The following is a 95,386-nucleotide window of genomic DNA, read 5'->3' as shown; positions in this document are numbered from 1 at the left end:
ACTCCCGCAAACCCGCAAGATCACCACGCTCAACGCCCACGGTCCTCGCAACTCCCACAGATCATGGGTGTTGCGAGGACCGTTAGAACCCAAGGACAGTAATCCCGAGCGAGGGCCTGACCAACGAGGAAGAGACCACTTCCCGATGGATAACCCGCAGAATATCGCGCCCTCGCGCGTCTCTTCAGGCACCCGGTCCAGCGCCCGGTCCGGTGGTGTCCTCCACGTCAACGTGCGCCACACCAGTCACTTCACGGTCGTGGGCAACCACCTCGCCCAGCACCAGGAACTCTCACTGGTCGCGATCGGGCTCGCCGTACACATCCAGTCGCTGCCCGACGGGGCCAAGATCGGCATCAAGTTCCTGGTCGAGCGCTTCCCGGAGAGCGAGTACCGCATCGCCGAGGCCTTGCGCGAACTCGAAGCCAAGGGCTACCTCAAGCGCACCCGCGAGCGTCTGGCCAGCGGCCGCGTGATCACGAGCTCGACGTCGTACAACCAGCCGTGCGAAGTGGCGGCGGACCCGCCGCCCGTTCCTGTGCCTGTTCCTGTTCCGGCGGCGGCCCCGGCGGCGGCCTCGGTTGAGGCTGCGGCTCCGGTCCTGGTTGCCGCACCGGCTCCCGCGCTCGCTCCCGTACCCGCCCCCCGGCGGCAGGAACCCACCCCGGATCCGGACCTGCACCGACGCGCGTCGGCCATCCTGCTCGGACTGCGGCGCGAGGCTCCCGTACTCGTCCTCTCCGAGAACGACATCCGCAGCCTCGCGCCCGCCGTAGCGGCCTGGCTGGAACGCGACGCCGCCCCCGCCTCGATCACCCTGGCCCTGACGACGGACCTGCCCGTGCCCTTGAAGTACCCGGCCAAGCTGCTGGCGCACCGGCTGAGCGCACTGCTCCCGGCCGCCGTCCCGCCCGCACCGTTCACCCCGCCCCCGGTGCCGCTCCAGAACTGCGACGACTGCGACCGCGCGTTCAGAGCCCCCGAGCCCGGCCGGTGCGGCGAGTGCATCGCGGAGTTGCCCGTCAGCGCGTAGCCAGGCCCCTCAGCTGCTTTCGTCCCCGTACAGGAGCGCGAGCAACTGCCTTACATTCGCTGCCACTTGCACCCACCCGATGTCGTTCATGTACAGCACACGCGGGTCGGTGCTCGACTCCCGGTAGTCGAGCATGACCGGCATGTCCGGGCCGAGGTCCGCGATCGAGAGCGACCGTTCCGGGACGATCCCCTCGTTCCTCTCGTCGGCCGGGTCCCCCAGCCAGACGGGGTCCGTCTCGGTGTGCCAGTCACGGTTCTCCCGTACGAGCACGCTCTCGCTGTAGAAGCACGGCTGCACGGGCTCGTCATCGAAGATCCGGCGCAGGACCTCCGCAGCGGGCGGCACCCACTTTCCCGCCCTGATGAGTCCGGCCAGCTCGGGAGGGACGGGGAGGCCGCCGACGACGAACGCCTCACCGTCGGCCCGTACCCCGTCGCCACTTCCGTTCGTGCTCACTTCTTCTCTTCCACTTTCAGTCCGGTGATGTCCGCCAGCTCCTCGATGATCTCCTTCTTGTACTTCTCCGGCACAGTGGTGCGGCCCCCGAAGTGCGCCAGGTTGAGGCCGGAGATGAAGGTCACCTCCAGGTTGCCGTCCGGCAGCTTGATGGCCGCGAAGCCCACGGTGTCATCGGCGCTGCCGAAGTCCTCCCGGTTGATCTTGGCGTGTCCGCCGCGACGGTTGACCAGGGCCCCTTCGGCGTCACCGCTCAGCCTTCCCCTCATCTTGCCGCCCGGCTGCCAGACGCCGGTGAACCCTTCGCCCGGATTCAGATCGTCGATCGAGGCGCGGTTCTGCTCCTTGCTCTGGTCGTCGCCGAACTTCTTATTGGGTGGCGGAGTGTCGTCGCAATCGTCGTCAGCCGCGTTCCGGATACCGCCGCCTGCCTCGGCGGACACGCGCAGGACGCCACCCCGCTCGGCCTCGCGGCCGGGAACCGCGACCACCGGGCACTTGTCGTCGTCGTCCGGGTCGTCGGAGTCGTCCGAGTCGTCGGAGGAGCAGTCGTCCGAGGGCTCGGGCTCCGGGTCGTCCGGGATCGGCGGGGGCGGCGGGTCCGTGAGCCCGATCGCGACGGAGACCCTTCTCTCCACCTCCTGATAGCTGTCGACACCGGGGAGAGTGAACCCGGACACCGTCGCCATCACGTCCAGCGGAGAACGGCCCCTCGATCCGGCTGCGAGGCTGCCGCTGGTGAAGGCCCGGTGCGGAGCGGCGGCCGAGGCGAGCGTGTAGCGCCCGTTGCCAGGGGCGACGGTGGTCAGGCCGCTGCGGTAGGCGGCGTTGTCGTCCCGGCAGTCGTCATCGTCGTCGTCATCGTCGTCGCTGTCGTCGTCACAGAGCGAGATGAGACGGGGTCCTGCCCCACCGATGCTCCTTCCCCCACCGATACTCGCTGCGCCACCGGCGCTCGCTGGGCCACCGGTGTCCTTCGAACCACCGGACGACGATCCGCCGTCGTCGCAGTCGTCTTCATCGCCACCGGAGTCGCCGCCGGTGGAGTCGCCGCCAGTGGAGTTGGTCCCGCCGGACTTCCCACCGCTGTCGCTGCCACCGGACGAACCGCTGCTGCCGGACGAACCGCCACTGCTGCTGCCGCCGGACGAACCGCCGCCGATCAGACCGCCAGTGATGAGCCCACCGCTGATCAGGCCGCCACTGATCAGACCGCCGATGGAGTTCCCTCCGGAGACACCCCCACCGGAGTCACCACCGCTGCCGCTGTCTCCGCCACCGGAGTCGCTGCCACCGGAGTGGCTTCCCCCGCTGCTGGAATCACTACCGCCGAAATCACCACCACCGCTGTCCCCACCGCTGGAGTCGCTTCCCCCGGAGTCGCTGCCACCGCTGCCGGAATCATCACCACCGGAGTCGCTTCCCCCGCTGCTGGAGTCACTACCGCCGGAATCACTACCGCCGCTTTCCCCACCACTGGAGTCGCTTCCACCACTGCTGGAGTCGCCGCCACCGGAGTCACCACCAGTGGAGTCACTACCGCCGGAGTCGTTGCCACCGGAGTCGTTGCCACCGGTCTTCCCACCACTGCTGCCGCCGGACACACCACCGCCGCTGTCCCCATCACCGGAGCTGCTGCTGCCGCCGTCGCTTCCTCCACCGCTGTCACCAACGGAGCTGCTGCCACCGGTCTGACTTCCGTTGTCCCCGCCGGAATGGCCGCCGCTGGCACCACCGCTGGAGCTGGAGTCGTCTCCCCCGGAGCTGTCCCCACCGGAATTGCTGCCGCTGCTGCCGTCGGAGTTGTCGCCACCGGACTCCCCACCACTGCTACCGCCGGAGACGCCGCCGCTGACCCCACCACCGGAGTCGTCTCCACCGTCACTGCCGGTTCCACTTCCGCCGGCGCTGGCGCCACCCGAGGCACCACCGCCGTCGTCACCCGAGCTCCCGCCCGCCGAGCCACCGCTACTGCTGCCACCGCTGGCGCCACCACTGCCACCGCCGGAGGCGGTACCGCCCTGCCCGCCGTCATCCCCGGCAACCGTGTCGCCGGAGCAGTCCTCCCCGACGAGGCTGCACACCGCTTCCTGGATGCGGCCCGTGATCTGGGCCCCCGTGCCGCTGAGCAGGAGCGTGCCGATGATGACGGCGACCAGGGTGATCAGGCCGAGGTACTCGACCGACGTCTGGCCACGGTTCCGGCGCCACGTGATCAGGTGCGGGATCGACGGGAACGCCTCCCGGCGGAACCGTTCGCGCGTCCATCGCGGCCGCACCGCCCGCTGCTGCTGCGGCAGTTCGAACCAGGACCGGCTGGCACCCACACCGGACAGGGCCAGCAGCGCACCCGGCAGCAGCAGCTGGCTGAGCCCGCGCGTCGAGCCCTCGTACAGGTTGACGATGCCGCCGGCCAGCAACCAGACCTGGAGAGCGATCAGCCCGATCCGGACCGCTTTGCCGCCGGTCCACACGAGCCGCGCCAGAACGACGGCGGCGATACCCGGCAGGACCGCGTACAGCGCCATCAGGGAGAGCATCGGGGTGATGTGACTGCCCAGTTCCAGCAGCGAGTTGAGCACATCGACGCCGCCCAGCAGCGTGAGGCCGAACATCAGATACAGGAGCACCCGCGTCACGGCGAGCGACCGGGGAAGCTCCCCGCGAAGCACCAGGCCTTGTGAGTCCGACAACGGGCAAACCCTTCACCGACTGCTGAAGACGTCCGGCCTCCCGATCCAGCCGTGACGCGTATGCGTCACGTTAGGTACGCGGAGGCCCAGCCCGAAGGGTCCACGGGCCCATGGTCAGGCCCAAAACACGCGTCGAGGGCCTTGCCACGGCACACGCTGTGCCGTGACAAGGCCCTCGGCGCCCGGAGTGAAGGCGTCGTCAGCTGCCTTGCAGAGCCGTCCTGAGCGCTTCGATCGCGAGGTGGCGGGCGACGTTGGCCGCCCGGGTGTCGCGCAGGCTGTCGAGCAGCAGGAAGTCGTGCACCATTCCGGCGACCCGGACGGCGGTGACGTCGACTCCGGCCTCGCGGAGCTTGGCCGCGTACTTCTCGCCCTCGTCACGCAGGACGTCCGCCTCGTCGGTGATGACCAGCGTGGTGGGCAGGCCCTTGAGGTCGTCCAGGGAGGCCCGGAGGGGGGACGCGTGCGGTTCGCGCCGCTTGGCCTCATCGGTGGTGTAAGCGTCCCAGAACCACTTCATGCCGTCGCGGGTGAGGTAGTAGCCGTCGGCGAACTGGTGGTAGGACGGGGTGTCGAAGTCGGCGTCGGCCACCGGGTAGAGCAGCACCTGGGCCTTGAGGTCGAGGCCGCCGCGCTCCTTGTTCATCAGCGCGAAGACGGTCGCCATGCAGCCGCCGACCGACTCGCCGGTCACCGCCACGCGGGAGGTGTCCAGGCCGTGCTCCGCACCGTGTTCCAGCACCCACTTGCCGACGGCGTAGTTCTGCTCGACCTGCGTGGGGTACTGCGCCTCTGGGGCCCGGTCGTAGACGGGGAAGACACCTGCGGCGCCCGCTCCGACGGCCAGTTCCCTGAACAGCCGGTCATGCGTCTTCTCGTCCCCGAAGACCCAGCCGGCGCCGTGGATGTAGAACACCACGGGCAGGGGGCCGGAGGCGCCCTTGGGCTTGATGATCCGGGTGCGCACGGTGCCCCACTCACCGGCGTCGACGTCGACCCACTCCTCGTCGACGTCCGGGCGCGGCACGCTGGTGTCGCTCTGCAGACCGGCGAGGATCTCACGGCCCTTCTCCGGCGGGACTTCGTAGATCCGCGGATGCGGGTCCGTGGCTTCCGCGAGCTCGCGGGCAGCGGGCTCCAGGTAGGGAGTGATCGGCGGGGGAAGATCAGTCATCATCGCTCCGGCGTTCCGTGGCCCCGGATGGGCCGAGGGACAGGGGAATGGCGCGGCGTCCGCTCAGGCGCGACAGGACGGCCGGGCCACTTCTCAGAATCCGGCGTCCGGTTCCTCCCGCAACCGGGCCCGCCCCGGCGGCCCTGCCGGATGCCGCACGCTGTCGCATGATGCCGCCACCGCCCACGCCGACTGGCCCGGCGACATTCACCCGCCCACAAGACGCCATTCGAGTGAATCCGGACGGTCAGCGACTTGCCGGAGTCACTGCGGCTCCCGGCGGCCGGGCCCGTGCAGAATCTGGCAGGTGGGCTTCGCGGACCCAGGAGCCCGGGAACCCGTGGTGCGGGAAGGCCGGGCGGTCGGTGTGATCCATTTCGTTCTGCTCATCGTCTGCGCGGTGGCGATCTACCTCTCGTGCGAGTGGTTCGTCAACGCGGTGGAGTGGCTGGGGCAGCGCCTCGACGTCGGGAAGATGGCGGTCGGGACGATCCTGGCCGCGTTCGGCACCGCACTGCCGGAGTCGGTCGTCACGCTGGTCGCGGTCACCACGGGCGCCGACGAGGAGGCCAAGAACATCGGCGTGGGCGCGGCGATGGGCGGCCCGCTCGCGCTGTCCACCATCGCCTACGGCGTGACCGGCGCGATGCTGTTCCTCAAGCGGCGCAGGGAACGCGGCCCCGCCCCGGCAGGCCGGGACGGGGTACGGGCCCCGCTCGGGAACGAGAAGGACATGAGGCGGCTGGCCAAGGACCAGACCTGGTTCCTGCCGATCTTCGTGGTCAAGGTCGCCCTCGGCCTGGTGGCGTTCGCCTTCAAACCGGTCCTCGGCGTGCTGTTCTTCGCCGCGTACGCCGTCTACTTCTGGCGCGAGATCCGCAGCGGCGACGACGGCGAGGAGGACGAGGAGCTGGAGCCGCTGAAGCTCCGCCCCCGGTCCGCCGTCCCGGAGACCTGGGCCGTCGTGGTCCAGACCCTCGCCACCCTCGCCGTCATCTTCTTCGCGTCCCAGCTGTTCGTGAGGCAGCTCGACGCGATCGGCCCGATGCTCGGGCTCTCCTCCGCCGTCACCGCGCTGCTCCTGTCGCCGGTCGCGACGGAGCTGCCCGAGGTCATGAACGCGATCATCTGGGTCCGGCAGGGCAAGACCCAGCTGGCGCTTGCGAACATCTCCGGCGCCATGATGATCCAGGCGACCGTCCCCAGCGGCCTCGGCCTGCTGTTCACCAGCTGGGAGTTCGACGGCGCCCTGCTCTGGTCCGGACTGATCACCATGGCCGCGATCGTCTACCTGCTGCTGACGATGCGCGCCCACCGGCTCACCCCCGGGCGGCTGGCCGTGACGGCGCTCTTCTACGCCGTCTTCGGGCTGGGGCTCATCCCGATCCTGGCCTGACCCGCTCCGACAGCCGCCGTCAGACGGTCTTCACGCGGTCTTGAGCTGGGTGAAGCGGAGACGGTTGCCGAACGGGTCGCGCAGGCCGCAGTCGATTCCGTAGTCGCGCTCTGTGGGCTCCTCCGTGAACTCGACGCCCTTGGCCAGCAGCGCCTCGTACGTCTTGCGGCAGTCGTCCGTGGTGAGGATGAGCCAGCCACCCATGGCGCCCTTGGTCACCAGCTCGCGTACCTGCTCCGCGGTTTCCTCGGACATCGCTGGAGCGCCCGGCCGCTCCAGCAGGATCTGGCGCTCAGGGTGGCCGGGGACGCTGACGGCGAGCCAGCGCATGAAGCCCATGTCGACATCGGCGGCGACCTCCAGACCGAGCTTGCCGACGTAGAAGTCGAGGGCCTGGTCCTGGTCGAGGACGTAGATCTGTGAGTGCGTGATCGCGTTGAACATGTGCTCAACGCTACGGGCGCCGGGCCCGGAAAACTTATCCGGAACTGCTCAGTCGCGGGGCCTCGTCCAGGCCATCGTGAAGCACGTGGGTACGCCCGTCGGCACGGATTCCTTGCGGTACGCCCTCGGTGAGCGGCCGACGATCCCACTGAACGTACGGCTGAAAGTGCCGGTACTGCCGAAGCCGACCTCGAAGCAGATGTCCGTCACGCTGCGCCGGGTCTCCCGCAGCAGGAACATCGCGCGCTCCACCCGGCGACGCTGGAGGTAGCGGTGCGGCGTCTCACCGAACGTGTCCCGGAAGGTGCGCGAGAAGTGCGCCGGGGAGACGTGCGCGATACGGGCCAGGGCGGGTACGTCCAGCGGCTGCGCGTAGGACCGGTCCATCGCGTCCCGGGCCCGGAGCATCCGGCGGTTCGACTCCTCTGCGGCGCGGCTCACCCCGCCATCACACCACGCCCGGCCCCGCTCAGCCGCGGGCGCGGTCCGGGGACCGCAGCCACCCGGCGCCGCGGGCCGTCTCCGTGGCGGTGCGGAGCAGTTGCGCGACGACCGGGCGTGCGGTCCGGCCCCTCGTCAGCAGGTGCAGCTCGATCGCCGCTCCTGGGGCCAACGGCCGCCAGACCAGGCCGGCCGGCAGACCCGCCGCGACCGACCGGCCGACCACCGAGACCGCCTCGCCCCGGACCACCGGGGTGTGGCCGGCGTCGAACGACAACGGGCGCAGCATCAGCGTCGGGCTGACGCCCGCACGGGAGAGGAGCGCGGTGATCGCGTCGTAGTGGCCCGGGTTGGCCTCGCGCGGGTGGATGAGAAGCGTCTCGGCCGCCAGTTCGGCGGTGTCGACGGCGGGGGCGGACGCGAGCCGGTGGTCCGCCGCCATCAGGACGCCCTGCGGCTCCAGCCGCAGGAGGGTGCGGACGAGTTCCGGGGTGGGCGGCGGGCAGCGCACCAGGCCCGCGTCCAGCGTGCCGTCGGCGACCCCGGCCAGGATCTCGGCGGTGGACAGCAGGCGCGTGGTGGCCGTGAGACCCGGCAGTCGTTCGGCCAGCGCGGAGAGGAGTGCGGGAGCCGTCTCGTAACTCGTACTCATGCTGTACCCGAGGGCCAGCGTGCCGTGCTCGCCCCCGGCGAACCCGCGCACGTCGCGCCAGAGCCGGTCGGCGTCCTCGCAGAGCGCGGCGCCCCGTTCGGACAACACCCTTCCCGCTTCTGTGGGTTCGACGGAATGGGTGTTCCGGTCGAGGAGCCGGACACCCAGCTCCTTCTCCAGTTCGCGTATCTGCCTGCTCAACGCCGGCTGGGCGATGTGCAGCCGCTCGGCGGCACGGGTGAAGTTACGTTCCTCGGCCACGGCCAGGAAGTAGCGAAGGCGCCGGAGATCTGACATGCGGACCAGCATACGAGCGGCTCTGAGCTGCGGTGATGCCGAACTGTTCTGAGCTGATCGGAGACAGGTCTTTCCCTCCGGGCACGGCCTCTTCATAGCCTTCAGGGGTCGGAGCAACACCGTTGAGAAACCACAGGAAAGGCCATAAGAAACCATGAGCGACACCGTGAAGACCCAGCCCACTCCCAAGGCCCTCGTCCTCGACTACATGGACGCGCTCGCCGGAGGCGACCTGGACCGGCTGCGCGCCTTCTTCGACCCCGAGGCCACCTGGACGCTCGCCGGTGACCTGCCCCTGTCGGGCACCTGGACCGGGCCGGACGAGATCTTCGGCTCGTTCGTGGCCCGGATGGTGGAGCGACTGGTGCCGGAATCCATGGAGTTCGAGTTCGTCGGGGTGATCGCGGAGGGCGAGCGCGTCCTGGCGGAGTGGAAGACCCGGGCACAGAGCCGAGCGGGTGGGCGCTACGACCAGCACTGCCTGGCCGTGTTCACCGTGCGGGACGGCCGGATCGCCACCGTCCGCGAGCACTTCGACACGCTCCACGCCCACACCGTCGTCTTCGCCTGACCCCGCTCCACTCCTACTCCTTCATCTACCCGTTCATTTACCCCTTCATTTCCCGTCATTCCACGATGAGTTGGAGACATCCGATGCGAGCCATGCTTCCCGACGCCGGTGGATCGGTCCTGACCGGCGAGGCTCCCGAACCCGAACCCGCCGCCGACGAGGTGCTGATAGCGGTCGAGGCGTACTCCGTGAACCGGGGCGAGACGTTCCAGCTCGACGGCCGGCTCGACCGGCGCCGGCCCGGCTGGCGCCCCGGCAAGGACGTGGCCGGCACGGTCGTACGTCCCGCCGCCGACGGCACCGGCCCGGCGGCCGGAACCCGGGTGGTCGCCCATCCGCCCGCGTCCGGCTGGGCCGAGCGCGTCGCCGTCCCGGTGCACAGCGTCTCCGAACTCCCCGACAGCATCGACGCGGTGACGGCCGCCGCGCTGCCGCTGGCAGGAATCACCGCGCTCCGGCTGCTCCGGGCGGCCGGTCCGGTCGCGGGCCGGCGGCTGCTGATCACCGGGGCGAGCGGGGGCGTCGGCCACTACGTCACCGAGCTGGCGGCATCCTCCGGCGCGGCCGTGACAGCGGTCAGCTCGACGCCGGAGCGCGGCGCCCGGCTGCTGGAGCTGGGCGCGGCCGATGTCGTGACGTCACCGGCGGACGCCGGGGGCCCGTACGACGTCGTGCTGGAATCGGTGGGCGGCGCCTCGCTCCCCGCCGCCCTGGCCCGGCTCGCCCCGGGCGGTCTGCTGGTCTGGTTCGGCCAGGCGAGCCGCACCCCGGTCACGCTGGACTTCTTCGACTTCTTCAAGGGCCCGGCCCAGGCCCGTATCGCCCACTTCGACTACACCCTCGCCGATACGACGTACGCCGCCGAACTCGCCACCCTGGTACGCCTGGTCGCCGGCGGCCGCCTCCACCCGGAGATCGGCACGGTCCGCGACTGGTCCCGCACCGCAGAGGTCATCGAGGACATCCGGGGGCGGCGGGTGCGGGGGAACGCGGTGCTGACGGTCGGGTGAGAACAGACGCGGATATCCCTGAACGGACCCCTGGACCTACTCCCGAGCGGGCTCTCGCGCGTACAGGAACTCCGCCGCCGTCGCGGCGATGACCCCCGTCACGACCGCGAGCGCCGGAACGTCCAGCTTCCAGTGCTGCCAGTACAGGGGCACGTCCAGCCGCCGCCCAGGGGCCAGGTCCACGAGGGCGCCCGACCGGAGCAGCGGGTCCGCCTGCGTCTCCGGGACCAGGCCCCAGCCGAGACCGGCGGCCACCGCCTCGCAGAACCCCTCCGAGGTGGGCACGTGGTGACGCATCCGGCCGGCGCCGGGGGCGCTGGGCGACAGGGACCGGACGAAGCGGTCCTGCAGTTCGTCCCGGCGGTCGAAGACGATCACCGGAGCCTCGGACAGCGAGCGCTCAAGAGGCGCCGTTCCCAGGTGGCGTTCCACGAACCGGGGGCTCGCCACCGGCAGATACCGGGCCAGCCCGAGCGGGCGCACGACGCAGCCGGCGACGGGCTCCGCCGACGACGTCACCGCCGCCATCACCTGACCCTCGCGCAACAGCGTCGCGGTGTGCGTCTCGTCCTCGCGGTGCAGCTCGAAGCAGACCGGCACGTCCTGCGGCACCCGGGTCAGCGCGGTGAGGAACCAGGTGGCCAGGGAGTCCGCGTTCACCGCTATGGGCAGCCGCGCCGGGCCGGAAGCGTCCGCGATGCCCAGCTCCAGGTGCGCTTCCCGCTCCAGGGCGGCCAGTTGGCGCGCGTACCGCACCACCACCCGGCCGGACTCCGTCAGCCTGACCGGCTTCGTGCGCATCAGCAGCACGCGGCCGGTGCGCTGCTCCAGCGCCTTGACCCGCTGGCTGACCGCGGACGGCGTCACATGCAGAACCGCGGCGGCGGCATCGAAGGTGCCCTCGGCAACGACGGCGAGCAGCGTGCGCATGTGGTCGGACGGAAGCTCGATCATCACAATCGCTAATCTTACTTAAGAAACTTTAGCTGTACTGATGATCCCGCGCTCCCTAGCGTCGACGGCGTGAACAGCGACATCCTCCCGGTGGCCATCGCCGGATTCAGCACGGGCCTCTCCCTCATCGTCGCCATCGGCGCACAGAACGCCTTCGTCCTGCGCCAGGGCGTGCGCAGGCAGGCCGTGCTCGCGGTGGTGGGCATCTGCGCCGCGTCCGACGCCGCCCTCATCGCCCTGGGAGTGGCCGGGCTGGGAACGGTGGTGGCCGCCTGGCCCGCCGCGCTGACCGCCGTCGGCCTGGCCGGTGGCGGCTACCTGCTCTGTTACGGCGCCCTGGCCGCCCGCCGCGCCCTGCGACCCGCCGCCGGGCAGGCGCTGGCGACGGAGGGCGCCTCGACGGGCTCCATCCGTACGGCGGTGCTCACCTGCCTGGCTCTGACCTGGCTCAACCCGCACGTGTACCTCGACACCGTGCTGCTGCTCGGCTCGGTCGCCGCCGAACGCGGCCCGCTGCGCTGGGCCTTCGGCCTCGGAGCGATCCTGGCCAGCCTGGTCTGGTTCGCCGGCCTCGCCTACGGTGCCCGGCTGCTCAGCGGCGTCCTGAACCGCCCCACCGCCTGGCGGGTCCTGGACGCGCTCGTCGCGGCCACGATGCTCACGATGGGCGCCATGCTGCTGGCCCGCTCGGCCTGACGCACCCGGCACACGGATTTCCGTGGCACGGCTGCCTCAGGCCGCCGGCCGCCCCCTTCCCGTACCGTCCTCCGGCTGGTGGCGATCGTGCGGGGTGAAGACGGAGGCCGATGTGTCGCCGTCCAGGTCGATGGTCAGCGCAGCGTCGAGGGCCTTGGCCAGGCGGGTGAGCAGAGGCAGGGTCGGTACGGAATCCCCGCTCTCGATGTGAGAGATCTGAGACTGGGTCATCTCCGCGTTCCTCGCCAGCTCCGCCTGCGAGATGCCAAGGACAGCGCGTCGGTCGTAGACGGCCTGTCCCAGCGCGAACGCGTAGCCGGCTTCCACGTAGGCGAGGGACTCTTCTGCCGTCTCCCCCAGGAGCTTCCTGGTCCGGCGAGTCTTCCACTGCGCGTGGTTCACGAGCTCTCCTCCGTCCTGTCGTAGTCGTGCCGAGCAGGACCGTGGTCCGACTCGCACACCTTCTGAGCGAGCTGCGCCCGCTCGATCTCGGCGGCCTCACGCTGCTTGGTCTTCGGGAACACGGCGAGCAGCACGATGCGTCGTGCGGGCGCGAGCCAGTACGTGATGCGTACGGCGTTGCCGTCCATGCTGAAGCGCAGCTCCCGCACCTTGCCACCGAGGTGGCGGGCGTACGGCTCTGAGAGCGTGGTCGGCCGGGCCGCCAGCATGTCAGCGGCACGTTCGACTTTGTCGCCGCAACGCGACTCCGGGCCCCACGTGACCGACCCCACCCCCCGCCCCGTTCGAACTCCTGTCGAACTCCCGCGACAATGAACCCGTGATCACTTCGCCGACACGGAGCACGAACCGACGCGCCGAGCATGCCTCGACGCCGTACGTCGACCTCTCCCGAGCGGAGTGGAGCGCGCTGCGCGACAAGACTCCGCTGCCGCTGACCGCCGAGGAGGTGGAACGGCTGCGCGGGCTCGGGGACGTCATCGACCTGGACGAGGTACGGGACGTCTACCTGCCGCTCTCCCGGCTCCTCAACCTCTACGTGCAGGCCACGTCCGGGCTGCGCGGCGCGCTGAACACCTTCCTCGGGGACGCGGGCAACGGGCAGGGGGCGCAGCGCGGCACCCCGTTCGTCATAGGCGTCGCGGGCAGCGTCGCGGTGGGCAAGTCCACCAGCGCCCGTCTCCTCCAGGCGCTGCTGGCCCGCTGGCCGGAGCACCCCCGGGTGGAGCGGGTGACCACCGACGGGTTCCTGCTGCCGATGAAGGAGCTCCACGCGCGCGGGCTGATGTCGCGCAAGGGGTTCCCGGAGTCCTACGACCGGCGCGCCCTGACCCGCTTCGTCGCGGACATCAAGGCGGGCAAGGACGAGGTGACCGCCCCCGTCTACTCGCACCTGATCTACGACATCGTGCCCGGTGAGCGGCTCACCGTCCGGCGCCCCGACATCCTCATCGTGGAGGGGCTGAACGTGCTCCAGCCCGCCCTCCCCGGCAAGGACGGCCGCACCAGGGTCGGGCTGGCGGACTACTTCGACTTCAGCGTGTACGTGGACGCCCGGCCCGAGGACGTCGAGACCTGGTACCTCAACCGCTTCCGCAAGCTGCGCGAGACGGCGTTCCAGGACCCGTCCTCGTACTTCCGCAAGTACACGCAGGTCTCCGAGGCGGAGGCGCTGGAGTACGCGGCGACGATGTGGCGGACCATCAACAAGCCGAATCTGGTGGAGAACGTCGCGCCGACCCGGGGCCGTGCCACCCTGGTGCTCCGCAAGGGACCCGACCACAAGGTCCAGCGGCTGTCCCTGCGCAAGCTCTGAGCCGCAGGACCCATCCCCGGAGGAGAACCGTTGCTGCATCTGCGTCTGATCGTGCCCACCGGCCGCACGGACGAGGTGACGGACCTGCTGGAGCGGACCGTCGGCACCGCCCATCTTGTCGTCCTGCCGGGCGTGGCCCGCGACCCGGTGGGCGACGTCGTGCTGTGCGACGTGGCGCGGGAGGCGGGCGACGAGCTGATCGGGGCACTGCGGACGCTCGGCGTCGACGAGTACGGCTCGATCTCCGTCGAGGACATGGACCTGACGCTCTCCGCCCGCGCCGACCGGGCCGAGGCGGACGCACCGGGCGAGGGCGCGGACGCGGTGCTGTGGGAGGAGCTGACGGAGGCGACCCACGAGGAGTCGACGTTCAGCGTCACCTACGTGGCGTTCCTCGCGGTCGCGACGATGCTCGCCGCCTGCGGTGTGATGCTCGACAACGCGATCCTGATCGTGGGCGCCATGGCGGTGGGACCGGAGTTCGGTCCGCTGGCCGGGATCTCCACGGCCCTGGTGCAGCGGGCTCCCCGGCTGGTCTGGCGCTCGCTGCTGGCGCTGATCGGCGGCTTCGCCGTCGCGATGGTGCTGACGGCCGGTTTCGCCTGGCTGATGGACGTCCTCGGGCTGTTCGACATGGGGATGATCGAGGCGGACCGGCCCAACACGGCGTTCGTCTGGCAGCCCGACTGGATGTCGTTCGTGGTCGCGTTCCTCGCGGGCATCGCCGGGACGCTCTCCCTCACCTCGGCCAAGTCCGGCGCGCTGATCGGGGTCGCGATCTCGGTGACGACCGTGCCGGCCGCGGCCAACGCGGCGGTGGCGTTCAGCTACAGCGACTACGGCCAGATGACCGGCTCCGTGCGGCAGCTGCTGGCGAACCTCGGCGGGATCGTGCTGGCGGGGACGCTGACCCTGCTGGCGCAGAAGGCCCTGTGGCGGGCGGCCCGCAACCGGGGTGCGAACGTCCGGCCCCCGGCGCGGAAGCCCACAGCGACGGGCGGGAGCTGAGGCGGGGGCCGGGTACGCGGAGTCCCGCGCACCCGGCCCCCGCACCCGCCGCTTATCCCAGCGCGGACTTCACCACGTCGGCCAGCCGGCCGGCCACCGCGCGCGCCTGCTCGATGTCGGCAGCCTCGACCATGACCCGTACCAGCGGCTCCGTGCCCGACTTGCGCAGCAGCACGCGTCCGGTGGCGCCCAGCTCGCGTTCGGCCTCGGCCACGGCCACGGCCAGCTCCGGGGAGGTGGACACCCGGGACTTGTCGACGTCCGGCACGTTGATGAGGACCTGCGGCAGGCGCTCCATCACACCCGCCAGCTCGGCGAGCGTACGGCCGGTGGCGGCGACCCTGGCCGCCAGCATCAGGCCGGTCAGCGTGCCGTCGCCGGTCGTGGCGTGGTCCAGGACGATGACGTGGCCGGACTGCTCGCCGCCCAGCGCGTAGCCCTGGTCCTTCATCGACTCCAGCACATAGCGGTCGCCCACCGCGGTCTGGACGAGCTCGATGCCCTCCCGCTCCATGGCGATCTTGAAGCCGAGGTTCGACATCACGGTGCCGACCACGGTGCCCTTGCGGAGCTGCCCGGCGTCGCGCATGGCGAGGGCGAGGACCGCCAGGATCTGGTCGCCGTCGATCTCCTCGCCCGCCGCGTCCACGGCCAGGCAGCGGTCGGCGTCGCCGTCGTGCGCGATGCCGAGGTCCGCGCCGTGCTCGACGACGGCGGCGCGCAGCAGCTCCAGGTGCGTGGAGCCGCAGCCGTCGTTGATGTTCAGTCCGTCCGGCTCCGCGCCGATCGTGACGATCTCGGCCCCGGCGCGGGCAAACGCCTCCGGCGAGACACGGGCCGCGGCACCGTGCGCCTCGTCGAGTACGACCTTCAGACCGTCGAGCCGGTTGGGCAGTACGCCGATCAGGTGAGCGACGTACCGGTCGAAGCCCTCCGCATAGTCGCTGATGCGGCCCACTCCGGCGCCGGTGGGACGGGCCCACGGCTCGCCCGTGCGGTGCTGCTCGTAGACCGTCTCGATGCGGTCCTCCAGCTCGTCCGCGAGCTTGTGGCCGCCTCGGGCGAAGAACTTGATGCCGTTGTCCGGCATGGCGTTGTGGCTGGCGGAGAGCATCACGCCGATGTCGGCGCCCAGCGCACCGGTGAGGTACGCCACGGCGGGGGTCGGCAGCACACCTACGCGCAGGACGTCGACGCCCGCGCTGGCGAGGCCCGCCACCACGGCGGCCTCCAGGAACTCTCCGGATGCACGGGGATCTCTGCCGACGACGGCCGTCGGCCGGTGGCCCTCGAAGGTGCCCACCTCGCCCAGTACGTGCGCCGCAGCGACCGACAGGCCGAGCGCGAGCTCAGCCGTCAGGTCCGCATTGGCGACACCGCGCACGCCGTCCGTGCCGAAGAGTCGTCCCACTGGTGTCCTCCGAAGGTGCTCCGAAACGCAAAACAAACAGACCAGGCAGTCATGGGCGTATGAACGTCTTATGCCGTTATATGCCCGAGGCTGTCAATAAACGAACGCCCCGGCAGCACGAGGTGTGCCGCCGGGGCGAACGTGTAACGCGGATGAGCAGGCGGTTTAGCGCTTGCTGTACTGCGGGGCCTTACGGGCCTTCTTGAGACCGGCCTTCTTGCGCTCGACCGCACGGTCGTCGCGGGAGAGGAAGCCGGCCTTCTTCAGCGTGGCGCGGTTGTTGTCCTCGTCCGCCTCGTTCAGCGAACGGGCCACACCGAGGCGCAGGGCACCGGCCTGACCGGAGACACCGCCACCCGAGATGCGGGCGACGACGTCGTAGCGACCGTCGAGCTCAAGCACCTTGAAGGGCTCGTTGACTTCCTGCTGGTGCACCTTGTTGGGGAAGTAGTCCTCAAGGGTGCGACCGTTGATCTTCCACTTGCCGGTGCCCGGGATGATCCGGACGCGGGCGATGGCGTTCTTGCGACGGCCAAGGCCGGCCGCCGGCTGCGGGTCGCCGAAGCGGCCCACGAGCGACTCCGAGGTGTACTCGCCCTCGACGGGCACCTCGGACTCGAAGGTGGTCACCTCGGCGAAGGTCTCTTCGCCCTCGGTGACCTCGGTGCCCTCGACGGGCGTCTCTGCAGTGGTCTCGGCCACGATTCTCCTCAGATCTTTCTGTACGTCTTAGGGGGAGGCCGGAACTACTGCGCGACCTGGGTGATCTCGAACGGGACCGGCTGCTGGGCAGCGTGCGGGTGCTGGTCACCCGCGTAGACCTTGAGCTTCGAGATCATCTGGCGACCCAGAGTGTTCTTGGGGATCATGCCCTTGATGGCCTTCTCGACAGCCTTCTCGGGGTTCTTCGCGAGAAGCTCGTCGTAGCGCACGGAGCGCAGACCGCCCGGGAACCCGGAGTGGCGGTACGCCATCTTCTGGGTCTTCTTGTTGCCGGAGAGGTGAACCTTCTCGGCGTTGATGATGATGACGAAGTCGCCCATGTCCATGTGGGGGGCGTAGATCGCCTTGTGCTTGCCTCGGAGGAGGTTCGCAGCCGTGGTGGCCAGACGGCCCAGGACGATGTCCTCGGCGTCAATGATGTGCCACTGGCGAGTGACATCGCCGGGCTTGGGGCTGTACGTACGCACTTCGTAGCCTTCGCTTCTTCAGTGGATGGGGTCCAGACACACGGCACCTCTGAAGCGATCATGCAGCTGGGGCTGACAATGCCGGGGACGCTGCCCGTATGCGAGCCACTGGTAACTGCTCCAGAGAACCTACGTAAGGGCCCTTCGCGTGAGAACGACGAAGCCAATACGTATAACAACGCCTGAGAGTACCCGCCACGCCCCGGACGGGTCAAAACGGTGCCGGTCTCCTCGGTGCGGGGTGCTGTGGTTCGGGGTTCCGTCCTCAATCGCCGGACAGGCTTGAGTGCGGGTCCCCCGCTGGGCGCCTGCCCCGGTGGGTGGGGGTCCGGGGTCCCTCCGGGGCGTCTCCTCAAACGACGAACGTGCGGCGGGTACGCATTGCGTACCCGGGTCTGTGTTCGTCGTTCTGCGGGGACTCCCCTGCACGCCCCCGAACCCGGCCCGTCGCGCGTCTGCGGCAGCAGTTTCGCCGGTGTGCAGACGCGACTGGGCCTGGGGTGGGGACGTGCAGGGGAGTCCCCGCAGAAAATGGCGTACGACCCGAGTCCCTCACGTACCCGGGTGAACACGCCATTTTTGAGGAGACGCCCCGGAGGGGCACCACCCCACCACCCACCGGACAAGGCGCACCCTCACGAACAAGCCGCACCCGCACAAACAAGCCCGTCCGGCGATTGAGGACGGAACCCCGCACCTAACGGACCCGGGACACCCTTCGCTCGTCCCAGACCGGCTCCGCCGTCTCCCGTACGACCCCGTCGGAGCCGAAGACCAGATACCGGTCGAAGGACTTCGCGAACCAGCGGTCGTGCGTGACGGCCATCACCGTGCCGTCGTACACCTCAAGGCCGTCCTGGAGGGCCTCGGCCGACTCCAGGTCCAGGTTGTCCGTCGGCTCGTCCAGGAGCAGCGCCGTCGTACCGGCCAGTTCGAGCAGCAGGATCTGGAACCGGGCCTGCTGCCCGCCGGACAGCTTCTCGAAGGGCTGGTCCCCCTGCCGCTCCAGCTCGTACCGCCGCAGCACCGACATCGCGCCGCCCCGGTCCTTGGCCTGCTCCGTCCACAGGATCTCGACGAGCGTCTTGCCGAGCAGCTCAGGGTGGGCGTGGGTCTGCGCGAAGTGCCCGGCCACCACCCTCGCCCCGAGCTTCCACTCCCCCGTGTGCGCCACCGGCTCACCGGCCAGGAGCCGCAGGAAGTGCGACTTGCCCGAGCCGTTGGAGCCGAGGACGGCGACCCGCTCCCCGTAGAAGATCTCCAGGTCGAACGGCTTCATCAGTCCGGTCAGCTCCAGGTTCTTGCAGGTCACCGCCCGCATCCCGGTCCGGCCGCCGCGCAGCCGCATCCGGATGTCCTGCTCGCGGGGCGGCTCCGGCGGCGGGCCCGCGTCCTCGAACTTCTTGAACCGGGTCTGCATCGCGTGGTAGCGGTTCGCCATGTCGGGGCTGTTCGCCGCCTGCTGCCGCATCCGCAGGACGAGCGCCTTGAGCCGGGCGTGCTCCTCCTCCCAGCGTCGCAGCAGCTCCTCGAAGCGCGCGAACCGTTCCTTACGGGCCTGGTGGTACGTGGCGAAGCCGCCACCGTGCACCCATACGTCGCTGCCGGCCGCGCTGGGCTCCACGCTGACGATCTTCTCCGCGGCCCGGGACAGCAGCTCCCGGTCGTGGGAGACGAAGAGGACCGTCTTACGGGTCTCCTTCAGCTTCTCCTCCAGCCAGCGCTTTCCGGGGACGTCGAGGTAGTTGTCCGGCTCGTCGAGGAGCAGCACCTCGTCGGGCCCGCGCAGCAGCGCCTCCAGGACCAGCCGCTTCTGCTCACCGCCGGAGAGCGTGCGCACCTCGCGCCACTGCGCCTTCTCGTACGGGACGCCGAGCGCCGCCGTCGTGCACATGTCCCAGATGGTCTCGGCCTCGTACCCGCGCGCCTCCGCCCAGTCGCTGAGCGCCTGCGCGTACGCCATCTGCGCGGCCTCGTCGTCCACGGTGAGGATCTTCTCCTCGGCCCGGTCGACGGCCTGCGCGGCCTCCCGGATACGGGGCTGGGCGACGGAGACCAGCAGGTCGCGCACGGTGCGCTCGTCGCGTACCGAGCCCACGAACTGCTGCATCACGCCGAGCCCGCCGCTCACCGAGACCGAGCCGCCGTGCGGCTGGAGCTCACCGGCGAGCAGCCGCAGCAGCGTGGTCTTCCCGGCGCCGTTCGCCCCGACGAGGGCGACCACCGCGCCGTCCGCCACACGGAACGAAGCATCGCCGAGCAGCACCCGTCCGTCCGGTAGGTAGTACTCCAGATGGCCTGCTTCAAGATGTCCCATACACAGCATTGTCACGGCCCGCGAAGCTCTGGCCCAACCGGTTTGTGTTCCGTCTAGGATTCGCGGCATGAGCTTTGGGCAAGGGGGGCCCTCCTGGGGGCCAGGGGAGAGCGGTACTCCGGACTGGTCGGCCATGGCCGACCAGTCCGCGGCGCGGACCAGGCGCAAGAGGTGGCTGATGATCGGCGGGGGCGCGCTGGCCACCGCCGCCGTCGCGGCGATCGTGGCGACGGCGGTCATCAAGACCAACAAGGACGACACCGGCGCTTCCGGGGGGAAGAACGCGAGCCAGCTGCCGTCGGCGACGGACCTGCCGAGCCAGACGGCCGAGCCGGAGCCGTCCTTCTCCGCGGTGCAGCCGCCGCCACCGCCGGACCCGAAGGACTACATATCCGACGTGAAGAAGGACCGGGCGCCCATCAGCGCCGATGCCTTCTTCCCCGGCAAGCAGCTCAAGATGGGCGACCGCGTCTACGCCAAGGGCGCCACGAACCGGACGACGAAGTGCGCCGCCACCACCAAGGGCGCACTCGGCTCGATCCTCGTCAACAACGGCTGCGACCAGGTCATCCGGGCCACGTACAGCCGCAGTGGCGTGGCGGTGACGATCGGCCTGGCGGTCTTCGAGACCGAGGCCCAGGCCAAGAAGGCCGCCGAGCAGTCCTCCGGCTCCATCGCACCCCTGAGCGGCTCGGGCGTACCGGCCTTCTGCAACCCCGGCTCGGTCTGCCGCCGCACGGCCAACTCCTACGGCCGGTACACCTACTTCGCGGTCAGCGGCTTCACCAACGGCAAGAGCGTCACCAAGGCCGACAAGAACGCGTTCACCGTCGGGAACGACCTGACGGACTTCACATTCCGCCAGATCCGCCACCGCGGCGAGGTCCAGGCCTCTGCCGCGGCCACCGCCCCCACCACCTGACCCCGCCGCCCCGCAACGCCGCACGGGGCCGGCCGCTCAGCAGCAGCCGGCCCCCGGCAGGGTCCGCACGTTGCGGGCCTCGACAGCCCGCGCGGCCAGCAACTCATCGGCCGGGTAGGCCACTTCCTCCAGCGTCAGCCCGTGCGGCCGCACCACGTGGACCCCGGGGTCGCGTACGCGGGCAGCGAGCACCTCGGCGGGCCAGGCGGCCGGGCGCCGCCCGTCCCCCACGAACAGGGCCGCCCCGATCAGCGCCCGCACCATGTTGTGGCAGAACGCGTCGGCCTGCACCGTCGCCGTCATCACGCCCGACGCCTCGTCCCGCACCCAACTCAGCTTCTGGAGGGTGCGGATGGTCGTCGCGCCCTCGCGCTTCTTGCAGTACGCGGCGAAGTCGTGCTCGCCGGTCATCAGCGCCGCCGCCTCGTTCATCGCGTCGATGCCCAACGGCCGGTCGTGCCACAGGACATGACCCCGGATCAGCGGGTCGACCCCGCCGGGGCGGTCCGCGACCCGGTACGCGTACCTGCGCCACAGCGCCGAGAAGCGCGCGTTGAAGCCCGCCGGGGCCTCCTCGATCCGCATGATCCGCACATCGGGCGCCATCCGCCCGGCCATCCGCCGCAGCAGCTTGTCCGCGTGCTCGGCCCATACCCCGGCCGGCAGGTCCACGTGCGCGACCTGGCCGCGGGCGTGGACCCCGGCGTCGGTGCGCCCGGCCACGGTCAGGTCGTACGTCCGCGAGGAGCGGGTCACGGTGCGCAGGGCATCCTCGATCTCCCCCTGCACGGTGCGCCGGCTCGTCTGCTTCGCCCAGCCGGAGAAGTCCTTGCCGTCGTAGGCCAGGTCCAGCCGCACCCGTACGAAACCGGGCTCCACCACGTCACTCACACCAGCGGTCCTTTCAAGATCCGTACACAGCGGAACGGGCCCGCACCGCCCCGAAGGGTGATGCGAGCCCGTCCAGAGGTCTCAGAACGCTCAGGCGTCCTTGGACTCCTCGTCGGCGGCGGCCGGCTTGGCGTCCTCGACGGACTCGACCGGGGTCTCGTCCTTCTTGGCCGCGTCTTCCTTGACCGCACGCTTCGTGGCGGCCTCGGCCTCACCGGTGGCAGCCTGCGCCACGGTCAGGGCCTCGACCAGCTCGATGACGGCCATCGGGGCGTTGTCGCCACGACGGTTGCCGATCTTGGTGATACGGGTGTAACCACCGGGGCGGTTCTCGTACCGCGGGGCGATCTCGGTGAAGAGCGTGTGGACGACGCCCTTGTCCGTGATCGACTGCAGCACCAGGCGACGGTTGTGGATGTCGCCCTTCTTCGCCTTGGTGATGAAACGCTCGGCGACCGGACGCAGGCGGCGGGCCTTGGCCTCGGTCGTGGTGATGCGGCCGTGCTCGAACAGCGACTTCGCGAGGTTGTTGAGAAGAAGCTTCTCGTGCGCAGCGCTGCCGCCCAGACGGGCGCCCTTGGCGGGCTGAGGCATGGTATTTCTCCTTGTGTGCTGCACCGGCCGTATCAGGTACCGGTGTCAGTTCCCGCGCGGCGGTCGCCACACGGAAGTCTTACGAGCCTTACGGCTGCCGCCGGACATCAGCCCGAAAATCCAGCCCGTCCGGCGCTTGAGGACATCCCCACCGCCCGAGCCAAATCCAAGCCCGTCCGGCGATTGAGGACACCCCCTCGCGCCCGAGCCAAAATCAAGCCCGTCCGGCGATTGAGGACAAAGCCCTCGCCCGGTCCGGGGCACGCGTCAAGGACACGCACCCCAGCCGGAGGCGACTCAGTACTGCTCGGTCTCCACGAAACCCGCATCCGCGTCGTCGTCCGCGCCGAACGCGTCCGCCGCGGCGGTCGGGTCGAAGCCGGGAGGCGAGTCCTTCAGCGCCAGGCCCATACCGGCCAGCTTCGCCTTGACCTCGTCGATCGACTTCGCACCGAAGTTGCGGATGTCGAGCAGGTCCGCCTCGGAGCGGGCCACGAGCTCGCCCACCGAGTGGATGCCCTCGCGCTTGAGGCAGTTGTACGAGCGGACCGTGAGCTCCAGCTCCTCGATCGGCAGCGCCAGATCGGCAGCGAGCGCGGCGTCCGTCGGGGACGGGCCCATGTCGATGCCCTCGGCGTCGATGTTGAGCTCGCGCGCCAGGCCGAACAGCTCGACCAGGGTCTTACCGGCCGACGCCATGGCGTCACGGGGACGCATGGCCTGCTTGGTCTCGACGTCGACGATCAGCTTGTCGAAGTCGGTGCGCTGCTCGACACGGGTCGCCTCGACCTTGTACGTGACCTTGAGCACCGGGGAGTAGATGGAGTCGACCGGAATCCGGCCGATCTCCTGGCCCACCTGCTTGTTCTGGACGGCGGAGACGTAGCCGCGACCGCGCTCGACGGTCAGCTCCATCTCCAGCTTGCCCTTGCCGTTCAGGGTGGCCATGACGAGGTCCGGGTTGTGGACCTCGACACCGGCCGGCGGGGCGATGTCGGCAGCGGTGACCAGGCCGGGGCCCTGCTTGCGCAGGTACATCACGACCGGCTCGTCGTGCTCCGAGGAGACGACCAGCTGCTTGATGTTGAGGATGAGGTCGGTGACGTCCTCCTTGACACCCGGCACGGTGGTGAACTCGTGCAGAACGCCGTCGATCCGGATGCTGGTGACAGCGGCGCCCGGGATCGAGGAGAGGAGCGTACGACGAAGAGAGTTACCGAGCGTGTAGCCGAAACCCGGCTCCAGCGGCTCGATGACGAACCGCGAACGGAACTCGTCAACGACCTCTTCGGTCAGCGACGGACGCTGAGCGATAAGCATGTGTGAATCCTTCAGTCGTGGGCGACCACTATTTGACGCCCGACAGATGAAACAAGGATACGGGCGGCACACCCCCGTAGGGGGCATACCGCCCGTACCCACGCTACTTCACCACGGCCGTCACCGGCCGTGGCGAATCAGACGCGGCGACGCTTCGGCGGACGGCAGCCGTTGTGCGGCGTCGGGGTGACGTCCTGGATCGAACCGACCTCAAGGCCGGTGGCCTGGAGGGAGCGGATCGCGGTCTCGCGGCCGGAGCCCGGACCCTTCACGAAGACGTCGACCTTGCGCATGCCGTGCTCCTGCGCGCGGCGGGCGGCCGACTCGGCGGCCATCTGCGCGGCGAAGGGGGTGGACTTGCGCGAGCCCTTGAAGCCGACGTGGCCGGCGGAGGCCCAGGAGATCACGTTGCCCGAGGGGTCCGTGATCGAGACGATGGTGTTGTTGAACGTGCTCTTGATGTGCGCGTGGCCGTGAGCGACGTTCTTCTTTTCCTTGCGACGCACCTTCTTGGCTGCGCCCTGACGACCCTTGGGGGGCATGTCTTTACTCCAGATGGAGAGGGGAGGTGATCGGTCCTACAGCGAAGACCGCTGGATGCTGCGGATGCCCGGGGACCCGGACGTTCGCAGTGCGTCCGCTGAGGACTACTTCTTGCCCGGCTTCTTCTTACCGGCGATGGCGCGACGCGGGCCCTTGCGGGTACGCGCGTTCGTGCTGGTGCGCTGACCGTGCACCGGCAGACCACGGCGGTGACGAATGCCCTGGTAGCAGCCGATCTCGATCTTGCGGCGGATGTCGCCCTGGATCTCGCGGCGGAGGTCACCCTCGGTGCGGAGGTTGGCGTCCACGTACTCGCGGATCTTGACCAGGTCCTCTTCGGCCAGGTCACGAACGCGGGTGTTCGGGTTCACGCCGGTGGTGGCGAGGATCTCGCGGGACCGGGTGCGCCCGATACCGAAGACGTAGGTGAGGGCAACCTCCACGCGCTTTTCGCGCGGGATGTCAACACCTGAAACGCGTGCCATTCAATGGCTCCAGTTGTTATTTCGGGGGTCTTCCGCAGTGCCGCTCCCGACCGCCGACCCGCTCACTCGGAGCAGGTGGTACGCCCGGGTCTCCGGCCCCCGCCGGAGGTGTCGTCAGCCGTGGCTTGGACGGGCACTGCGTATGTACGTTTACGTGCGTCGCGCGAAGTCTGCGAGATGCAGGGGGTCGTGCGTCAGCCCTGGCGCTGCTTGTGGCGCAGGTTGTCGCAGATGACCATGACCCGACCGTGACGGCGGATCACCTTGCACTTGTCGCAGATCTTCTTGACGCTCGGCTTGACCTTCATGGGATGTCAGGTTCTCCGGGTCAGTGCCAGCACCCCGCCGCAGCGGAATGTGGGCAAGATCTACTTGTAGCGGTAGACGATCCGGCCACGCGTCAGGTCGTACGGGGAAAGCTCCACGACGACCCGGTCATCGGGAAGGATTCGGATGTAGTGCATCCGCATCTTCCCGCTGATGTGCGCGAGGACCTTGTGACCGTTCTGGAGCTCCACCCTGAACATGGCGTTCGGGAGAGACTCGATCACGGTGCCCTCAATTTCGATGGCACCTTGCTTCTTGGCCACGCTTCGCCTTTCGAATCGGCTACCTTGATCGGCTCCGTACCTTCGTGTGCACACATACGGGCACACTGATGCACGAGAGCCGACGAGTCAGTCTACGTCAGCGGACTCCAAAAGACGAATCCGTCAAGTTTGCCCAGCACCGGAGATCCTTAGACCTCCTGGTGGGCCTGAATCACCCCAGCGGGTCCGGTGCCGCCTCAATGCCGTACTGCGCGAGCTTCTCGCGGCCGCAGTCCGGAGCGGTGAGCACCAGCGGGCCCTGCTCCGTCAGGGCGATGGAGTGCTCCCAGTGGGAGGACCAGCTGCCGTCGGGGGTGATGACGGTCCACTCGTCGTCCAGCACCTCGGTGTGGGCCGTGCCGAGGGAGACCATCGGTTCGATGGCCAGGCAGACACCCGGGACCAGCTTGATGCCCTTGCCGCGCTTGCGGGAGACGTAGTTCAGCAGGTGCGGGTCCATGTGCATCTCGGTGCCGATGCCGTGGCCGCCGTAGTCCTCGACGATCCCGTACTTGCCGGTCGACGGGCGGGGCTGGCGGCGGATGTAGGACTCGATCGCCTTCGAGACGTCGACCAGGCGGTTGTTCACCTTCATCGCGGCGATGCCGGCCCACATCGACTCCTCGGTCACCCGGGACAGCTCGATGAGCTCCGGAGCGTGACCGGTGCCGACGAAGGCCGTGTACGCGGCGTCGCCGTGCCAGCCGTCGATGATCGCGCCGGCGTCGATGGAGATGATGTCGCCGTCCTTGAGGACGGTCTTCTCGTCCGGGATGCCGTGGACGACGACCTCGTTGACCGAGGTGCAGATCGTCGCGGGGAATCCGCCGTAACCGAGGAAGTTCGACTTCGCCCCGTGCTCGTCGATCACCTTGCGGGCGACCTGGTCCAGGTCCAGCGTGGTGGCACCGGGAACGGCGGCCTCTCGGGTGGCCGCGTGAATGGCAGCGACCACCAGCCCCGCCTCACGCATCTTCGCGATCTGCTCGGGGGTCTTGATCTGCACCATTGCGCGGCGCCTTTCTGGATACGGGGACGGGGCGGCCTGCTCAACGATACGGCCGCACGCAGTCGGCCGCGGCGCCCATGGACGCCGCGGCCGAATGACAGGTACTACGGGTTCGCTGTCAGCCCTCGTCGGACTTCTTCAGCGCCTCCATCGCCCGGTCGGTCACATCGGTGACCTTGCCGAGCGCGGAGATGGTGACCACCAGGTCCTGGGCCCTGTAGTAGTCGATGATCGGCTCGGTCTGCGTGTGGTAGACCTCCAGCCGGGTGCGGACCGTCTCTTCGCTGTCGTCGTCGCGCTGGTACAGCTCGCCGCCGCAGGTGTCGCAGACACCCTCGGTCTTCGGCGGGTTGTACGTCACGTGGAACACGTGCGCGCTGTCGTTGCGGCAGATGCGACGGCCCGCGATCCGCTTCACGACCTCGTCCTCGGGGACTTCGAGATCGAGAACCGCGTCCAGCTTTACGCCCTCGTCCTTGAGCATCACATCCAGGGCCTCGGCCTGGCCCACGTTGCGCGGGAAGCCGTCGAGCAGGAAGCCGTTGACCGCGTCCGACTGGGACATCCGGTCCTTGGCCATCCCGATCGTGACCTCGTCCGGCACCAGCTGTCCCGCGTCCATGTAGGCGCGGGCCTGCTTGCCAAGGTCAGTGCCCTGGCTGATGTTGGCGCGGAAGAGGTCGCCCGTGGAGATGTGCGGAATCGACAGGTTCTTGGCAAGGTACGCAGCCTGCGTTCCCTTGCCGGCACCCGGCGGGCCGACGAGGACGATTCGCATCAGCGGAGGAACCCTTCGTAATTGCGCTGCTGGAGCTGACTCTCAATCTGCTTCACGGTTTCCAGACCCACACCCACGATGATGAGGATGCTCGTCCCGCCGAACGGGAAGTTCTGGTTAGCGCCACCGAAGCCTGCCAACGCCATCGTTGGCACCAGAGCGATCAGACCCAGGTACAGCGAGCCCGGCCAAGTGATCCTGTTGAGCACGTAGCTCAGGTACTCGGCAGTAGGTCGACCAGCCCGGATACCCGGGATGAAGCCACCATACTTCTTCATGTTGTCCGCGACTTCCTCGGGGTTGAACGAAATCGCCACATAGAAGAAGGCGAAGAAGACGATCAACAGGAAGTACGCGGTGATGTAGTACGGGTGGTCGCCCTTGACGAAGTGGTCCTTGATCCAGGTCGCCCAAGCCGCTTGGGAGTTGGAGAACTGGACGATCAGGGCCGGGATGTAGAGCAGCGAAGAAGCGAAGATGACGGGGATCACACCCGCCTGGTTCACCTTCAGCGGGATGTAGGTGGACGTACCACCGTACGACCTGCGGCCGATCATGCGCTTCGCGTACTGCACCGGAATGCGGCGCTGGGCCTGCTCGACGAAGACCACGAGGGCCACCATCACGAAGCCGATCAGGATGACGGTGCCGAACTCGATCCAGCCGTCCGCGAGCTTGCCGCTCGTCTTGATGGCCCACAGGGCGCCGGGGAAGCTGGCGGCGATCGAGATGAACATCAGGATCGACATGCCGTTGCCGATGCCGCGGTCGGTGATCAGCTCACCGAGCCACATGACGGCAGCGGTGCCGGCGGTCATCGTGATGACCATCGTGATGGTCGTGAACAGCGACTGGTTCGGGACGATCTGGTCGGCGACCGGGCAGCCGCTGAACAGCGCGCCGCTGCGTGCGGTGGCCACCAGGCCGGTGCCCTGGAGGATGGCGAGCGCGACCGTCAGATAACGCGTGTACTGCGTGATCTTGGCCTGGCCGGACTGCCCCTCCTTCTTGAGCGCCTCTAGTCGGGGAATCACCACGGTCAGCAGCTGAAGAATGATGCTGGCCGTGATGTACGGCATGATGCCGAGCGCGAAGATCGTGATCTGCAGCAGTGCACCACCGCTGAACATGTTCACCAGGCCGAAGAGGCTGTTATTGCCCTTGCTTGCCTGATCAACACAGGTCTGGACGTTCTCGTAACTCACCCCCGGGACCGGGATGTGCGCCCCGAGCCGGTAGAGCACGATGATGCCGAGCGTGAAGAACAGCTTCTTGCGCAGGTCGGGCGTCTTGAACGCCCGGGCGAACGCGGTGAGCACGGTGCCTCCTGCGACCCCCGCGCGATGCGTAGAGGTGACGGTCTTGAGGATTGACGAATACGTAACAGCCAAAGGTCCCCGGGCGACATGCGTCCAGGGCTTACCACAGCAACGGACGCCACCTTACCGGCGTACATGCCCCCCTAGGAACGACCAACCGGGGATGCCCCATATGAGAGGCATCCCCGGTCGGATGTTCAGGCCACCTATGTGTCCGAGTTGTCTCAGACCAGCTCGGTGACGGTGCCGCCGGCAGCGGCGATCTTCTCCTTGGCGGAGCCGGAGACGGCGTCAACCGAAACCTGCAGCGCCACGGAGATCTCGCCCTGTCCGAGGACCTTGACGAGGTGGTTGTTGCGCACCGCACCCTTGGCGACCAGACCGGCCACCGTGACCTCTCCACCCTCGGGGTAGAGCGTCGCGAGCTTGTCCAGGTTCACGACCTGGTACTCGGTACGGAACGGGTTCTTGAAGCCCTTGAGCTTCGGGAGACGCATGTGGAGGGGCATCTGCCCACCCTCGAAGCGCTCCGGAACCTGGTAGCGGGCCTTGGTGCCCTTGGTGCCACGTCCGGCGGTCTTACCCTTGGACGCCTCGCCTCGACCCACACGGGTCTTGGCGGTCTTGGCGCCCGGGGCAGGCCGGAGGTCGTGGGCCTTCAGCGGCTGGTTCTCCGCCATGTCAGTCGACCTCCTCAACCGTCACGAGGTGGCGGACGGTGTTAGCCATTCCGCGGAACTCGGGGCGGTCCTCCTTGACAACCACGTCGTGCAGGCGCTTGAGCCCGAGCGAACGAAGGGTGTCGCGGTGGTTCTGCTTGCTGCCGATGTACGACTTGGTCTGCGTGATCTTGAGGCGAGCCATCACACACCCGCCGCTCGGGCACGGAGCAGAGCGGCCGGGGCCACGTCCTCAAGGGGCAGACCGCGGCGGGCCGCGATCTCCTCGGGACGCTGCAGGCCCTGGAGGGCCGCCACCGTCGCGTGCACGATGTTGATCGGGTTCGAAGAACCGAGCGACTTCGACAGGATGTCGTGAACGCCGGCGCATTCGAGCACGGCGCGCACGGGGCCACCCGCGATCACACCGGTACCGGGGGAAGCAGGCTTGAGCAGGACAACGCCCGCGGCCTTCTCGCCCTGGATCGGGTGCGGGATGGTGCCCTGGATACGCGGAACCTTGAAGAAGCTCTTCTTGGCCTCTTCAACGCCCTTGGCGATGGCCGCGGGAACTTCCTTGGCCTTGCCGTATCCGACACCGACGCTGCCGTCACCGTCGCCCACCACGACCAGCGCGGTGAAGCTGAAGCGACGACCACCCTTCACGACCTTGGCGACACGGTTGATCGCGACGACACGCTCGACGTACGCGGTCTTCTCGGCGGCGCTGGCGCCGTCACGGCCCTTCCGGTCCCGCCGCTCGCCGCCACCGGCACCGCTTCCGCGGCGCTGGGGTCCAGCCATTGGAATTACCTCTCTCTGTTACGTCCGCTGTGCGTAGGAACCGGGGCTTAGAACTTCAGCCCGGCTTCACGGGCGGCGTCAGCCAGAGCGGCAATCCGCCCGGCGTACTGGTTACCACCGCGGTCAAACACGACGGCCTCGACGCCTGCGGCCTTGGCGCGCTCGGCGACCAGGGCCCCGACCTGCTTGGCGAGGGCACTCTTGTCACCCTCGACGCCGCGGATGGAAGCGTCGAGCGTCGACGCCGACGCGAGCGTGTGGCCCGCGATGTCGTCGATGACCTGAGCGACCATGTGGCGGTTCGAACGCGTCACAACCAAGCGCGGACGCTCGGGCGAACCGGAGATGTGCTTCCGGACGCGGATGTGGCGGCGCTTGAGGGCGGCACGCTTGTAGGCGTCGCCCTTGGCGATCTTTACACCGTATGCCATGGCTTACTTACCCGCCTTTCCGACCTTGCGGCGGATAACCTCGCCGGCGTACTTGACGCCCTTGGCCTTGTACGGGTCAGGCTTCCGCAGCTTGCGGATCTTCGCCGAGACCTCGCCGACCTTCTGCTTGTCGATGCCCTCGACAGTGAACTTCGTGGGCGACTCGACCTTGAAGGTGATGCCTTCGGGGGCCTCGATGAGGATCGGGTGGCTGTAGCCCAGGGCGAACTCCAGGTTGGAGCCCTTCGCCTGGACGCGGTAACCGACACCGCTGATTTCGAGCGCCTTGATGTATCCCGTGGTCACGCCGGTGATCATGTTCGCCACCAGCGTGCGGGACAGGCCGTGAAGGGCCTTGTTCTGACGCTCGTCGTTCGGGCGGACGACGTTCAGAACGCCGTCCTCACCCTTGGTGACCTCGATCGGCGCGGCGACGGTGTGCGAGAGGGAACCCTTGGGGCCCTTCACTGCGACCGTGCGGCCATCGATGGTGACGTCCACACCGGCGGGAACCTGGATGGGGAGCTTGCCGATTCGCGACATGAGCTTTTCCTCCGTTCCCGACTACCAGACGTAGGCGAGGACTTCCCCACCTACGCCCTTCTTGCTGGCCTGCTGGCCGGTCAGGAGACCGTGGGACGTGGAGATGATCGCCACGCCCAGGCCGCCGAGAACCTTCGGCAGATTGGTGGACTTTGCGTATACACGCAGACCCGGCTTCGAAATACGCTTGATGCCGGCGATCGAACGCTCGCGATTCGGACCGAACTTCAGGTCGAGAACGAGGCTCTTGCCGACCTCGGCGTCCTCGACCTTCCAGCCGGTGATGAAGCCCTCCTGCTGGAGGATCTCCGCGATGTGCGACTTGATCTTGCTGTGCGGCATCTTGACGTCGTCGTGATACGCCGAGTTCGCGTTACGCAGACGCGTGAGCATGTCTGCGATGGGATCAGTCATGGTCATGAGTTGGCCTTCGGCCTCTCTCGCCGGGGTTTCCTGTATGCGCCATCCCTCTCCCCACTCAGTGGCGGGACGGGTGCGGTGCGGGGACCTACGGCGTAGTAAGTCGGTCTAGGGCGGCAGGCGCCCAACCACACAAGCCTACGGCATGTGGGGCCGGGCTCCTGCCGACCAGATACTTACCGAGAGCTTCCGGATAATCCCAACGCCCAGAGGGCGAAGGAGGATTACCAGGAGCTCTTGGTCACGCCCGGCAGCTCGCCACGGTGAGCCATCTCACGAAGGCACACGCGGCACAGGCCGAACTTGCGGTAGACGGAGTGGGGCCGGCCGCAGCGCTGGCAGCGGGTGTACCCGCGGACGCCGAACTTCGGCTTGCGGGCGGCCTTAGCGATCAGGGACTTCTTCGCCACGGTCAGTTCTCCTTGAACGGGAAGCCGAGGTGACGAAGGAGGGCACGACCCTCGTCGTCATTGGTCGCCGTGGTGACCACGGTGATGTCCATGCCCCGGACCCGGTCGATCTTGTCCTGGTCGATCTCGTGGAACATGACCTGCTCCGTGAGACCGAAGGTGTAGTTGCCACGGCCGTCGAACTGCTTCGGCGACAGGCCACGGAAGTCACGGATACGCGGAAGCGCGAGCGACAGCGTACGGTCCAGGAACTCCCACATGCGGTCACCGCGGAGGGTGACGTGGCAGCCGATCGGCTGCCCCTCGCGCAGCTTGAACTGCGCGATCGACTTGCGGGCCTTGGTGACGGCGGGCTTCTGGCCGGTGATCGTGGTGAGGTCGCGCACGGCGCCATCGATCAGCTTGGAGTCGCGGGCGGCGTCGCCCACACCCATGTTGACCACGATCTTGACCAGACCGGGGATCTGCATGACGTTCTCGTAGGAGAACTCCTCACGCAGCTTGCCGGCGATTTCCTCGCGGTAGCGCGTCTTGAGACGCGGCGCTGTGGTGGTAGTCATCAGATGTCCTCACCGGTGCGCTTGGCAACGCGGATCTTGTTGCCCTCGTCGTCAAAGCGGTAGCCGACGCGAGTAACGACCTTGTTGCCGTCCTTCTCAACAACCAGCTGCACGTTGCTGACGTGGACGGGGGCCTCGGTCGTCACAATGCCACCGGTCTGCGAACCGCGAGCGGTCTGACCGGCCTTCGTGTGCTTCTTGACCCGGTTGACACCCTCGACGAGGACGCGGTCCTGAGCAGGGTAGGCAACGATGACCTTGCCCTGCTTGCCCTTGTCCTTACCGGTGATGACCTGAACCAGGTCGCCCTTCTTGATCTTCATGCTTACAGCACCTCCGGCGCGAGCGAGATGATCTTCATGAACTTCTTCTCGCGCAGCTCACGGCCCACCGGGCCGAAGATACGGGTGCCGCGGGGGTCGCCGTCGTTCTTCAGAATGACGGCGGCGTTCTCGTCGAAGCGGATGTACGAGCCATCCTGACGACGACGCTCCTTGACGGTGCGAACGATGACGGCCTTGACGACGTCACCCTTCTTCACGTTGCCACCGGGGATCGCGTCCTTGACGGTGGCGACGATGACGTCACCGATGCCCGCGTAGCGGCGACCCGAGCCACCGAGAACACGGATGGTGAGAATTTCCTTCGCACCCGTGTTGTCGGCGACGCGCAGTCGCGACTCCTGCTGGATCACGTCTATCTCCTGATCGTCTGCCGGTTCCCGGCGGGGGCCGCTCCGTTACCGGAGCGAACCCCCACCGAGCCTGGCGGAACCTGCCTGAGAGGAATGCCTCTCAGGAATTACTTGGCCTTCTCAAGGATCTCGACGACGCGCCAACGCTTCGTGGCGGACAGCGGCCGGGTCTCCATGAGGATGACACGGTCGCCGACACCGGCGGCGTTCTGCTCGTCGTGAGCCTTGAGCTTGTTCGTACGGCGGATGACCTTGCCGTACAGCGCGTGCTTGACGCGGTCCTCGACAGCGACGACGACGGTCTTGTCCATCTTGTCGCTGACGACGAGACCCTCACGGGTCTTACGGAAACCGCGGTCAGTGTTCGTCTCAGTCACAGTCTTCTCGCTCATCAGACGCTCTCCACCGTCTCGATGCCGAGCTCGCGCTCACGCATCAGGGTGTAGATCCGGGCGATGTCCTTACGGACGGACTTGAGCCGGCCGTGGTTTTCGAGCTGTCCGGTCGCCGCCTGGAAGCGGAGGTTGAACAGCTCTTCCTTGGCCTCGCGGAGCTTGTTGAGGAGCTCCTCGTTGCCCAGCTCGCGCAGCTCGGACGTCTTGGTACCGGCCGACATCACGACTCACCTGCCTCGCGCCGAACAATCCGGCACTTCATCGGAAGCTTGTGAGCAGCGCGGGTGAGCGCCTCACGAGCAATCTTCTCGTTCGGGTAGGACAGCTCGAACATCACCCGGCCCGGCTTGACGTTCGCGATCCACCACTCGGGAGAACCCTTACCGGAACCCATGCGGGTCTCGGCAGGCTTCTTCGTCAGGGGACGGTCCGGGTAGATGTTGATCCAGACCTTGCCGCCACGCTTGATGTGACGGGTCATCGCGATACGAGCGGACTCGATCTGACGGTTCGTCACGTACGCCGGGGTCAGCGCCTGGATGCCGTACTCGCCGAACGCAACCTGCGTGCCACCCTTGGACATACCGCTGCGCTTCGGGTGGTGCTGCTTGCGGTGCTTGACCCTACGGGGGATCAGCATTTCGGTCAGGCCTCCGTTCCGGTGCTCTCAGCCGCCGGAGCAGCGGCGGACGCCTCGGCCTTGGGGGCCTCGGCGGCCGGAGCCGACTGCTGCGGCTTGCGGCCGCGACCGCCACGCTCGCCACCGCGGCCACCGCGGCCGGCCGGACGGTCAGCGCCGCCACGGGCCGGGCGGTTGCCAGCGCGGGCAGCAGCGTTCTCGGCGCGGACCTCGGCGATGTTCTTGACGTCGCCCTTGTAGATCCAGACCTTCACACCGATGCGGCCGAAGGTCGTCTTGGCCTCGAAGAAGCCGTAGTCGACGTTCGCACGGAGCGTGTGCAGGGGCACGCGGCCCTCGCGGTAGAACTCCGAGCGGGACATCTCGGCGCCGCCGAGACGACCGCCGCACTGGATCTTGATGCCCTTGGCGCCGGCCTTCATCGTGCTCTGCATGCTCTTGCGCATGGCACGACGGAAGGAGACGCGGGAGGAGAGCTGCTCGGCGACGGCCTGGGCCACCAGCTGAGCGTCCACCTCGGGGTTCTTGACCTCAAGGATGTTCAGCTGGACCTGCTTGCCGGTCAGCTTCTCCAGCTCGCCGCGGATGCGGTCGGCCTCGGCGCCGCGGCGGCCGATGACGATGCCCGGACGTGCGGTGTGGATGTCAACGCGGACGCGGTCGCGGGTGCGCTCGATCTCGACCTTCGAGATGCCGGCCCGCTCCATGCCCTTCGTCATCATGCGACGAATGGCGACGTCTTCCTTGACGTAGTCCTTGTACAGCTTGTCGGCGTACCAACGGGACTTGAAGTCCGTGGTAATGCCGAGCCGGAACCCATGCGGGTTAACCTTCTGGCCCATTACCGGGTTCCTTCCTTGCTGCTGACGACCACGGTGATGTGGCTGGTCCGCTTACGGATCCGGTAGGCACGGCCCTGAGCACGCGGACGGAACCGCTTCAGGGTCGGGCCCTCGTCCACAAACGCCTCGCTGATGACCAGCGAAGAAGCGTCGGGGTGGTCGTAGTTGTGTGCAGCGTTGGCGATGGCGCTGTCAAGCACCTTGCCAACCGGCACGCTCGCGGCCTGCGGGGCGAAACGCAGGACCGCCTGAGCCTCCGTGGCATCCATGCCACGGATGAGGTCCACCACTCGGCGGGCCTTCATGGGCGTGACGCGGATGTACCGCGCCTGGGCCCTGGCTTCCATGGTTGTCCCTTCGGTGTGAGTCATAGTCGTTTCCACCCCGCGCTAGCGGCGCTTCGACTTCCGGTCGTCCTTGACGTGGCCGCGGAAGGTGCGAGTCGGCGAGAACTCGCCGAGCTTGTGGCCGACCATCGACTCGGTGACGAACACCGGGACGTGGATCTTGCCGTTGTGCACCGCGATGGTGTGACCCAGCATGGCCGGGATGATCATCGAGCGACGGGACCAGGTCTTGATGACGTTCTTGGTGCCGGCTTCGTTCTGTACGTCCACCTTCTTGACGAGGTGGCCGTCGACGAAGGGCCCCTTCTTGAGACTGCGCGGCATCTAAACCCGCTCCTAGCGCTTCTTGTTCGTCTTGCGGCGGCGGACGATGTACTTGCTCGATGCCTTCTTCGGCGAGCGAGTACGACCCTCCTTCTGACCCCACGGCGAGACCGGGTGACGTCCACCGGAGGTCTTGCCTTCACCACCACCGTGCGGGTGGTCGACCGGGTTCATCGCAACACCGCGGACGGACGGGCGAACGCCCTTCCAGCGCATGCGACCGGCCTTGCCCCAGTTGATGTTCGACTGCTCGGCGTTGCCGACCTCACCGATCGTGGCGCGGCAGCGGGCGTCGACCAGACGGATCTCACCCGACGGCATACGAAGGTGGGCCATGGTGCCCTCCTTCGCCAGCAGCTGCACGGAGGCACCCGCGGAACGGGCGAACTTCGCGCCGCCGCCGGGCCGCAGCTCGATGGCGTGGATGGTCGTACCGACCGGGATGTTGCGCAGCGCCAGGTTGTTACCGGGCTTGATGTCGGCGGCCGGGCCGTTCTCGACACGGTCGCCCTGACCCAGGCCGCGCGGCGCGATGATGTAGCGCTTCTCGCCGTCGGCGTAGTGCAGGAGCGCGATGCGCGCGGTGCGGTTCGGGTCGTACTCGATGTGCGCGACCTTGGCCGGCACGCCGTCCTTGTCGTGACGACGGAAGTCGATCACGCGGTAGGCGCGCTTGTGGCCACCACCCTGGTGGCGAACGGTCACACGACCGGTGTTGTTACGGCCGCCCTTGCTGTGCAGGGGGCGGACCAGCGACTTCTCCGGCGTGGACCGCGTGATCTCGACAAAGTCGGCGACGCTGGAGCCACGACGGCCCGGGGTCGTCGGCTTGTACTTGCGGATACCCATTTCTCAGTCCTCGTCCGATTCCGGACGACTCGACCTCCGTTAGGAGGTCGGGCCGCCGAAGATGTCGATTCGGTCGCCCTCAGCGAGGGTCACGATGGCGCGCTTGGTGTCAGCGCGCTTGCCGAAACCGGTCTTGGTGCGCTTGCGCTTACCCTGCCGGTTGATCGTGTTGACCCCGGTGACCTTGACCGAGAAGACCGCTTCGACGGCCTGCTTGATCTGGGTCTTGTTGGAGCCGGGCGCGACGATGAACGTGTACTTGTTCTCGTCGAGCAGCGCGTAGCTCTTCTCCGAAACAACCGGCTTGACGAGAACGTCACGCGGGTCGGAGTAGGTCTTGCTGGTAACGGTCGCCTCGCTCATCAGGCGTCGCTCCCTTCGGTCTCAGCGGTCTGGGGGCCAGACACGAAGGACTCGAAAGCGGCCTGAGTGAAGACCACGTCGTCAGAGACGATCACGTCGTACGTGTTCAGCTGGCCCGGGTCCAGGATGTGCACCTGGGGCAGGTTGCGTGCGGAGAGCCACGCGGCCTCGTCGTTGCGGTCGACGACCAGGAGCACGTTCTTGCGCTCCGAGATCTTGCCGAACAGCGACTTCGCTGCCTTCGTGGAGACCGCGGCACCCTCGACCACGCCGGTGACGACGTGGATGCGGGAGTGGCGCGCCCGGTCGGAGAGGGCACCGCGCAGGGCGGCGGCCTTCATCTTCTTCGGGGTGCGCTGCGAGTAGTCACGCGGCTGCGGGCCGTGGACGACGCCACCGCCGACGAACTGCGGTGCGCGGGTCGAACCCTGGCGCGCGCGGCCGGTGCCCTTCTGGCGGTAAGGCTTGCGCCCACCACCGCGGACCTCGCCACGACGCTTGGTCTTGTGCGTGCCCTGACGGGCAGCTGCCAGCTGGGCGACAACGACCTGGTGGATCAGCGGAACGCTGGTCTTCGCGTCGAAGATCTCCGCGGGGAGCTCGACGGTACCGGCCTTGTCGCCTGCCGGCGAAAGGATGTCAATGGTGCTCATTACCTCAAGCCCCCTTGGCCGCGGTACGGACCAGGACGAGGCCGCCGTTCGGACCGGGGACCGCGCCCTTGATGAGCAGCAGACCCTTCTCCGCGTCAACCGCGTGGATGGTCAGGTTCTGGGTGGTGACGCGCTCGTTACCCATCCGACCGGCCATGCGCATGCCCTTGAAGACACGCCCAGGGGTGGCACAGCCACCGATCGAACCGGGGGAACGGTGCTTGCGCTGGACGCCGTGGCCGGCGCCGAGGCCCTTGAAGTTGTGACGCTTCATGACACCGGCGAAGCCCTTGCCCTTGCTCTTGCCCGTGACGTCAACCTTGACGCCGGACTCGAACACCTCGGCAGTGACCTCCTGGCCCAGCGTGTACTCGCTGGCGTCAGGGGTGCGGAGCTCCACCAGGTGGCGGCGCGGGGTGACGTCGGCCTTGGCGAAGTGACCCTTGAGGGGCTTGTTCACCTTGCGCGGGTCAATCTCGCCGAAGGCGATCTGGACCGACTCGTAGCCGTCGCTGTCGTTCGTACGGACCTGCGTCACGACGCACGGACCGGCCTTGACGACGGTCACCGGGACAACCCGGTTGTTCTCGTCCCAGACCTGGGTCATGCCGAGCTTCTCGCCCAGGACGCCCTTGATGTTCTTGCTCATCTCGGCCCGTCCCCTCAGAGCTTGATCTCGATGTCGACGCCCGCCGGCAGGTCGAGGCGCATCAGCGAGTCAACCGTCTTCGGCGTGGGGTCGAGAATGTCGATGAGGCGCTTGTGCGTGCGCATCTCGAAGTGCTCGCGCGAGTCCTTGTACTTGTGCGGCGACTTGATGACGCAGTACACGTTCTTCTCAGTGGGCAGCGGCACCGGGCCTGCGACCGACGCACCAGTGCGGGTCACCGTCTCGACGATCTTCTTCGCCGAGGAGTCGATGACCTCGTGGTCGTAGGCCTTGAGCCGGATGCGGATCTTCTGTCCCGCCATGGCTACTAGTAGTCCTGTCTCTCGTAACGCTCTGGAACCCGGGGTTCTGATTACTCCGCCTCCGACCCACGCGGTCGGGCGTGTCGCATCCCCTCTACGAAGATCTCCCGAAGAAGATCCCAACCAAGGGGGTGCGGGCCTGAGACCGCGGATGCCGGGGGAGGAACCCCACCGGGTGCCTGGCCGGTGCCACACATACGCTTCCCGAAAGATTCCCGTACGTCCGGCCCATGGGGCCGACGAGTACTGTGGGACTCGCTTCCGGTCCTCCCGGCGGGAGGCGCGCAGCATTGACACTCAACCGAGCAACCTGGTCAGTGTGCCACACGGGGTGTGAGCCTGGCCAATCGGCCGGGGATCTTACCCCTCGGGGATGAATGGTCAAACGCGGGCACGCTCCGGGGTCCCTGGACCGGGCCCCTTCAGGTGCGGGTCACCGTCCCACAGCGGCCGTCGTTGTCCTCACGCAGGGACCGGTGCCGGTCGTACGGGTCCCTGGCAGGACCGTCGGCAGGGGCGCCGGTGGGAGCACGGTCGTCGAATATCGGGTGGTAGTACCCGTCATGGACACCGCACTCGCTGTTACCGGCCTCGCTGTCGTACGTCCTGAGGCTGAGCTTGCCACGGGTCGCCTTCCACTTGCCCGGGTCCAGCAGGGCCGTGGTCAGGTCCCGGCGGATGATCGTCCGGGTCACCGCACCGTCCCTGCCCGCCCGCACCACCGGGTAGACGAACGTGTAGTCCGCGTGCACCCGCAGCTCGCCCCGCTCCCCCGCGGCGAAGGTCATGCGTCCGCGCACCTTGACCACGTCACCGGCCGGGGCCACGTCGGCCGGATCGAAGCGGGTCACCAGGCTCAGCGGGTCGTGCTTCTCGTCCGGGTCGCCCAGGGCGCGCCGCAGTCCGGTCAGCGTGTCCGGCTGCTTCGGGTCGAGCAGGGCCATCGCTGCGGTGGGCCGCCCGCCCCGCAGGACGACCGGGTCCAGATTGGCGCCGACCAGGAACTCCTTCGTCCCGCGCAGGGCGAGCGCCACGTCCGCCTTGCTCATCCCGCCCACCGCCTTCGCCTCCGGCGGCACGATGCCTTCGGCCCCGGAGGCCCACCGCTCGGCGGGCGAGCCGCGGAACGGGTGCGTGCGGGTGGGCAGTCCGGCCCGGTCGACGGGGGCGGCGGACGGCCGCACCGTCTCGGCGGGCAGCGGCGAGGCTTCGGGCCCGGCGGCGGCGTGGTGGCCCGGGAGCCGGTCCAGCAGCAACGACGGCCGTATGACGACCAGGGTCACCCCCGTCACCAGCGCCAGCACGAACACCGTGCGAACCGTGCGGAGCCGGCTGCGCCGTCCGTTCATCTCCTGCCAGGCCGGCCCGGTGCGCCAGCCGGGCGGCGGCGAAGGCGACGGCGTCCGCTTCCGCCACCATCGCCGCCGGCCGCCGGCAGCCGCCGCTTCCTGCTCACGCAGCCGGCGCGTCACCATCCGGGCCCGCGCGGACGGCTCCTTCGGCTCAACCCGGGCACCGCCCTCCTCCAACCCCCGCAGGAACGCGTCCCACTGCTCGTCGGGTATCGAGGACGTCCCGTCTCCGGGTCTCTCGTCAGGGTGCTCGGAGGGCGGGACGGTGCTCACGGGCTCGCTTTCCTGGTGGGACGGGACCGCACAAGATCCTTCGGGGGCATTGTTCACGTCGCGCGCACACAGCACACACAACCGCGTCGAAGCCGTGATCCAACCGGTGCCTGGCCGAGTCCACGGGCCACCACGAAATTCGGTCGAGCGCGGTGAGCGGACGCCCCTAAAGTGACCGGCCGGGCCAGGCACGTCACCGGGGGCGGGAATCCATGCGTACGCACTATCCGAGGACACCGCATCTGCCCTGGTCACCCGGGGCCTCCTCGGACGACGTACGGCTCACCGGCCGCACGGACCTCGCCGGACTCACCGGCTCGGAGGTCGTCGTCACGGAGAAGATGGACGGCGAGAACACCACGCTCTACGCCGACGGGCTGCACGCCCGCTCGCTCGATTCTGCGCACCACCCCTCCCGGGCCCGGGTCAAGGCGCTCCAGGGACGCGTCGGCCCGCGCATCCCGGCGGGATGGCGGATCTGCGGCGAGAACGTGTTCGCCCGGCACTCCATCCCGTACGACGACCTCGCGGCCCACTTCTACGGCTTCTCCGTCTGGGACGGGGACACCTGCCTGGGCTGGGACCGGACCGTGGCGTTCCTGCACGGCCTCGGCATCCCGACCCCGCCGGTGCTGTGGCGCGGGGTGTTCGACGCCCGCGCGGAACGGACGCTGCGCGCGCTGCGCCTGGACACCGGACGCCAGGAGGGTTACGTCGTCCGCCCCGCCGGGAGCTTTACGGGCGCCGAGTTCGGGCGGCGGGTGGCCAAGTGGGTACGGCCGGGCCATGTCGTCACGGACACGCACTGGATGCACGCGGCGGTGGTGGAGAACGCGCTGGGCCCGTCCGCCGCGCTCTGGGACGTGCGCTCGGGCGCCCCGGTGGCCCCCGCAGCGCTCGCTACGGCGGTGAGTGCCGCACCCGGTGACGAATCCGCCGCCCTCGCCGCCGCCGACGCTCTGGACGCGCTGAGCCTCACCGGGGACGACCGGCTGTCCGGGGTGCTGGCCGCGCTGCTGCACCGCAACCGGCGCGCGGCCCTGGCCCCCGCGCTGGCCGGCCCGCTCGGCATGCCGCTCGCCCGCCGCGTCGCGGACCTGGTGGGGCTGGCCCCCTCGCTGCACCGCCCGTACCCGGACGAGGAGCGGCGCGGCGGACTGGCGCGGATGTCGCTCGCCGCCCGGCTGCCGGTGCTGCACGCGGTGGCCGGCGCCCTGGCCGCGACCCCGGAGGCCCGCGAGCAGGTGGAGTGGTCGCGGCTGCACGCCGAGGAGGTGGGAGAGCCGGACGGGCTCCGGGAGGCGTTCGCGGAGCTGGAGCCCCATGCTGCGGAACGCTGCCTGGCGCAGGCCCGGGAGGCGTACGCGCTGGGCCGGATCAGCACAGCGGAGGAGGCGGTGGCGGCGACCTGGCGGTGGCGGGACGGGGACTTCCCCCGCCTGATCCACCTGGTGGGCCCGTCCGGCAGCGGCAAGAGCACCTTCGGCCGCGCCCTGCCGGGCACCGACACCTATATCTCCCTCGACGAACTGCGCCTCGCCCGCGGCTCACGCGCCGACCAGAGCGCCAACGCGGACGTCCTGCGCGAGGGGATGCGACGGCTGGACGCGGCCCTGGTCCCCGGCGCCACCGTGGTCTGGGACGCCACCTCGCTCAACCCGCACCAGCGCAACCCGGTGCACGCGACCGCCCACCGCCGGGACGCGCTGCTCACCCACGCCGTGGCCTGGACCGGCGAGGACGAGCTGACCGCGCGCAACGCCCGTCGCGCCCATCCGGTGCCCCCGGAGGTACTGGCCTCCCAGCTGCGCCGGTTCGTACCCCCGTACCCGGGCCAGGCGCACCGCACCTGGTACATCGGCAGCAGCACGACCGTGGAGGACCGGGCCTGATGCGTACGAGCGAGGACATCTACCACCGGGTCCGCTGGGACCCCCGGTTCGACCCGGCTCGCTTCGTCCTGGGCGTCGCCCAGCGCGGCCGGGGCCCCAAGCGGGTGCCGCTGGAGCGGTTCACCCCGGGCGGGGACATCCCCTGGCACCGGGTGCTGTTCTTCGAGGCGGACGGCGAGGTGGTGTGGGACCGGTCCACGGGCACCGACCGGATCGACGCGACGGACGTGGGCCGGATCCGCACTCCGCGCAGGCTCCCGTCCCCCCACTTCACGTCCCGCACCCCGCACGCGTACTCCCCTTCCACGGACGCCTGGGAACCGGCACCGTCACCGTCCACGGACGCCTGGGGGCCGGCACCGTCACCGTCCACGGACGCCTGGGAGCCGGCACCGTCACCGGCCGCGCAGAAGAGCCCAGCCGGTTCTCTCACCGTGCTGACCTGGAACACCCTCTGGGACCGGTACGACGCCGACCGGATCGACACGGCCCGCCGCCGCCCGCTGCTGCTCGACGCGCTGCACGCGGCGGACGCCGACGTCATCGCGCTCCAGGAGGCGGAGCCCGCGCTGCTGGAACTGCTGCTGGGGAGCGGCTGGGTGCGCGACGGGTACACGCTCGCCACGGAACCGGCGGGCCGGGACGTGGCGGACTGCGGTCTGCTGCTGCTCAGCCGCCTCCACGTGCGCGAGGCGGGGCTGCACGTCCTGGGCCCGCACAAGGCCGTGGCGGCAGCCGTGGTGCAGACGGCCGAAGGCTGCCCGGTCACCGTGGCCGTGACCCACCTCAGCAGCGACCACTCCCCCGCAGGGGCCGCCCGCCGTGACACCGAACTGGCCGATTTGGCAACGGGGTTGGCGGGCATCGAGGGCGAGCTGCTCCTCGTGGGCGACTTCAACGACGGCGGCGACCGCCCGCAGACCAGGCTGGCGATGACGGACGCCTGGCACGAGATCCACGGCCCCGCCGACCACACCCCCACCTTCGACCCGGCCGTGAACCCCCTGGCGGCTGTCTCCTCCCTCTCCGGCCGCGTCTCCCGGCTGGACAGGGTGCTGCTGCGCACGGACCGGCTGCGCGCCCGCTCTGCAACCCTGACCGGCGAGGTATCCGGCCCGGACGGGCTCTACATCTCCGACCACTACGGGGTACGGGTGGAGCTGGGCCCGCCCGTACCAGCAGCAACGGAAGGACTCGCGGAACGGGCCGCCGCCGCCGATGCAGGGAAAGAACGGACCGCCGCCGGTACGGGCAGGGAGCGGATCGCCGCCGCTCTCCCCGGCGCCCGGGTCCATGTCGTCGGCTCCCGGCGCATGGGCTGCGCGCTGCCGGACGCGGACCTGGACCTGGTGGCGGCGCTGCCAGGCGCGCCCGGTACGGCGGAGCTGCGGCAACGGCTAGCCGCCGCGCTCCCCGAGGTCCGGGACATGCGCGAAGTGACGGGCGCCCGGGTGCCCGGCCTGCGCTTCCGCCTGGACGGGCTGAGCGTGGACCTGGTCATCGTGGCGACGGGGTCCCTCCCCCCGGCCGACGCGGTCGGCCACCGCACGGAACTGGGCGAGGCGGCGGCGATCGCGCTGAGCGCGGTGAGCGACGCGGAGGCGGTGCTCGCGGCGACGGAACCCCACGGGGCGTCCTTCGCGGCTCTCGCCCGGGACGTCAAGGCCTGGGCGAGGGCCAGGGGCCTGGACTCCGCGCCCTGCGGCGGGCTTCCGGGCCTGGCCTGGACCGTCCTCGCGGCCCGTACCGCACACGAGTCGGGCGACCTGCCGCCCCTCGGACTGCTCCGGCACTTCTTCGCGACCTGGGCGGCGTGGGACTGGGACGAGGCGGTGGGCGGGACCGCAACGGCCGGTGACCCGATGAGCGGGGCTGCGACAACCGCTCCCCCGCTGGGCTCGGCTGCGGCGGCGGATGACCCGATGGGCCGGGCTGCGACAACCGCTCCCCCGGTAGGCAGGACTGCGGCGACCGCTCACCCGGTCACGGTGCTGACGCCGACGGCCCCGGTACGTTCCTGCACCACGCAGGTCTCGGCGGCCGGCCGCGACCTCCTCACCGCCGAGCTGTACCGCGCCTGGGAGATCCTGGACTCGGCGCCGGACGCCACGGACCCGCGTCCCCGGCTCTGCGCCCCGCCCGTACTGCGGGACAGCCACGCCTCCTGGGCCCTCGCCTCCGCACGCCCAGGCCCGGACGAGGGCCGACTGCGCGGCCGCCTTCTCGCCCTGCGCGCCGCCCTCGCCGAGGCGGGCGCCCCCGACACCTGTATATGGCCGCGCCCGCTCACGGCCGACGGCCGCGCGGGGTACGCGATCGGCCTGGGCGCGACCCCGCCGGACGGGCCCCGGCTCGCGGAGATCGGGGCGGAGCTGCTGCGCGGCATCCGGGACGCGTCGCTGGCGCCGGTGGGGCTGCCCGCGCTGCGGTCGAGCGGGGACGCGGCGTTCGCGGACGGGCCCGCCTGAAAGCGGCGCGCTCCCGCCCGGGGCACTGAACCCGACCTCGCACCGTGACCGAACCCACCGGGTCGCGGGCGCCCACGACCCCCTCGGCCACGACCCGGTGCGCCACGACGCGGCCAACCACGACGCCTAAAGGCTTTTAAAGAACTCGGGAAAACAACCCACCCAAACCCCACTCGGACCCGGCCTGACCTGCGTCACTCACACGGGTGACATATGGCAACTGGGCTGGATTTGGCACGGGTTGGCTGGCATATGCTCGCCGCGACAACCACAGAACGAGACGGCCCCCGGCGAGACGCGAATCTCAACCAGGGGCCTGGCCACGAGGAAGAAGAGCGCTTCCCGATGGATACCCAGCAGATTACCGCGCCCCCGTGCACCCAGTCCGGCTCTCCCGGCTCCCCCGGCACCCGGCCCGACGTCACGCCGACATCCGGCGTCATCCACGTCAACACCCGCCACGTCTCCGGCTTCACCGTCATCGGCAACCACCTCGCCCAGCACCACGAGCTCTCCCTCGTCGCGATCGGGCTCGCCGCGCACATCCAGTCGCTGCCCGCCGGGGCGAAGGTCGGCATCAAGGTGCTCACCGACCGCTTCCCGGAGAGCGAGGCCCGCATCACAGCCGCCCTGCACGAGCTGGAAGCCGAGGGCTACCTGCACCGCAGCCGCGTACGACTCCCCAACGGCCGCATGGTCACGCGCACCGTCTCGTACAACCAGCCCGGCGCCAAGCCCGCCACGACGGCCGCCCCAAAACCCCGACCCCGGCCCCGTAAACCGCCGACGAAACCCACCGCCCCGCCACCACGCCAGGCCGCCCCACTCGCTCCGGCCCCCGAGCCCGTCCACGTACCGGCGCCCACTGCCCCCAGGACTCCACCCCAGCCGCTCCCCCAGCCACACGCACCCACCGGGGAACTGCACCGGACCGCCTCCGCGTTCCTGGCCGACCTGCGCCGTCACGCACCCCAACTCACCCTCACCGAGGGCGACATCACGACCCTCACCCCCGGCATCGTGACCTGGCTCGAACGAGACAGCCACCCCGACACGATCCGCCACGCCCTCACCACCGACCTCCCTGTCCCGGTCAAGCACCCCGCAAAGCTCCTGCGCCACCGCATCACGACCCTGCTGCCGCCCCCACTCCCCGACGCAGCCGCCCTCACCCCGCCCCGCCGCAAGGTCCTCGTCATCCCGCTCCAGAACTGCGACACCTGCGAACGCGCCTTCCGCGCCACAGAGCCAGGGCCCTGCCGCGACTGCCGAACCGAACACCCAACTGCCACGCACAGCGCCACCGCGTAACGCCCATCCCCCTCAACCCCGAACGGCTCTCCGCCGCATTGCGCGAAGCACCGGAAACCATCGCCGAACCCATCGTCGAACTCACCGCACAGGGCCTGGGCAACCGCCCGGCCGCACAACAGTGGAGGAACCTGGTGGCCGTGGATACCTCTTTCTACAAGTCCTTCATGTCAGAAGAAATCCGGGACGAAGGCCGAGCCCAAGGCCGGGCCCAGGGCCAGGCAGAAGGCCTCCTGCTGATCCTCCAGGCACGCGGCATCGCCCTCACCGACGAGACCCGCGAAAAGATCAGCACCTGCACCGACCCCCAGCTCCTGCACCGCTGGCTCACCCGCGCCGCCACCGCGACCACGACCGAGGACGTCTTCACCGAGGACCACTGACCCCGGCCCTGAGCGTTGCCCCGTAATTGGACAGCACCGGAGCGCCGGTGCCCTATAGGATTCCCGGCGGGACGGGGTGCGTAGCGCAGTGGTTGTCGCGCCTTCACATCATGTGGGAGGACACCGGTTCGAATCCGGTCCGCCCCGTCCCACCTGCGCTTCCCGGCCCCGCCTCTGGCACAATCCCGCCATGCATGTACGTACCACTCAAGCCTGGGCGCTGCGCCCCGCCACCCCCGAGGACCTTGAGGCGATAGTCGAGATCCGAGCCGTCGTGATGCGCCCGGATCTCGTCCGCCTGGGGCGCTACGACGAGCACCGGGTCCGTCAGCGGATGCGTGACTCCTATCTGCCGGAGTGCACCTCGATCATCGTCGTGGACGGACGCTTCGGCGGATGTGTCACCCTCCGGCCGGCCGAGGGCGGTCTGTGCCTGGAGAGCTTCTTCCTCGCCGAGGAACTCCAGGGCGCGGGCATCGGCTCGGCGGTGCTGCGCGAGCTGCTGGCCCGCACCGACGCCGAAGGGGTCACGGTCCGCCTCGACGTGCTCCAGGGCAGCGCGGCCCGGCGGCTGTACGAGCGGCACGGGTTCGTCCTGGAGCGCGAGGACCCGGTCGACGCGTTCATGGTGCGCCGGCCGCCGCCCGTACCCACCGCTTGAGACAAGAAGAAGGGCCCCCTCCCACCGCTTGCGCGATGGGAGGGGGCCCTTCTCGGTGCTCTGTGCGGAGCTACCAGGTCAGACGCTCAAGGACTTACTTGAGGATCTTGGTGACCTGGCCGGCGCCCACGGTCCGGCCACCCTCACGGATGGCGAACTTCAGGCCCTCTTCCATGGCGACCGGCTGGATCAGCGCGACGTTCATGAGGGTGTTGTCACCCGGCATGACCATCTCGGTGCCCTCGGGGAGGGTCACAACGCCCGTCACGTCCGTGGTACGGAAGTAGAACTGCGGGCGGTAGTTGTTGAAGAAGGGGGTGTGACGGCCACCCTCGTCCTTCGACAGGATGTAGGACTGGGCCTCGAACTCGGTGTGCGGCGTGACCGAACCGGGCTTGATGATGACCTGGCCGCGCTCGACGTCCTCGCGCTTGATGCCACGGAGGAGCAGACCGACGTTCTCACCGGCCTGGCCCTCGTCGAGCAGCTTGCGGAACATCTCGATGCCGGTGACCGTGGTGGTGGTCTTCTCGGTCTTGATACCGACGATGTCGACGGTCTCGTTGACCTTGAGGACACCACGCTCGATACGACCGGTGACGACGGTGCCACGACCGGTGATCGTGAAGACGTCCTCGATCGGCATCAGGAACGGCTTCTCGACGTCACGCTCGGGCTGCGGGATGGACTCGTCGACGGCCTTCATCAGGTCGAGGACGGTCTGGCCCCACTCCTTGTCACCCTCAAGAGCCTTGAGCGCCGAGACCTTGACGACCGGAAGGTCGTCGCCCGGGAACTCGTACTCGGAGAGGAGCTCACGGACCTCGAGCTCAACGAGCTCCAGGATCTCCTCGTCGTCCACCATGTCGGCCTTGTTCAGGGCGACGACGATGTACGGAACGCCGACCTGGCGGGCCAGGAGCACGTGCTCCTTGGTCTGCGGCATCGGGCCGTCGGTCGCGGCGACGACGAGGATGGCGCCGTCCATCTGCGCCGCACCCGTGATCATGTTCTTGATGTAGTCAGCGTGACCCGGGCAGTCGACGTGCGCGTAGTGACGCGACTCCGTCTGGTACTCGACGTGCGCGATCGAGATGGTGATACCGCGCTGGCGCTCCTCAGGAGCCTTGTCGATCTGGTCGAAGGCCGAGGCCTCGTTCAGGTCCGGGTACGCGTCGTGCAGCACCTTGGTAATGGCGGCCGTGAGGGTCGTCTTACCGTGGTCAATGTGACCGATGGTGCCGATGTTGACGTGCGGCTTAGTCCGCTCGAACTTTGCCTTCGCCACTGGGTCCTCCTGCGGAGTGGTTCTGTACGCCTTGCTTCATCGGCGCCAGGTGATCTTTGCTGGGATGCCGGGACCCGGGGGCATTCGGCACAGTGCTTGCGCGCTGTGCCGAATGCCCCACCGGGCTCCGGTGACAAGCCTAAAGCGTGAGCTCGGGAGAGTTACTCGCCCTTGGCCTTCGCGATGATCTCCTCGGCGACGTTCCGCGGAACCTCGGCGTAGGAGTCGAACTGCATCGAGTAGCTTGCGCGACCCGAGGTCTTGCTGCGGAGGTCTCCGACGTAGCCGAACATCTCCGAGAGGGGCACGAGGCCCTTCACGACGCGAGCGCCGCTGCGCTCCTCCATGGCCTGGATCTGGCCACGGCGGGAGTTGAGGTCACCGATCACGTCACCCATGTAGTCCTCGGGGGTCGTGACCTCCACGGACATCATCGGCTCCATGAGCACGGGGGACGCCCTGCGGGCACCCTCCTTGAACGCCTGCGAACCGGCGATCTTGAAGGCCAGCTCCGAGGAGTCGACCTCGTGGTAACCACCGTCGAGAAGGGTGACGCGGACGCCCACCATCTCGTAGCCGGCCAGGATGCCGAACTGCATGGCTTCCTGAGCACCCGCGTCCACCGAGGGGATGTACTCCCGGGGGATGCGGCCACCGGTGACCTTGTTGACGAACTCGTACGACGCGTCGCCGCCCTCGATGGGCTCGATGGCAATCTGCACCTTCGCGAACTGGCCGGTACCACCAGTCTGCTTCTTGTGCGTGAAGTCGATACGGTCGACGGCCTTGCGGATCGTCTCGCGGTACGCGACCTGCGGCTTGCCGACGTTCGCCTCGACGCGGAACTCGCGCTTCATGCGGTCGACGAGCACTTCGAGGTGAAGCTCGCCCATACCACCGATGATGGTCTGGCCGGTCTCCTCGTCGGAGTGCACCTGGAAGGAGGGGTCCTCCTCGGAGAGGCGCTGGATGGCGACACCCAGCTTCTCCTGGTCGCCCTTGGACTTCGGCTCGATGGCGACCTCGATGACCGGCGCCGGGAAGTCCATGGACTCCAGGATCACCGGGTTCTTGTCGTCACAGAGCGTCTCACCGGTCGTGGTCTGCTTGAGGCCCATGACAGCGATGATGTCGCCCGCGCCCACCGACGCGATCTCCTCACGCTTGTTCGCGTGCATGCGGTAGATCTTGCCGATGCGCTCCTTCTTGCCCTTGACCGAGTTCAGCACCGCGGTGCCGGCCTCAAGGCGACCGGAGTAGATCCGGACGAAGGTGAGCTTTCCGAGGTGCGGGTCGCTCGCGATCTTGAACGCCAGGCCGGAGAACGGCTCGTCGTCCGAAGGCTTGCGCTCGATGACCTTCTCGGGGTCCTTGACGTCGTGGCCCTCGATGGCCTCGACGTCCAGGGGGGAAGGCAGGTAACGGACGACCGCGTCGAGCAGGGGCTGGACGCCCTTGTTCTTGAACGCGGTGCCACAGAACACCGGGGTGACCGTGACGGAGTCGGCGGAACCCTTCGACGCGAGGGTGATCCGGCGGATCGCCTCGTGCAGCTGGTCCTGGGTGGGCTCGACGCCCTCCAGGTACAGCTCCATCATCTCGTCGTCGTTCTCGGAGACGGCCTCAAGGAGCTTGCCGCGCCATTCCTCGGCAGCTTCCTTGTGGGTGTCCGGGATCTCGATCGTGTCGTACATCTCGCCCTTGGCGGCCTCTTCGGGCCACACGAAGGCCTTCATCGACACGAGGTCGACGACGCCCTTGAAGTCGGCCTCTGCGCCGATGGGGAGCTGCATGACGAGCGGGACGGCACCAAGGCGGTCGACGATCATGTCGACACAGCGGTGGAACTCGGCACCCGTGCGGTCGAGCTTGTTGACGAAGCAGATACGCGGCACGCCGTAGCGGTCCGCCTGACGCCAGACGGTCTCGGACTGCGGCTCGACGCCGGCCACACCGTCGAACACGGTGACAGCGCCGTCGAGGACGCGGAGCGAACGCTCCACCTCGACGGTGAAGTCGACGTGACCCGGGGTGTCGATGATGTTGATCGTGTGGTCAACATCATTGAGCGGCCAGTGGCAGGTCGTCGCGGCAGACGTGATAGTGATGCCGCGCTCCTGCTCCTGCTCCATCCAGTCCATCGTGGCAGCGCCGTCGTGGACTTCACCGATCTTGTACGAGACGCCGGTGTAGAAGAGGATCCGCTCGGTGGTGGTCGTCTTGCCCGCGTCGATGTGGGCCATGATCCCGATGTTGCGGACCTTGGCCAGGTCAAGCGAAGTGGTGGCCATAAGGCTCAATCTTCTCTCGGTCTCGATGGGGTAAGCGACTACCAGCGGTAGTGCGCGAAGGCCTTGTTCGACTCGGCCATCTTGTGGGTGTCCTCGCGCTTCTTGACGGCAGCGCCAAGACCGTTGGAGGCGTCGAGCAGCTCGTTCATGAGCCGCTCGGTCATCGTCTTCTCGCGACGGGCGCGGGAGTAACCGACGATCCAGCGCAGCGAGAGGGTCGCGGCACGACCGGGCTTGACCTCGATCGGCACCTGGTAGGTGGCGCCACCGACACGGCGGGACTTGACCTCAAGCGAGGGCTTGACGTTCTCAAGCGCGCGCTTCAGCGTGATGACCGGGTCAGCGCCGGTCTTCTCGCGGAGGCCTTCCATGGCGCCGTACACGATCCGCTCGGCGGTGGAACGCTTGCCGTCGAGGAGGATCTTGTTGATCAGCGAGGTGACAAGAGGAGAGCTGTAGACCGGGTCAATGATGACCGGGCGCTTCGGGGCGGGGCCCTTACGAGGCATTCTTACTTCTCCTTCTTGGCGCCGTAGCGGCTGCGGGCCTGCTTGCGGTTCTTGACACCCTGGGTGTCGAGCGAGCCGCGGATGATCTTGTAACGAACACCCGGCAGGTCCTTCACACGGCCACCACGCACGAGCACGATGGAGTGCTCCTGCAGGTTGTGTCCCTCACCCGGGATGTAGGCCGTGACCTCGATGCCGGAGGTCAGACGCACACGTGCGACCTTCCGGAGCGCGGAGTTCGGCTTCTTCGGGGTGGTCGTGAACACACGCGTGCAGACGCCGCGGCGCTGGGGAGAACCCTCAAGCGCGGGCGTCTTGTTCTTCTCGACCTTGTCCTGCCGGCCCTTCCGGACCAGCTGCTGAATCGTAGGCACTACTTCTCCGGTTTCTGTGTGCCGTCGGTGAAACTAACCTGAAACAACTCCGACCCACGCGGTCGGGTGTGTCGAATACTGCGGGTCACTGCCGTGAAGGCGGCTCATACACAGATCACGGTGGCCAAAGACGGACTCGCCGTGCGGTTGAGGACACGCACACGAGCCCAGGCACACCCCAGGCACAAGGTCTGATCGTACCTACCTCATCGACTCCGGTCAAAACAAGTGTTGTCCACCCGGACGCGCCATCCGGGCGAGCCCCTCCTCAGGAGCGCCCCCGGGCCCCTGCGCGGCCGGCCGGGCGGGCTCCCGCAGCACGCCGGAGGGCGGCCACCCCGCGTACGGGGTGACCGCCCTCCGGTCGTATCAGGCGACTCGCCTACTGGTTGTACGGACCGTAGTCGTAGTCCTCCAGCGGGACGGCCTGGCCGGAGCCGGTGCCGAACGGCGAGTAGTCGATGTCGTCGTAGCCGACGGCCGAGTACATCGCGGCCTTGGCCTCCTCGGTCGGCTCGACCCGGATGTTGCGGTAGCGGGACAGACCCGTACCGGCCGGGATGAGCTTACCGATGATGACGTTCTCCTTGAGGCCGATCAGGGAGTCGGACTTGGCGTTGATCGCCGCGTCCGTCAGGACCCTGGTCGTCTCCTGGAAGGAAGCCGCGGACAGCCACGACTCCGTCGCCAGCGAGGCCTTGGTGATACCCATCAGCTGCGGACGGCCGGAGGCGGGGTGACCGCCCTCGGTGACCACACGACGGTTCTCGGTCTCGAACTTCGAGCGCTCGACGAGCTCGCCCGGCAGGAGTTCCGCGTCGCCGGACTCGATGATCGTCACGCGGCGGAGCATCTGCCGGATGATGATCTCGATGTGCTTGTCGTGGATCGACACGCCCTGCGAGTTGTAGACCTTCTGGACTTCGCCGACCAGGTGGACCTGGACCGCGCGCTGACCGAGGATGCGGAGCACGTCGTGCGGGTTGGTGGCACCCACGGTGAGCTTCTGGCCCACCTCGACGTGGTCGCCCTCGCCCACCAGCAGACGGGCGCGCTTGGAGATCGGGAACGGGATCTCCTCGCTGCCGTCGTCCGGCGTGACGACGAGCTTCTTCGTCTTCTCGGTCTCCTCGATCCGGACCCGGCCCGCGGACTCCGAGATCGGGGCGACACCCTTAGGCGTACGGGCTTCGAAGAGCTCGACGACTCGGGGCAGACCCTGGGTGATGTCGTCACCGGCCACACCACCGGTGTGGAAGGTACGCATCGTCAGCTGGGTGCCGGGCTCACCGATGGACTGGGCGGCGATGATGCCGACCGCCTCACCGATGTCGACCAGCTTGCCGGTGGCGAGCGAGCGTCCGTAGCAGAAGGCACAGGTGCCGACCGCGGACTCACAGGTCAGGACCGAGCGGGTCTTGACCTCCTCGACGCCGGCGCCCACCAGGGCGTCGATCAGGACGTCACCGAGGTCGACGTTGGCAGGCGCGATGACCTTGCCGTCGATGACGACGTCCTCCGCGAGCATGCGGGCGTAGACCGAGGTCTCGACGTCCTCCGTCTTGCGGAGCACGCCGTCGGCGCCCTTGACCGCGATCTTCAGCTTGAGGCCGCGGTCGGTGCCGCAGTCCTCCTCGCGGATGATCACGTCCTGCGAGACGTCCACCAGACGACGGGTCAGGTAACCCGAGTCGGCGGTACGCAGGGCGGTGTCCGCCAGACCCTTACGGGCACCGTGCGTGGAGATGAAGTACTCCAGAACGGTGAGGCCCTCACGGAAGGACGCCTTGATGGGACGGGGAATCGTCTCGTTCTTGGCGTTGGACACCAGACCACGCATACCGGCGATCTGACGCATCTGCATCATGTTTCCTCGGGCACCCGAGTCAACCATCATGAAGATGGGGTTCGTCTTGGGGAAGTTCGCGTTCATCGCCTCGGCAACCTCGTTGGTCGCCTTGGTCCAGATCGCGATGAGCTCCTGCGTGCGCTCGTCCTTGGTGATCAGACCGCGCTCGTACTGCTTCTGGACCTTCTCGTCCTGGTCCTCGTAGCCCTTGACGATGGCCTTCTTGGCCTCGGGGACGACGATGTCCGCGACGGAGACGGTGACTCCGGAACGGGTGGCCCAGTGGAAGCCCGCCGCCTTCAGGTTGTCGAGCGTCGCCGCCACGATGACCTTGGGGTAGCGCTCGGCGAGGTCGTTGACGATCTCGGAGAGCTGCTTCTTGCCGACCGAGTAGTCGACGAACGGGTAGTCCTCGGGCAGCAGCTCGTTGAAGAGCGCGCGGCCCAGGCTGGTGCGCAGCCGGAAGGTGTCACCCGGCTGGTACTCGGGCTCGCCCTCCTCCGCGACCGGCGGCACCCAGCCACGCGGCGGGATGGTGCCCACCGGGAAGCGGATGTCGACGGACGACTGGAGCGCCAGCTCACCGGAGTCGAACGCCATGATCGCCTCGGCCGTGGAGCCGAACGCGCGGCCCTCGCCCTTGGTGTCACGGAGTTCACCGTCGGTGGTGAGGAAGAACAGACCCAGCACCATGTCCTGGGTCGGCATGGTGACGGGACGACCGTCGGCCGGCTTCAGGATGTTGTTCGAGGACAGCATCAGGATGCGGGCCTCGGCCTGCGCCTCCGCGGAGAGCGGCAGGTGCACGGCCATCTGGTCACCGTCGAAGTCCGCGTTGAACGCGGTGCAGACGAGCGGGTGGATCTGGATGGCCTTGCCCTCGACCAGCTGCGGCTCGAAGGCCTGGATGCCGAGGCGGTGCAGCGTGGGCGCACGGTTCAGGAGAACCGGGTGCTCCGCGATGACCTCTTCCAGGACGTCGTACACGACCGTGCGGCCGCGCTCGACCATGCGCTTGGCCGACTTGATGTTCTGCGCGTGGTTCAGGTCCACCAGGCGCTTCATCACGAACGGCTTGAAGAGCTCCAGCGCCATGGCCTTCGGCAGACCGCACTGGTGCAGCTTCAGCTGCGGACCGACGACGATCACGGAACGCGCGGAGTAGTCCACACGCTTACCGAGAAGGTTCTGACGGAATCGGCCCTGCTTGCCCTTCAGCATGTCGCTGAGGGACTTGAGCGGGCGGTTACCGGGACCGGTGACCGGGCGACCGCGGCGGCCGTTGTCGAACAGCGCGTCGACGGCCTCCTGCAGCATCCGCTTCTCGTTGTTCACGATGATCTCGGGGGCACCGAGGTCAAGGAGACGCTTGAGGCGGTTGTTGCGGTTGATCACACGGCGGTACAGGTCGTTCAGGTCGGAGGTCGCGAAGCGGCCACCGTCCAGCTGCACCATCGGACGCAGGTCCGGCGGGATGACCGGTACGCAGTCGAGCACCATGCCCTTGGGCTTGTTGCTGGTCTGCAGGAACGCGGAGACGACCTTGAGGCGCTTGAGCGCACGGGTCTTCTTCTGGCCCTTGCCGGTGCGGATGATCTCGCGGAGGCGCTCGGCCTCCTCGTCGAGGTCGAAGGACTCCAGGCGCTTCTGCAGGGCGGCAGCACCCATGCAGCCGTCGAAGTACGTGCCGAAGCGGTCACGCAGCTCGCGGTAGAGCAGCTCGTCGCCCTCCAGGTCCTGGACCTTGAGGTTCTTGAAGCGGCTCCACACCTCGTCGAGACGGTCGATCTCGCGCTGCGCACGGTCGCGCAGCTGCTTCATCTCGCGCTCGGCGCCTTCGCGCACCTTGCGGCGCACGTCGGCCTTGGCGCCCTCGGCCTCCAGCTCGCCGAGGTCCGTCTCAAGCTTCTTCGCGCGGTTCTCCAGGTCGGAGTCGCGACGGTTCTCGACCTGCTGGCGCTCGACGGAGACGTGCGCCTCCAGCGACGGGAGGTCGCGGGTACGGCGCTCCTCGTCGACGAACGTGATCATGTACGCGGCGAAGTAGATGACCTTCTCAAGGTCCTTCGGCGCGAGGTCCAGCAGGTAGCCCAGTCGCGACGGGACGCCCTTGAAGTACCAGATGTGGGTGACGGGAGCGGCAAGCTCGATGTGGCCCATGCGCTCACGGCGCACCTTGGCGCGAGTGACCTCGACGCCACAGCGCTCACAGATGATGCCCTTGAAGCGGACACGCTTGTACTTGCCGCAGTAGCACTCCCAGTCCCGGGTCGGACCGAAGATCTTCTCGCAGAAGAGTCCGTCCTTTTCGGGCTTGAGCGTGCGGTAGTTGATGGTCTCCGGCTTCTTCACTTCGCCGTGGGACCAGGTCCGGATGTCGTCCGCGGTGGCAAGGCCGATCCGCAGCTCGTCGAAGAAGTTGACGTCGAGCACTTGTCGTCAATCCCTCTTTCGGGGGTTCGAGCCCCCTCGCGTCAACGCGAGAAATCGGGGCACTTCAGCAATGGTCTGAACGGGTCCGGGGAGAGCCGGCCGGATCACGGGGATCCGGCCGGCCAACCCGTCAGACCTCTTCGACGCTGCTCGGCTCGCGCCGGGACAGGTCGATTCCGAGCTCCTCCGCCGCGCGGAAGACGTCCTCGTCCGTGTCGCGCATCTCGATGGACATGCCGTCCGAGGACAGCACCTCCACGTTGAGGCAGAGCGACTGCATTTCCTTGATGAGCACCTTGAAGGACTCGGGAATGCCGGGCTCGGGGATGTTCTCGCCCTTGACGATGGCCTCGTAGACCTTCACGCGGCCGGTCACGTCGTCGGACTTGATCGTCAGCAGCTCCTGGAGGGCGTACGCGGCGCCATAAGCCTCAAGCGCCCACACCTCCATTTCACCGAAGCGCTGCCCACCGAACTGGGCCTTACCACCCAGCGGCTGCTGGGTGATCATGGAGTACGGACCCGTCGAACGAGCGTGGAGCTTGTCGTCGACCAGGTGGTGGAGCTTGAGGATGTACATGAAGCCGACCGAGACCGGCTCCGGGAACGGCTCGCCGGAGCGGCCGTCGAACAGGTTGGCCTTGCCCGAGGGCTGAACCAGCCGGTCGCCGTCGCGGTTCGGGATCGTGGCCTGGAAGAGGCCGGTGATCTCGTCCTCGCGCGCACCGTCGAAGACCGGGGTCGCGACGTTGGTGCCGGGGGCGACCTGGTCGGCGCCGATGTACTGCAGGCGCTTGGCCCACTCGTCACCGAGGCCGGAGACGTCCCAGCCGCGGCTGGCGAGCCAGCCGAGGTGGATCTCCAGGACCTGTCCCGGGTTCATTCGGGACGGGACACCCAGCGGGTTGAGGATGATGTCGACCGGGGTGCCGTCCTCCAGGAACGGCATGTCCTCGATCGGCAGGATCTTCGAGATGACGCCCTTGTTGCCGTGACGGCCGGCGAGCTTGTCACCATCGGTGATCTTGCGCTTCTGCGCGACGTAGACGCGGACCAGCTGGTTCACGCCCGGCGGCAGCTCGTCGCCCTCTTCGCGGTCGAAGACGCGGACGCCGATGACCTTGCCGATCTCACCGTGCGGCACCTTCAGCGAGGTGTCGCGCACTTCGCGCGCCTTCTCACCGAAGATCGCGCGGAGCAGGCGCTCCTCGGGGGTCAGCTCGGTCTCGCCCTTGGGCGTGACCTTGCCGACGAGGATGTCACCGGCGACGACCTCGGCACCGATCCGGATGATGCCGCGCTCGTCGAGGTCCGCGAGGACCTCTTCGGAGACGTTCGGGATGTCCCGGGTGATCTCCTCCGGACCGAGCTTGGTGTCACGGGCGTCGACCTCGTGCTCCTCGATGTGGATCGAGGAGAGGACGTCGTCCTGCACGAGGCGCTGCGACAGGATGATCGCGTCCTCGTAGTTGTGACCCTCCCACGGCATGAACGCCACGAGCAGGTTCTTGCCCAGGGCCATCTCACCGTTCTCGGTGGCCGGACCGTCGGCGAGCACCTGGCCCTCGATGACCCGGTCGCCCTCGGAGACGACGACCTTCTGGTTGACCGAGGTGCCCTGGTTGGAGCGCATGAACTTCGCGATGCGGTACGTGGTGTACGTGCCGTCATCGTTCGTCACGGTGATGTAGTCCGCGGAGACCTCCTGGACCACACCGTCCTTCTCGGCCTTCAGTACGTCACCGGCGTCGGTGGCGCAGCGGTACTCCATGCCGGTGCCGACGAGCGGCGCCTCGGACTTGATGAGCGGCACCGCCTGACGCATCATGTTCGCGCCCATGAGGGCACGGTTGGCGTCGTCGTGCTCCAGGAACGGGATCATCGCGGTGGCGACGGACACCATCTGGCGCGGCGAGACGTCCATGTAGTCGACTTCGGTGCCGGGCACGTAGTCGACCTCTCCGCCACGACGGCGGACCAGGACGCGGGGCTCGGTGAAGCGCAGCTCGTCGGAGAGCGTCGCGTTCGCCTGGGCGATGACGTAACGGTCTTCCTCGTCGGCCGTGACGTAGTCGACCTCGTCGGTGACCTGGCCGTCGACGACCTTGCGGTACGGCGTCTCGATGAAGCCGAACGCGTTGACGCGGCCGTACGAGGCGAGCGAACCGATCAGGCCGATGTTCGGGCCTTCGGGGGTCTCGATCGGGCACATGCGTCCGTAGTGGGACGGGTGCACGTCACGGACCTCGAAGCCGGCCCGCTCACGGGAGAGACCACCCGGGCCAAGAGCCGACAGGCGGCGCTTGTGGGTGAGACCCGACAGCGGGTTGTTCTGGTCCATGAACTGCGACAGCTGGCTGGTGCCGAAGAACTCCTTGATGGAGGCGACGACCGGCCGGATGTTGATCAGGGTCTGCGGCGTGATCGCCTCGACGTCCTGGGTCGTCATCCGCTCACGCACGACGCGCTCCATACGAGCCAGACCCGTACGGACCTGGTTCTGGATGAGCTCGCCGACGTTGCGCAGACGACGGTTGCCGAAGTGGTCGATGTCGTCGGTCTCGACGACGATCTCCCGGCCGGACTCACCGGTCGTCTCGGTCTCCCCGGCGTGCAGCTTCACCAGGTACTTGATGGTCGCGATGATGTCGTCGCTGGTGAGGACACCGGCGTCGAGCGGCTCATCCGCGCCGAGCTTCTTGTTCACCTTGTAGCGGCCGACCTTCGCGAGGTCGTAGCGCTTCGGGTTGAAGTAGAGGTTCTCCAGCAGCGTCTGAGCAGCTTCGCGGGTGGGCGGCTCGCCCGGACGCAGCTTGCGGTAGATGTCGAGCAGTGCGTCGTCCTGGCCCTGGGTGTGGTCCTTCTCCAGGGTGGCGCGCATCGACTCGTACTCGCCGAACTCTTCGAGGATCTGCTCGGTGGTCCAGCCGAGAGCCTTCAGGAGAACGGTGACGGACTGCTTGCGCTTGCGGTCGATGCGGACACCGACCATGTCGCGCTTGTCGATCTCCATCTCCAGCCAGGCACCCCGGGAGGGGATGATCTTGGCGGAGAAGATGTCCTTGTCGGACGTCTTGTCGATCGAGGAATCGAAGTAGACACCCGGCGAGCGGACCAGCTGCGACACGACGACACGCTCGGTGCCGTTGATGACGAAGGTGCCCTTGTTGGTCATGAGCGGGAAATCGCCCATGAAGACCGTCTGGGACTTGATCTCGCCGGTCTCGTTGTTGGTGAACTCGGCCGTGACGAAGAGCGGAGCGGCGAACGTGAAGTCGCGCTCCTTGCACTCGTCGATCGAGTTCTTCGGGGGCTCGAAGCGGTGGTCGCGGAACGTAAGCGACATCGACCCGGAGAAGTCCTCGATCGGTGAGATCTCCTCGAAGATCTCCTCCAGGCCGGACTTGGTGGGGACGTCTTGTCCACTGTCCAGAGCAGCCTCGACGCGAGCCTTCCAGGCGGCGTTGCCGAGGAGCCAGTCAAAGCTCTCGGTCTGCAGCGCGAGGAGGTTCGGAACCTCGAGGGGCTCCTTGATTTTTGCAAAAGAGATGCGCAGCGGGGCGGTGCTGGCGCCGTTGTTCGTATTCGCGGTCGAGGCGTTGCGCGAGGCGGCCAAGAGGGGGTCCTTCCGAGGGCTCGGACTCACTACGCGCGTACCGGTCCCAAACTGGACACATGGATAGATGTCCCTCTTCAGGGATGATCAATCCACGGTGCACAAGATGGGTATGCCCCTGGTGACGGGCAGGAGGCAGCTAACAGGCAGCGCAAAGGGTCAGTGTAGCCAAGAGGCACACTGATGTCCAGTCGGGGTTCTCAGAGACCCACGTTGCTCGCAACAGCTTGTTCTCAACACCTATGTCTAGCCCTGCGTAGCCCTGCATGAGCTGCGCTCTTCTTTACTGCCCTCTTCGCCCTCGATCCATGCCTCGGATCCGGATCGATATGACGACGCGCCTTGAGAATTGCGCGCCTCGTGCGGTTCGTCAAGGCCCCCCAGCCCGTACGGGCCCCGGGGTCCCGGGTACGCCGCCCCCGCGCGCCGTTCGCACTCCCCTACGAGAGGCGCACGGCGAAGATCACCATACTCGTCAGCGCGCGAAGAGCAAGGCACTCCCTCGGGTACGCCGAAAGGCGATCACCCGTACGGGTGATCGCCTTTCGCGATGTGACGTCCGCGCCTCGCGGCACGGGGGTCCAGACGGGTCAGATGACCCGCAGGGTCACTTGACCTCGACGGAGGCGCCGGCGCCCTTGAGGGACTCGGCAGCCTTCTCGGCGGCCTCCTTGGCGACCTTCTCCAGGACGGGCTTCGGGGCGCCGTCCACGAGGTCCTTGGCCTCCTTGAGACCCAGCGAGGTCAGCTCACGCACGACCTTGATGACCTGGATCTTCTTCTCGCCGGCACCCGTGAGGATGACGTCGAACTCGTCCTGCTCGGCCTCGGCCTCGGCGGCGGGGCCACCCTGCGCCGGGGCGGCGGCGACGGCCGCGGCGGCGGTGACGTCGAACTTCTCCTCGAAGGCCTTAACGAACTCGGAGAGCTCGATGAGGGTGAGCTCCTCGAACTGGGCGAGCAGGTCTTCCTGGCTGAGCTTCGCCATGATGGCGTCCTTCCACTATTCGGCAGGTGCCGGATGTATATGTCGGCGGGCGTACGTGGAGCCCGCTGGACCGCTGAGCGAAATTACTCGGCGGCCTCGGCGGGAGCCGGAGTACCGGCACCGCCCTGCTCTTCCCGCTTGGCACGAAGCGCTTCCGCGGTGCGGACGAACTTCGACGGCAGAGCCTGGAAGAGCTGCGCAGCCTGAGTCTGCTTGCCCTTCATGGCACCGGCCAGCTTGGCGAGCAGAACCTCGCGGGACTCAAGGTCCGCGAGCTTCTTGAACTCATCGGCGGACAGCGCCTTGCCATCAAGGACACCGCCCTTGATGACGAGGTTGGGGTTGTCCTTGGCGAAGTCACGAAGACCCTTCGCCGACTCCACCGGGTCACCGGTGACGAAGGCAACCGCCGTCGGACCTGCGAACAGGTCGTCCAGCGTGTCGATCCCGGCCTCGTTGGCCGCAATCTTGGTCAGCGTGTTCTTCACCACGGCGTACTGGGCGTTCTCACCGAGCGAACGGCGCAGCTGCTTGAGCTGTGCCACGGTGAGACCCCGGTACTCGGTCAGCACAGCGGCGTTCGAGCTGCGGAACTGGTCCGCGAGCTCGGCTACCGCGGCAGCCTTGTCGGGCCTTGCCATGAGCGTCGGCCTCCTTCCGGGTGATGAGGACCGCTCAGAAGGGGCCGGAAAAGACGAAACGCCCCGGCACAGGTGCCAGGGCGTAGCTCAACCGCACGAAGTCCGGGAGCTTTCCACAGTCACCTGCGCAGGTCGTCCGTGCTCAACGGATCCTTCGGTTGCTGTCCCCCTTGCGGGAAAGCAGCAACGACCAGCGGTCTTTGGCTTCTGCAGAAGAGTACGCGACCGGAGCCGCGCCGAGCAAATCCGTCCCGGTTCGAGTGCTCCGGGAGGTTTAGGACGCGCTGCCGGACGCGCCCTGCTGCTTCTTCAGGAACTCCTTGAAGTCGACGCTGTCGGAGGCCGGCGGCCGCTCGACCGACACCTTGGTGCCGTAGTCGCTGTAGAACACCGTGGAGTTCATTTCGCCCGTCTTCATCTGGCCGCGCTCGGTCTTCTTCACCAGCAGGTCGTCCTTGTCGACCCAGACGTCGACCTTCTCCGTGGAGACCCCGGCGTCGCTCAGCTGCTTCTTGAGCGCGGCGAGCTGCTTGGCGTCCAGCTCGGAGTTCTTGGCGGTCAGCTCGGCGACGTCGACCGTGCCGGAGTAGTGCGTGGCGGTGACGCCCCGGACATCCTCCTGGCCGACCTTCTTCACGTCGCCAGAGGCCAGCAGCGCCTTCACCCCCTGGTCGGGGGTGGTGTTCTGCATCTGGTCCTTCATCACCTGGCCCGAGGCCCCGGCGAGCTCCGCGAGGTCGTCGTAGCTGTAGTTGATCCAGTGCTTGCCGCCGGTCTGCTGGGCGAAGGCGTCGCCCATGTTGGCCGCGTAGCCGTCCTTGAAGTAGCGCGCCTGCATCGTGCCGTCGCCACCGATCTGCTTCATGGCGTCCGCCATGGAGCCGCCGGTGTACTTGATCTCTATGACGCCGCTGACGCCGTCGGACCAGTCGAGGGATCCGGTCTGCTTCATGGACATCGTGCTGCCCATCGCGGTGGTGCCCTCGACCTTGGCCGAGTTCGCCCCGCCGGTCTTCTTCTGGACCGCGAGCAGTGCGGCGATCGGCTCGGCCTTCGACACCGCGGCGCCGTCGCTCCCGCTCTTGTCGTCCGATCCGCCGCAGGCCGCGACCGACGTCAGCGCCGCCGCCACTGCCACGGACAGACCCACGCGTCGTACGGTACTCGTCCTCATATCCGCTCCCACCCCTTTGTCGGCTCTCGGTCACCTCACGCTAACGCACGGCACCGACAGCCCGGTTGCGTACAGCTCACGCAGGCACCGACAGCCTTCGGTACGTACATACGAGGACGGGCCCCGCACCTCGAAAGGTTGCGGGGCCCGTCAATGTCACACGTGACACGGCGGTCGTACGAGCGCGGAGGCTCAGACGGCGGCCGGGTCCTCCTCGACGAGGAGGTTACGGGTGCGGTTGGCGTCCAGCGGGATGCCGGGGCCCATCGTGGTGGCCAGGGTGGCCTTCTTGATGTAGCGGCCCTTGGCGGCGGACGGCTTCAGACGGAGGATCTCGTCCAGCGCCGCTGCGTAGTTCTCCACCAGCTTGGTCTCGTCGAACGAGGACTTGCCGATGATGAAGTGCAGGTTCGAGTGCTTGTCGACGCGGAACTCGATCTTGCCGCCCTTGATGTCGTTGACAGCCTTCACGACATCGGGGGTGACGGTGCCGGTCTTCGGGTTCGGCATCAGACCACGCGGACCGAGCACGCGGCCGAGGCGGCCGACCTTGCCCATGAGGTCCGGGGTCGCGACGACGGCGTCGAAGTCCAGACGGCCCTTCGCCACCTCGTCGATGAGCTCGTCGGCGCCGACGATGTCGGCGCCCGCGGCTTCCGCGGCCGCAGCACGGTCACCGGTCGCGAAGACCAGGACCCGGGCGGTCTTGCCGGTGCCGTGCGGGAGGTTCACGGTGCCACGGACCATCTGGTCGGCCTTGCGAGGGTCAACACCCAGGGCGAAGGCGACCTCGACGGTGCTGTCGAACTTCGTGGAGGCGGTGTCCTTGGCGAGACGGACGGCTTCGAGGGGGGCGTAGTTGCGCCCCGCTTCGATCTTGGCGTCCGCAGCGCGGAGGTTCTTGCTGCGCTTCACTTCTACTCCTGTGGTTTCAGAGTGTGGAGTCGTGGTGCGGACCAGCGCTTGGTCCTACCACTGAGGGGGTGGGGCTGAATCAGCCTTCGACCGTGATGCCCATGGAACGGGCGGTGCCGGCGATGATCTTCGACGCGGCGTCGAGGTCATTGGCGTTCAGGTCGGGGAGCTTCGTCGTGGCGATCTCGCGGACCTGGGCAGCCGTCAGCTTGGCAACCTTGGTCTTGTGCGGCTCGCCGGAGCCCTTGTCCACACCCGCGGCCTTGAGGATCAGCTTGGCGGCCGGCGGAGTCTTGGTGATGAAGGTGAAGGAGCGGTCGTCGTAGACCGTGATCTCCACCGGCACGACCATGCCACGCTGCGACTCGGTCGCGGCGTTGTAGGCCTTGCAGAACTCCATGATGTTGACGCCGTGCTGACCCAGTGCGGGGCCGACCGGCGGGGCCGGGTTGGCCGCACCGGCGTTGATCTGGAGCTTGATAAGCCCCGTGACCTTCTTCTTCTTGGGAGGCATGTGCTCTCTCCGGGTCCTAGTGAGAGTTTTCGCCGTCATCCGGTCATCCGGATGCAGGCATACCGCACAACGATAACGGGTATAGCTGCGCGACCAAAAACCAAGCAGGTCAGACAGGCTTTGACAGCCGGTCTGACCTGCTTGGTAGGCATGTGTCCAGAAGCTGGCAGTCGCCTGCTCGGGTGGTGCTAGTTCTTCTGGATCTGGTCGAAGCTGAGCTCGACCGGCGTCTCGCGGCCGAAGATCTCGACGAGACCCTTGACCTTCTTCGAGTCGGCGTTGATCTCGTTGATCGTCGCCTGCAGCGTCGCGAACGGGCCGTCGGTGACGGTGACCGAGTCGCCGACCTCGAAGTCCAGCACCTGGACCTCGACCTTGCGGGACGGAGCCGGCTTGCCCTCGGCCTCCGCGGCCTCACGGGCGGCCTTCTCCTCGGCCTCCGGCGCCAGCATCTTGACGATCTCGTCCAGGGTCAGCGGGTACGGGTCGTAGGCGTTGCCCACGAAGCCGGTGACACCGGGAGTGTTGCGGACGACGCCCCAGGACTCGTTCGTCAGGTCCATGCGCACCAGGACGTAACCCGGGAGCTTGTTCTGACGGACGTTCTTGCGCTCGCCGTTCTTGATCTGGACGATTTCCTCCTCAGGCACCTCGGCCTGATAGATGAACTCCTCCACGTTCAGCGAGACGGCGCGCTGCTCCAGGTTGGCCTTCACACGCTTCTCGTAACCGGCGTACGTGTGAATGACGTACCACTCACCCGGCAGGGTGCGCAGTTCCTCGCGCAGGGCCGTGACGGTGTCGACGGGGGCGGCCGGCTCGGCCTCTTCCTCGTCGGTCTCGTCGGCGGCTTCCTCGGCCTCCGCCTCTTCTGCGGCTTCCTCCGCGGCCTCGGCGCCTTCGACGTCCGCGACGGCCTCGGCCTCCGCGGTCTCGTCCTCAGCGGCCTCATCGGCAGGCTCGGGGTTCACTGCGGCCTGCTCGGCGGGCTCGCCCGCGGCGGCGTCGGCAGCTTCAGCCTGGTCCGGCTCCACAGCGTCCGCCGCCTCGACGATGTCGAGCTCGTCCTCGGCGGACTCGAAGGCGCCCGCCGTCGGCTCGACGGCGTCGTTCAGGTTCGGGTCAGACACGGTGGCTGCTTCTTCCTGGATACAAATGGGTGGAACATGCGAAAGGGGCGCCCATGAGGCGCCCTCCGCGGGATCAGCCGAAGACGTACTTGATGACCCGCTGGAAACCGAAGTCAATCACGGTAACGAGACCGATCATGACGACGACGAACACAATCACCACAGTGGTGTATGTCGTCAGCTGGTTGCGAGTCGGCCAGACAACCTTGCGGAGCTCGGCGACGATCTGGCGGTAGAACAGCGCGAGACGGCCCAGAGGGCCCTTCTTGCCGCGCTTTCCGCCCTTCCGGGTCTTCTTCTTCGACTCGGGGACTTCATCCTCGGCATCAGGCATGTCGATGGAGCCCACGGCGTCCGTCACGCTACTCACCTGATTCCGGGTCATGGCCGTGCCGCGCCCGGTGGAGCCGCACGGCGATGCATTGAAGTACGTACATGCGCACACATCCTGGCGAAGGAGTGTGTAGCAGGGCCGGAGGGACTTGAACCCCCAACCGCTGGTTTTGGAGACCAGTGCTCTACCAATTGAGCTACGACCCTTTGTGGTTTCCACCAACCTACCGCATGCTCCGGGATGCCCCGGTGCGGGAACGGTGCGGCTGGTGAAGGCCAACGACAGGTGAGTGTACGTGCTCAGCGGCCCGGCGTCGAACAGATAGCTCCCGACCGCTCCTGTCCGATGCTGTCCGCTTCTCCGTCCGCATGCTGTCCAAGTGGTGTCCGGTCACTGAAACCCCTGTGCCGACAAGGAATACGGTCTGGGAGCATGGGGGCATGAGCGCTGCTACTCCTCCCTCCGAGCGCCGGGTCTCCGCCCGCGTCGGTGCCATCTCCGAGTCCGCCACCCTCGCCGTCGACGCCAAGGCCAAGGCCCTCAAGGCCGCCGGCCGTCCGGTGATCGGCTTCGGTGCCGGTGAGCCCGACTTCCCGACCCCCGGCTACATCGTCGACGCCGCGGTCGAGGCCTGCCGCAACCCGAAGTACCACCGCTACACCCCGGCCGGCGGGCTCCCCGAGCTCAAGGCCGCCATCGCGGAGAAGACGCTGCGCGACTCCGGTTACGAGGTCGACGCCTCCCAGATCCTGGTGACCAACGGCGGCAAGCAGGCGATCTACCAGGCCTTCGCCGCGATCCTCGACCCGGGCGACGAGGTCATCGTCCCGGCTCCGTACTGGACCACCTACCCCGAGTCGATCCGTCTCGCGGGCGGTGTCCCGGTGGAGGTCGTCGCCGACGAGACCACCGGTTACCGGGTCTCCGTGGAGCAGCTGGAGGCGGCCCGTACCGAGCGTACGAAGGTCGTCCTCTTCGTCTCCCCGTCGAACCCGACCGGCGCGGTCTACAGCGAGGCCGACGCCGAGGCGATCGGCCGCTGGGCCGTCGAGCACGGCCTGTGGGTGATGACCGACGAGATCTACGAGCACCTGGTCTACGGCGACGCGACGTTCACCTCGCTGCCGGCGATCGTGCCCGAGCTGCGCGACAAGTGCATCGTGGTCAACGGCGTCGCCAAGACGTACGCGATGACCGGCTGGCGCGTGGGCTGGATCGTCGGCCCCAAGGACGTCGTGAAGGCCGCGACCAACCTGCAGTCGCACGCCACGTCCAACGTCTCCAACGTGGCCCAGATCGCCGCGCTGGCCGCCGTCTCCGGGAACCTGGACGCGGTCGCGGAGATGCGCACCGCCTTCGACCGGCGCCGGCACACCATCGTGCGGATGCTCAACGAGATCGACGGCGTGCTGTGCCCCGAGCCCGAGGGCGCGTTCTACGCGTACCCCTCGGTGAAGGAGCTGCTCGGCAAGGAGATCCGCGGCAAGCGCCCGGCCACCTCCGTGGAGCTGGCGGCGCTGATCCTGGACGAGGCGGAGGTCGCGGTCGTACCGGGCGAGGCCTTCGGCACGCCGGGCTACCTGCGCCTCTCCTACGCGCTGGGCGACGAGGACCTCGTCGAGGGCGTGTCGCGGCTCCAGAAGCTGCTGGGCGAGGCCAAGGCCTGAGCACCTGACGCATCCAGCGGGCGACCCTCGGCCACGGCCGGGGGTCGCTTTTCTGTTCGCTTGCTTGTTCGAGGGGCAACTCGATGGGGAAAGCGGGTACCGGGACACCCCGTCCGTGCGGCAAGATCTTTGAATGGAGCGTGACGTACGGCTGTTGCCCAAGGCCCACCTGCACCTGCATTTCACCGGGTCGATGCGGCCCACGACGCTGCTCGAACTCGCCGACAAGTACGGCGTACGGCTGCCCGAGGCGCTGACCGGCGGTGAGCCCCCGAGCCTGCGGGCGACGGACGAGCGCGGCTGGTTCCGTTTCCAGCGCCTCTACGACATCGCCAGGTCCTGCCTGCGCTCGCCCGAGGACATCCAGCGGCTGGTGCGCGAGGCCGCCCAGGAGGACGTGGCGGACGGCTCCGGCTGGCTGGAGATCCAGGTCGACCCCACCTCGTACGCGCCCCTGCTCGGCGGGCTCATTCCGGCGATCGAGATCATCCTGGACGCGGTGGACAGCGCGTCACTGGAGACCGGGCTGCCGATCCGGGTGGTCATCGCGGCAAACCGGATGAAGCATCCGCTGGACGCCAGGACCCTGGCCCGGCTCGCGGTGCGCTACGCCGACCGGGGCGTCGTCGGGTTCGGGCTCTCCAACGACGAGCGGCGCGGCATGGCCCGCGACTTCGACCGGGCCTTCGCGATCGCCAGGGAGGGCGGCCTGCTGGCGGCCCCGCACGGCGGTGAGCTGTCGGGCCCCTCCAGCGTCCGCGACTGCCTGGACGACCTCGACGCGTCCCGGGTCGGGCACGGGGTGCGGGCCGCCGAGGACCCGCGGCTGCTGCGCAGGCTGGCGGAGCGCGGGGTGACCTGCGAGGTGTGCCCGGCGTCGAACGTGGCGCTGGGCGTCTACGAGAAGCCCTCCGACGTACCCCTGCGCACCCTGTTCGAGGCCGGGGTGCCGATGGCGCTCGGCGCTGACGACCCGCTGCTCTTCGGCTCCCGGCTGGCCGCACAGTACGACCTCGTGCGCCGCCATCACGCGTTCACCGACGAGGAGCTGGCGGAGCTGGCGCGTCAGTCGGTACGGGGTTCCGCGGCGCCGGAGACGGTGCGGGCCGAGCTGCTGGCGGGCGTGGACGACTGGCTCGCGAGGCCGGTCGCCTGACGCCCGCGGTGGGCCCGCGTCAGTCCGTGAGCCCGCTCAGCAGGGTCCGGGCGACCGAGGCGGCGAAGGCGTCGAGCGACTGCGGCGGCCCGCCCGTCTCCGTGGCGTCGTAGGCGAACGCCCGCTGCGCGCAGGCCCCCATCAGCAGGGAAGCGGCCGCGTAGGTGTCGGCGTCGGCCCGGATCCGGCCTGCGGACTGCTCGGCGCGCAGATACGCGTCCACGCCGCGGATCGGCACATGGGGGCCGGTACCCAGCTCCCGCATCGCCGCGATGTGCCGGTCCTTGAGCCTCGGCTCCGCGTACAGGGATGCCGCGATCGGGAAGCTCTGCTCGTAGAAGAGGGCGCCCTCGCGGGCGATCTCGGTGAGATTCCGCTCGACCGTCCGCTCCCCCTCCCCCGGGTCGGCTATCAGCCGCTTCAGGATGCCGTCGACCTTGGGCAGCCGCTCCTTGAGGACCACCACGAAGAGCTCTTCCTTGCTCGGGAAGTGCTTGTAGAGCGCGGCCTCCGAGCAGCCGGCGGCCTTGGCGATCTCCTTGGTGGTGGCGCGGGCCAGGCCGATGGTGAGCATCAGCCGGTGAGCGGCGTCGATGATCCGGGCGCGGGTCGGCTTCTGCTCCATGTGCACTCCAACGAAGCTTGACGGACGGGTAAGTACTCACTCACTCTAGAGGTGAGTGAATACTTACCCACCCAAGGAGGGTGCGTCATGAGGCTCACAGTGTTCGGTGCGACAGGCGGTATCGGCCAGGAGCTCGTCCGTCAGGCGGTGGCCGCAAGGCACGAGGTGACGGCGGTGGTGCGGGACCCCGCGCGGCTGTCGGTGCCGCTCTCCGGCCTGACGGTTCACACGGTGGCGCGGGTCGACGACCCGGAGGCGCTGCGCGAGGCGGTCGCGGGCCGTGACGCGGTCCTCTCCGGTCTGGGCTCGCGGGGCCGGAAGGCGGGCGGTGTCGCGGAGCGGCTGACCCGTGCCGTGCTGGCGGCGATGGAGGCCGAGGGGACGCGGCGGCTGCTCGTGGTGAGCGCGGCCCCGGTCGCGCCGAAGCCGGCGGACGACCCGCTGATCGACCGGATGATGCTCGGGGCGATCGGCGCGATCCTCAAGGAGGTCTACGCGGACCTCACCGCGATGGAGGCGGCGCTCGCGGCCTCCGCGACGGACTGGACGTCCGTACGGCCCCCGAAGCTCACCAACGGCCCGCTGACGGGTACGTACCGGACGGTGATCGGCAGCAACCCGCGCAGCGGCCGGTCCATCTCCCGGGCCGACGTCGCGCACGCGATGCTCGCGCTGATCGACGAGCCGGCGGCATTGAAGCAGGGCGTGGGAGTGGCGTACTGAGTGGCGCCCTGTGCGGGGGTCGTGCGCGGTCCGTGCGGGGCCCACGCGCGGACCTCGGCTACAGGGTCACGCCCACGGTCACCGGCTCGTTGACCAGCGTGACGCCGAAGACCTCGTGGACCCCGGCGACCACCTCACGGGCCAGGGCCAGCAGGTCCTCGGTGCTCGCGGCGCCCCGGTTGGTGAGGGCGAGCGTGTGCTTGGTGGAGATCCGGGCGGGGCCGGTGCCGTATCCCTTGGTGAAACCGGCCCGGTCGATGAGCCAGGCGGCCGAGGTCTTGGTGTGTCCCTCGTCCGCGGGGAAGGCGGGGGGCGAGACCTCCGGTCCGAGCCGCTCCGCCACCCGGGCGAGGAACGCCTCGAACTGCTCCCGGTCCAGGATCGGGTTGGTGAAGAACGAGCCGGCCGACCAGGTGTCGTGGTCCTCGGGGTCGAGCACCATGCCCTTGCCGGCCCGAAGCCGGAGCACGGTTTCACGGGCCGCGGCGGCGGGCACTCGCTCGCCCTCCGCGACGCCCATGGCGCGGGCCGTCTCTGGGTACTTCAGGGGCGCGGACAGGCCACCCGCCTCTTCCAGCCCGAAGCGGACACGGAGCACCACGAAACGGTCGGGCTCGGCCTTGAAGCGGCTGTGCCGGTACGAGAAGTCGCACTCGCTGTTCGGGATGGTGACCGTTTCGTGGCTGTGCCGGTCGTAGGCGACGACCTCCGTGATGGTGGACGACACCTCCTGCCCGTACGCCCCGACGTTCTGGATCGGTGTCGCTCCGGCGGAGCCGGGGATTCCGGCCAGGCATTCGAGGCCCGCGAGACCGGCTTCCACAGTGCGGGCGACGGCGTTCGTCCAGATCTCTCCGGCGGCCAGTTCGAGGCTCGCGCCGTCCAGCACGAATCCCTTGGTGGCGATGCGCAGGGCGGTGCCGTCGAAGCCCTTGTCACCGATGACCAGATTGCTGCCGCCGCCGATGATCAGGAGCGGGGTGCCGCTGTCGTCGGCCGCGCGTACGGCGTCGACCACTTCGGCGTCGGTCGTCGCGGTGATCAGGCGGGTGGCGGGGCCGCCGAGCCGGAAGGTGGTCAGGGGGGCGAGGGGGGCGTCGTGGAGTTCCTGCACGGGGACAAGAGTACGGTCCGCTCCCCCGCCACCAGGGCGGGACCGCGGACCGCACCGGCGTGGCAGCCCCTCAGACGGCCGCCGGGACCCGCTCCCCGGACTGGCCGGCCTCCGGCGCCGGAGTGCCGCGGCGGCCCGGGATCATCAGGGCGACGATGGCGGCGAGGGCCACCACTCCGGCGCCGAGCCAGACCGCGAGGACGGTCCCGTCCGTGAAGGTCCGCGCGGAGTCGTAACCGCCCTGCGAGGAGAAGACCGTGGCGAGCACGGCGACCCCGAGGGCTCCGCCGACCTCGCGCAGCGCGTTGCTGGCGCCGGAGGCGATGCCCTGTTCGGCCGGGCGGACGCTGGACATCACCAGGCTGGCGGCGGGCGCGAAGTACAGGGCCATGCCGACGCCGCCGACGATCAGTCCGGGCAGCTGCGCGGCGTAGGAGGCGTCGGGGGCCAGGGACATGGCGAACAGGCCGAGGCCGACGGCCTGGACGGCGAGTCCGGTCGCGACGACCGGGCGGCCGCCGAACCGGTCGGCGAGTATCCCGGCGACGGGCGCCACCAGCATCGGCATGCCGGTCCAGGGCAGCATCCGCAGACCGGCCTCCGCGGGCGAGTAGCCCATCACTCCCTGGAAGTACTGGCTGAGCAGGAAGATCGAACCGAACATGCCGAGGAACATCAGCAGGCCGGCCATGTTGATCCCGAAGAACGCCCGGCTCCGGAAGAGCCGCATCGGCAGCATCGGGTTCTCGGCGTGGAATCCGTGGCGGATGAACGCGCCCATGAGCGCGGTACCGGCGATGAGTGAGGTGAGGACGACGGGATCGCTCCAGCCCTCGGAGTTGGCGTTCACCAGTCCGTAGACGATCCCGAAGAGGCCGGCGCTGACCAGCAGGGTGCCGGGGATGTCGAGCCGGGAGTCCGGGGCGTACGACTCGGCCAGGCGCAGTCGGGCGAGCGGCAGCAGGATCAGGCCGATCGGCACGTTCAGCCAGAAGATCCACTGCCAGGAGAGGTGTTCGGTGAGGCTGCCGCCGACCAAGGGCCCGCTGGCCACGGCCAGCCCGGTCACGGCGCTGAAGATGCCCAGCGCGGCGCCGCGGCGGGCGGGCGGCACGGCGGCCGTGAGCAGGGTGAGCGTCAGCGGCATCATGATCGCCGCGCCGACGCCCTGGACAGCGCGGAAGGCGATCAGTTCGTTGATCCCGGGCGAGAGGGCGGCTGCGGCGGAGGCGCCGGTGAAGACGGTGAGCCCGATGACGAAGAGCCGGCGCCGGCCGAACCGGTCCCCCAGGGAGGCGCCGAGCATCAGCAGGACAGCGAACGTGAGGGTGTACGCGTTCACCGTCCATTCGAGCTCCCCCAGCTCGCCGCCGAGGCTCTCGCGGATGGACGGCAGGGCGGTGGTGACGACGAGGTTGTCGAGGGCCGCCATGAAGCCGGCGACGCTGGTGATGACGAGCGCCCAGACCGCTCCCCGGCGGCCCTTCACGTGCTGTTCCACTGCTCCCCCTGCGGGTTAGTTATTGATGACTAACTTCTCTGGACAGAAAAACGGGCCGCACCCGGGGCGCCCCGTTCAGGCGCCCCGTTCAGGCGCCCGGTACGGCCGGGTCCCGGAACCCGGACCAGACCCGGTGATCCGCCGGATAGCCGAGCGAGGTCAGGGTGTTGATGAGCATGCCGTACGCGAGAAACGCGGTCGCCTTCTCGGTGTCCGCACCGAGCGCGAGAGCGATGTCGTCGAACATCCGCAGCCAGCCGGCCCGCAGCGACTCGCCGAACTCGTGGTCCCCGGCGGCCTCGGCCGCCGCGACGGCCGCGTACATCTGCATCTGCATCAGCAGTCGGTCGTGGTCGTGCACGATCAGGCGCTGATAGGCCTCGGACATGGCGTGCAGCGCCTCGTCGCCTTCGAGCCCCTCGGCGGCGTCCGCGAAGACCTGGCGGGTGTCCGCGATGCACCGCTCGGCGGCGGCCAGGAACATGGCCTGCTTATTGGGGAAGAGGCGGAAGAGATACGGCTGCGAGACACCCACCCGTCTGGCGATCACCTCGGTGGACGTGCCGTTGTACCCGCCGCGGGCGAACTCGGTGATCGCCGCGCGGACAGCGCTTTCGCGCCGCTCGTCCGCACTCATCCTTGCCATGGAGCTAAGTTAGTACTCAATCACTAACTTGGTCAATCGATACCCGGGCCCGGCCTACCCGGACCCCAGCCTTATCCGGGCCCGGCCTTACCCGGGCCCACGTGTAAGGGGCGCGGCCTAGTGGACCACGCCCCTTACACCACACCTCTACCACGGAGTCAGGCGAGCTGGACCACGGCGCGGGACATGCCCAGCACCTTCTTGTCGTCGCTCATCACCGTCAGGTCGACCCGTACCCGCTTGTCGTCCAGCAGGACGGCCACCTTGGCGCTGACCTCGATCAGGGCGCCCTTGTCGTCGTTGGGCACGACGACCGGCTTGGTGAACCGGACCCCGTACTCGACGATCGCACCGGGATCGCCGGTCCAGTCCGTGACGACCTGGATCGCCTCGGCCATGGTGAACATGCCGTGCGCGATCACGTCCGGCAGTCCGACCTCGCGGGCGAACTTCTCGTTCCAGTGGATCGGGTTGAAGTCGCCGGAGGCGCCCGCGTACTGCACCAGCGTCGCCCGGGTGACCGGGAAGGAGCGCGCCGGCAGCTCCGTACCGACCTCGACCGAGTCGTAACTCACCTTCGCCGTCATCACGCCTCCTCGGCGGCGCGCGCCACCAGCTTCGTCCACGCCGTCACGACAAGCTCGCCGGACTCGTCGTGGACCTCGCCGCGGACGTCCAGGATGTCGTTGCCGGCCATGGACTTGACCGTCTCGATGGTCGACGTGACCGTCAGCCGGTCCCCCGCCCGCACCGGGCGGACGTACACGAACCGCTGGTCGCCATGGACCACGCGGCTGTAGTCGAGGCCCAGCTGCGGGTCCTGCACGACCTGCCCCGCGGCCTTGAAGGTGATCGAGAACACGAACGTGGGCGGCGCGATCACATCGCTGTGACCGAGCGTCCTGGCCGCATCGGGATCCAGGTACGCGGGATTGGCGTCGCCGACCGCTTCGGCGAACTCCCGGATCTTCTCCCGGCCGACCTCGTACGGCGTGGTGGGCGGATAGGTCCGCCCCACGAAGGACTGATCGAGCGCCATGGGCTCGCAACCTCCTGATGAAAGACGAATGGGCCGAAGTCTCGGAGTACAGCTTCGTACAACGACACGAGGCCGCCCCCAATGGGGACGGCCTCGTGTACGAGCCTGATTCAGCGCGTTTCGCGGTGCGCAGTGTGCGAGTTGCAGCGCGGGCAATGCTTCTTCATCTCAAGACGGTCCGGGTTGTTACGCCGGTTCTTCTTGGTGATGTAGTTCCGCTCCTTGCACTCCACGCAGGCCAGCGTGATCTTCGGGCGGACGTCGGTGGCAGCCACGTGAGTGCTCCTTGGACGGACGGTGGACGGATGAACGCAAAAAAAGAGTAGCCGATCGGAGGACCGACCCCACAATCGGCTACTGTTAGTAGCGGTGACCGGACTTGAACCGGTGACACAGCGATTATGAGCCGCTTGCTCTACCGACTGAGCTACACCGCTTTGATGATGAGTCTCCCCGCCGAAGCGGGGTTTCCCGATCACCAGAGCCCCAATGCGGAATCGAACCGCAGACCTTCTCCTTACCATGGAGACGCTCTACCGACTGAGCTATTGGGGCGAGCGATGAAGACATTACACGCTCGGTCGCCGATCGCCCAAATCCGTTTCGAAGCCTCATCCAAAGCCCTTGATCGGCGCCGCCCCGGCCCCTTGATCAGCCGCTCGTCCGGCACTTGATCAGCGGTTCAGCGGCCCCGGGATCACCTCCCGCCGCACAGACGCGCACTCGTCACGCACGCCCCTCCGCGCGCCCCTGCGGACGGCACCGGTACGACTATTCGGCTCCTCCTCGAACCCGGTACGTCACACCTCTAGGCTCGTCTCACTCTGCGTGATCCTGCCCCCTTCCCTGGAGCGCGATGCCCGACAGCAGACCGCGGCCGCCGGACGACCACGCCGCCGACGCGCGCAACAGCCCGGAGAGCACGGCGCTGACGCTCTGCGGCGCCCGTCTCATCGACGGCCGCGTCGTGGACGTACGGCTCGGCGGCAGCCGGATCGAGGCCGTCGGCACCGTCGGCAGCCTCGCCGCGTCCGGCGCGCGCATCGACCTGCGCGGCCACCTCCTGCTGCCGGCGCCCGCCGAGCCGCACGCCCACAGCGACACCGCGCTCACCGCCGACGACGCCGTGACCGGCACCCCCGGACCGGCCTCGCAGCTCCCCGAGGACGTCCAGCGGCGCGCCACAGAGGCCGCGTTGCTGCAACTCGGGCACGGCGCGACCGCGCTGCGCTCGCACGTACGGATCGGCGACGTACAGGGCCTCACCGCCCTCGAAGCCGTCCTCCAGGCACGCCGGTCGCTGCGCGGGCTCGCCGACCTGACCGCGGTCGCCGTCCCCCGGCTGCTCACCGGCATCGCGGGCGCCGACGGCCTGGCCATGCTCCGCGACGCGGTGAAGATGGGCGCCGGTGCGGTCGGCGGCCGCCCCGACCTGGATCCGGACCCGACGGGGTACGCGGAGGCCGTCCTGGAGATCGCCGCCGAACACGGCTGCTCCGTCGATCTGCACACGGACAGTGACGACCCGGCCCGCCTGGCCCGGCTCGCGGCGATGGCCGGCGGACTGCGGCAAGGGGTCGCCCTCGGCCCCTGCGCGGGCCTCTCCCGGCTTCCCGAGGAGGCCGCGGGCCGCGCCGCGGACCAGCTCGCCGCGGGCCGTGTGACGGTCATCTGCCTGCCCCAGGGCGGCTGCTGCGGGGCGGAGCGCCGGGGTACCGCCCCGGTACGGCTGCTGCGCGCGGCCGGGGTACGGGTCGCGGCGGGCAGCGGGGCGCTGCGGGACCTCGCCAACCCGGTGGGGCGCGGCGACCCGCTGGAGGCCGCCTTCCTGCTGGCCTCGCAGAGCGGGCTGAGCGCCGGGCACGCCTACGAGGCGGTGTCCGCGGAGGCCAGACGGGCGATGGGGCTGCCGGAGGTGCGGATCGAGGCGGGTTTCCCGGCTGAGCTGCTCGCCGTGCGCGGCGAGCAGCTCAGCGGGGTGCTCTCACTGGCGTACAGCCGGATCGTGGTGCACCGCGGCCGAGTGGTGGCCCGGACCAGCGCGGTACGCGAGTACTGCGACTCCGAGACGGGCGGCGGTGCCGGGCTCCCCCGCCAGGGTCGGGCGGATTCCGGTCCCGGCGGCGGGGCTTGAGCGCGCCGCGGCGCGCTGCGGCGTACGGTCGTGACCATGCGCATTGTCATCGCAGGTGGACATGGTCAGATCGCACTGCGGCTTGAGCGGCTGCTCGCCGCGCGCGGGGACGAGGCGGTGGGGATCATCCGCGATCCCGGACAGCGTGACGACCTTCGGGCCGTCGGCGCGGAACCGGTGGTCCTGGACCTCGAATCGGCCACCGTGGAGGAGACCGCGGAGGCGCTGCGCGGGGCCGACGCGGTGGTCTTCGCGGCCGGTGCGGGCCCCAACAGCGGAACGGACCGCAAGGACACGGTGGACCGCGGCGCCGCCGTCCTCTTCGCGGACGCGGCGGAACGGGCAGGGGTACGGCGCTACGTCGTCGTCTCGTCCATGGGCGCCGACGCCGACCACCCCGGAGACGAGGTGTTCGACGCGTACCTGCGGGCCAAGGGCGCGGCGGACGCGTACGTACGCTCCAGGACGGCACTCGACTGGACGATCCTGCGCCCCGGCATGCTGACCAACGACGCCGGCACCGGCCAGGTGCTGCTCGCCGCGTCGACCGGCCGGGGCCCGGTCCCGCGCGACGACGTGGCGGCCGCGATCGTGGAGCTGCTGGACACCCCGGCGGCGGCGGGCCTGACGCTGGAGCTCATCTCGGGCAACGTGCCGGTGATGGTCGCGGTGAAGGACATCGCGGGCAACTGAAGCCGGGGCGCCGGGCGCCGGCCGCGCCGGTCAGCCGCCCGGTGCCGGACGTACGGTGATGCCGTGCCGCTCCAGCAGGGCCGCCGTCACTCCGTCGCCCTCGCGCAGCTCCCCGGTGAACGACCCGTCATAAACCCTGCCGCGCCCGCACGAAGGGCTCCGCGCCATCAGCAACGCCTCGGTGCAACCGGCCCCGCGAGCCGCCTCCAGGGCCCGCCGCGCGCCGTCCAGGAACGCCTCGGTCACATCGTGCCCGGAGTCGTCCACGACGCGTGCGCGGCCGTCCAGGACGTCATGCCCGTCACCGCCGACGATCTCGGCGGGGCGCCGGGGCGTGGGCAGCCCGGCGGCGACCTCGGGACAGCAGGACACGGCCCGCCGGTCACCGATGGCGGCGGAGAGCTCGGCGGAGGCCTTGCCCCGGCCGTCGAAGCGACAGGGCATGCCCAGCAGGCAGGCACTGACCAGTACGGGTTCCGTTTCCATGGCTACACCCTTCGCGACCGGCACAACAGAGAAGGCCCCCGTCCGAGGACGGGGGCCTTGCTTTGTGGCGGCGCCAGGGTTCGAACCTGGGTAGGCTGAGCCGGCAGATTTACAGTCTGCTCCCTTTGGCCACTCGGGCACACCGCCAAGGGATGCTGCCGTCGGGCCCGTCTCGCGACGGCGCTCTGTGGCAACGACGTAAACGATACCTGATGCCCAGGGGTGCTACGCCACTGGATTGATCAGCGGCCCGCGCGGGCCGGGGTGGCTAGGCTTTGGGGGCGGCGTGGTGCCAGTGGGCCCCGCGGCCGCCCCGTAGACATTCCGTTTCCAGCACCCCGATACAAGGAGCCACACGTCATGGCCGACTCCAGTTTCGACATCGTCTCGAAGGTCGAGCGGCAGGAGGTCGACAACGCCCTCAACCAGGCCGCAAAGGAAATCTCGCAGCGATACGACTTCAAGGGCACCGGCGCCTCGATCTCCTGGTCGGGCGAGAAGATCCTTATGGAGGCGAGCGGCGAGGAGCGGGTCAAGGCGATCCTCGACATCTTCCAGTCCAAGCTGATCAAGCGCGGCATCTCGCTGAAGTCGCTGGACGTGGGCGAGCCGCAGCTGTCCGGCAAGGAGTACAAGCTCTTCGCCACCATCGAGGAGGGCATCTCCCAGGAGAACGCCAAGAAGGTCGCGAAGATCATTCGCGACGAGGGCCCCAAGGGCGTCAAGGCGCAGGTCCAGGGCGACGAGCTGCGGGTCAGCTCGAAGAGCCGGGACGACCTGCAGGCCGTTCAGGCGCTGATCAAGGGCCAGGACTTCGACTTCGACGTGCAGTTCGCGAACTACCGGTAGGACGCGGCGGTCCGGGCGCGGGGCGGAATGCAGGGTTCCGCGCCTGGACGTCATGTCCGAATACCGCCGGTTCCAGCGGTTCGGGCGACGCAGACTGGTCCGTGGCAGCCGATGACCGTGCTGTCCGCCGGACGAGATGAGGGACGAGTCATGACCATGTACACGACGGTCGACAGCCCGCTGGGCGAGCTGCTGCTGGCCGGCGAGGGGGCTGCGGGACCGACCGGCGACGGCGTCGCGCTCCTCTCGCTCTCCCTGCCGGGCCAGAAGGGCGCGGCGGTCGTCCAGGACGGCTGGAGCCACGAGCCAGGGGCCTTCGCGGGGATCGCGGGGCAGCTTCGGGAGTACTTCGAGGGGCGGCGGACCCGCTTCGACATCACCCTCGCGGACGGCCTGGGCACCGAGTTCCAGCGCCGGGTGTGGGCCGCGCTGGACGAGATCCCGTACGGGGAGACAGTGTCGTACGGGCAGATCGCCGCGCGGGTCGGTGCCTCCGGGGCGGGGGTACGCGCTGCGGGCACGGCGATCGGGCGCAATCCCGTGCTGGTCGTACGGCCGTGCCACCGGGTGATCGGCGCCGACGGGGCGCTGCGCGGTTACGCGGGCGGCCTGGAGCGCAAGGAGCGGCTTCTGGGGCTTGAGGGCGCCCTGGCGGTGAGCTGATGGCCGGGCTCTTCCCCCGGCCGAGGGCGGAGGTCGCGCCCGGGGCGGTGCACGTTCCCGAATGGCTTTCCGAGGAGCGGCAGCGGGAGTTGGTGGCGGCCTGCCGGGAGTGGGCGCGGGGGCCCGTGCCGTTGCGGCACACGGCGCTGCCGGGCGGCGGGGTGATGTCCGTACGGACGGTGTGCCTGGGGTGGCACTGGCAGCCGTACCGCTACACCCGCACGGCGGACGACGTGAACGGCGCACCGGTCGCCCCGTTCCCGGAGTGGCTCGGGGAGTTGGGGCGGGAGGCGCTGGTGGCGGCGTACGGGCAGGAGAGCCCGGTACGGGCGTACGCGCCGGACACCGCGCTGATCAACTTCTATGACGACGCGGCGCGGATGGGCATGCACCAGGACAAGGAGGAGCGGTCCGGTGCCCCCGTGGTGTCACTGAGCATCGGTGACAGCTGCGTCTTCCGCTTCGGGAACACGGAGGGGCGGGGAAGGCCCTACACCGACGTGGAGTTGGCCTCGGGCGATCTGTTCGTCTTCGGCGGGCCTTCGCGTTTCGCGTTCCACGGGGTGCCGAGGATCCACCCGGGGACGGCCGGTCCCGCGACAGGCATGAGCGGTGGTCGGCTCAATCTGACCCTTCGCGAGACCGGGTTGGGCGTCTGAGGACGTCCGAGGACGGGCAACGGCAGGGCGTCAGCGGCGATCGCGGGAGTTCCCGAACAGCAGCCGGTAGGCGATCAGCAGGACCAACGAGCCGCCGATGGCCGAGATCCAGGTCGCCGCGTCGAAGAAGTCGTCCTTGGAGATCGGGCGGTCCAGGAAGCGCGCGGATATCCAGCCGCCCACGAAGGCGCCGACGATCCCTATGAGCGTGGTGCCCACGAGGCCGCCGGGGTCGCGTCCCGGCAGCAGGATCTTGGCGATGACGCCCGCGACAAGTCCAAGAATGATCCAGCCAATAATCGTCATGCGTGCGAACCTACCCGTCACTCGGTCTTGGAATCCAAGACGCGAGTGCGGGGTGGATGGTTGCGGGACATGGCCTGTGAGCTGGCCCTACGTCACTCGCGGCGGCGTAGGTCACTCGCGCCGCCGGTCGTCACCGGCCAGTCGGCACCAGCCAGTCGTCACCGGCCAGTCGTCACAGCCAGTCGTCACCAGCCGGCGAACTGCTCGTCGGTGCTGACGATCTCCTTGCCGAAGGGCATCAGCGATACCGGGATCAGCTTGAAGTTGGCGATGCCCAGGGGGATGCCGATGATCGTGATGCACAGGGCGATGCCGGTGGTGATGTGACCGAGCGCCAGCCACCACCCGGCGAGGATCAGCCAGAGCACGTTGCCGACGCAGGAGGGCGCGCCCGCGTCCCGGCGGTCGACGACGCGGTGGCCGAAGGGCCACAGGGCGTAGACGCCGATGCGGAAGGCCGCGAGGCCGAACGGGATGCCGATGATCGTGATGCACAGCAGGAGTCCCGCGAGCAGGTAGCCCAGGAACATCCAGAAGCCGCACAGCACCAGCCAGATAACGTTCAGAATTGTCTTCATGGGCGAGGACCTGCCATCTGCTCAAGTCGGGCGATGCGCTCCGCCATCGGAGGGTGGGTCGAGAACATCCTGGACATGCCCCGGCCGGGGCGGAAGGGGTTGGCGATCATCATGTGGCTCGCTGTCTCGATCCGCGGTTCGGGGGGCAGTGGAAGCTGTTTGGTTCCGGCATCAAGCTTACGCAGGGCGGCGGCAAGGGCCAGCGGGTCTCCGGTGAGCTGGGCGCCGGAGGCGTCCGCCTCGTACTCCCGGGAGCGGCTGACGGCCAGTTGGATGACGGAGGCGGCGAGCGGGCCCAGGATCATGATCAGGAGCATGCCGAGGATGCCGGGGCCCTCGTCGTCGTTGGAGCGGCCGACCGGGATCAGCCAGGCGAAGTTGACCAGGAACATGACGACGGAGGCGAGAGCTCCGGCCACGGAAGAGATCAGGATGTCGCGGTTGTAGACGTGGCTCAGCTCGTGCCCGAGGACGCCGCGCAGCTCCCGCTCGTCCAGGATCTGGAGGATGCCGTCGGTGCAGCAGACCGCCGCGTTGCGCGGGTTGCGGCCGGTCGCGAAGGCGTTGGGGGCCTGCGTCGGGGAGATGTAGAGCCGCGGCATGGGCTGCCGGGCGGCCGTGGAGAGCTCGCGGACCATGCGGTACAGCTGGGGCGCCTCGAACTCGCTCACCGGACGGGCGCGCATGGCGCGCAGCGCCAGCTTGTCGCTGTTCCAGTACGCGTAGGCGTTGGTGCCGACGGCTACCAGGAGCGCGACGATCAGGCCGGTACGTCCGAAGAAGCTGCCGATGAGAATGATGAGTGCGGACAGGCCCCCGAGGAGTACGGCGGTTCTCAGCCCGTTGTGCCGGCGGTGCACGGTACGCCCTCCAAATGGTGCAGCAGGGGAACCCTTGCTTGGTGGTGCTCCACTCCCCAGTGGAGCCTCCCGTACTGGTCAACGCCAGGCGAGGAGAGCTAGTTCCCTTGTGCTCGCTGCCGCGGGGCCGGGCCGCTCCGGGTGTTCGCTCCGGAGCGGGCCGTAGGCCGTGCGGGTGGAGGGGTACCGCCGGATCAGCGCTGGACGGGGAGTTTGGCGAGCGCGAGGGCCTCGGGGTCGGGCTCGACCTCGCTGGTGCAGTGGGCGCAGCGGGAGGCGACGGCGGGGATCGCGGTGTAGCAGCGGGGGCAGTCGCGCAGCGCGGCCTTGATGTCGACCTCTTCCTGGTCCTTCTTGGCGGTGAAGCGGTCCTGAACCTTGGCCATGGGGACGACGACGCAGAAGTAGAGGACCGCGGCGGTGATGAGGAAGGCGATCGCGGCGGCGACGAAGAGGCCGTAGGGGAACGTCACACCGTCGAACTTGAACTCGGCCTTGCTGAAGTCACCGGTGCCCCGGGTGATGAGGCCGATCAGCGGCACGATGAACGCGTTGCTGAACCCGGTGACGACCGCGGTGAACGCGGCTCCTACGGCGAGGCCGATCGCCATGGAGATGACGTTTCCGCGCAGGATGAATTCCTTGAACCCGTTCAGCACTGCCCCTGGCTCCTCTGTCGCGATGTGACGTTCGTATGCGCTGTGTGACGTATGCGCTGTGTGACCTATGTGCTGTGTGACGTATGCGCTGTGTGACGTTCGTATGCGCCGTTGCGCGGGCATGACCCTGCCCTGCGCGGGCCGCTCCGGGCAAACCGATCTTGGTGCGCGTCAGAACAGGTTGACGCCGGCGAACCGGAGGACGGCCTGGGGGGCGCCCGACAGGGCGATGCCGGCGACGGCGGTGATGACGATCGCGGCGGTGAGCGGTGCCGGGGCCCGGTGGGGGGCGGCGGGCCGCTGGTCGGTGTTGTCCTCGTCCGCCGGATCCTGAGCGGCGTCCCGTGCCTCGTCCTCCGCCGGGCCGCGGAACAGGGCCGCGGTCCACTGGAGGTAGTAGTACAGCGCGATCACTACGTTGACGGCCATGACGACGGCGAGCCAGCCGAGTCCGGCGTCGACGGCCGAGGAGAAGACGGTGACCTTCGCGAAGAGGCCGATGATGCCCGGCGGCAGTCCGGCCAGGCAGAGCAGGAAGAAGCCCAGGGTGAGGGCGGCCAGGGGGCGGGTGGCGTAGAGGTTGCGGTAGTCGGCCAGGCGGTTGCCCGGGTGGGTACGGGCGACCAGGGCGGCCACCCCGAAGGCGCCGAGGTTCACGACGGCGTACATGAGGGCGTACGCGACGGTGGAGCCGATCTGCCGGTCGCCGGCGTACGCGGCGGCGGCGATCGGCACCAGGAGGTAGCCGGCCTGCGCGACGGACGACCAGGCGAGGAGGCGTACGGCGCTGCGGGCGCGGGTGGCGCTCTGGCGCAGCGCTGCGACGTTGCCGACGGTCATGGTGAGCGCGGCGAGGACGGCGAGGGCGGGGCCCCAGACGTCCGCGTAGGAGGGGAACGCGACCACGGTGACGAGGATGAGGCCGGAGAAGCCGACGGCCTTTCCGACGACCGAGAGGTAGGCGGCGATCGGCAGCGGGGCACCGACATAGGTGTCGGGGACCCAGAAGTGGAAGGGCGCGGCGGCCGTCTTGAAGGCGAAGCCGACGAGGGTGAGGGCGACGCCCGCCTCCGCGAGGGTGACGAGCTGTCCGGGTACGTCGTCGAGGCGGCCGGCGATCTCCGTGAGGTGGAGGGTGCCGGTCGCCGCGTAGACGAAGCTGACGCCGAGGAGCATCACGGCGGTCGCGACGACGGAGGACAGGAAGAACTTCAGCGCGGCCTCGGAGGAGCGCCGGTCGCCGCGCTTGATGCCGACGAGGGCGAAGGCGGGCAGCGAGGCGACTTCGAGGGCGACGACGAGCGTGGCGAGGTCGCGGGCGGCGGGCAGCAGTGCGGCGCCCGCGGCGGAGGACAGCAGCAGGAACCAGAACTCGCCGGCCGGCAGCTTGCGGGTGTCCCCGATCGACAGCAGCGCGGTGAGCAGCGCGCCGCCGAGCACGAGGAGCTGGATGACCAGGGTGAAGTGGTCGGCGGTGTAGCTGCAGGCGTGGGTGCCGGTGGTGAGGCAGAAGGTGGAGCGGTCGCCGTCGCGCAGCGGGAGGAGCAGTGCCAGGGCGGCCACGAGACCCGCGACCGCTCCGTAGCCGAGCAGCGGTTTGCGTTCCTTCGGTACGAAGAGGTCGGCGACCAGGACGACGAGGGCGACGGCCGCGACGGTGAGCGGGGGCGCGATGGCGAGCCAGTCGACGGACTGGACGAGGCTGGACGTGCCTCCGGCCGCGGTCCGGACGAGGCCGGTGGCGTCCCCTGCCGCGGACTGGACGAGGCCGGAAGCGTCCCCCGCCGCGGACTGGACGAGGCCGGTGGCGTCCCCCGCCGCGGTCTGGACGAGGCCGGTGGTGCTCTCGGCCGCTGTGGTCACGACTTGCCTCCTGCGAGGAGCTTCTGCACGGCCGGGTCGGTGAGGCCGAGGAGGACGGCGGGCCACAGCCCGGCCAGGACGGTGAGGGCGGCGAGGGGGGTCCAGGCGGCGAACTCGTGGTGCTGAATGTCGGGGATCCGATGCGGTTCCTCACGCTTGGCGCCCATGCAGACGCGGCGTACCAGGATGAGCATGTACGCGGCGGTGAGCAGGGTGCCGAACGCGGCGATGGACATGAACGTCAGGAAGGCGGGGCGGCTCAGGCCGTCGGCCGGGTCGAAGGCGCCGAACAGGGTGAGCATCTCGCCCCAGAAACCGGCGAGTCCGGGCAGTCCGAGGGAGGCGATCGCGGTGAACGCGAGGAGGCCGCCGAGGCGGGGCGCGCTGCCGTAGAGCGCGGCGCCGGTGGCTCCGGAGAGGGTGTCGAGGTCGGCGGTGCCGTAGCGGTCCTTGACCGCGCCGACCAGGAAGAACAGCAGGCCGGTGATGAGCCCGTGGGCGATGTTGGCGAAGAGCGCGCCGTTGACCCCGGTGGGGGTCATGCTCGCGATGCCGAGGAGGACGAAGCCCATGTGGCCGACGGAGGAGTACGCGATCAGGCGCTTCAGGTCGCCCTTGGCGCCGGGCCGGGCCAGGGCCAGGCAGGCGAGTGACCCGTAGATGATGCCGGCGACCGCGAAGGCCGCGAGGTAGGGCGCGAAGGTGTGCATGCCGTCGGGGGCGATCGGGAGCAGGATCCGGACGAACCCGTACGTGCCCATCTTCAGCAGGACGCCCGCGAGGAGGACGGAGCCGACCGTGGGGGCGGCGGTGTGGGCGTCCGGCAGCCAGCTGTGCAGCGGCCACATCGGGGTTTTGACGGCGAGTCCGATGCCGATCGCGAGAACGGCGATGACCTGCACGGACGAGGTGAGGCCGCGGCCGTTGTCAGTGGCAAGTGCCACCATGTCGAAGGTGCCGCTCTCCAGTCCGATGAGGAGCAGCCCGAGCAGCATGACGACCGAGCCGAGCAGGGTGTAGAGGATGAACTTCCAGGCGGCCGCCTGCTTCCGCGCACCGCCCCAGCGGGCGATGAGGAAGTACATCGGGATGAGCACCATCTCGAACGCCAGGAAGAACAGCAGCAGATCGAGGACGGCGAAGGTCGCGAGGGTGCCGGACTCCAGGAGCAGGATGAGTGCGACGAAGGCCTTCGGGGAGGGGCCCGCCGGCATTTTGAAGTAGCTGTGGAGCGCGCAGAGGAAGGTCAGCAGCGCGGTCAGTACGAGAAGGGGGAGCGAGATGCCGTCGATGCCGAGATGGATGCGGACGTCGAGCGCCGGGATCCAGCTGATGTCGGTGGTGGCCTGCATCTTCGACGGGTGGTCGTGGTCGAAGCCCAGGGCGAGCGCGATCGCGGCGAGGAGGATCACGCCGGTCACGGTCACGCCGTGGCGGAGCACGGCCTGGTCCGGGTTGCGGCCCTTGAGTCCGGGCGGGGCCGGGAGCAGGGCCGCGACGGCTCCGATCAGCGGGGCGACGACGATGAACGCCAGAAGGAACTGCATCACGGATTCGCTCATATCGATCACGGCTCACGACCCGGCGTTGACGTTGGCGAAGACGACGGCGGCGACCGCCAGGACCAGGGAACCGGCGAGCAGTGCGCTGAGGTAGGTCTGCACGTTGCCGGTCTGGGCACGGCGGACGGCGGTGCCGAGCCAGCGTGCGCCGGTGGCGGAGCCGCGTACGTAGGTGTCGACGACCTCGCGGTCCAGGAAGCGGACGAGGCTCGCCGCGGCCTGGACCGGGCGGACGAACAGGGCCGCGTAGACGGCGTCCAGGTGGAAGCCGGTGGCCGCGTGGCGGTGGAGCGGGCCGAGCAGCAGCCGGCCGGGGTCGGCCGGGTCGGGGGCGTCACCGGTGTCCCCGAAGGCGGCGGTGCGGGCCTCGATGGCCTCGATCTCGACGAGGGCGGGTTCCGCGTCGGGGTGGGCGACGACGGAGCCCATGGGGGTACGGGCGGCGAGCGCCGTGGTGTGGCGCCAGGCCCCGTAGGTGACGAGTCCGCCGACGAGGCCGACGCCGGTGGACAGGACGGCGGTGGTGAGCGACGGGGTGAGGCTGTGGCCGTCGAACCAGTCGCCGATCACTCCGACGGTGAGTCCGAAGGCGATGGTGGGGACGGCCAGTACCCAGAGGACCGAGGTCATGGCGACGGGCTGGCTGCCGTGGTCGGGGGCCTCCGCACCCCGGCCGCGGAAGGCGAGGAGCCAGAGGCGGGTGGCGTACGCGGCGGTGAGCACGGCGGCCAGGAGTCCGGCGATCAGGACGGTCCAGCCGGCGGCGGCCGGGGCGACGTGGCGGTCACCGAGGGCGGTGTGCTCGGCGGCGACGAGGACGGCTTCCTTGGAGAAGAAGCCGGCGAACGGCGGGATGGCGGCCAGCGCGAGGAGCGCGACGGTCATCGTCCAGTACGCGTCGGGGATGCGCTTGGCCAGGCCGCCCATGCGGGACATGGCGGCCAGTGAGTTGGTGCCCGCGGCGTGGATGACGACGCCCGCGGCGAGGAAGAGGACGGCCTTGAACGCACCGTGCGAGAGGAGGTGGAAGACAGCTGCCCCTCGGTCACCGACGGCCAGGGCGCCGGACATGTAGCCGAGCTGCCCGATCGTGGAGTAGGCGAGGACGCGTTTGATGTCGTCCTGGGCGAGCGCGGCGAGTCCGGAGCCGATCATCGTGATCGCCGCCATCACGGCGAGGACGACGAGCGCCGCGCCGGAGGCGGCGAAGACGGGGAGCAGCCGGGCCACGAAGTAGATGCCGGCCGCGACCATCGTCGCGGCGTGGATCAGCGCGGAGACGGGGGTGGGACCGGCCATCGCGTCGGGCAGCCAGGTGTGCAGCGGGAACTGCGCGGACTTGCCCGCGACGCCGGCCAGGAGCAGCAGGGCGATCACGGTGGGGTGGTCGAGACCGCCGTGCGCGACGGAGCCCAGGATGCCGGTGATGCGGAAGGTACCCGTGTCTGCGGCGAGGGCGAACAGGCCGATGAGGAAGGGGACGTCACCGAGCTTGGTGACCAGGAACGCCTTGAGGGAGGCCGCGCGGGCCTCGGGCGTCTCCCAGTAGTGGCCGACCAGGAAGTACGAGCAGATGCCCATGACCTCCCAGCCGACCAGGAGCACCATCAGGTCGCCGGAGTAGACGACGAGCAGCATCGCGGAGGTGAAGAGGGAGACGAGAGCCGCGTACGAGGGGTAACGGGGGTCGTCGCGCAGATACGCGGTCGAGTAGATCTGCACGCAGCTCGCGACCAGGGCGACCAGGACGGCCACGAGGACCGCGAAGCCGTCGAGGTGCAGGGCCAGATCGATCGGGACCGATCCGGTGGGGGTGAGCTGGGTGGCGGCGTCGATGGCCCGGCCGCCGCCCTGGCGTGCCGCGACGACGGCCGCGATGACGAGGGAGGCGAGGGAGGGCAGTACCGCCAGCGGGCGGACGAAGCCGGGGGAGCCGCGCCCGAGGAGGAGTCCGGCCGCGGCTCCCAGGAACGGGAGGAGGGGGACGAGGACGGCAAGGGTCGTGGTGGTCACGGAGTGGCCTCTGCCTTCTTTGCCTTCCCGGCCGGAGCGGTGGCTGGGTCTTCGGCGGCTTGCTGGGCTTCGGCGTCGCTCTCGTCGTCACCGGCCGGGACTGTCTCGGCCTCGTCGGTCTCGGCGGTGTCGCGGAGGCGGTCGATGTCGGAGCTGCCCCGGTTGCGGTACACGGCGAGGACGATGGCCAGCCCGATACCGATCTCCGCCGCCGCGATGGCGATGGTGAACAGGGTGAGGGCCTGGCCGGAGTGCAGGGCGTCGCGGAGCCAGACGTCGAAGGCGACCAGGTTGAGGTTGACGGCGTTGAGCATCAGCTCGACGGACATCAGGACGAGGATCGCGTTGCGGCGCGCGAGTACTCCGTAGAGGCCGGTGCAGAAGAGGAGGACGGCGAGCACGGCGGGATAGGCGAGGTGCATCAGCTCTTGTCCTCTCGCTGCGGGCCGGCCGGGGTGGTCCTCTCCCGGCCCTTGCGGGACAGGACGATCGCGCCGACGAGGGCCGCGAGCAGGAGAACGGAGAGCGCTTCGAAGGGGAGTACCCAGTGCCGGAAGAGGAAGGCACCGGTGACCTCGGTGGATCCCTGGGCCGGTCCGTCCAGTTCGATCCAGGTGGTGCGGAAGGCGTCCACGACGACCCATACGAGGGTCCCGGCGGCGGTGACGGCCACCGCGAGGGCGGCCCAGCGGTTCTCCGAATCGGCGTCCGGGGAACGGCCGATGGGGGCCCGGGTGAGCATCAGGCCGAAGAGGAGGAGGACGACTACGGACCCTACGTAGATCAGTACCTGCACCCAGGCGATGAACTCGGCCGTGAGCAGGAGGTATTCGACGGCTAGGCCGCCGAGCGCCACGATCAGCCAGAGGGCCGCGTGCACCAGCTGCCTGGTCGTGACGGTGACGAGGGCCGCGCCGAGGGTGGCGATCCCGACCAGGACGAAGGCGATCTCGATACCGGACGGGGAGAGGAAGCCGGGGTGGCTCCCGGCGGCGAGGACGGTCGCGGGCATCACGCCTGGCCCTCCTGGTCCGTCGGGGCGGGTGGGGCCGGTGGGGCCGGTGGGGCGGGTGGGGCCGGTGGGGCCGGTGGGGCCGGTGGGGCCGGTGGGGCAGTCTCTGCGGCGGCAGCCTCGGCGGCGGCCTCGGCGGCGGCCTCCTCCTGCTCGCGTTTGGCCAGGAGCTTGTCCGCCGTCTTGCGGGCGGCGGCGATCTCCTTCGGTTCCTCGGCCCCCGGATCGAGCGCCGGGGGCTCCGGCACCGTCCACATCCACTCGCGGAGCTTGTCGCGCTCGTGGGTGAGTTCGAGGATGTCCGTCTCCGCGTACTCGAACTCCGGCGACCAGAACAGCGCGTCGAAGGGGCACACCTCGATGCAGATCCCGCAGTACATGCAGAGCGAGAAGTCGATGGCGAAGCGGTCCAGCACATTGCGGCTGCGCTCGCGACCGCCCGGGGCCGCGGCGGGCACCGTCTCCTTGTGGGAGTCGATGTAGATGCACCAGTCGGGGCACTCACGGGCGCAGAGCATGCAGACCGTGCAGTTCTCCTCGAACAGCGCGATGACGCCTCGGGAGCGGGGCGGCAGCTCGGGCTGCGTGTCCGGGTACTGGGCGGTGACGGTCTTCTTCGTCATCGTCCGCAGGGTGACGGCGAGACCCTTGGCCAGGCCCGCACCGGGGATGCGGGGCCGGGAGGGCGGGAGCGGTGCGGTCACTGGTTGATCGCCACCTTCACGATGCCGGTGAGCGCGATCTGCGCGAGAGCGAGCGGAATGAGCGTGGTCCAGGCGAGCTTCTGCAACTGGTCCTCACGGAGTCGCGGATAACTGACCCGCAGCCAGATGACGACGAAGGCGAGGACGGCGACCTTCAGGAGCGTCCAGACCCAGCCCAGTCCGTCGGCGCCCAGCGGACCGTGCCAGCCGCCCAGGAAGAGGACGGTGGTCAGCGCGCACAGCACGACGATGCCCGCGTACTCCGCGAGCAGGAACAGGGCGAACCTGAGGCCGGTGTACTCGGTGTACGCGCCGAAGATGATCTCCGAGTCGGCGACCGGCATGTCGAACGGCGGGCGCTGGAGTTCGGCGAGCCCGGCCACGAAGAAGACCAGGGCTCCGACGATCTGCCAGGGCAGCCACCACCACTCGAAGGCGTCGAGGATGCCGGGCAGCGAGACCGTACCGGCCGCCATCGCCACCGAGGCGGCGGCGAGCAGCATCGGCAGCTCGTACGCGAGCAGCTGCGCGGCGGTGCGGATGCCGCCGAGCAGCGAGAACTTGTTGGCCGAGGCCCAGCCCGCCATGAGCGAGCCGAGCACGCCCACGCCCATCACGGCGAGCACGAAGAAGATTCCCGCGTCGACCACCTGGCCGACCGCGCCCTCCCCGGGGCCGATCGGGACCGCTACGAGTACGAGGAGGTACGGGAGCAGCGCGACGGCGGGGGCCAGCTGGAAGACCCGGCGGTCGGCCTCGGCCGGGACGATGTCTTCCTTCTGTACGAACTTCACGCCGTCCGCGACGAGCTGGGCCCAGCCGTGGAAGCCGCCGGCGTACATGGGGCCCAGGCGGCCCTGCATGTGGGCCATCACCTTGTGCTCGGCCTGGCCCACGATGAGGGGGACGGCCATGAACACCGCGAACACGATGACGAGGCGGAGGGCGACGTCCAGTACGTCGTTCACGCTTCGCCTCCGGCGGGGGTGTCGGGAGTGTCGGGGGTTTCAGGTGCCTCTGCTGCGGCTGCTGCGTCTGAGGGGTGCTCGGGGGTGGGGGTGTCGGTGCCGCTGCGCGGGGGCTCTCCCCTGCCCGCCCCTTCCCGAACCGGGGGCTCCGCCCCCGGACCCCCGCTCCTCAAACGCCGGAGGGGCTGGGATGAGGCCGGATCAGCGGCATCGGCGTCAGCCGGGGACGGGGTGCCGTCCGACGGTGTCGTCTCCGACGCTGCGTCGTCGAAAGCCGGGCGGGCATTGTGCCACGGCGCGTCCGCAGCCGGAGCAGGAGTTGAGGCCGAGGGCGGGACCGGGCCCGGCGCGGGTACCGGTCCCGGTGTCGGGTCCGGCGTGGCTGAGGGCGCCGCGGCTGTGCGCTGGCCAGCCGAGCCGTCGCTCGCGCTGCGGGTGCGGCGGGCCGGGCGGTCTCCGGCGGGCCTCGCCGCGCGGGCGGGGCGGGCGGGGGCAGGGGGGAGCTGGCCCTTGAGCGGGCCCCACTCGTTCGGGTCGGGGACGCCGGGCGGCAGCATCGTGCGGCGCTTCGGGCCGCCGTGCTCCGACTCGCCGGGCTCCTTGGCGCCCGGCCAGGCCTTCGCCACGCGGGCCGCCAGGACGAAGTCCTTCCGCAGCGGGTGGCCCTCGAAGCCCTCGGGCAGCAGCAGGGGGACCAGGTGCGGGTGGCCGTCGAAGCCGATGCCGAACATCTCGTGCGTCTCGCGCTCGTGCCAGCCGGCGCCCGCGTAGACGTCGATCGCGCTGGGCAGCACGGCGGCCTCGTGCGGAACCGTCGTACGGAGCAGCAGCCGGCGGACCGCGGGGCCGGGGGCCGTACGGTCGGGCAGCGCGGCGAGGTGGGCGCAGACCCGGAAGCCCGTGCCCGGTTCGTCCACGGCGCTCAGCCAGTCGAAGTAGGTGCAGCCGAGCCGGTCCCGCGCCGTTTCGAGCGCGGTGATCCAGGACGCGGGCGGCACGTCGACGGTCAGCAGTTCGTACGCCTGCTCCGCCGTGGCGTCCTCGCCGAAGATCTCGGTGACTGCGTCCGGCAGCCGGTCGTAGCTCCCGGTGTTCTCGGTGCTCGCTGTGTTCTCGGTGCTTCCGGTGCTTCCGGTGTTCTCGGCGGACGTCACTTCCCCTCCTCCTTCACGGAGTCGGGCGCAGAGTCGGGCACGGACGGTGCGGTGACCAGTCCGCTGCGCAGCGCCGCGGTGGAGGGGCGGGCCGCGCCGGCGTTCCCATAGCGCTCGCTCAGCGACTCGCGCGCGATCTTCTCCTGAAGCTTGAGGATGCCCTGGAGCAGGGCCTCGGGCCGGGGCGGGCAGCCGGGGACGTAGACGTCGACCGGGATGATCTGGTCGACCCCCTTGGTCACCGAGTACGAATCCCAGTACGGGCCGCCGCAGTTGGAGCAGGCGCCGAAGGAGATGACGTACTTGGGCTCGGGCATCTGCTCGTACAGCCGCTTCACCGCCGGGGCCATCTTGTCCGTCACCGTGCCGGAGACGATCATGAGGTCGGCCTGGCGGGGGCCGGGGGCGAACGGGATCACGCCGAGCCGGATGAAGTCGTGGCGCGCCATGGAGGCGGCGATGAACTCGATGGCGCAGCAGGCGAGTCCGAAGTTGAAGACCCAGAGGCTGTAGCGGCGGCCCCAGTTGAGGACCACCTTCATCGGCTCGGGGGCGAGCCGGGACAGCACGCCGAGCCGCTTCGGCTCAGGAAGGAACGTGGGTACGGGTTCGGGTACGGGTTCGGGCCCGGGTACGGGTGCGGGACCCGACTCCGGTCCCGACTGCGGCCGCGGCTGCGGCTGACCGGCTGACGACGGGCTCGTCACGTCCATTCGAGGACGCCCTTCTTCCATGCGTAGAGCAGTCCCACGGCCAGGAAACCGAGGAAGATGAACATTTCCACCAGCGTCGTCGCGCCGTATCCGGGCGCGGCGAAGACGGTTGCCCACGGGAACAGGAAGATCGAGTCGACGGCGAAGATCACGTACAGGAAGGCGTACACGTAATAACGGACCTGGGTGTGGGCCCAGCCCTCCCCCACGGGGTCCACGCCGCACTCGTACGTGAGGAGTTTCTCCGGCGTCGGGACCACCGGGCGCATCAGCCGGCCGGCTCCGAAGGCGACGGCGACGAAGAGCACGCCGACCACGGCGAGCAGTCCGACGACCGAGTAGCTGTGGAAGTACTCCGACGCGAGAACGGCCGGTCCCGACAGGTCCGCAACGTCCGTCACGTCCGCCCCCTCGCTCCCTCAAACCTGTTCGACGATCTGTACGCACGGGAGTCTAGGCCCTGTAAAGGAACAGTAAGCAGTCGCGTCGCGCAACGGGTGGGGTTAACCCCACTTCACGCCACCCACGAGCCCCATGGCGTCCGGATGCCCCACCCGGCAGGCTGGGTGCATGACCATGAGCCCCCAGGTAACCGGCAACGACCGGCCGCCGCCCGTCCGCTTGGCCTTCGACACGTACACGTGGAAGGAGATCGCGCATCTCCTCGCCAACCTCCCGGTGGCGATCCTCGGGTTCGTCTACTCGGTACTCATGATCGGTATCGGCGTCGGGCTCGCGGTCACGGTCATCGGTCTGCCTCTGCTGGCGCTCGGGCTCCAGGGTTCGCGGCTGATCGGCCGGGCCGAGCGGGGCCGGGCGCGGGGTCTGCTCGGGGTGCGGATCGACGAGCCGAGCCCGATGGCTCCGGTCCGCCGCGAGGAGGGGTTCTTCGCCTGGCTGTGGACGAGCCTGAAGGACCCGGTGGGCTGGCGCGCGGTGCTGTACTCCTTCATCCGGCTGCCGTGGGGTGTGCTCACCTTCGCGTTGACGCTCGTGAGCCTCTTCGTCCTGTGGCCGGTGCTCCCCTATACGGCGCGGTTCATGGCCAACGCCGACCGGGGCATGGTGCGCGGGCTGCTCTCGCCCTCCGACGAGCTGGAACGCCGTATCGCGGAGCTGGAGTCGGACCGGGGAGTGGTCGTCGACACCGCCGCCGCCGACCTGCGCCGCATCGAACGCGACCTCCACGACGGCGCCCAGGCCCGGCTCGTCGCCCTCGCCATGGGCCTCGGCCTCGCCAAGGAAAAGCTGACCGACAACCCGGAGGCCGCCGCCAAAATGGTCGACGAGGCACACGGCGAGGTCAAGGTCGCCCTCCAGGAACTGCGCGACCTCGCCCGCGGCATCCACCCCGCCGTCCTCACCGACCGGGGCCTCGACGCCGCCCTCTCCGCCATCGCCTCCCGCTGCACCGTCCCGGTGACGGTGGGGGTGGATCTGCCGGGGCGGCCGGCGCAGGCCATCGAGGGCATCGCGTACTTCACGGTGTCCGAGCTCCTCCAGAACGTCAGCAAACACAGCGGCGCGCGCACCGCGTCCGTCGATGTGTGGCGGACGGCGGACCGGCTGCTGCTCCAGGTCACCGACGACGGACGCGGCGGGGCCTCGATGAGCGGCGGTACGGGGATGTCCGGGCTGGCCGAGCGGCTGGGCGCGGTGGACGGGCTGTTCGTCCTCGACTCGCCGCCCGGCGGCCCGACCACCGTCACGGCGGAGCTGCCCTGGCGCGACCGGGAGAACGAGAAGGCCGCCCCACGCGGCCGGATGGAGAAGGCGTAAGCACCCGGAGCCCGTCCGAACAGGAGCAGGGCAGGGCGGGGCAGGGCGGGCTCCGGGGTGGGGAAAACCCCCCGTTGAAGAGGGAGACCGGCCTCATGGTGCGCCGCCGCCCGGGACAGCACCCTTGAAACAGCACAGAGCACGGAGCACAGAGCACAGAGCACAGAGCACAGACAGAACCAAAAGCCAGAACCAGAACCAGAACCACAACCAGAGCCAGAACAGCAGACGCGGAAGAAACGGATGGACGCCATGGCCACGGCATACGGACCGGCTACGCGGGACCAGCAGCGCTCGGGCCCCGGCTTCGGCCCCGGCCCCGGCTTCGGCAGCGGTCCGGGGGCCGGGTCCGGGGAAGGAACCGGGGCCGGGGACGGCCGCCCCGACGCGAAGCACGTGGTCCCCGCCGTACTGCGCGCCCCCTTCGAGGCCCGGACCTGGCGCGAGACCGCTTACCTGCTGCTCAGCCTGCCCCTCAGCATCGTGTTCTTCACCCTCGCCATCACCATGACGTCGCTGGGCGCCGGGCTGCTCATCACCTTCCTGGGGATTCCGGTGCTGGCCGGGGGCCTGGCCATGTGCCGCGGGTTCGGCGCGCTGGAGCGGGCGCGGGCCCGTGGACTGCTGGGGCTCGACGTGGCGTCCCCGGAGCCGGTGCGGGGGCGTACCGGCGGGCTGATGTCGTGGGTCGGGGCGGTCCTGAAGAGCGGGGTGTCCTGGCGGCATCTGCTCTACTCGCTGCTGCACCTGCCGTGGGCCGTCTTCGGCTTCATCGTCTCGACGGCCCTGTGGTCCTGGGGCCTGGCGGCCTTCACCTACCCGGCGTGGCACTGGATCTTCCCGGCGTACACGGGCGTCGAGGGAGTCCAGCTGTACGGGGACGACGGGCACCAGGTCTATCTGGACTCGCCCGTCGAGCTGGCCCTGACCAGCGCCGTCGGGCTGCTGTTCGTCCTGGTCACCCCGTGGATCGTGCGCGGTCTGACCTCGGTGGACCGGCTGATGGTGACCGGGCTGCTGGGCCCGTCCCGGCTGGCGACACGGGTCACGGAGCTGGAGTCGGACCGGGGGGTGGTCGTCGACACCGCCGCCGCCGACCTGCGCCGCATCGAACGCGACCTGCACGACGGCGCGCAGGCCCGGCTCGTCGCCCTCGCCATGGATCTGGGCCTCGCCAAGGAGAAGCTGACCGACGACCCGGAGGCCGCCGCCAAAATGGTCGACGAGGCACACGGCGAGGTCAAGGTCGCCCTCCAGGAACTCCGCGACCTCGCCCGCGGCATCCACCCCGCCGTCCTCACCGACCGGGGCCTCGACGCCGCCCTCTCCGCCATCGCCTCCCGCTGCACCGTCCCGGTCACCGTCGAGGTCGACCTGACGTCCCGGCCCGCGCAGGCCATCGAGGGCATCGCCTACTTCACCGTGTCCGAGCTCCTCCAGAACGTCAGCAAACACGCCCACGCCACCCGGGCATCCGTCGAGGTGTGGCGGACGTCGGACCGGCTGCTGCTCCAGGTCACCGACAACGGACGCGGCGGCGCCGGCCTGACGTCGGGCAGCGGCCTCGCCGGTCTGACGGAGCGGCTGGACGCGGTGGACGGGATCCTGGTCGTCGAGTCCCCGGTGGGCGGCCCGACCAAGATCACGGCCGAACTCCCCTGGCGCGGCTGACCGCGCCCCCGGCAGCCGCCCTCTCGCCCGGCGCCCCGGGGCTCCCCCACCGGCCCGCGCGACGCAACCCTCCGAACGCTCGCGGCGTCACCGCCGATACTGGGATGCTGGATGCTGAACGGCATACGGGCGGGAACAGCGAGCGGTGGGGGAAGAGACGTCGTGGTGGAGGACAGGGTGCGGGTAGTCATCGCCGAGGATTCGGTACTGCTCCGGGAGGGACTCACCCGGCTGCTGACCGATCTCGGTCATGACGTCGTGGCGGGGGTCGGGGACGCCGAGGCGCTGATCAAGACGGTGGGCGACCTCGCCGGGCAGGACGCGCTGCCGGATGTGGTGGTCGCGGACGTGCGGATGCCGCCGACCCACACGGACGAGGGCGTGCGGGCCGCCGTACGGCTCCGAAAGGAGTACCCGGGCATAGGGGTACTGGTCCTTTCGCAGTACGTCGAGGAGCAGTACGCCACCGAGTTGCTGGCCGGATCCAGCCGGGGCGTGGGGTATCTGCTGAAGGACCGGGTCGCCGAGGTGCGGGAGTTCGTGGACGCGGTGGTCCGGGTGGCGCAGGGCGGTACGGCGCTGGACCCGGAGGTCGTCGCGCAGCTGCTGGGCCGGAGCCGTAAGCAGGACGTGCTGGCCGGGCTGACGCCCCGTGAGCGCGAGGTCCTCGGCCTGATGGCGGAGGGGCGGACCAACTCCGCGGTGGCGAAACAGCTGGTCGTGAGCGATGGCGCGGTGGAGAAGCACGTCAGCAACATCTTCCAGAAACTCGGGCTGTCCCCCAGTGACGGCGACCACCGGCGGGTGCTGGCCGTGCTGACGTATCTGAATTCCTGACGGTTCCCGCTGAATTCCCGGCGGTTCTGACGCCACGTCCGGCCGCCGGGACCGGACCGCGCGCGACTCGCTCCACACACTCTCCAGTGAGGGTCCGACGAGGATCCGGGTGGCTGATGAATCATGGCGGGACGGCGCCGGACAGGCGTCTCAAAATGCCGTCCAACTTATGATCCGCCAGAGGAAGGCGACCCTTACAGACGTAGGGTGGAGCCTGGGACCGCCGGCGGGCCGGATGGTTCCGAGCCACCGCGCCGAGGGAGGTCCAGTAAGTGACCAGCCAGGTCAGTAGCCCCGCCGAACAGGCCGATGAGGCCAGTGAGGCGCTCGTAGGGGGACAGCGTGCCCCCCAGTCCGCAACAGACAACGGTGACAAAGAGATCCGCCGTCTGGACCGGGTGATCATCCGTTTCGCGGGTGACTCCGGTGACGGTATGCAGCTCACGGGTGACCGGTTCACCTCGGAGACGGCTTCC

The 95,386-nt window shown here is 69.0% G+C and carries 103 protein-coding genes, 5 tRNA genes and 2 pseudogenes; 26 read left to right on the top strand and 84 right to left on the bottom strand.

Annotated elements, in window-relative coordinates; translation table 11 throughout:
- Positions 1-145: 145 nt before the first annotated feature.
- The gene (locus tag ACZ601_RS37125; protein WP_469546167.1) at positions 146-1,033 is read left to right on the top strand and encodes a helix-turn-helix domain-containing protein; all 888 of its coding nucleotides are present in this window, start codon (positions 146-148) and stop codon (positions 1,031-1,033) included.
- 9 nt (positions 1,034-1,042) lie between these two features.
- On the opposite strand, the gene ACZ601_RS37120 is transcribed toward ACZ601_RS37125, so the two are convergent.
- From ACZ601_RS37120 to ACZ601_RS37110, 3 genes are all read right to left on the bottom strand, one after another.
- The gene (locus ACZ601_RS37120; protein WP_469546164.1) at positions 1,043-1,492 is read right to left on the bottom strand and encodes a hypothetical protein; all 450 of its coding nucleotides are present in this window, start codon (positions 1,490-1,492) and stop codon (positions 1,043-1,045) included.
- Positions 1,489-4,185, bottom strand: a complete 2,697-nt coding sequence (locus ACZ601_RS37115) for a hypothetical protein (protein WP_469546162.1) — start codon at positions 4,183-4,185, stop codon at positions 1,489-1,491. Before ACZ601_RS37115 ends, ACZ601_RS37120 begins: the two co-directional genes overlap by 4 nt.
- Positions 4,186-4,384: 199 nt before the next feature.
- Positions 4,385-5,359: an alpha/beta hydrolase gene (locus ACZ601_RS37110; RefSeq protein ID WP_469546160.1), complete on the bottom strand. Its 975-nt coding sequence runs from the start codon at positions 5,357-5,359 to the stop codon at positions 4,385-4,387.
- 367 nt (positions 5,360-5,726) lie between these two features.
- Between ACZ601_RS37110 and ACZ601_RS37105 the strand changes: the two genes are divergently transcribed.
- Positions 5,727-6,755 (top strand): sodium:calcium antiporter, encoded by a 1,029-nt coding sequence (locus tag ACZ601_RS37105; RefSeq protein WP_469546157.1) that lies wholly within the window; start codon positions 5,727-5,729, stop codon positions 6,753-6,755.
- A 30-nt stretch (positions 6,756-6,785) separates the two neighbouring features.
- Here ACZ601_RS37105 and ACZ601_RS37100 read toward each other — a convergent pair whose 3' ends face one another.
- Genes ACZ601_RS37100 through ACZ601_RS37090 form a run of 3 tightly spaced genes read right to left on the bottom strand, consistent with a single transcriptional unit; the run spans position 6,786 to position 8,589 of the window.
- Entirely contained in the window at positions 6,786-7,199 is a 414-nt protein-coding gene (locus ACZ601_RS37100) for a VOC family protein (RefSeq protein WP_469546155.1), read from the bottom strand.
- Positions 7,200-7,247: 48 nt separating this feature from the next.
- The gene (locus ACZ601_RS37095) at positions 7,248-7,640 is read right to left on the bottom strand and encodes a helix-turn-helix domain-containing protein (protein ID WP_469546153.1); all 393 of its coding nucleotides are present in this window, start codon (positions 7,638-7,640) and stop codon (positions 7,248-7,250) included.
- Between the two features lie 28 nt (positions 7,641-7,668).
- Positions 7,669-8,589: a LysR family transcriptional regulator gene (locus tag ACZ601_RS37090; RefSeq protein ID WP_469546151.1), complete on the bottom strand. Its 921-nt coding sequence runs from the start codon at positions 8,587-8,589 to the stop codon at positions 7,669-7,671.
- Between the two features lie 154 nt (positions 8,590-8,743).
- Between ACZ601_RS37090 and ACZ601_RS37085 the strand changes: the two genes are divergently transcribed.
- Both ACZ601_RS37085 and ACZ601_RS37080 read left to right on the top strand, forming a co-directional pair.
- Positions 8,744-9,160: a nuclear transport factor 2 family protein gene (locus ACZ601_RS37085; RefSeq protein ID WP_469546148.1), complete on the top strand. Its 417-nt coding sequence runs from the start codon at positions 8,744-8,746 to the stop codon at positions 9,158-9,160.
- Between the two features lie 83 nt (positions 9,161-9,243).
- Positions 9,244-10,170 carry a zinc-binding dehydrogenase gene (locus ACZ601_RS37080; RefSeq protein WP_469546145.1) on the top strand — a complete coding sequence of 309 codons (927 nt, stop codon included), beginning with the start codon at positions 9,244-9,246 and terminating at the stop codon, positions 10,168-10,170.
- Between the two features lie 36 nt (positions 10,171-10,206).
- Here ACZ601_RS37080 and ACZ601_RS37075 read toward each other — a convergent pair whose 3' ends face one another.
- Positions 10,207-11,124: a LysR family transcriptional regulator ArgP gene (locus ACZ601_RS37075; RefSeq protein WP_469546143.1), complete on the bottom strand. Its 918-nt coding sequence runs from the start codon at positions 11,122-11,124 to the stop codon at positions 10,207-10,209.
- 69 nt (positions 11,125-11,193) lie between these two features.
- On the opposite strand from ACZ601_RS37075, the gene ACZ601_RS37070 reads away from it, so the two are divergent.
- Entirely contained in the window at positions 11,194-11,820 is a 627-nt protein-coding gene (locus tag ACZ601_RS37070) for a LysE/ArgO family amino acid transporter (RefSeq protein ID WP_469546140.1), read from the top strand.
- A 36-nt stretch (positions 11,821-11,856) separates the two neighbouring features.
- On the opposite strand, the gene ACZ601_RS37065 is transcribed toward ACZ601_RS37070, so the two are convergent.
- A complete protein-coding gene (locus ACZ601_RS37065; protein ID WP_469546137.1) occupies positions 11,857-12,222 on the bottom strand; it encodes a helix-turn-helix domain-containing protein in 366 nt (121 codons plus the stop codon).
- A pseudogene (locus ACZ601_RS37060) lies at positions 12,219-12,512 on the bottom strand (type II toxin-antitoxin system RelE/ParE family toxin); the annotation flags it as partial. The pseudogene ACZ601_RS37060 and the gene ACZ601_RS37065, both read right to left, overlap by 4 nt.
- An 89-nt stretch (positions 12,513-12,601) precedes the next feature.
- Between ACZ601_RS37060 and coaA the strand changes: the two are divergent.
- Positions 12,602-13,597, top strand: a complete 996-nt coding sequence (coaA, locus tag ACZ601_RS37055) for a type I pantothenate kinase (protein ID WP_440574248.1) — start codon at positions 12,602-12,604, stop codon at positions 13,595-13,597.
- Positions 13,598-13,627: 30 nt separating this feature from the next.
- Entirely contained in the window at positions 13,628-14,605 is a 978-nt protein-coding gene (locus tag ACZ601_RS37050) for a DUF389 domain-containing protein (protein ID WP_469546133.1), read from the top strand.
- 52 nt (positions 14,606-14,657) lie between these two features.
- Here ACZ601_RS37050 and glmM read toward each other — a convergent pair whose 3' ends face one another.
- The 4 genes from glmM to ACZ601_RS37030 all read right to left on the bottom strand — a co-directional run bounded on the left by glmM (position 14,658) and on the right by ACZ601_RS37030 (position 19,523).
- Positions 14,658-16,016, bottom strand: coding sequence for a phosphoglucosamine mutase (glmM, locus tag ACZ601_RS37045; protein WP_440579263.1), 1,359 nt, complete (start codon positions 16,014-16,016; stop codon positions 14,658-14,660).
- A 165-nt stretch (positions 16,017-16,181) separates the two neighbouring features.
- On the bottom strand, positions 16,182-16,718 hold the full coding sequence (gene rpsI, locus ACZ601_RS37040; RefSeq protein ID WP_440579262.1) for a 30S ribosomal protein S9: 537 nt from the start codon (positions 16,716-16,718) through the stop codon (positions 16,182-16,184).
- Between the two features lie 44 nt (positions 16,719-16,762).
- Positions 16,763-17,206 (bottom strand): 50S ribosomal protein L13, encoded by a 444-nt coding sequence (gene rplM, locus ACZ601_RS37035; RefSeq protein ID WP_024490227.1) that lies wholly within the window; start codon positions 17,204-17,206, stop codon positions 16,763-16,765.
- A 697-nt stretch (positions 17,207-17,903) separates the two neighbouring features.
- The gene (locus ACZ601_RS37030) at positions 17,904-19,523 is read right to left on the bottom strand and encodes an ABC-F family ATP-binding cassette domain-containing protein (protein ID WP_440574753.1); all 1,620 of its coding nucleotides are present in this window, start codon (positions 19,521-19,523) and stop codon (positions 17,904-17,906) included.
- Between the two features lie 67 nt (positions 19,524-19,590).
- Here ACZ601_RS37030 and ACZ601_RS37025 point away from each other — a divergent pair, with 67 nt between their 5' ends.
- Positions 19,591-20,445 (top strand): hypothetical protein, encoded by an 855-nt coding sequence (locus ACZ601_RS37025; RefSeq protein WP_469546127.1) that lies wholly within the window; start codon positions 19,591-19,593, stop codon positions 20,443-20,445.
- Positions 20,446-20,481: 36 nt separating this feature from the next.
- Here ACZ601_RS37025 and truA read toward each other — a convergent pair whose 3' ends face one another.
- From truA to ACZ601_RS36865, 32 genes are all read right to left on the bottom strand, one after another.
- Positions 20,482-21,336, bottom strand: a complete 855-nt coding sequence (gene truA, locus ACZ601_RS37020; RefSeq protein ID WP_469546124.1) for a tRNA pseudouridine(38-40) synthase TruA — start codon at positions 21,334-21,336, stop codon at positions 20,482-20,484.
- 90 nt (positions 21,337-21,426) lie between these two features.
- A complete protein-coding gene (gene rplQ, locus ACZ601_RS37015; protein ID WP_311303760.1) occupies positions 21,427-21,930 on the bottom strand; it encodes a 50S ribosomal protein L17 in 504 nt (167 codons plus the stop codon).
- Positions 21,931-22,227: 297 nt separating this feature from the next.
- Positions 22,228-23,250, bottom strand: coding sequence for a DNA-directed RNA polymerase subunit alpha (locus tag ACZ601_RS37010; RefSeq protein ID WP_024491600.1), 1,023 nt, complete (start codon positions 23,248-23,250; stop codon positions 22,228-22,230).
- Positions 23,251-23,387: 137 nt separating this feature from the next.
- A complete protein-coding gene (gene rpsK / locus ACZ601_RS37005; RefSeq protein ID WP_003956432.1) occupies positions 23,388-23,792 on the bottom strand; it encodes a 30S ribosomal protein S11 in 405 nt (134 codons plus the stop codon).
- Between the two features lie 105 nt (positions 23,793-23,897).
- Complete coding sequence (rpsM, locus tag ACZ601_RS37000; protein WP_440574750.1) at positions 23,898-24,278, bottom strand: 30S ribosomal protein S13; 381 nt, start codon at positions 24,276-24,278, stop codon at positions 23,898-23,900.
- 194 nt (positions 24,279-24,472) lie between these two features.
- On the bottom strand, positions 24,473-24,586 hold the full coding sequence (rpmJ, locus tag ACZ601_RS36995; protein ID WP_003956441.1) for a 50S ribosomal protein L36: 114 nt from the start codon (positions 24,584-24,586) through the stop codon (positions 24,473-24,475).
- A gap of 60 nt (positions 24,587-24,646) precedes the next feature.
- Complete coding sequence (infA, locus tag ACZ601_RS36990; RefSeq protein WP_014047798.1) at positions 24,647-24,868, bottom strand: translation initiation factor IF-1; 222 nt, start codon at positions 24,866-24,868, stop codon at positions 24,647-24,649.
- Between the two features lie 172 nt (positions 24,869-25,040).
- On the bottom strand, positions 25,041-25,877 hold the full coding sequence (map, locus tag ACZ601_RS36985) for a type I methionyl aminopeptidase (RefSeq protein ID WP_469546118.1): 837 nt from the start codon (positions 25,875-25,877) through the stop codon (positions 25,041-25,043).
- A 118-nt stretch (positions 25,878-25,995) separates the two neighbouring features.
- Positions 25,996-26,655, bottom strand: coding sequence for an adenylate kinase (locus ACZ601_RS36980; protein ID WP_440574748.1), 660 nt, complete (start codon positions 26,653-26,655; stop codon positions 25,996-25,998).
- Positions 26,655-27,974, bottom strand: coding sequence for a preprotein translocase subunit SecY (gene secY / locus ACZ601_RS36975; protein ID WP_024491597.1), 1,320 nt, complete (start codon positions 27,972-27,974; stop codon positions 26,655-26,657). Before secY ends, ACZ601_RS36980 begins: the two co-directional genes overlap by 1 nt.
- A gap of 224 nt (positions 27,975-28,198) precedes the next feature.
- Entirely contained in the window at positions 28,199-28,654 is a 456-nt protein-coding gene (gene rplO / locus ACZ601_RS36970) for a 50S ribosomal protein L15 (RefSeq protein ID WP_073732675.1), read from the bottom strand.
- 1 nt (position 28,655) lies between these two features.
- Complete coding sequence (rpmD, locus tag ACZ601_RS36965) at positions 28,656-28,838, bottom strand: 50S ribosomal protein L30 (RefSeq protein WP_024491595.1); 183 nt, start codon at positions 28,836-28,838, stop codon at positions 28,656-28,658.
- Positions 28,838-29,437 (bottom strand): 30S ribosomal protein S5, encoded by a 600-nt coding sequence (gene rpsE, locus ACZ601_RS36960; protein WP_024491594.1) that lies wholly within the window; start codon positions 29,435-29,437, stop codon positions 28,838-28,840. The genes rpmD and rpsE overlap by 1 nt, the downstream gene beginning before the upstream one ends.
- A 47-nt stretch (positions 29,438-29,484) precedes the next feature.
- Positions 29,485-29,868 (bottom strand): 50S ribosomal protein L18, encoded by a 384-nt coding sequence (rplR, locus tag ACZ601_RS36955; RefSeq protein WP_024491593.1) that lies wholly within the window; start codon positions 29,866-29,868, stop codon positions 29,485-29,487.
- Between the two features lie 3 nt (positions 29,869-29,871).
- Positions 29,872-30,411: a 50S ribosomal protein L6 gene (rplF, locus tag ACZ601_RS36950; RefSeq protein ID WP_311303763.1), complete on the bottom strand. Its 540-nt coding sequence runs from the start codon at positions 30,409-30,411 to the stop codon at positions 29,872-29,874.
- 21 nt (positions 30,412-30,432) lie between these two features.
- Positions 30,433-30,831: a 30S ribosomal protein S8 gene (rpsH, locus tag ACZ601_RS36945; RefSeq protein WP_024491591.1), complete on the bottom strand. Its 399-nt coding sequence runs from the start codon at positions 30,829-30,831 to the stop codon at positions 30,433-30,435.
- 224 nt (positions 30,832-31,055) lie between these two features.
- Positions 31,056-31,241: a type Z 30S ribosomal protein S14 gene (locus ACZ601_RS36940; protein WP_024491590.1), complete on the bottom strand. Its 186-nt coding sequence runs from the start codon at positions 31,239-31,241 to the stop codon at positions 31,056-31,058.
- 2 nt (positions 31,242-31,243) lie between these two features.
- On the bottom strand, positions 31,244-31,801 hold the full coding sequence (gene rplE, locus ACZ601_RS36935) for a 50S ribosomal protein L5 (protein WP_018550615.1): 558 nt from the start codon (positions 31,799-31,801) through the stop codon (positions 31,244-31,246).
- Positions 31,801-32,124: a 50S ribosomal protein L24 gene (gene rplX, locus ACZ601_RS36930; protein ID WP_018550616.1), complete on the bottom strand. Its 324-nt coding sequence runs from the start codon at positions 32,122-32,124 to the stop codon at positions 31,801-31,803. Before rplX ends, rplE begins: the two co-directional genes overlap by 1 nt.
- Positions 32,125-32,126: 2 nt before the next feature.
- Complete coding sequence (rplN, locus tag ACZ601_RS36925) at positions 32,127-32,495, bottom strand: 50S ribosomal protein L14 (RefSeq protein WP_003966950.1); 369 nt, start codon at positions 32,493-32,495, stop codon at positions 32,127-32,129.
- 107 nt (positions 32,496-32,602) lie between these two features.
- Positions 32,603-32,887: a 30S ribosomal protein S17 gene (gene rpsQ, locus ACZ601_RS36920; RefSeq protein ID WP_024494977.1), complete on the bottom strand. Its 285-nt coding sequence runs from the start codon at positions 32,885-32,887 to the stop codon at positions 32,603-32,605.
- A complete protein-coding gene (gene rpmC, locus ACZ601_RS36915) occupies positions 32,887-33,111 on the bottom strand; it encodes a 50S ribosomal protein L29 (RefSeq protein WP_024494976.1) in 225 nt (74 codons plus the stop codon). Before rpmC ends, rpsQ begins: the two co-directional genes overlap by 1 nt.
- A complete protein-coding gene (gene rplP, locus ACZ601_RS36910) occupies positions 33,111-33,530 on the bottom strand; it encodes a 50S ribosomal protein L16 (protein ID WP_003966953.1) in 420 nt (139 codons plus the stop codon). The genes rpmC and rplP overlap by 1 nt, the downstream gene beginning before the upstream one ends.
- Positions 33,531-33,535: 5 nt before the next feature.
- A complete protein-coding gene (gene rpsC / locus ACZ601_RS36905; RefSeq protein ID WP_123461067.1) occupies positions 33,536-34,372 on the bottom strand; it encodes a 30S ribosomal protein S3 in 837 nt (278 codons plus the stop codon).
- Positions 34,372-34,719 carry a 50S ribosomal protein L22 gene (gene rplV, locus ACZ601_RS36900; RefSeq protein ID WP_073733141.1) on the bottom strand — a complete coding sequence of 116 codons (348 nt, stop codon included), beginning with the start codon at positions 34,717-34,719 and terminating at the stop codon, positions 34,372-34,374. Before rplV ends, rpsC begins: the two co-directional genes overlap by 1 nt.
- Positions 34,720-34,761: 42 nt before the next feature.
- On the bottom strand, positions 34,762-35,043 hold the full coding sequence (gene rpsS, locus ACZ601_RS36895) for a 30S ribosomal protein S19 (protein ID WP_015610726.1): 282 nt from the start codon (positions 35,041-35,043) through the stop codon (positions 34,762-34,764).
- Between the two features lie 12 nt (positions 35,044-35,055).
- Positions 35,056-35,892 carry a 50S ribosomal protein L2 gene (rplB, locus tag ACZ601_RS36890; protein WP_024494973.1) on the bottom strand — a complete coding sequence of 279 codons (837 nt, stop codon included), beginning with the start codon at positions 35,890-35,892 and terminating at the stop codon, positions 35,056-35,058.
- Between the two features lie 39 nt (positions 35,893-35,931).
- Positions 35,932-36,255: a 50S ribosomal protein L23 gene (rplW, locus tag ACZ601_RS36885; RefSeq protein WP_014154589.1), complete on the bottom strand. Its 324-nt coding sequence runs from the start codon at positions 36,253-36,255 to the stop codon at positions 35,932-35,934.
- Positions 36,255-36,908 (bottom strand): 50S ribosomal protein L4, encoded by a 654-nt coding sequence (gene rplD / locus ACZ601_RS36880; RefSeq protein ID WP_073732676.1) that lies wholly within the window; start codon positions 36,906-36,908, stop codon positions 36,255-36,257. The genes rplW and rplD overlap by 1 nt, the downstream gene beginning before the upstream one ends.
- A 4-nt stretch (positions 36,909-36,912) precedes the next feature.
- Complete coding sequence (gene rplC, locus ACZ601_RS36875; RefSeq protein WP_014154591.1) at positions 36,913-37,557, bottom strand: 50S ribosomal protein L3; 645 nt, start codon at positions 37,555-37,557, stop codon at positions 36,913-36,915.
- 14 nt (positions 37,558-37,571) lie between these two features.
- Positions 37,572-37,880: a 30S ribosomal protein S10 gene (rpsJ, locus tag ACZ601_RS36870; RefSeq protein WP_003948644.1), complete on the bottom strand. Its 309-nt coding sequence runs from the start codon at positions 37,878-37,880 to the stop codon at positions 37,572-37,574.
- A gap of 422 nt (positions 37,881-38,302) precedes the next feature.
- Entirely contained in the window at positions 38,303-39,505 is a 1,203-nt protein-coding gene (locus tag ACZ601_RS36865; protein WP_469546103.1) for a hypothetical protein, read from the bottom strand.
- A 212-nt stretch (positions 39,506-39,717) separates the two neighbouring features.
- Here ACZ601_RS36865 and ACZ601_RS36860 point away from each other — a divergent pair, with 212 nt between their 5' ends.
- The 6 genes from ACZ601_RS36860 to ACZ601_RS36835 all read left to right on the top strand — a co-directional run bounded on the left by ACZ601_RS36860 (position 39,718) and on the right by ACZ601_RS36835 (position 46,220).
- Positions 39,718-41,397, top strand: coding sequence for an RNA ligase family protein (locus tag ACZ601_RS36860; protein ID WP_469546100.1), 1,680 nt, complete (start codon positions 39,718-39,720; stop codon positions 41,395-41,397).
- A complete protein-coding gene (locus ACZ601_RS36855) occupies positions 41,397-43,865 on the top strand; it encodes an RNA repair domain-containing protein (RefSeq protein ID WP_469546097.1) in 2,469 nt (822 codons plus the stop codon). The genes ACZ601_RS36860 and ACZ601_RS36855 overlap by 1 nt, the downstream gene beginning before the upstream one ends.
- 345 nt (positions 43,866-44,210) lie before the next feature.
- Positions 44,211-45,176, top strand: a complete 966-nt coding sequence (locus ACZ601_RS36850; RefSeq protein WP_469546095.1) for a helix-turn-helix domain-containing protein — start codon at positions 44,211-44,213, stop codon at positions 45,174-45,176.
- Between the two features lie 167 nt (positions 45,177-45,343).
- Positions 45,344-45,559, top strand: a complete 216-nt coding sequence (locus ACZ601_RS36845) for a hypothetical protein (RefSeq protein ID WP_469546092.1) — start codon at positions 45,344-45,346, stop codon at positions 45,557-45,559.
- 73 nt (positions 45,560-45,632) lie between these two features.
- A tRNA-OTHER gene (locus tag ACZ601_RS36840) sits at positions 45,633-45,706 on the top strand.
- Between the two features lie 43 nt (positions 45,707-45,749).
- Entirely contained in the window at positions 45,750-46,220 is a 471-nt protein-coding gene (locus tag ACZ601_RS36835; protein WP_469546089.1) for a GNAT family N-acetyltransferase, read from the top strand.
- Between the two features lie 94 nt (positions 46,221-46,314).
- Here the strand turns inward: ACZ601_RS36835 and tuf are convergent, their stop codons facing one another.
- The 14 genes from tuf to ACZ601_RS36765 form a co-directional block, all read right to left on the bottom strand.
- Positions 46,315-47,508, bottom strand: a complete 1,194-nt coding sequence (gene tuf, locus ACZ601_RS36830; RefSeq protein WP_073732686.1) for an elongation factor Tu — start codon at positions 47,506-47,508, stop codon at positions 46,315-46,317.
- Positions 47,509-47,669: 161 nt separating this feature from the next.
- A complete protein-coding gene (gene fusA / locus ACZ601_RS36825) occupies positions 47,670-49,799 on the bottom strand; it encodes an elongation factor G (protein ID WP_440573659.1) in 2,130 nt (709 codons plus the stop codon).
- 38 nt (positions 49,800-49,837) lie between these two features.
- Positions 49,838-50,308: a 30S ribosomal protein S7 gene (rpsG, locus tag ACZ601_RS36820; RefSeq protein WP_014154599.1), complete on the bottom strand. Its 471-nt coding sequence runs from the start codon at positions 50,306-50,308 to the stop codon at positions 49,838-49,840.
- A gap of 2 nt (positions 50,309-50,310) precedes the next feature.
- Positions 50,311-50,682, bottom strand: coding sequence for a 30S ribosomal protein S12 (gene rpsL / locus ACZ601_RS36815; protein ID WP_003948652.1), 372 nt, complete (start codon positions 50,680-50,682; stop codon positions 50,311-50,313).
- 382 nt (positions 50,683-51,064) lie between these two features.
- Complete coding sequence (locus ACZ601_RS36810; protein ID WP_327338541.1) at positions 51,065-54,964, bottom strand: DNA-directed RNA polymerase subunit beta'; 3,900 nt, start codon at positions 54,962-54,964, stop codon at positions 51,065-51,067.
- 130 nt (positions 54,965-55,094) lie between these two features.
- On the bottom strand, positions 55,095-58,580 hold the full coding sequence (gene rpoB / locus ACZ601_RS36805; protein WP_389207282.1) for a DNA-directed RNA polymerase subunit beta: 3,486 nt from the start codon (positions 58,578-58,580) through the stop codon (positions 55,095-55,097).
- Positions 58,581-59,187: 607 nt separating this feature from the next.
- Entirely contained in the window at positions 59,188-59,568 is a 381-nt protein-coding gene (gene rplL, locus ACZ601_RS36800) for a 50S ribosomal protein L7/L12 (RefSeq protein WP_469546083.1), read from the bottom strand.
- An 83-nt stretch (positions 59,569-59,651) separates the two neighbouring features.
- Entirely contained in the window at positions 59,652-60,209 is a 558-nt protein-coding gene (gene rplJ, locus ACZ601_RS36795) for a 50S ribosomal protein L10 (RefSeq protein ID WP_311303777.1), read from the bottom strand.
- 274 nt (positions 60,210-60,483) lie between these two features.
- Entirely contained in the window at positions 60,484-61,383 is a 900-nt protein-coding gene (locus ACZ601_RS36790) for an SCO4651 family lipoprotein (RefSeq protein WP_440573658.1), read from the bottom strand.
- A gap of 192 nt (positions 61,384-61,575) precedes the next feature.
- Positions 61,576-62,298, bottom strand: coding sequence for a 50S ribosomal protein L1 (rplA, locus tag ACZ601_RS36785; RefSeq protein WP_311303778.1), 723 nt, complete (start codon positions 62,296-62,298; stop codon positions 61,576-61,578).
- Between the two features lie 79 nt (positions 62,299-62,377).
- Complete coding sequence (gene rplK / locus ACZ601_RS36780; RefSeq protein WP_024494105.1) at positions 62,378-62,812, bottom strand: 50S ribosomal protein L11; 435 nt, start codon at positions 62,810-62,812, stop codon at positions 62,378-62,380.
- 188 nt (positions 62,813-63,000) lie between these two features.
- Positions 63,001-63,942, bottom strand: a complete 942-nt coding sequence (gene nusG / locus ACZ601_RS36775; RefSeq protein ID WP_469546078.1) for a transcription termination/antitermination protein NusG — start codon at positions 63,940-63,942, stop codon at positions 63,001-63,003.
- Positions 63,943-64,015: 73 nt separating this feature from the next.
- On the bottom strand, positions 64,016-64,303 hold the full coding sequence (gene secE / locus ACZ601_RS36770) for a preprotein translocase subunit SecE (protein ID WP_219567765.1): 288 nt from the start codon (positions 64,301-64,303) through the stop codon (positions 64,016-64,018).
- 106 nt (positions 64,304-64,409) lie between these two features.
- Positions 64,410-64,482: transfer RNA gene (locus ACZ601_RS36765), tRNA-Trp, on the bottom strand.
- 234 nt (positions 64,483-64,716) lie between these two features.
- On the opposite strand from ACZ601_RS36765, the gene ACZ601_RS36760 reads away from it, so the two are divergent.
- Together ACZ601_RS36760 and ACZ601_RS36755 are read left to right on the top strand one after the other, a co-directional pair.
- Positions 64,717-65,943 carry a pyridoxal phosphate-dependent aminotransferase gene (locus tag ACZ601_RS36760; RefSeq protein ID WP_469546075.1) on the top strand — a complete coding sequence of 409 codons (1,227 nt, stop codon included), beginning with the start codon at positions 64,717-64,719 and terminating at the stop codon, positions 65,941-65,943.
- A 133-nt stretch (positions 65,944-66,076) separates the two neighbouring features.
- On the top strand, positions 66,077-67,099 hold the full coding sequence (locus ACZ601_RS36755) for an adenosine deaminase (protein WP_440573655.1): 1,023 nt from the start codon (positions 66,077-66,079) through the stop codon (positions 67,097-67,099).
- Positions 67,100-67,118: 19 nt separating this feature from the next.
- Here the strand turns inward: ACZ601_RS36755 and ACZ601_RS36750 are convergent, their stop codons facing one another.
- Positions 67,119-67,724: a TetR/AcrR family transcriptional regulator gene (locus ACZ601_RS36750; protein WP_440573654.1), complete on the bottom strand. Its 606-nt coding sequence runs from the start codon at positions 67,722-67,724 to the stop codon at positions 67,119-67,121.
- Between the two features lie 87 nt (positions 67,725-67,811).
- Here ACZ601_RS36750 and ACZ601_RS36745 point away from each other — a divergent pair, with 87 nt between their 5' ends.
- Positions 67,812-68,447 (top strand): NAD(P)-dependent oxidoreductase, encoded by a 636-nt coding sequence (locus tag ACZ601_RS36745; protein ID WP_469546070.1) that lies wholly within the window; start codon positions 67,812-67,814, stop codon positions 68,445-68,447.
- Positions 68,448-68,505: 58 nt separating this feature from the next.
- Here the strand turns inward: ACZ601_RS36745 and ACZ601_RS36740 are convergent, their stop codons facing one another.
- From ACZ601_RS36740 to ACZ601_RS36705, 8 genes are all read right to left on the bottom strand, one after another.
- The gene (locus tag ACZ601_RS36740; protein ID WP_469546068.1) at positions 68,506-69,561 is read right to left on the bottom strand and encodes a UDP-N-acetylmuramate dehydrogenase; all 1,056 of its coding nucleotides are present in this window, start codon (positions 69,559-69,561) and stop codon (positions 68,506-68,508) included.
- 70 nt (positions 69,562-69,631) lie between these two features.
- Positions 69,632-71,062 (bottom strand): MFS transporter, encoded by a 1,431-nt coding sequence (locus tag ACZ601_RS36735; protein WP_469546066.1) that lies wholly within the window; start codon positions 71,060-71,062, stop codon positions 69,632-69,634.
- Between the two features lie 88 nt (positions 71,063-71,150).
- On the bottom strand, positions 71,151-71,699 hold the full coding sequence (locus ACZ601_RS36730) for a TetR/AcrR family transcriptional regulator (RefSeq protein WP_440573664.1): 549 nt from the start codon (positions 71,697-71,699) through the stop codon (positions 71,151-71,153).
- A gap of 167 nt (positions 71,700-71,866) precedes the next feature.
- The gene (locus ACZ601_RS36725; RefSeq protein ID WP_311303786.1) at positions 71,867-72,295 is read right to left on the bottom strand and encodes a MaoC family dehydratase; all 429 of its coding nucleotides are present in this window, start codon (positions 72,293-72,295) and stop codon (positions 71,867-71,869) included.
- Positions 72,295-72,747, bottom strand: coding sequence for a MaoC family dehydratase N-terminal domain-containing protein (locus tag ACZ601_RS36720; protein ID WP_311303787.1), 453 nt, complete (start codon positions 72,745-72,747; stop codon positions 72,295-72,297). Before ACZ601_RS36720 ends, ACZ601_RS36725 begins: the two co-directional genes overlap by 1 nt.
- Positions 72,748-72,857: 110 nt before the next feature.
- A complete protein-coding gene (rpmG, locus tag ACZ601_RS36715) occupies positions 72,858-73,022 on the bottom strand; it encodes a 50S ribosomal protein L33 (protein WP_003956487.1) in 165 nt (54 codons plus the stop codon).
- An 89-nt stretch (positions 73,023-73,111) separates the two neighbouring features.
- Positions 73,112-73,184, bottom strand: a tRNA-Met gene (locus tag ACZ601_RS36710).
- A gap of 45 nt (positions 73,185-73,229) precedes the next feature.
- Positions 73,230-73,302 (bottom strand) — tRNA-Thr (locus tag ACZ601_RS36705).
- A gap of 301 nt (positions 73,303-73,603) precedes the next feature.
- On the opposite strand from ACZ601_RS36705, the gene ACZ601_RS36700 reads away from it, so the two are divergent.
- Together ACZ601_RS36700 and ACZ601_RS36695 are read left to right on the top strand one after the other, a co-directional pair.
- Complete coding sequence (locus ACZ601_RS36700; protein WP_469546061.1) at positions 73,604-74,881, top strand: amidohydrolase family protein; 1,278 nt, start codon at positions 73,604-73,606, stop codon at positions 74,879-74,881.
- Between the two features lie 36 nt (positions 74,882-74,917).
- Entirely contained in the window at positions 74,918-75,574 is a 657-nt protein-coding gene (locus ACZ601_RS36695) for an SDR family oxidoreductase (protein WP_440573649.1), read from the top strand.
- Positions 75,575-75,604: 30 nt separating this feature from the next.
- Here the strand turns inward: ACZ601_RS36695 and ACZ601_RS36690 are convergent, their stop codons facing one another.
- Together ACZ601_RS36690 and ACZ601_RS36685 are read right to left on the bottom strand one after the other, a co-directional pair.
- Positions 75,605-76,060, bottom strand: coding sequence for a 2-thiouracil desulfurase family protein (locus ACZ601_RS36690; RefSeq protein ID WP_469546058.1), 456 nt, complete (start codon positions 76,058-76,060; stop codon positions 75,605-75,607).
- Between the two features lie 65 nt (positions 76,061-76,125).
- Positions 76,126-76,207, bottom strand: a tRNA-Tyr gene (locus ACZ601_RS36685).
- Positions 76,208-76,420: 213 nt separating this feature from the next.
- On the opposite strand from ACZ601_RS36685, the gene ACZ601_RS36680 reads away from it, so the two are divergent.
- The 3 genes from ACZ601_RS36680 (at position 76,421) to ACZ601_RS36670 (ending at position 78,231) form a co-directional block, all read left to right on the top strand.
- On the top strand, positions 76,421-76,909 hold the full coding sequence (locus ACZ601_RS36680) for a YajQ family cyclic di-GMP-binding protein (RefSeq protein ID WP_440573645.1): 489 nt from the start codon (positions 76,421-76,423) through the stop codon (positions 76,907-76,909).
- A gap of 150 nt (positions 76,910-77,059) precedes the next feature.
- On the top strand, positions 77,060-77,572 hold the full coding sequence (locus ACZ601_RS36675) for a methylated-DNA--[protein]-cysteine S-methyltransferase (protein WP_469546056.1): 513 nt from the start codon (positions 77,060-77,062) through the stop codon (positions 77,570-77,572).
- Positions 77,572-78,231, top strand: coding sequence for an alpha-ketoglutarate-dependent dioxygenase AlkB family protein (locus tag ACZ601_RS36670; protein ID WP_440573643.1), 660 nt, complete (start codon positions 77,572-77,574; stop codon positions 78,229-78,231). Before ACZ601_RS36675 ends, ACZ601_RS36670 begins: the two co-directional genes overlap by 1 nt.
- Positions 78,232-78,261: 30 nt before the next feature.
- Here the strand turns inward: ACZ601_RS36670 and ACZ601_RS36665 are convergent, their stop codons facing one another.
- The 14 genes from ACZ601_RS36665 to ACZ601_RS36600 all read right to left on the bottom strand — a co-directional run bounded on the left by ACZ601_RS36665 (position 78,262) and on the right by ACZ601_RS36600 (position 91,024).
- Complete coding sequence (locus ACZ601_RS36665; protein ID WP_389207310.1) at positions 78,262-78,537, bottom strand: GlsB/YeaQ/YmgE family stress response membrane protein; 276 nt, start codon at positions 78,535-78,537, stop codon at positions 78,262-78,264.
- A gap of 185 nt (positions 78,538-78,722) precedes the next feature.
- Positions 78,723-79,115: a YccF domain-containing protein gene (locus tag ACZ601_RS36660; RefSeq protein WP_390086177.1), complete on the bottom strand. Its 393-nt coding sequence runs from the start codon at positions 79,113-79,115 to the stop codon at positions 78,723-78,725.
- Complete coding sequence (gene htpX, locus ACZ601_RS36655; RefSeq protein ID WP_440573642.1) at positions 79,112-79,975, bottom strand: zinc metalloprotease HtpX; 864 nt, start codon at positions 79,973-79,975, stop codon at positions 79,112-79,114. Before htpX ends, ACZ601_RS36660 begins: the two co-directional genes overlap by 4 nt.
- A gap of 194 nt (positions 79,976-80,169) precedes the next feature.
- A complete protein-coding gene (gene mscL / locus ACZ601_RS36650) occupies positions 80,170-80,634 on the bottom strand; it encodes a large conductance mechanosensitive channel protein MscL (RefSeq protein ID WP_390086173.1) in 465 nt (154 codons plus the stop codon).
- A 171-nt stretch (positions 80,635-80,805) separates the two neighbouring features.
- Complete coding sequence (locus ACZ601_RS36645) at positions 80,806-82,497, bottom strand: NADH-quinone oxidoreductase subunit N (protein ID WP_469546051.1); 1,692 nt, start codon at positions 82,495-82,497, stop codon at positions 80,806-80,808.
- On the bottom strand, positions 82,494-84,044 hold the full coding sequence (locus ACZ601_RS36640; protein WP_469546177.1) for a complex I subunit 4 family protein: 1,551 nt from the start codon (positions 84,042-84,044) through the stop codon (positions 82,494-82,496). Before ACZ601_RS36640 ends, ACZ601_RS36645 begins: the two co-directional genes overlap by 4 nt.
- A 27-nt stretch (positions 84,045-84,071) precedes the next feature.
- Positions 84,072-86,072: an NADH-quinone oxidoreductase subunit 5 family protein gene (locus ACZ601_RS36635; RefSeq protein WP_469546049.1), complete on the bottom strand. Its 2,001-nt coding sequence runs from the start codon at positions 86,070-86,072 to the stop codon at positions 84,072-84,074.
- Positions 86,069-86,494 carry an NADH-quinone oxidoreductase subunit NuoK gene (gene nuoK, locus ACZ601_RS36630; protein ID WP_469546047.1) on the bottom strand — a complete coding sequence of 142 codons (426 nt, stop codon included), beginning with the start codon at positions 86,492-86,494 and terminating at the stop codon, positions 86,069-86,071. The genes ACZ601_RS36635 and nuoK overlap by 4 nt, the downstream gene beginning before the upstream one ends.
- Entirely contained in the window at positions 86,494-87,084 is a 591-nt protein-coding gene (locus tag ACZ601_RS36625; protein ID WP_469546044.1) for an NADH-quinone oxidoreductase subunit J family protein, read from the bottom strand. Before ACZ601_RS36625 ends, nuoK begins: the two co-directional genes overlap by 1 nt.
- The gene (locus ACZ601_RS36620) at positions 87,084-87,707 is read right to left on the bottom strand and encodes a 4Fe-4S binding protein (protein WP_469546173.1); all 624 of its coding nucleotides are present in this window, start codon (positions 87,705-87,707) and stop codon (positions 87,084-87,086) included. The genes ACZ601_RS36625 and ACZ601_RS36620 overlap by 1 nt, the downstream gene beginning before the upstream one ends.
- A gap of 77 nt (positions 87,708-87,784) precedes the next feature.
- The gene (locus ACZ601_RS36615) at positions 87,785-88,756 is read right to left on the bottom strand and encodes a complex I subunit 1/NuoH family protein (protein WP_440579430.1); all 972 of its coding nucleotides are present in this window, start codon (positions 88,754-88,756) and stop codon (positions 87,785-87,787) included.
- The gene (locus tag ACZ601_RS36610; protein WP_469546040.1) at positions 88,753-89,910 is read right to left on the bottom strand and encodes an NADH-quinone oxidoreductase subunit C; all 1,158 of its coding nucleotides are present in this window, start codon (positions 89,908-89,910) and stop codon (positions 88,753-88,755) included. The genes ACZ601_RS36615 and ACZ601_RS36610 overlap by 4 nt, the downstream gene beginning before the upstream one ends.
- The gene (locus ACZ601_RS36605; RefSeq protein ID WP_469546038.1) at positions 89,907-90,623 is read right to left on the bottom strand and encodes an NADH-quinone oxidoreductase subunit B; all 717 of its coding nucleotides are present in this window, start codon (positions 90,621-90,623) and stop codon (positions 89,907-89,909) included. The genes ACZ601_RS36610 and ACZ601_RS36605 overlap by 4 nt, the downstream gene beginning before the upstream one ends.
- A complete protein-coding gene (locus ACZ601_RS36600) occupies positions 90,614-91,024 on the bottom strand; it encodes an NADH-quinone oxidoreductase subunit A (protein ID WP_123524223.1) in 411 nt (136 codons plus the stop codon). Before ACZ601_RS36600 ends, ACZ601_RS36605 begins: the two co-directional genes overlap by 10 nt.
- Positions 91,025-91,193: 169 nt before the next feature.
- On the opposite strand from ACZ601_RS36600, the gene ACZ601_RS36595 reads away from it, so the two are divergent.
- The 4 genes and pseudogenes from ACZ601_RS36595 to ACZ601_RS36580 form a co-directional block, all read left to right on the top strand.
- Entirely contained in the window at positions 91,194-92,402 is a 1,209-nt protein-coding gene (locus ACZ601_RS36595; RefSeq protein WP_469546034.1) for a sensor histidine kinase, read from the top strand.
- A gap of 252 nt (positions 92,403-92,654) precedes the next feature.
- Positions 92,655-94,073 carry a sensor histidine kinase gene (locus ACZ601_RS36590; protein WP_469546030.1) on the top strand — a complete coding sequence of 473 codons (1,419 nt, stop codon included), beginning with the start codon at positions 92,655-92,657 and terminating at the stop codon, positions 94,071-94,073.
- A gap of 177 nt (positions 94,074-94,250) precedes the next feature.
- Positions 94,251-94,910 carry a LuxR C-terminal-related transcriptional regulator gene (locus ACZ601_RS36585; RefSeq protein WP_024493722.1) on the top strand — a complete coding sequence of 220 codons (660 nt, stop codon included), beginning with the start codon at positions 94,251-94,253 and terminating at the stop codon, positions 94,908-94,910.
- 272 nt (positions 94,911-95,182) lie between these two features.
- Positions 95,183-95,386: pseudogene (locus ACZ601_RS36580) on the top strand (2-oxoacid:acceptor oxidoreductase subunit alpha); the annotation flags it as partial.

The sequence above is a fragment of the Streptomyces sp. NPDC104307 genome (genome assembly GCF_055584045.1).
Note: the sequence above shows the minus strand (reverse complement) of the source record. Positions and strands in the feature narration are given on the sequence as shown.

Excerpts from the sequence above, each read along its gene's own strand:
- ACZ601_RS36700 (WP_469546061.1), top strand. The coding sequence starts at position 73,604 with ATGCCCGACAGCAGACCGCGGCCGCCGGACGACCACGCCGCCGACGCG.
- ACZ601_RS37125 (WP_469546167.1), top strand. The coding sequence starts at position 146 with ATGGATAACCCGCAGAATATCGCGCCCTCGCGCGTCTCTTCAGGCACC.
- rpsS (WP_015610726.1), bottom strand. The coding sequence starts at position 35,043 with ATGCCGCGCAGTCTCAAGAAGGGGCCCTTCGTCGACGGCCACCTCGTC.
- rpmJ (WP_003956441.1), bottom strand. The coding sequence starts at position 24,586 with ATGAAGGTCAAGCCGAGCGTCAAGAAGATCTGCGACAAGTGCAAGGTG.
- ACZ601_RS37090 (WP_469546151.1), bottom strand. The coding sequence starts at position 8,589 with ATGTCAGATCTCCGGCGCCTTCGCTACTTCCTGGCCGTGGCCGAGGAA.
- ACZ601_RS37030 (WP_440574753.1), bottom strand. The coding sequence starts at position 19,523 with ATGGGACATCTTGAAGCAGGCCATCTGGAGTACTACCTACCGGACGGA.
- rplR (WP_024491593.1), bottom strand. The coding sequence starts at position 29,868 with ATGGCATACGGTGTAAAGATCGCCAAGGGCGACGCCTACAAGCGTGCC.
- rplL (WP_469546083.1), bottom strand. The coding sequence starts at position 59,568 with ATGGCGAAGCTCAGCCAGGAAGACCTGCTCGCCCAGTTCGAGGAGCTC.
- rpsQ (WP_024494977.1), bottom strand. The coding sequence starts at position 32,887 with ATGAGCGAGAAGACTGTGACTGAGACGAACACTGACCGCGGTTTCCGT.
- rplV (WP_073733141.1), bottom strand. The coding sequence starts at position 34,719 with ATGGAAGCCAGGGCCCAGGCGCGGTACATCCGCGTCACGCCCATGAAG.
- ACZ601_RS36835 (WP_469546089.1), top strand. The coding sequence starts at position 45,750 with ATGCATGTACGTACCACTCAAGCCTGGGCGCTGCGCCCCGCCACCCCC.
- rplO (WP_073732675.1), bottom strand. The coding sequence starts at position 28,654 with ATGGCGGAGAACCAGCCGCTGAAGGCCCACGACCTCCGGCCTGCCCCG.
- rpsM (WP_440574750.1), bottom strand. The coding sequence starts at position 24,278 with ATGGCACGCGTTTCAGGTGTTGACATCCCGCGCGAAAAGCGCGTGGAG.
- ACZ601_RS36620 (WP_469546173.1), bottom strand. The coding sequence starts at position 87,707 with ATGACGAAGAAGACCGTCACCGCCCAGTACCCGGACACGCAGCCCGAG.
- rplC (WP_014154591.1), bottom strand. The coding sequence starts at position 37,557 with ATGAGCAAGAACATCAAGGGCGTCCTGGGCGAGAAGCTCGGCATGACC.
- ACZ601_RS37080 (WP_469546145.1), top strand. The coding sequence starts at position 9,244 with ATGCGAGCCATGCTTCCCGACGCCGGTGGATCGGTCCTGACCGGCGAG.
- ACZ601_RS36860 (WP_469546100.1), top strand. The coding sequence starts at position 39,718 with ATGCGTACGCACTATCCGAGGACACCGCATCTGCCCTGGTCACCCGGG.
- ACZ601_RS36725 (WP_311303786.1), bottom strand. The coding sequence starts at position 72,295 with ATGACGGCGAAGGTGAGTTACGACTCGGTCGAGGTCGGTACGGAGCTG.
- rpsH (WP_024491591.1), bottom strand. The coding sequence starts at position 30,831 with ATGACCATGACTGATCCCATCGCAGACATGCTCACGCGTCTGCGTAAC.
- ACZ601_RS36790 (WP_440573658.1), bottom strand. The coding sequence starts at position 61,383 with ATGAGGACGAGTACCGTACGACGCGTGGGTCTGTCCGTGGCAGTGGCG.
- ACZ601_RS36590 (WP_469546030.1), top strand. The coding sequence starts at position 92,655 with ATGGCCACGGCATACGGACCGGCTACGCGGGACCAGCAGCGCTCGGGC.
- rplJ (WP_311303777.1), bottom strand. The coding sequence starts at position 60,209 with ATGGCAAGGCCCGACAAGGCTGCCGCGGTAGCCGAGCTCGCGGACCAG.
- rplQ (WP_311303760.1), bottom strand. The coding sequence starts at position 21,930 with ATGCCTCAGCCCGCCAAGGGCGCCCGTCTGGGCGGCAGCGCTGCGCAC.
- map (WP_469546118.1), bottom strand. The coding sequence starts at position 25,877 with ATGGTGCAGATCAAGACCCCCGAGCAGATCGCGAAGATGCGTGAGGCG.
- ACZ601_RS36755 (WP_440573655.1), top strand. The coding sequence starts at position 66,077 with ATGGAGCGTGACGTACGGCTGTTGCCCAAGGCCCACCTGCACCTGCAT.
- ACZ601_RS36675 (WP_469546056.1), top strand. The coding sequence starts at position 77,060 with ATGACCATGTACACGACGGTCGACAGCCCGCTGGGCGAGCTGCTGCTG.
- rplX (WP_018550616.1), bottom strand. The coding sequence starts at position 32,124 with ATGAAGATCAAGAAGGGCGACCTGGTTCAGGTCATCACCGGTAAGGAC.
- rplB (WP_024494973.1), bottom strand. The coding sequence starts at position 35,892 with ATGGGTATCCGCAAGTACAAGCCGACGACCCCGGGCCGTCGTGGCTCC.
- ACZ601_RS36665 (WP_389207310.1), bottom strand. The coding sequence starts at position 78,537 with ATGACGATTATTGGCTGGATCATTCTTGGACTTGTCGCGGGCGTCATC.
- rplK (WP_024494105.1), bottom strand. The coding sequence starts at position 62,812 with ATGCCTCCCAAGAAGAAGAAGGTCACGGGGCTTATCAAGCTCCAGATC.
- ACZ601_RS37010 (WP_024491600.1), bottom strand. The coding sequence starts at position 23,250 with ATGCTTATCGCTCAGCGTCCGTCGCTGACCGAAGAGGTCGTTGACGAG.
- ACZ601_RS36605 (WP_469546038.1), bottom strand. The coding sequence starts at position 90,623 with ATGGACGTGACGAGCCCGTCGTCAGCCGGTCAGCCGCAGCCGCGGCCG.
- ACZ601_RS37085 (WP_469546148.1), top strand. The coding sequence starts at position 8,744 with ATGAGCGACACCGTGAAGACCCAGCCCACTCCCAAGGCCCTCGTCCTC.
- rpsG (WP_014154599.1), bottom strand. The coding sequence starts at position 50,308 with ATGCCTCGTAAGGGCCCCGCCCCGAAGCGCCCGGTCATCATTGACCCG.
- rpsJ (WP_003948644.1), bottom strand. The coding sequence starts at position 37,880 with ATGGCGGGACAGAAGATCCGCATCCGGCTCAAGGCCTACGACCACGAG.
- ACZ601_RS36850 (WP_469546095.1), top strand. The coding sequence starts at position 44,211 with ATGGATACCCAGCAGATTACCGCGCCCCCGTGCACCCAGTCCGGCTCT.
- ACZ601_RS37100 (WP_469546155.1), bottom strand. The coding sequence starts at position 7,199 with ATGTTCAACGCGATCACGCACTCACAGATCTACGTCCTCGACCAGGAC.
- ACZ601_RS36640 (WP_469546177.1), bottom strand. The coding sequence starts at position 84,044 with ATGCAGTTCCTTCTGGCGTTCATCGTCGTCGCCCCGCTGATCGGAGCC.
- fusA (WP_440573659.1), bottom strand. The coding sequence starts at position 49,799 with ATGGCCACCACTTCGCTTGACCTGGCCAAGGTCCGCAACATCGGGATC.
- ACZ601_RS36855 (WP_469546097.1), top strand. The coding sequence starts at position 41,397 with ATGCGTACGAGCGAGGACATCTACCACCGGGTCCGCTGGGACCCCCGG.
- rplE (WP_018550615.1), bottom strand. The coding sequence starts at position 31,801 with ATGACTACCACCACAGCGCCGCGTCTCAAGACGCGCTACCGCGAGGAA.
- ACZ601_RS36845 (WP_469546092.1), top strand. The coding sequence starts at position 45,344 with ATGTCAGAAGAAATCCGGGACGAAGGCCGAGCCCAAGGCCGGGCCCAG.
- rpsC (WP_123461067.1), bottom strand. The coding sequence starts at position 34,372 with ATGGGCCAGAAGGTTAACCCGCATGGGTTCCGGCTCGGCATTACCACG.
- rpmC (WP_024494976.1), bottom strand. The coding sequence starts at position 33,111 with ATGTCGGCCGGTACCAAGACGTCCGAGCTGCGCGAGCTGGGCAACGAG.
- rpmD (WP_024491595.1), bottom strand. The coding sequence starts at position 28,838 with ATGGCTCGCCTCAAGATCACGCAGACCAAGTCGTACATCGGCAGCAAG.
- rpsK (WP_003956432.1), bottom strand. The coding sequence starts at position 23,792 with ATGCCCCCCAAGGGTCGTCAGGGCGCAGCCAAGAAGGTGCGTCGCAAG.
- ACZ601_RS36745 (WP_469546070.1), top strand. The coding sequence starts at position 67,812 with ATGAGGCTCACAGTGTTCGGTGCGACAGGCGGTATCGGCCAGGAGCTC.
- ACZ601_RS36625 (WP_469546044.1), bottom strand. The coding sequence starts at position 87,084 with ATGCCCGCGACCGTCCTCGCCGCCGGGAGCCACCCCGGCTTCCTCTCC.
- ACZ601_RS36660 (WP_390086177.1), bottom strand. The coding sequence starts at position 79,115 with ATGAAGACAATTCTGAACGTTATCTGGCTGGTGCTGTGCGGCTTCTGG.
- ACZ601_RS36980 (WP_440574748.1), bottom strand. The coding sequence starts at position 26,655 with ATGCGAATCGTCCTCGTCGGCCCGCCGGGTGCCGGCAAGGGAACGCAG.
- ACZ601_RS36595 (WP_469546034.1), top strand. The coding sequence starts at position 91,194 with ATGACCATGAGCCCCCAGGTAACCGGCAACGACCGGCCGCCGCCCGTC.
- rplW (WP_014154589.1), bottom strand. The coding sequence starts at position 36,255 with ATGAGCGAGGCGACCGTTACCAGCAAGACCTACTCCGACCCGCGTGAC.
- ACZ601_RS36750 (WP_440573654.1), bottom strand. The coding sequence starts at position 67,724 with ATGGAGCAGAAGCCGACCCGCGCCCGGATCATCGACGCCGCTCACCGG.
- rplD (WP_073732676.1), bottom strand. The coding sequence starts at position 36,908 with ATGAGCACCATTGACATCCTTTCGCCGGCAGGCGACAAGGCCGGTACC.
- ACZ601_RS36730 (WP_440573664.1), bottom strand. The coding sequence starts at position 71,699 with ATGAGTGCGGACGAGCGGCGCGAAAGCGCTGTCCGCGCGGCGATCACC.
- ACZ601_RS36670 (WP_440573643.1), top strand. The coding sequence starts at position 77,572 with ATGGCCGGGCTCTTCCCCCGGCCGAGGGCGGAGGTCGCGCCCGGGGCG.
- ACZ601_RS36690 (WP_469546058.1), bottom strand. The coding sequence starts at position 76,060 with ATGGAAACGGAACCCGTACTGGTCAGTGCCTGCCTGCTGGGCATGCCC.
- rplF (WP_311303763.1), bottom strand. The coding sequence starts at position 30,411 with ATGTCGCGAATCGGCAAGCTCCCCATCCAGGTTCCCGCCGGTGTGGAC.
- ACZ601_RS37075 (WP_469546143.1), bottom strand. The coding sequence starts at position 11,124 with ATGATCGAGCTTCCGTCCGACCACATGCGCACGCTGCTCGCCGTCGTT.
- nuoK (WP_469546047.1), bottom strand. The coding sequence starts at position 86,494 with ATGCACCTCGCCTATCCCGCCGTGCTCGCCGTCCTCCTCTTCTGCACC.
- ACZ601_RS36720 (WP_311303787.1), bottom strand. The coding sequence starts at position 72,747 with ATGGCGCTCGATCAGTCCTTCGTGGGGCGGACCTATCCGCCCACCACG.
- ACZ601_RS37025 (WP_469546127.1), top strand. The coding sequence starts at position 19,591 with ATGAGCTTTGGGCAAGGGGGGCCCTCCTGGGGGCCAGGGGAGAGCGGT.
- rplP (WP_003966953.1), bottom strand. The coding sequence starts at position 33,530 with ATGCTGATCCCCCGTAGGGTCAAGCACCGCAAGCAGCACCACCCGAAG.
- ACZ601_RS36760 (WP_469546075.1), top strand. The coding sequence starts at position 64,717 with ATGAGCGCTGCTACTCCTCCCTCCGAGCGCCGGGTCTCCGCCCGCGTC.
- ACZ601_RS37110 (WP_469546160.1), bottom strand. The coding sequence starts at position 5,359 with ATGACTGATCTTCCCCCGCCGATCACTCCCTACCTGGAGCCCGCTGCC.
- rpsE (WP_024491594.1), bottom strand. The coding sequence starts at position 29,437 with ATGGCTGGACCCCAGCGCCGCGGAAGCGGTGCCGGTGGCGGCGAGCGG.
- ACZ601_RS36680 (WP_440573645.1), top strand. The coding sequence starts at position 76,421 with ATGGCCGACTCCAGTTTCGACATCGTCTCGAAGGTCGAGCGGCAGGAG.
- ACZ601_RS36695 (WP_440573649.1), top strand. The coding sequence starts at position 74,918 with ATGCGCATTGTCATCGCAGGTGGACATGGTCAGATCGCACTGCGGCTT.